The sequence below is a fragment of the Paraburkholderia tropica genome (assembly GCF_900109265.1).
GTDB classification, from domain to species: domain Bacteria; phylum Pseudomonadota; class Gammaproteobacteria; order Burkholderiales; family Burkholderiaceae; genus Paraburkholderia; species Paraburkholderia tropica.
Map to the genome: position 1 here is coordinate 230,687 of NZ_FNZM01000008.1, position 112,009 is coordinate 342,695.

Below are 112,009 nucleotides of genomic sequence, written 5' to 3' on the forward strand. Positions count from 1 at the left end.
ATCTTCACGGCGACGCACTGGTTGCCCAGGTCGCTGTGGATCGAATACGCGAAGTCGAGCGCCGTGGCGCCGCGCGGCAGCGCCATGATCTTCGACTTCGGCGTGAAGACGTAGACGGCGTCCGGGAACAGGTCGATCTTGACGTGCTCGAGGAACTCGCTCGAATCGCCCGCCTCGCTCTGGATGTCGAGCAGCGACTTGAGCCACTGATGCGCGCGCTTTTGCACGTCGTTCAAGTCGGCGCCGCCGTTCTTGTAGAGCCAGTGCGCGGCCACGCCTGCTTCGGCGATCTCGTGCATCTTGCGCGTGCGCACCTGGAACTCGATGGGCGCGCCGAACGGGCCCACGAGCGTCGTGTGCAGGGACTGATAGCCGTTCACCTTCGGAATGGCGATGTAGTCCTTGAACTTGCCCGGCACCGGCTTGTAGAGCGCATGCAGCGCGCCGATGCAGGTATAGCATTCGAGCGCCGACTCCACGACCACGCGGAAGCCGTACACGTCGAGCACCTGCGAGAACGACAACTGCTTGTCGCGCATCTTCTTGTAGATGCTGAAGATGGTCTTCTCGCGGCCGGTGACTTCGGCGTCGAGCTTCGCGTCGCCGAGCGCGCGCTGCACCGCTTCCAGAATCTTGCTCACCACTTCGCGCCGGTTGCCGCGCGCGGCCTTGACGGCTTTCTCGAGCGTGGCGTAGCGATTCGGGTTGAAGTTCTGGAAGCTCAGATCCTGCAACTCGCGATACGTGTTGTTCAGGCCGAGCCGGTGCGCGATGGGCGCGTAGATGTCGATGGTCTCGCGCGCCACGCGGCGGCGCTTTTCGGGCGGCACCGCGCCCAGCGTGCGCATGTTGTGCAGCCGGTCGGCGAGCTTAACGAGAATCACGCGCACGTCGCGCGCCATCGCGAGCAGCATCTTGCGGAAGTTTTCCGCCTGCGCTTCCTCGCGATTACGAAACTCCATCTTGTCGAGTTTCGAGAGGCCGTCGACCAGTTCCGCGACCTTGGCGCCGAAGCGCTCGGCGATCTCCGCCTTGGTCACGCCCTGGTCTTCGATCACGTCGTGAAGCAGCGCCGCCTGGATGGCCTGGGCGTCGAGCTTCCAGCCGGCGCAGATTTCAGCGACGGCGACGGGATGCGTGATGTAGGGTTCGCCACTCTGACGATATTGCCCGAGGTGGGCTTCGTCGCTGAAGTGAAACGCCGCTTTGACTTCCTTGATTTCCTCAGGGGTGAGGTAACCGGAAAGCGCCGCGGTCAGATTGGCGATGGAGACGACCCCGTGTTTGCGGGGTTGTTCCGGTGTAGCGGTCGGTCCGAACAGATGACGAAACGACTGTTCGAGAACCGCGTCGATGTAATTGCGCGCGGGGTTCGCGGTTTCCGCTTCCTGGTCCACGTCGGTGGCCGGCGAGGGCGTAGTGCTCATGTTCCCCTCCGTTTCAGGTCAGGCGTTAGCGGTTGCGCGAGATGCAATGCCCGGCAAACGCCGCCCGGCACGAATTACACGACTATGGGTACGGCAGATACGACAAATACGGCAGGTACAACGGATACAGCAAGGCGCCGTTAAACGGGCACCTTTTTCAGCATTTCCAGACCCACCTGGCCTGCCGCGATCTCGCGCAGCGCGACGACGGTCGGCTTGTCGCGGCTTTCGATCTTCGGCGTGTGGCCTTGGGCGAGCTGACGTGCGCGATACGTTGCGGCAAGCGCCAGTTCGAAACGGTTCGGAATCTGTTTCAGACAATCTTCGACGGTGATGCGGGCCATGTCGGGTTCCTTCTCATTCTCACAGGTTCTTATTCTACCTTATGTGCCCGATGCGCCGGGCTGCGGCTGATGGATACCCAGCTCGACGAAGAGCTCGGTGTGCCGCGCGTATTGCGACGTGAAGCGCAGACGCGTCGCGCTCACGATGTTACGCAGCTCCTGCAGCGCGCGATCGAAGTTTTCGTTGATGACGACATACTCCGCTTCGCTCGCGTGCGCCATCTCGCTGCCGGCCGCCAGCAGGCGTCGCGTGATGACGTTGGGCTCGTCCTCGCCGCGCTTGCGCAGACGGTCCGCGAGCGCATCGAGCGACGGCGGCAGGATGAAGATTTCCACGGCGTTGCGGAATTGCTTCTTCACCTGCTGCGCGCCTTGCCAGTCGATTTCGAGCAGCACGTCATGGCCGATCTTCATCTGGTCTTCGATCCACACGCGCGACGTCGCGTAGTAGTTGCCATGCACTTCCGCGCTCTCGAGAAACTCGCCTTGCGCGTGACGCGACAGGAAATCGTCGACGGTCGTGAAGTGATAGTGCTCGCCGTCGCGCTCCTTCGAACGCGGCGCGCGCGTCGTGTACGAAATCGACAGACAGATCGCGCTGTCTTCGGCGAGCAGCGCGTTCACGAGCGTGGATTTGCCCGCGCCCGACGGCGCGACCACCATGAAGAGATTGCCCGGATAAACGCCCGCGTACGGATTGCGCGGCTTCGTTTCGGACTTGTGCGCACCGGCGCCGCTGGTCTGGTCGGTCATGTTCGTTGCTTCCTGTTTTACCGCTGTGTTTCTGCGTATTTCCGCGTGTTGCTACGTGTGCTTGCGCGCGTTGCCGCGCGCGCTTATTCGAGGTTCTGCACCTGCTCGCGCATCTGCTCGATGAGCAGCTTGAGCGTCATCGAGGCGTCGGCGAGTTCCTTGGCCGCGGCCTTCGAACCGAGCGTGTTCGCTTCGCGGTTCAGCTCCTGCATCATGAAGTCGAGACGCTTGCCGACGCGGCCGCCCTTCTCGATCACGTGACGCGTTTCGGACAGATGCGCGGACAGGCGCGAGAGTTCTTCGGTGATGTCGATGCGGATGCCGTACATCGTCACTTCCTGACGGATGCGTTCGGCGACTTCCTCGCGCGACACGCTGCCGATATTGCCGTTGCCGTTCGTGTCCGGCGCGGCGATGCCGAGCGCTTCCTGCAGACGTTCGACGATCTTCTGCTGATGCTTGACGATCAGTTCCGGCACGAGCGGCGTGATCTTCGCGACGATCGTTTCCATCTCGGCGACGTTGGCAAGCAGCATGTTCGCGAGTTGCGCGCCTTCGCGGCCGCGCACGTCGATCAGGTCGGCGATGGCCTGCTTGCCGCAGCCGAGCACCGCGTCGCGCAGCACTTCGGGCGCAACGCCGCTTTCCGCGAGCACGCCGGGCCAGCGCAGGATCTCGCCGGTACGCAGACGGCCCGAGTCGGGAAACGCGTCGAGCACCGCGCGTTCGAGCGAGGCGAGCTGTTCGAGCGCGTCGCGGTTGAGCGCGCCGGCGTTGGCGCCCTGCTCGCTGCGCTGGATGTTGATGCGGATATCGACCTTGCCGCGCGAGAGCTTCTGCATCAGCATTTCGCGCAGCGTCGGCTCGACGACGCGCACGTCTTCCGGCATGCGGAAATTCAGGTCGAGGAAGCGCGAATTCACAGTGCGCAGTTCGACGGACACGCTGGCGCCGCCAGTGCCCGATGCCGCCACCAGTTCGCGCGTGGCGCTGGCATAGCCGGTCATGCTGTAGATCATGGTTCGTCTCGCGTAAAAGCCATGCGGCGCGCCGGTTGCGGGCGCGGCTCACGGCGAGGAAAAATCGAGGCGCCCGGCGTGGACTCGTGCAATCGATGACGCGGGGCGGGGATTCGCCATTATCCCATTTTTGGCGGCTCGCCCGCCCGTTCGGCAAGCCCCGCCGGGCGGCGCGCCGGCCGGCCCCGGCGGCGCGCGGCGCGCAAGCCCCCGCGCCGGGCCGCAACCCACGCGCCGCGCCCACCGTGCGAAGGCGCTAAAATTGCGGTTTCCCCCTCCTTTGCCGTGCCCCCGCACGCCCGACGATGACCCAATCCATCCAGCGCCCCTCCGGCCGCGCCGCCGACCAGCTTCGCGACGTCCGCATCACCCGCCATTTCACGAAGTACGCCGAAGGGTCGGTGCTCGTTGAATTCGGCGACACCAAGGTGCTGTGCACCGCGAGCGTCTCGGAGAGCGTGCCGCCGTTCCTGCGCGACAAGGGCCAGGGCTGGCTCACCGCCGAATACGGCATGCTGCCGCGCGCCACGCACACGCGCAGCGACCGCGAAGCCGCGCGCGGCAAGCAGACGGGCCGCACCCAGGAAATCCAGCGCCTGATCGGCCGCGCGATGCGCGCGGTGTTCGATCTCGAAGCGCTCGGCGCACGCACCATCAACCTCGATTGCGACGTGCTGCAAGCCGACGGCGGCACCCGCACGGCCGCCATCACGGGCGCGTTCGTCGCGGCGCACGACGCCGTCTCGAAACTGCTCGCGACCGGCCGCATCGAGCGCTCGCCGATCACCGACTACGTGGCGGCGATCTCGGTGGGCGTCTACGAAGGCGTGCCCGTGCTCGACCTCGACTACGCCGAAGACTCGCAATGCGACACCGACATGAACGTCGTCATGACGGGCTCGGGCGGCATGGTCGAAGTGCAGGGCACGGCCGAAGGCGCGCCGTTCTCGCGCGACGAACTCAACGCGCTGCTCGACCTCGCGCAAGGCGGCATCCGCACGCTGATCGAGAAGCAAAAGGCCGCGCTGGAGATCGCGCATGGCTGACACGGCTAACACCGCGCCCAACGCCGCCCAGAGCGCCTTGTCGGGCCGCGTCGTGCTGGCCTCGAACAACGCCGGCAAGCTGCGCGAATTCGCGGCGCTGCTCGGCGCGGCGGGCATCGAACTCGTGACGCAAGGCGAGCTCGGCGTGCCCGAGGCCGAAGAGCCGCACGTCACCTTCGTCGAAAACGCGCTCGCCAAGGCGCGTCACGCCGCGAAGCTCACCGGCCTGCCCGCGATCGCCGACGATTCCGGCCTCTGCGTGCGCGCCCTCGGCGGCGCGCCGGGCGTGTATTCGGCGCGCTACGCACAGCGCGCGGGCGGCGAGAAAAGCGACACCGCGAACAACGCCCTGCTCGTCGCGAATCTGCAGCAACACGCCGACCGCCGCGCGTATTACTACTGCGTGCTCGCCCTCGTGCGCCACGCCGACGACCCCGAACCGCTGATCGCCGAAGGCCGCTGGCACGGCGAAGTCATCGACACGCCGCGCGGCGACAACGGCTTCGGCTACGACCCGCACTTCTACATCGCGGGCCTCGAAGCCACCGCCGCCGAACTCGATCCTGCGCTCAAGAACGCGTCGAGCCATCGCGCGATCGCCTTGCGCGCCCTGCTCGCGCGCCTCGAGGAGCTAGCGTGAGCCAGCAGCACCGCATCGGCATCGAAGTCGTGAAGTCGTTCACGATGCCGGGCAGCATCCGCCTCACGTCGCTGCCGCCGCTTTCGCTTTACGTGCATTTCCCGTGGTGCGTGCGCAAGTGTCCGTACTGCGATTTCAACTCGCACGAATGGAAAGGCGATCGCTTTCCCGAGGACGATTACCTCGACGCGCTGCGCACCGATCTCGAACAGGCGCTGCCGCTCGTCTGGGGCCGCCAGGTGCACACGATCTTCATCGGCGGCGGCACGCCGAGCCTGCTCTCGGCGAAAGGGCTCGACCGCCTGCTCTCCGACGTGCGCGCGCTGCTGCCGCTCGACGCCGACGCCGAAATCACGCTCGAAGCGAATCCGGGCACGTTCGAGGCCGACAAGTTCGCGCAGTTCCGCGCGAGCGGCGTGAACCGGCTGTCGGTCGGCATCCAGAGCTTCAACGAAGCGCATCTGAAGGCGCTCGGGCGCATTCACGACGCGGCGCAGGCGCGTCACGCGGTGGAAGTCGCGGCGAAGACCTTCGACAACTTCAATCTCGACCTGATGTTCGCGCTGCCGCAGCAGACGCTCGCCGAATGTCAGACCGATATCGAAACGGCGCTCGCGTTCAAGCCGCCGCATCTGTCGCTCTATCACCTCACGCTCGAACCGAACACGCTGTTCGCGAAGTTTCCGCCCACCCTGCCCGACGACGACCAGTCGGCGGACATGCAGGAATGGATTCACGCGCGCACGGCCGAGGCGGGTTTTGGGCGCTATGAAGTGTCGGCGTACGCACAGCCCGGACATCAGAGCCGCCACAACCTGAACTACTGGCGTTTCGGCGATTACCTCGGCATCGGCGCGGGCGCGCATACGAAGCTGTCGTTTCCGAACCGCATCGTGCGGCAGGTGCGTTACAAGCATCCGTCGACCTTCATCGAGCAGGCGCGCGCGGGCTCGCCGGTGCAGGAAGAGCACGAGGTCAGCGCGCGCGATCTGCCGTTCGAGTTCATGCTCAACGCGCTGCGGCTCGTGGAAGGCTTTCCGGTGCATCGCTTCATCGAACGCACGGGTTTGCCGATCACGACGATCGAGCCGCAATTGCAGGAAGCGGAAAAACGCGGCCTGATCACGCGCGATTACGAGAAGATCGTGCCGACCGAGCTGGGTCAGCGCTTTCTCAACGATCTGCAGGAGCTGTTTCTCAAGGACCCGTCCTGACGTTTCGAGGCGCATTTCGATGCGCGCCGCCGGCGAGGCTGCCGACGCGCGCGCATTCCAGGTTACAATGCGCGCCTCCGGAGGTGTGGCAGAGTGGTTGAATGCACCGGTCTTGAAAACCGGCGAAGGGGTAACCCTTCCGTGAGTTCGAATCTCACCGCCTCCGCCAGGACAGCGTTTTTAAACGTCCCACAAAATCCCGCAAAGCCAAGCCAGACAAGACTCCCAGCCATCAGCAAGGTTTCAGGAAGTCCCGTAAAATCCCAAAAAATACCCGTTTTTGGCGGGTACTTTTCCGGGTACTTTTCAGGGGTTTCTAACGATGGCCGAAAGCCTGTTGCGTGACCTTCAATGCCGCAACGCCAAGCCTCGCGACAAGGCCTATCGCCTTTGCGACGGTGGCGGCCTCTTCCTCAACATCAAACCGAACGGGCTGCGCTACTGGCAATTCCGGTACACAAAACCGGACGGACGCGAAGGCCTCACACAGATCGGACCATATCCACGCGTCACGCTCGACGCGGCGCGACAAGCACGGCACGAGCTGAGAGCCGCGGTATCGCGCGGCGATGATCCCGCAACACTTCGAAAGCAGGACAAGGCGCGTCGCAAGATCGAGGCGGCCCGCTCACTGACGTTCCAACAATGCGCAACGGAGTTCATCAAGGCGCGCAGCGTCGAATGGGCCAATCCGAAGCACACCCAGCAATGGACGAACACGCTCAAGACCTACGCGTATCCTTTCATTGGCTCGCTGCGCCCTCAGGACATCGACACCGACCTGGTGTTACGCGTGCTTCAGCCCATCTGGACGAAGAAAAACGAAACCGCCTCGCGCCTGCGCGGCCGGATTGAAAACGTGATGGACTGGGCTAAAGTGCGCGGGCTGCGCGACGGCGAAAACCCGGCTCGCTGGAGCGGCCACCTCGACCAGTTGCTGGCTGCGCCGTCGAAAGTGCAGAAAGGCGGCCATCACGCGGCACTGCCTTACGCGGATATCGGACCGTTCATGATCGAGCTGCACGCGGCGAATGGCACTGCCGCGCGCCTGCTCGAATTCACAATTCTCACTGCGGTACGCACCGGCGAATCGCTCTACGCTGACTGGGCCGAGTTCGACCTCGACGCCATGCTGTGGACTGTTCCAGCCGAACGCATGAAAGCCAAACGCGAACATCGCGTACCACTCCCGCCGGCCGCAGTCGCCCTGCTGAAGAAACTCCCAACCTTCGGCGGCGCAGGCCTGGTATTCGAGGGCGTAAAGGAAGGCCGGGCGCTATCGAACATGGCAATGCTTGCGGTCCTGAAACGCATGAAGCGCGACGAGCTCACCACACACGGCTTTCGCTCGACGTTCCGCGACTGGGCTGCCGAGTGCACGGCATTCCCGAACGAGGTTGCCGAGATGGCACTCGCGCACGCGATCCGCGACAAGACGGAAAGTGCCTACCGCCGCGGCGACCTGTTCGACAAGCGGCGCGCACTAATGCACGCGTGGGCGGAATACATCGACCAGCAAACCGGTGCGAACGTGATCCCACTGGACGAGTGCCGCGACGGCTCGACCGGCTAGCGTCAGGCACATTTCCAACGCGGCGGCATCGTATTTTCCTGGCCCGCCTGAATTCGCGCGCGGCGGGGCCGTTTTCCGCGCCGCTGCCGGCCTCGCGATTACCGGCTAAAGCCTCGCCTTCAGACGTGGCTCACCAGCCGCACCAGCAGGCCGCCACTCCAACCCTCCCCCCCTTTCAAAAACCGCCCAAGAAAAAATGCGGCTGGGCGTTCGGTCCCGAAGGGCGAATGCCCGGAAAAAACGAGCCCCCCCTACCTTATCGCTTGCCGCAAGAATAAAGCGAGAGTGATCTTCAACTACACCCCGTCAAAACCACTGTGTTTTCTTACAGCCAATAGCCCCAATCCCTCGCCATCATTGGCTCCCATGCAATCAACAATGCGATCCCTTGCTTTCCTCCCTGTCATATTTTTATGGGAACAACGGGAATACACCTTTCAATCAGCCTGTATCCCAATACAGTAAAGGCTTTCAGCGTTCCCGCGAGATGTGGGAACAAGCAAATGGGATTTTGGGAACAGCTCCGACGAAACCCTTGATGCATATGTGTTACAGGCAGTTCCCATAGCTGAGTGCGGACTTTGGGAACATCGGGGCGGATTGTTGCGAGGTTTGAGATAGATCGACCCAGAGATCGGGCCTGCTGACGCCACGCTGGCGCGTTGTGATGCAGGGTCACGGCGCGCCACTGAGGGCCAAAGCCGCGCAAAGAGATCGCCCGTGCCGCCACCGCAGCACGGGGAAGCACAAACTTTCAGTCGATATCGAGCGAAAAGATTGACGACTGGATGCGGTACGCCCGCATCTGGCCAAGCGAGCCGATGCGCACCTTGCAATCGAAACGGCCGCTGCCTTCGGACCGCAGCGCACCCACATCGGCCAGCAGCCGCGCAACGGCCCGATGGTCGAAGCCACCGCACACCTCTTTACGAAACGGCTCAGTCAGGATCAGGTATTCCGTATCGCTGCGTTCGGCATCTGCATTGGCCATTTTCTGCCCGTACTCGGCCACATATTCACGATCCGAATTCACTGGCCGATCGTCCGATATGGACCGTTTGAATCCGGCGCGATGCATCGTCCTTCCTGCGTGATCGTCATCGACACGCTGCACCCAGGTAAAGCGCGCATCACCGTGCGCCTCCAGAAAGCCACGCACCTGCCGCAGCATTGCCGTTGCCTCGGCATTGCCCACGCCGCCACGCTCATGAACCCATGCGCGGAAACACGCGTGTGCGGCCTCTATCGCGTATCCCTCGCCCCATCCGGTACAGCCCGCCGCGCTCGCAATCTCTCCAGCAGCGCCCACGAGCGCGAACCGCTGAGCAACACGCGAAACCTGCCCGTCCGCGCCGTCCGGCACCCATGCGGTCACGAGCGGCGCAATCATGCCGCTCACCAACTCGTGCATCTCGTCGGCATGGTCGGACACATGGCGGATGAACTCCAGCGCTGCCACGCCGTGATACAGGCCCGCAGCACGCGTTACGCGGTCTGCCAGTTCCTTCGATGATGCGCTGCCGTGCAGTTCCTCGAAAAGCCCGTAGCCGCGCCCTGCGTCGGCTGGAACGGTCGCCAGGCGTACGTCCTGCCCTGCCTTCGCCATCTTGTTCGCCTCGCCCATAATGGCCGATAGCGTCTTTTCTCCGCTCGACAGGAACAGCAGCCGCCACGTCAGCACTGGCTTTGCCGTCGCGTTGCGCGTAGCGCGCCCCTTGCCCTGCTCATTGCCGATCATGTAGACGATATCGCCCACTTCCTTCGGTTCAACCTGCCCGATCTCATCGAGAATCAGCAGGCCATCGCTATGCTGTGCTGCCGTCGACTCCATCGCGTTCGACGTAGCTCGCCAGCTGCGCATGTAATCTCGCCCACCGAACACCGAGGCGGCGGCGCGCAACGCGGTTGTCTTGCCGACCGTGCTGTTGCCCATCAGGTGAAAGCCGCCCGAGCCTTGCCCGGAGAAGCGCAGCAACGCACCAGCAAAGGCGGCCGACACGCAAAACATGAGCCGGCTGTTTCCAACGCACAGCGCCGCCAACTCACGCTGCCAGTCATCCAGCGTGCCGCGCTGTTTGAAGTGGCTTTCGATACTGCCGTCCGTCTGGAATATCGTGAGATCGCCGCCGGCGCCGATGGTCTGGTCAGGCAAAACAAACGCGTCACCATGCCAGCCGATGCGACCAGTGCAGCGCGCCCGATCCTCGCTGCGTGCCGTCTGGATATAGCTCGCGAGCCGTTGCTTTGCTGACGACGACGGGTCGATATTCAGGCCCATATCCATCAGTATCGCGCGATATTCCGCACCGTCACCGGCCAGCATCCGGCGCGGCATCGCCCAGCGCTTCGGATTGCCGTCACGGTCCGAAAACTCCAGCAGCACACCCCATTCTGTATTGGCATCGTTGCGCGTTTCCGCCACGATCTCCAGCGGATCGCAGATCCACTGCGCCGGCAGTTTGTTGCCCTCGCGGTCGAATCCTTCGAACCATACGCCGCGCCCATCGACGCGGAAACGCGATCGGCCATCGCCCGCCTGCGTGGTTTTCGGGCGTTTGGTGGCCTTGGCATTCGTTGCTGGCTGCGTGGTAGTGTCCGCAGCGGACTGCAAAGCACCGACAGGTGCGGCCGCGTGCACACACGCACTAATCGCCGCGAACGCCTCCACGCCGAAATGCGCTGCCATGTCGTTAAAGTCCGTCGCGCCTACTGGCCGATCGTCGCCAAAGTCCGGCACGGCGACAAAACCGCCCACCGCTTTCGCCGCTGCCCGCGCCTTCGCTACGCCCGGATTACCCTTGGTGCGGTAGTCGTCATCGGCACAAATGACAATGCGCGCATTCGGATACTGCTCGCGCATGGCCGTGGCCACGGCCAGCAGGTTGCCCGCATCGAATGCACATGCAGCCGGCGCACGCATCACCGTGGAAAGCGTCGCGCAGGTGGCGTAACCCTCGCCAATCAGCACGGTATCCGTTACCTCGCCACCACCACGGGCAAAGCTGCCTGACTTGCGACCATTGGGCAGATAACGTTTCTGGCCATCCTCAAGGATGAATTCCAGTGTCCACAGCTTGCCCGCCGCATCGCGAGCAGGAATGATCAGCGCCCCATCGCATGAAGCCGTACCGATACGTAGATCGCCACGATAGATGCGCAGCTTGCCGGGCCCGATGCCTTTCCGGACCAGATAGGGATGATCGGCGGACGCTGGGACGGCCGCTTCCCAGATGCGCGCTGCCTCTTCGGCCGCAGCCGCATGACGTTGCGCCTCGAGCTCACGCTCGCGCGCCTCGCGCGCCGCGCGATCGGTATCCCGCTGTTTTCGCTCTGCCGGATCAATTGGCTTTGCCTTGTGCGAACGCGGGTCAAAGCCTCCGGCCTTCGCAAGGTGAAACAGCGTATTGATCGTGATTCGGCCGCCCTTGAAAGACTTCCAGGCGTCGCGCGCATCGCGTGCGTTGTAACTGTTCGCCTGTTGGCTCCACTCGCTCCAGAGGGCGAATCCCTCGTCGCCGAATTCAGCCTTGAGCGCCATTCCCGCCTTACGCCATGTTTCGCGGTCGTCGGGCTGGATATAGCCGAGCGCCGCCCGTGTGCGCTCAAATTCGGACATTGGTATGTCTGCCATAAATCCCTGCAAACTTGATGGTGTGCCGCAACCCTTCTGCGATTAGGACTGCAAATCAGAGAGGCAGCATTGCGACACCTTGATTCTGTGGATAACTCAGACAGGACGGCGCGGCGGTTCGCTCAGCTTGTGGGCGTACTCGTACAAACCAAGAGCATCAGACAACAGCGTATCTATTGCCTCCATCGCCGCCCGCAACGTCGATGCAACGCCATCGTCATCAAGTGAGACGGTCGACAACGCGGCCGACAACGCGCGCGCCTGTGTGGCGCGCAATGTCGCCTCGCTATGAACAGCGTCAACGTCGTCCGAAGTTATCCACAGGACATTTCCGCCGTAGCACCCAACCAGCGGAACCGCATTGCCCATGCTCACATCCTCACGCGGCTGGAACGGCGCGGCGTGGAGTTTCATCCTTTCCATATCCGCCCCCATCAGTGAGTTACGTGCGCATCGCGCGTGACCATACCGAGCGCTGCCAGCAAATGCTGTTGCACGCGGCCCATGAGTCCCGCGGCAAACGCCTGCCGACTTACGGCCAGCCGGTCCGGGTCGAAATCCCCCGCCTCGCGCATAGCCGCCGCCAGGCCACGCGAGAACGCATCGGCCTGATACGCGGCGTAATCGTGTAAACGGACGGAACCCCTAAGCTCCAGCCAGGCATCGGCACTGACCGCGCCAAGGCTCACGGCAAATTGCAGATCGATCGGAGCCCCGGTATCGAGCGGCGGCGCGTTTTCAAAGCCTTCGATAATGGCGGTGCGATTAACCATGACGTTCCACCTCCGCGCCGTAGTCAGCGGCGATATCCTCAAACTCGCCACCACGGTCGCTGGCAATCCGCAAGCCAACAGCTGCCAAGCCGCGCACGGCCTCGGGATCATCCGAAAGCGACTGGATGGAGCGAAAGAGCGTCGCCAATTCTGCAAACGCCTCGTCGGCATATACGAAAAAACGCGAAGCGTCGCCAATCAACGCCAGCACTTCCGAGCTATCCAGATCGAGCGACGCCGGCCTCTTTATCGGGGAGACATTGAAGCGGTTAACCATGACGCACCTCCGCACGTGCAAGGGCTGCAATGGCGACGAGCGCCGCGCCCGTAGCATCGAGCGCGGATTGATAGGTATCGGCGGTAGCAGCGACACGCAAGGCGTCGCGGACGATGGACTGAATGAGGGACGGGGCTTGCCCGGAATTGGCGTGCGTAAGCTGGCGCATGGTGCGGCCTCCTTTGCTGGGTTCGAAACCCGGCCCCAACGCCAATTGGGGTGGCCGGGCACATGGCAGGGTTGGCGTACCGGCGCAAAGGAAACCGGTGTGCCCGAAGGCACCCCCGCCAAGGCCCGACCATTGAAGGCGCGCGAAGGCGTGCGGACGTAAAAAAACCGCTCTGGGGCGGTTGTCCGCCTTTGCATATCCCGGACGCCAATCCGGTGCGCTGTTGTCTCAGCGACGACCGCAGGATACTGCGTGTCGCCGTTTCGCGCAACCGGCCGCGCGGGAGCGCTCCAGAGAAAGGGCTGGCAGCGCGCATCACGGCTGCCCCTGCTCGCTCTCGATCATGAGCGCGTGAAGTCCGTTGAGCTGCGTTTCGACGGCCGCAAGAAAACCGCCTTGATAGGCCTTCTCGACCATATCGAACGCCAGCCGCTCGCGATCCGATACGGCGGGCGAAGCGGTCAGCAGCGTGCGAACGTACCGCTCAGATTCGCGCCGTACCGCGACGTGAAGCGGAGCACGGTATTGCGTCGCGAGCCAAGCCGCGCCGCCCGCTTCGCCATTGCTAACATGCGGCCTGAGCCATTCGGCAAACCAGATTTCGATTTCCGGGCGCTGGGCGATTTCGCTAACAGAATCAGCCAAATGATCGAACGCACGCTTGATATCGGCCGCTTGCCGCTTGGTGAGCGCGCCGGTCATTTACGCACTCCCATCGCCGCGGCGCGCGACTGCTGCGCCAGCGCACGAATCCATTCGTCTATTTCGGCTTCGTACCATGCCACGGCCCGCAGGCCAAGGCGGACGCTAGCGGGGAACGTGCCGGCGGCGATACGGCGATAGATCTCGCTTTTCGACAAGCATGTGCGAGATGCTACCTCGCGAAATCGAATCAGCCTTCCATGCAGGCGGGGCAATGCATCGTTGGCCGCCTGCGTCTTGTCATTGGGCATATGAACTCCAGTTAGAGACCCCGCGGGAACGCGTGGGACAACCGGAGTATTAAGGGGGAAAGGGAAGCGTCCTACGATGGTTCCGCTTCGTCGGAAAATTCCTGAGCACGAATATCCCGGATATATCGCGATGTGCAGCCGAATCGGCCGGCGAGATCGCTGGCCACATCGCGCCCCCAGATATCCCCGCCCGCATCCTGTATGGCGTGGAGGGCCTTGAGGATCCTTGGTCGATCAGCCTCGGCCTGGCGCTGCGCATTTGCTTTTTGCAACGCGGTACGATTGTTCTTTCGGTGCGAATCGACCCGCGCCAGCTGGCGACGCAGACTTTCATTCTCGCGACCAAGCGTAATTCGCTCTGCAAGTACCTCGAAGCGACTCGACTGCAATTTAGCCTGAGCCTCTTCGATTGCTTGCTGCGCTCCGCTCGCCTCAATCTTCACGAACCTCCGTAGCACGTCGGGCGCGAAGTACGGATCAGCCAAGACTCGCGTAACGGCCGCGTCATCATGCGCGGCAAGCGTGCGCTTGAGCTCCAGCGCAAGCCACTGGGCGACACGGGCACGCGCGGCACGTTGTGCGTGCTCCATAGCACCAGGCGAATGACGGGGCAACGCCCGGCCAAACTCAACCCGTTTCGCGTAGGACACACGCAACCCGTTAAGCCTGTCTAGCAGAGGCTTGGGGACGAGCGACGCATAACCAAGGGCCGCCCGATCGACGGCCACCAAATCAAAATCACGAATTCCCACTCGCACCCCTCGATGCGCCCTCATGGATGGACGCCAAGCCAGCCTGTGAGGGATACAGGTTTTCGGGTGGCCGCCCTAGGCTTGACAACATCAATTCTCGCATGGGGCCGCTTATAATTGCAGCGCCCTTCGAGCAAGGCTATTTAAGTCCGCGGACAAAAAACAATGAGCCCTATACGACTGGATAACCTTAGCTTCGATAATAGGATTCTAAAAACCGAAATTGCGAATTTATCTGTATGCCCATCACCCTCTATCGGATTCAAAGTTTTGAGCGAGCTGTTCAGATTTTTGAACAGAAGGCACTTTATCTCGCACATCCGTCCTCATGGGATGACCCTTATGAGACTCGCCTGCGACACGAAGCCAGCGGACTATTATTCGCCCAGTGCTGGTGCAGAAGCGGTGTCTCCGATGCAATGTGGCGGATCTACTCTCCGGATCGGCTCGGAGTTCGCATTCGTACTACAGACGTAAAATTGCGCGCAGCAATTAATCAGAGCATTAGAGAGGATGGAGTGAAGATCCGATTAAAGGCTGTGGAATACCTAAAGGAGATCGACATCAACAATAAACTCGAAGATCTTGCCGATGATTTGCAGGCGGAATTTAGTCTCGCCAGAGCTGCAGACGCACTCCTATGGAAAAGGCGTGCATTCGAGCATGAAAACGAGACACGACTTATAGCCTTTCACCAAAACCTTACGACCAACCCTAAAGATGGGATAAGGATCAGAATCAATCCTCACGATCTGATCGAAGATATCCTTATCGACCCGCGCGCTCCAGAGCCGTACGTTAAGGCCTATCAACTCTACTTCGAGCACGTGCTGAAATTCGACGGACGCGTATCCAAATCTCGCCTATATCAACAAAAGCCACCGATCGAGATTGCTGCCTGACTGCTTCCAGGAATCTTCGAAAAAAGTCGCTCGGTGCGCATCGGCAACTTCGCGCACCGTACTCACATATCAGCATGCCGTCACTCATCGACTTCGCTTGATCTCTCTGACTTTCGCGCCCAACTCGCAACTTGCTCTGCATAATTCAGATGACCCGCAACCTTAGCAAGCTGGTCTGCCGCGACCCTCCCGTGCTCCATCAAATGTCGCAAAGCTCGAATACGGCGACGGTAACCTTTGGTCAATCGAGGGCTTATGCCCTCTACCAGTAGGCCATGCACCTTCAATCTGTATGGCCTCCGCTGCGTTTTCTCTTTTTCAGGTGCGATTTGCCATCCACCAGACTCTATTGTCCGTTTCGCAAGCTCGGGCAGTGAGGCAGGAATTTCCCCGCGGCCAGAAAAAACAATGTCATCTGCGTAACGCGTATAAGTCAGCCCATGCTCTGCCGCATACTGCTCAAACTGAATATCGTAGTTTAGAAAAACCAGATTAGACAAAGCAGGGCTACTCGGCGCTCCTTGAGCCAAATATCCGCCTACGCAACACAGTGAACTGACAAGGTGCGAAGCGTGTTCGCTATAACCAAGCTCCATAAGCGCGCGCCGCACAGCCTCTTCGCTTGTACTCTGAAAAAAATCTTTGATGTCAATGGAATATGACCATTCAGCCCCGCAATGCTGCCCAGCGGCATCAATGTGCGAGCGACCGGGGACAAATCCGAAGGTACTACTTCTGTACGGAATTGCGACCGCAAGGTGACCACCGATCCACTGTTGAATCACCTTCAAAGCAACGCGCGGCGCCTGAATCTTGCGAATCTTCGTCCCAGACCGGATTTCGAATACTCGATAGTAACGCCCAGGTCGCCGGACCATCGCTCCAACGAATGATGGGCTAAAACCGAAAAGCGTCGCGACTATTCGAATCGACACCGCCGGCGGCAATCGTCGCTCAATCAAGCCACGGAACTCTTCGCCGTAAGCCTGTCGCGTACGTTCTGAGAGGGCGTTAGACGCCGTATCAAGGGAGGGGAAACAAACAAGAAGGGGCGGTGTGTTCACGGGAAGAGCAAAGCTGTGATGGCTTTCGTTGTGACGCCTGCCGAACGGCGGACGATTCGAAGGATCGGCCGTCGTTCGGCAGGCTCCCTTCTGTCCTCGGCCTTCGCATTCGAGCGCGATACGCACTCACGCGGAACACACCGCCGGACGCAGTATATCATCGCCATCTCCGCTTAATGAGTGCAAGCGCTCGCACCACGTCAGTGCCATTGCGCCCTCGGCCGGCAGGCACTGCGGCTAGTCCCTCCTCCGTCAGATGGAACGCACCCGAATGGTCGCGAATTACTAGACCGCGCTTTCTTGCCAAGTCAAGCTTCGCGGCCAACCAATGTTCTGATGGCAGACGATAGTCGGTTACTAGCACCTTGGCGAGTTGCTCGATGGGCACCGGCGCCAGTATCTTTGTTGCCCGTAATATGGCGAGCAAAGTCGGCTCTTCGACAACAGGAGCCTGAATGTGCAAGCTACTCTTCGGGAGATCGAAGAGCCGCAGCGCGTCCCTAGTGGCCACACCAATCTGATCGACAACTTGCAAGTCGTTGACATCCTCGGCATCAATCCAAACAGACGCCGTCTCCGCATCCAATAACGCGACCGTTACACCGCTCACGGAGTCACCAAAACGCACGCGTAAAACACTCTCCAGCGCCGTCTGAATCCTTTGACTAGCGGCATCGGATGCAATGGACACTTGCACATCCAACTGAAACTTCTCGTGCAACGCCCGAGATAGCGCCGCAAGCTGTCTCCGAGAAGTCACGTGCTTGTCATGCGCACTTGTAGCGACGCGCTCAGCATCCACAACCAGAAAAATGGTTTGTTCAATTACGCGAACGCTTTGCACGTAGCCGTCAGCGGATTGCAATTGGAGGAAAACGTAGACTTCCTCGTCAGTGGGTAATGCCAAGTTGCCTCCAAACGCGTTTAACTTGCCCGATAGCGCGCTCCGCTCTTCGCCCCCACTGTCGAGCTGCGTCTGTCGTCTTGTCCTGCAAAAGCACGTGTCCGTTTTGTACGATCGCTTTCGCACTCGGGTCGTAATCCGCCACCACTCGAATCCTGTAGCCTTCCCTCAAAATTTCTGCGAGCTCACGCAAGGCTGTGGTAGCACTGTCGATTAACTGGGCCGCGTGGCCCTCATCCAAAAGTTTGCGCTTAATTTGTTGCCGCGACGCTTCCATAATGCGATTCCGAACTTTCCCTGTTAGCTCGTCAGGCAGATCCTTGTGCTGAAATCGCTGGATTTCCGGGTGACCTACTTGGAGCATCGCCCGCACCGCCAGATATACACCGTAGTAGTAGCGATTAAATGCGCTGCGCCCAAACAGATTCGCGCCATCCGCATCTAGTGATGCGATCGCCTGTCGCGCTAGCGAATCAGCAACTTGTTCCATCGAAGGGGGCAAGGGTAGGTTGGTCAGGAAAATTATACGAGAAAGGGTACGAAATCGATCCCTTTCGGACGTAGCGCTCTAGGGGTGTACGAAAGTAAGCCTATACACATTTCGGACGTGCCGTATAATACGGACATCCTTTTCGTACACCCGGAACGTGTCATGTCCCGCACCTTTGCTTACGCCCGAGTCAGCACCGCCGACCAAACCCCAACGAACCAGATTATGGAAATCGAACAAGCCGGGTTTGCCGTCGACGACCGCCGCGTTGTGACCGAGAGCATTTCAGGCAGCGTTGCGGCAGATCAACGCCCAGGTTTTTCTAAGCTCCTTGATCGCATGGAGGATGGCGACGTGCTGATCGTGACGAAGCTCGATCGACTCGGCCGCAATGCGATGGATGTGCGCGCTACCGTAGAAGCACTGGCGGCGCGTGGCATTCGCGTACACTGCCTCGCTCTGGGCGGAGCGGACCTGACTAGTGCCGCGGGCCGAATGACGATGACTGTCCTGAATGCGGTCGCTGAATTTGAACGCGACCTATTGATCGAGCGCACGAACGCCGGCATCGCGCGCGCGAAGTCTGAAGGAAAAGCGATGGGCCGGCCCCCCGCCCTTTCTGCCCTGCAGCGCATAGAGGTTCAAAAGCGATTGGCCGATGGAGCAAGTGTCGCTTCACTTGCGAAGACATACGGCACAAGCCGCCAAACGATCATGCGAATTCGCGCGATCGGCGAATAGACCTCACGCGGCGGGGGGAGCGGCGGCGCGGGAATATTTTCGCGCGCAGCGTTCCAGATGGCGGTCTCTTGGCGGAAATGACTCGAACCGAGCTAACGGTTATCGCCGAAGCGCGGACCTAGTTCCCAAGTTGTTCCCATATCTATGTGTGTTTTGGGAACAACTTGGGAACAGAAAAATCCTTGCAATTCAACCTCCTACCTAGCCTGTTCCCATTGTTCCCGCTGTTCCCAAGGCTTTGTTCCGCGCCGCCGACGATTCGCAACACGCATCACGACAAAGCACTGTGGGTCAACACCTCGCATTTCCGGGTACTTAGTCGGGTACTTTTCACATCGGAATTCGCCAAAGCCTTTACTAGCAAGGCATCCATGCGGACACCGCCTCCGCCAATACTCGCCACCCGCGAGGGTTCGCGGGCAGCCGTCAAAAACTCCCCTGATTTCACTCGCATTTCACGGTGTGTCGTTGCCCGCCGTGCAATTGGCGGGATTTCCTGATTGGGTCTGATTCGTCCTGATGACTCCCGGTGCTCCCGGCCATAAACGGTCGCTGACGTGCACGCGCACGCGAGCATCCGAAATCGGACAAAAGATCCCCAGCGAGCCACGCTTCAGTTCGACAAACAGTCCGCTGCCGGCCGTCCACATGGCGAACGCCGCCCGCCCTCACCCCGTCACAATCCGCCTGTCGCCCAAGCGCTGACGTTTCGTCGCGCGGTAGCTTTTCATTTGGGAATCCGCCAAACCTATAAAATGCGGGTTGGCCACGATTCCAGTGGCAACTGCACCCTGGCACCCCATGTTACGTTTATCCGAAATAAAACTCCCCCTCGATCATGCCGAACGCGAGCTTGACGCCGCCGTTCGCGCGCGCCTCGCCGATCTCGGCGTCGCGGCAGACGAGCTTGTCCGCTTCACCGTATTCCGCCGCGCGCATGACGCACGCAAGCGCTCGGATATCAAGCTGACCTATATCGTCGACATCGAAGTCAAGGACGAAGCGGCGGTGCGCAAGCAGATCGTCGGGCAGCCGCATTGCGGGGTGACGCCCGACATGACGTACCGGTTCGTCGCGAAGGCGCCCGAGCACTCTACGCGTCCGCGTCCGGTGGTGATCGGCATGGGGCCGTGCGGTTTGTTCGCCGGACTCATCCTCGCGCAGATGGGTTTCCGCCCCATTATTCTCGAACGCGGCAAGGCCGTGCGCGAACGCACCAAGGACACCTTCGGTCTGTGGCGCAAGTCGGTGCTCAATCCGGAATCCAACGTGCAGTTCGGCGAAGGCGGGGCCGGGACGTTTTCCGACGGCAAGCTGTACAGCCAGATCAAGGACCCGAACCACTATGGCCGCAAGGTGCTCGAGGAGTTCGTCAAGGCAGGCGCGCCGGAAGATATCCTGTATTTGAGCCGTCCGCACATCGGCACGTTCCGTCTCGTCAGCATGGTGGAAAAGATGCGCGCGACGATCCACGAACTGGGTGGTGAAGTGCGTTTCGAAACCCGCGTCGACGACATCGAAATCGATCAGGGCAAGGTGCGCTCGCTCAAGCTCTCGAACGGTGAAACGCTGCGCTGCGACCACGTCGTGCTGGCCGTGGGACACAGCGCCCGCGACACGTTCCAGATGCTGCACGATCGCGGTGTGTATATCGAAGCCAAGCCATTTTCACTGGGCTTTCGCATCGAACATCCGCAGGGGCTCATCGATCGCAGCCGCTTCGGCAAATTCGCGGGCCACAAGCAACTTGGCGCCGCCGACTACAAGGTGGTCCATCACGCCAACAACGGGCGCGCGGTGTACAGCTTTTGCATGTGCCCGGGCGGCACGGTGGTCGCGGCGACTTCCGAACCGGGCCGCGTCGTCACCAACGGCATGAGCCAGTATTCCCGGGCCGAGCGCAACGCGAATGCGGGCATCGTCGTCGGCATCACGCCGGAGGACTACCCGGGCGGCCCGCTGGCGGGCATCGCGTTCCAGCGCAAATGGGAAGAGCGGGCGTTCGAGCTCGGCGGCGGCAACTACCAGGCGCCCGGGCAACTGGTCGGCGACTTTATCGCGGGCCGGCCGTCCACGTCGCTTGGCTCGGTCGTGCCGTCGTACAAGCCGGGCGTGCATCCGACCGATCTCAGCACGGCGCTGCCCGACTACGTGATCGAAGCAATCCGTGAAGCCCTCCCCCAGATCGACAGGAAGATCGCCGGTTTCGCGATGCACGACGCCGTGCTGACCGGCGTCGAGACACGCACGTCGTCGCCGATCCGGATTCGCCGCAAAGACGATTTTCAGAGCATGAACGTCGAAGGTTTGTATCCGGCAGGAGAAGGCGCCGGTTACGCGGGCGGCATCTATTCGGCGGCCATCGACGGCATCGAAGTCGCACAGGCAGTGGCGCTCGATCTGGCATCGACGCAAGCGTCCTGACTGGCGGCAAGGAGGCGGCTGGAAGGATGCGTCCGCGCATCCTTCCAGCCGCCCGAAGCGGCCTTCGACCTCCTGCCAGCCTCCACGGCCGCAACGGGTCGAATCGCCGAGCTTCGCCTTCAGATCCGCGTCCTGCGGCTGAATCTTTCCCCACACACCAACGCCTGAATCCCCGATCGAGCGACGCTCGGCGAAGGCCCGTGTTCGTCTTTCCAATTTTAGGGTCGCGTGTTTAATTCGCCCTTTTCAGATACCCTGCCAGAACCCGGGTATAACCCTAGGTGAAAACCCTAGTATTGCGGTAAACTATCGCCTGTTCAGGGGATTACTCACCATGCCGCATCGTTACCAGGTCTTCGAAAAGCTGGCCTTTTCACTCGTCGTTCTGTCTGCCGTGATGTGCTCGGGCTACATCGCTTGGGAAAGCTCGCCCGATCTGCGCGCGAACGTGCAAGTCGGCAAGGAGCTGTTCCTCAAGAGCGGCGAATACTCATACGCCTGCGCGACCGTGACCGCGGATCCCTGCGCGCAATTCCCCGTCGAATAAGCGCATCGGCGCCTCGCACATCAACGAACGGATAAGCGCCCAGGCGCACACAACTCGCCAGTACCGCGCGCTCGCGCGGGCGAGTTCGGATTGCATCCCGCACCGTTTCGACTAAGCTCGAATCTGGTTTCGCACTCGAGCCTGGACAACATGCTCATCCGCGTCCGTACGCGCAGCGGTCACGACACCGCGAGCGCTCTCCGCCCGAACATCGCTCACACCGCGCATGCAGCGCCGCTGCGGCGTCTCGGTGCGATCCTGCTGCTCGCCCTTACAAGCGCCTGCACGATCACGCCGCCGCCGCGTCCGCTGCTCGTGATTCCGCCCGAAGCCATCAACAGCACGACGCTCGATCAATATCGCGCCGCCGTGGCGAAGCGCATCATCGAGCGTAATCCGACCTCGGTGCTGCACGGTTCGCCCCAGGCGATGCTGCGCTCGCTCGTGGTCGTTTCGTTCACGATCAATCGCGAAGGCCAGGTGGTCAAGTCGTCGGTGTATCGCACCAATGGCGACGACGACGCCGAATCCACCGCGCTCGCCACGCTGCGTCACGCCGCGCCGTTGCCGCCGCCGCCCGCGCGTCTGCTCAACTCGGTCGGACAGATCGAGCTGTTCGAGGACTGGCTCTTCAACGACAACGGCAAGTTCCAGTTGCGCACGCTCGCGTCGCCGCAAGCGCAGAACTACAACTGATCCGCCACGCGCCTTTCGATGCGCCCGCGCGAGGCTTGCTTACGCCTTGCTGCGCGGCGCGCCCGCTCGTTATAATTTTTCGCTATCCCTAGCCGGCATCCGCCCGGCCACGCCGTCGACCGTCGCCACCCGCGCCGCGCCGATGCGCGCTTCGACCGTATCTGCATCGTGCCCGCGCCTATCCGCGCGCGCCGGACGGTCCACGCCTTCGCGCGCACAGCCCACGCTGCGCGATGCATACTGACGACTCGTTGCCGGCTCATGGATGTTGCAGCGGGATGCCATGGCGGCATCCGCGCCCGCGCGCCGGACTTCGAAACCTGCACAAAGACGCACGCGCCGCGCCTTGCGCCCCAGCCGCCCTCGGCCCGGCGGGCAAAGCGCGTCAGCGCGCATCACAATGACTGGAGACCCCGATGTCCACCTCCCCGCTTTCGTCGGCGAGCGCCGACCAACCCGATGCCGCGCGCCAGCAAAGCACGGCGCGCGTGATCTTCGCGAGCTTCATCGGCACCGCGATCGAGTTCTACGACTTCTATGTGTACGCAACGGCCGCCGCGCTCGTGATCGGCCCGGTGTTCTTCCCGCACGGCTCGGCGACGGCGCAGGCGCTGTCGGCGTTCGTGACCTTCGGCATTGCGTTCGTCGCGCGCCCGATCGGCTCGTTCCTGTTCGGCCATTTCGGCGACCGTATCGGCCGTAAATCGACGCTGGTGGCCTCGCTGCTCGTCATGGGTGTCTCGACCACGCTGATCGGCTTCGTGCCCGGCTACGACTCGATCGGCAGCCTCGCGCCGATTCTGCTGTGCGTGCTGCGCTTCGGCCAGGGCATCGGCCTCGGCGGCGAATGGGGCGGCGCGGCGCTGCTCGCGACCGAATACGCGCCGCAAGGCAAGCGCGGCTGGTTCGGCATGTTCCCGCAGCTCGGACCGTCGGTCGGCTTTCTCGCGTCGAACGGCCTGTTCTTCGGCCTCGCCTCCACGCTGACCGACCAGCAGTTCCGCGACTGGGGCTGGCGCGTGCCGTTCATCGTCTCGGCGGTGCTCGTCGCGCTCGGCCTCTATGTACGCCTGAAGATCGCCGAAACGCCCGCGTTCAAGGCCGCCGTCGAGCGCGACGAACGCGTCAAGGTGCCGGTCGCGACGCTGCTCTCGAACTACTGGTGGCCGACGCTGCTCGGCGCGCTGGCCATGGTGGTCTGCTACACGCTGTTCTACAACGCGACGGTGTTCTCGCTCTCGCACGGCGTGACGGCGCTGCATATTCCGCGTCCGACCTTCCTCGGCATGCTGTGTATCGCGGTCGTGTTCATGGGCATCGCCACCCCGATTTCGGCGGCGCTCTCCGACCGCTTCGGCCGCAAGCCGGTGCTGATCGTCGGCTGCATTCTGGCGATCCTCTCGGGCTTCACGATGCAGCCGCTGCTCGGCAGCGGCTCGCTGCCGCTGGTGCTGCTGTTCCTCGTGATCGAGCTGTTCCTGATGGGCGCCACCTTCGCGCCGATGGGCGCCCTGCTGCCCGAGCTGTTCCCGACCAGCGTGCGCTACACCGGCGCGGGCGTGGCCTACAACCTCGGCGGCATTCTGGGCGCGTCGGTCGCGCCGTATATCGCGCAGGTGCTGGCCGCGCGCGGCGGTCTGTCGTGGGTCGGCGCCTACGTGTCGATCGCGGCCTGCGTGAGCCTCTTCGGCGTGCTGTGCATGCGCGAAACGCGTCATACGTCGCTGACGTGATGCACGACACCGAAGCAGTGCGCTGATGCACTGCTTCGAGCAGACCGAAACGAAAAAAGCGGAATCCGGGTCATTGGATTCCGCTTTTTTTTCGTCCGTTTTTTGTCCACTTGTGCGCACGCGGCGCGTGCCTATACTCGATAACGAGGCATCAACACGGTCCGCGCATTCGCGCCAGGGAGGCCAACGATGAACCTGCATCTGAGCAATGCCGATCTCGTCCTGATGATCGCGCTCGCACTGGGCATCTCACTGGTTCTGGCCTTTCGTTTGAGTACGCGAACGTGGCGCGCGGTGGTTCTCGAAGCCATCGTCGCCAACGTCGCGGCCATCGCGGCGGTCATCGCCGTCGAGATGCTGCTGGCCTGAGCGGGCCGCTCGCGTCGGCATCATGCTCAACGATCGTAGTAGCCGTGATGGTAGCCGCCGCCGTAGTATCCGCCGCCCGGCGGCACCACGATGCATCCGCTCAGCGACGCCGCGAAAAGCGCACCTGCGATCAGGGTAAGCGTCAATCGTTTCACTTCGTTCTCCCTTCGAGTCAATGTCTTGCGTCCGGCGCGTTCCGCAGGGGAATCGCGTGCAGTGGACGGTTTGCATTGAACACGACGGCGCGCATCGCAGGCGTTGCAATTTGTAAGCAGCGGTGTGACCCGTGTTACAGCCCGCATGCGTTCTTACGCCGACAGGCGCGCACGCCGCGCTGCATGCAACACAGGCACGACACTTTTAACAACCTCGTAATAAGCGATGCGCGGGGGAAATGTGCGGATGAATGCGCCGCAAACGCGCCGGGAACGAACTGTTCGCACGCACAAAAGCAACGGGCGCGCGATGAACGCGCGCCGCGAAATACCTCATCGAACCGTTGAATTCAGCCGCTGAAAATCACACGCTCGACACGAGCGGCGCTTTCGGCGTGCCGTCCGCATCGCGCGCGGGATACACGCGATCGACGGCATCGATTGCCACCGAAACCGGCGGCACGTGATGACCGTCGCCGATCGAAATCGAGCGATTGGGCGCACGCACGCCGAGGTGCTCGGCATTGGTCGCCACGAAGATCATGATGGTCGGCTTGAGCAGCGCGTGCGCGAGGTGCACGAAGCCCGTATCGGTGCCGACGACGAGCGCCGAATCCTCGATACGCTGCGCGACCTGCGTGACCGTGAGGCGCGGCAGGATCGTCGCGCCAGGCACGAGCGCCGCGATCTCGCGCGCGGTGGCGTGCTCGGCGTCGGAGCCCCAGGGCAGCTCGATGCGCAGACCGCGCGCGATCAATGCGCGGCACAGCTCGCCCCAATGCTCGACCGGCCACTTCTTCTCTTCCTTCGAGGTCGCGTGGAAGATCAGCGCGGTGGGCGCGTCGGGCGCGGGCAGCGCGTTGCCGTCGCGCGGAATGCGCATCTGGAAATCGGGCGGCGTGTCGATCGTGTAGCCGAGCGCTTCGCCCGTGCTGATGCGCATGCCGAGCCACGCATCGCACTTCGGACGCGGACCGAAACGGCCGTTGTACGCGAACGCCGCGCCGCGCTCGCCGAGATCCTGGGCGAGATAACCGAAACGGCGGCGGCCACGCGCGAGAAACGCGATGATCGCGCTTTTGTATACGCCGTGAATATCGATGACCGCGTCGTAGCGATGCGCGCGCAGCTCGGAGATCGACTGCCAGATCGATTTGAAATCGCTCCAGCGGCGCGCTTTCTTGAAGCGGCGCAGCGGCGCGCACAGCACGCGATCGACGCCCGCGTTCCATGCCACGATTTCCGCGAAGGCGTCGTCGACGGCCCAGTCGACGATCACGCCAGGGTACGCGCGCTGGACATCGGCCACCACGGGAAGGGCTTCGACGACGTCGCCGAGCGAAGTCACCTTGACAATCAAGACTCGTTTCATTGTGCTGCGGACCGGCGAAGGCCCAATTCAGTGATTTGCCTGCATTTTTCCGTGATTTTAACGGACGAAGCCAGGCGCGAGTGACGGAATCCGCGTGGGAATACGCAGGTTTTCCCTGCCCTGATTGCCAGCTTGGCCGATTCGGGCGGATGGCAGTCTCGCCGGGACGCGCGCGGCCGCTATGCGCCCTCTTTTTTGTCCGCGCAAAAGAAGGAGCCCGGCGCGCGGCAACGGGCGAAAAATTCGCACTGTTGCCGCGCGCCGGGCTCCCGCCGGGCTGCTTGCGCCGCGGACCGCGCCCGAACGTCAGTCGATCACGACGAGCGCGGGCCTCCCCTGCAGCGTTGCGCTCAAGCGGACGAATGGTCGACGCGCGAGCTCACACGAAGCGCGCGAGCCTCAAGCGGCCCAGTGGCCTTCGACCCAGTGCCAGTTCGGACCATGCGCGATCCAGTGGCCCGGCACCCAGTGATAGCCCACGCGTTCGGCTTGCCAGTGGCCGCCGATCCAGACGTAGCGGCCGTGATCCCAGCGCCAGTGGCCCTTGTCCCAGACGTAGCCGGCGCGCGGCGCGGGCACGACTTCGATGCGCTCGACGGGCGGCGCGCTCGGCGCAACGACGATGACTTCGGCGAACGCAGGCGCAGCGACAGCGCACGCACCGGCGACGACGATCGCGGTTTTGGCAACGAGCAGGCGGATGGAATTGTTCATGTTGATCACCCTTGAGTAAGACGCCATGAGTGGCGTTACCGGATCAATGCGCGAGCACGACGCCGCGCTGACAGCGGCCGTGTAACCACGCAGGGTGAAGTGAAACCGAATATTTCGGTCAGGCAAGGAATGCGCGAAGGCGGTGAAAACGACGCGGCGAACAGACGCTGCAAACAGCGGCGCGAGACGTCGTGAAGTCAGCCGCCGTCCGCCAAATTGAGATGCGCGCGGCGCAAACCGGCCGCGCGCAATGCCTTCATCAGGCCTGCGGAATCTCGATCTTGACCTCGAGCACTTCGAGGTCGTCCTGGCGTTCGAGGCTCACGCGGATATCGTCGTCGGAGATCTTCACGTACTTCGAGATCACCGCGACCAGTTCACGTTGGAGGGCCGGCAGATAATCGGCGGGCGGATGGCCGCCTGCGCGCTCGTGAGCGATGATGAGCTGCAGGCGTTCCTTCGCTACCGAGGCGGACTTCTTCTTCTCGCCGAGAAAAAACGAAAGAAACGACATGGCGTGCGCCTCCCTTACTTGCTACCGAACAGGCGCTGCAGGAGCCCCGGCTTCTGGTAATCGGTGAAACGAAGCGACTTCTCCTCGCCGAGAAAACGCGACACGACATCCTTGTACGCTTCCGCGACGTCGGTGCCGTCGAGATGGACAGCCGGCAAGCCCTGGTTCGACGCGTGCAGCACGGCTTCCGATTCCGGAATCACACCGATCAGATCGATACGCAGGATTTCCGAAATGTCCGACAGCGACAGCATCTCGCCTTCGTTGACGCGCTTCGGGCTGTAACGCGTGATCAGCAGATGTTCCTTGATCGGATCCTTGCCTTCGATCGCGCGCTTCGTCTTCGACGACAGCATGCCGAGAATGCGGTCCGAGTCGCGCACCGACGACACTTCCGGATTCGTCACGATGAGCGCTTCGTCGGCGAAATGCATCGCCAGCATCGCGCCCGACTCGATACCCGCGGGCGAATCGCACACGATGTATTCGAAGTCCATCTTGCGCAGATCCTCGATCACCTTTTCCACGCCTTCCTTCGTGAGCGCGTCTTTATCGCGCGTCTGCGAGGCGGGCAGGATGAAGAGGTTTTCGCACTTCTTGTCCTTGATGAGCGCCTGATTGAGGTTCGCTTCACCCTGGATCACGTTGATCAGGTCGTACACGACGCGGCGCTCGCAACCCATGATGAGGTCGAGATTGCGCAGACCCACGTCGAAGTCGATGACCGCGGTCTTGTGGCCGCGCAACGCGAGGCCCGATGCGAAACTCGCGCTCGTGGTCGTTTTGCCGACGCCACCTTTGCCCGAAGTCACCACAATGATTTTTGCCATTCCCTTACCTTGCGTTCGTCAGTTTCTCAGTTTGGTCTCATCGCGTGCCGCATGCGAGCGCCCCGCACATCACGCGCGGGCGCACGAGCGGCGACTCAGGTGAGCCTCAACGGTTCGATCAACAGCTTTTCTTCGTCGAGCCGGATTTGCGCCGGCTTGCCCCGCACGTCGTCGGCGAGTGGAACTTCAGTGGTACGGTAGATGCCCGCGATCGAAATGAGTTCCGCCTCGAGGCTCGTGCAAAAAATGCGCGCGTCGTGATTGCCATGCACGCCCGCGAGTGCGCGGCCGCGCAACGGCGCGTAAATATGGATGTTGCCCTCGGCGATCACCTCGGCGCCGTTCGACACCATGCCGAGCACCACGAGGTCGCCCTTCGCGTAGACGCGCTGGCCCGAACGCAGCGGACGGTCGACCACCAGCGTGGGTTCCTTGGGCGCGTTGCGCGACGGGGTTTCCGCCAGCGTTTCCGTGACCGGCTCTTCTGCGGCCGTCGTGGCGGGAAAGAGTTCCGGCTGCGCGGCGCCTTTGTCGGCTGAAGCCGGCGCATTGGCGGCTTCGGCCTGCGGCGCGGCGCTGTGTTCCACGCCGGTGTCGGCGTCGGCGCCGCCCTTCGCGTGGGCGCCGCGCTTGTCGCGCGCTTCGAGGAACGGCAGTCCGGCTTCGGCGGCCCAACCGTGCTGGGCGGCCTGCGCGACCACGCCGACGGGGCGCATGCGCACGCTTTCGAGCAGGCGCGCGATGTCGCCGAGCGCGACCTGCTCGCCATCGGCGAGACGCCGGATGTCGATGGCCACGGTATCGTTGGCGAAGAATTCCGGGGTCGCCTCGAAGCGCCGCGTGAGTTCGGCGCGCATCGCATCGAGTTCAGTCGTTTTGACCACGAACAGAAGCGTATCGACTGAACCGCTCTTCAGTTCAAAATATGGCGATTTCCTGGGCGACATGGCGATCGGCGAAAAATTTTGCGTATTTTACAGGCGTCGACGCACACAGCCATCATTTTTAATGGCCTGGCATGCTGCGGCAAGGGGTCGAGGCGAGAACGACGCCGCGAACGACGTCATGGCGGACGCCGTGCCGACGCCACGACGCGCAGGCGCAGTGGCATCCGGCGCGTCACGACGGCATCGACGACAGAATCAGGGAACGAAAAGACAGCAGGGACACGGCTAAAAAAACCGCAAAAAACCGGCAAAAAAATCGCAGCCGGCGCGCGGCCTCATTGCGCCGGGGCTGGCTGGGCGAGGTCGCACACGTCGCGCACGAGCAGCGTTTCCCATTGCTCCGGCGAGTGCTGGCTACGCGCGTGATCGCCCGTGGGGCCGAAGCCGAGACGCTCGTAGAAGCGCATGGCGGTGGTGTTCGAATCGGTGACCCAGGCGTAGACCTGCGTCGCGCCTTCGCTCACGAGCCATTCGAGCGCCGCGTTCAACAGCAACTCCCCGCCACGCAGATGACGCACGGCAGGCGCCACCCAGAGCGCCAACACGAACGCGCGCCGCGCGGGCGCACTCTCGAAATTCGCGCCGATCAGCCCCGCCGGATGCCCCTCGGTATAGAGGATGAACGAGGTGGCCGCATGCGAGTCGGCATGGCGCGCGGCCGCCGCGTCGTAGACGGCTGCGTCGGCGGACAGCGCATCTTCGAGCGAGTCGCCGAACGCATAAGGTGCGTCGCGCAGCGAAGCGGTACGAAGCTCGCGGAGCACGGCACCCTGATCGGCAACGATACGGCGAACGGTCAGTGACGGACTCATGCAGTCGTAAACCCCAATAAAGCACTAACGCGTAGCTTTAACCGAACTGGCCAGAGAGTCAAATCCTTATTTGACGAAAACGTTCCCCGAGCGCCATCCGCGCGGAACTTCAGCGCGCACTTGACAGAGCGGCCGAGCGGCCGCACACCCGCCATCACGGCGCTTCGTAGCTGCCCGTGCCGTCCGGCCAGGGCGTCAGCAGCTCGTAGCCGTCGTCGGTGACGGCGACCATGTGTTCCCACTGGGCGGAGAGCGAGCGGTCCTTGGTGACCACGGTCCAGCCGTCGCGCTGCACCGTCGTGCCGGCGCGGCCCGCGTTCACCATCGGCTCGATCGTGAAGACCATGCCCGGCTTCAGGCGCAGGCCCTGCCCCGGCTGGCCGTAGTGCAGCACCTGCGGCTCCTCGTGATAGACCTTGCCGATGCCGTGGCCGCAATACTCGCGCACGATCGAGAAGCCGTCGGCCTGCGCGCGCTTCTGGATCGCGTGGCCGACGTCGCCGAGCGTCGCGCCCGGCTTCACCTGGCGAATGCCCGCGAGCATCGCCTCGTAGGTGGTGTCGATCAGCTGGCGACCAACCGGGCTCGGGGTGCCGACCGTGTACATGCGGCTCGTGTCCCCGAAATAGCCGTCCTTGATCACGGCCACGTCGATGTTGATGATGTCGCCGTCCTTGAGGACTTCGCCGCGGCTCGGAATGCCGTGGCAGACGACCGAGTTGACCGACGCGCAGATCGTCTTCGGAAAGCCGAGGTAGCCGACGTTGGCCGGCACGGCCTTGAGCGTGTTGACGATGAAATCGTTGCAGATCGCGTCGAGGTCGTCGGTGGAGACGCCGGGCTTGACGTGTTCGCCGATCATGGCGAGCACGTCGGCGGCGAGGCGGCCCGAGATGCGCAGACGCGCGATGTCGTCCGCGGATTTGTAGGTGATAGCCATCTGAGACTCAGGTGAGCGCGGCGCCGCCTGAGCGATCCGCCACGCATACAAAGGAGCAAACGTGCATTGTACCGGGGCGTTGCCGCGCTCCGGCCGGCCGACATTCGGAACTGTCCGATTGTCCGCGCGCAAGCCGCCATCAAGAATGGGAATTATCTTACAACGACATGAGCGGAACGCCAGGTCATGGATTCATCCACCACTTCCCGCACGGCGGCACCGGCCACGCCCCTGAACGTGCTGATCGCCCTGCCCACCTACGACAACTCGGTGCACTTCGACTTCGCGATGGCGCTCGCGCGCCTGATGGAGACGTTCAAGGCCACCGACGTGAACTTCCAGTACATCCACACGGCCTCGTCGCACATCATTCGGGCGCGCAACTTCTTCGCCAGCTATTTCCTGAGCCACCCGGAGTTCACGCACATCCTGTTTCTCGACACCGACATGGCCTTCTCGCCCGAAGCCATTCCGCGCCTGCTGGCCGGCGACAAACCGGTCGCCGGGATCGCCTGCCCGTATCGCCACTTCGAGCGCAACACGACCATCACGGCGGCGGACGTGGGCCTGACGCTGGCCGAGTGGCAGGAAAAGACCGTGGACTACAACACCGCGATGCTCGCCGACGCGCACGGTAACGTTTCGGTCGACAATGGCTGGACCGAGGTGAACCACATCGGCACGGGTATTTTCCTCGTGCGCCGCGACGCGATCGAAGCCGTCGCGCCGGTCACGCAGCTTTATCGGCCGCCCGCGCAATACGCGCCCTATCTGCCCGACGGCCGCTTTCACGCCTTCTTCGATACGGTCGGCGAGCAAGGCGTGTATCTGTCGGAGGATCTGTCGTTCTGTCGGCGCGTGCGGCAGGTGGGACTTTCGGTGTGGGCGCTCGTCGATGAAAAGATCGTGCATCACGGCACGTCGGCCATCTCGGGCACGTATCTGCGCGCGCTGGAGCGGCGTGGGCGTGATTGATTGAACCTGTTAGCGCCGAAAGCGGCGCTACAAAGCAAAAACCCCCGCAGCGGTTAAGCATGCAGGGGTTTTCAGAATTTGGCGGAGAGGGTGGGATTCGAACCCACGGTACGGGGAAACCGTACGCCTGATTTCGAGTCAGGTACATTCGACCACTCTGCCACCTCTCCGGGGTACTGCTTTTTTACTGCGTTTTTTACTGCTTCTCAGGTCTTGGTCGGCGACCAGAGAAGCGAAGATTATAGAACATAATTTGAATCCTGCAAGCCCTTTTACGAAAAAAATTTCGGGGCGATGCAGGATTCATGTGCCGATCAAACGTCCAGCGACAGACGCGAGACACCGCCCATGTAAGGACGCAGCGCTTCCGGCACGGTGACCGAGCCATCGGCTTCCTGATAGTTCTCCAGCACCGCGACCAGCGTGCGGCCCACCGCGAGGCCCGAACCATTGAGCGTGTGCACGAGTTCCGGCTTGCCCTGCGCGTTGCGATAGCGCGCCTGCATGCGGCGCGCCTGGAACGCTTCCGTGTTCGAGCAGCTCGAAATTTCGCGATACGTGTTCTGCGCCGGCAGCCAGACTTCGAGGTCGTACGTCTTGGTCGCCGAGAAACCCATGTCGCCCGTGCACAGCGTGATCACGCGATACGGCAGGCCAAGCTTCTGCAGGATGGTTTCCGCGTGCACGACCATCTGCTCCAGCGCGTCATACGACGTTTCCGGCGCGACGATCTGGACCATTTCGACCTTGTCGAACTGATGCTGACGGATCATGCCGCGCGTGTCGCGGCCATACGAGCCGGCTTCCGAGCGGAAGCACGGCGAATGCGCGGTCAGCTTGATCGGCAGCGCGCTGCCTTCGACGATGCTCTCGCGCACCGTATTCGTGAGCGAAATCTCCGACGTGGAGATCAGATACTGCGTGACGGTGTTTTCCGCGCCGCCCTTTTCCACACGGAACATGTCGTCCGCGAACTTCGGAAGCTGACCCGTGCCGTACAGGATTTCCGGATTGACGATGTAGGGCGTGTACGTTTCCGTGTAGCCGTGCTGCGTCGTGTGCGTGTCGATCATGAACTGCGCAAGCGCGCGGTGCAGACGCGCGATCTGGCCGCGCAGCATCGTGAAGCGCGCGCCCGAGAGCTTCGCGCCCGTTTCGAAGTCGAGACCGAGCGGCGTGCCGACGTCGACGTGATCCTTCACCTCGAAGTCGAACGCGCGCGGCGCGCCCCAGCGGCGCACTTCCACGTTGCCGCTTTCGTCGCGGCCCACGGGCACGCTCTCGTGCGGCAGGTTCGGCACGCCGAGCAGCAGATCCGAGAGCTTCGACTGGATCTCGTCGAGCTTGACCTGCGACGCCTTCATCTCGTCGCCGATGCCGCCCACTTCGGCCATCACGGCCGAGGTGTCCTCGCCGCGGCCCTTCATCGCGCCGATCTGCTTCGACAGGCTGTTGCGGCGCGCCTGCATTTCTTCGGTGCGGGTCTGAATGGCACGGCGTTCCGCTTCGAGCGCGGAAAAGGCCGCGACGTCGAGGGTGTAGCCGCGGTCGGCGAGGCGCTTCGCGACGCCGTCGAGGTCTTTGCGCAGCAGCTGGATGTCGAGCATGGGATTGTGAGACGCAGTTTCGTTGTGTGAAGTGTCGATTTTAGCGCACCGGCGGCGGCAATCCGCGCGGCGCGGTGCGCGGGGCTTGCGCCGGTCTGCCGGCCCGGGCCTCAGCCCTTGCGTTTGCGCTCGCGGATTTCGTCGCGATGCGCCTCGCGCCATTGCGCGTCGAGGTCGGCGAGGCGCGCGAGCTTTTCGCCGATCTTGCCTTCGAGCCCGCGCGGCGTCGGCTGATACCAGCGCGGTTCGCGCATGCCGTCGGGCAGATAGGTCTCGCCGGCAGCGTACGCGTCGGGCTCGTCGTGCGCGTAGCGGTATTCGTGGCCGTAGCCGAGTTCCTTCATCAGCTTGGTCGGCGCGTTGCGCAGATGCACGGGCACCGCGCGCGACTGATCCTTGCCGACGAAGCGCCGCGCCTCGTTGTAGGCGTTGTAGCCCGCATTCGACTTGGGCGCGACCGCCAGATAGATGACGGCCTGCGCGAGCGCGAGTTCGCCCTCGGGCGAGCCGAGGCGCTCGTAGGTTTCGGCGGCGTCGAGCGTCATGCGCGCGGCGCGCGGATCGGCGAGACCGATGTCCTCCCACGCCATGCGCACGATGCGGCGCGCCAGATAGCGCGGATCGGCGCCGCCGTCGAGCATGCGGCAGAACCAGTAGAGCGCGCCGTCCGGATTGCTGCCGCGCACCGACTTGTGCAGCGCGCTGATCTGGTCGTAGAACGCGTCGCCGCCCTTGTCGAAGCGGCGCAGATTCTCGGCGAGCGCGCTGCCGAGCAGTTCGCCGTCGATTTCGCCCTTCTTCTGCTGGGCCGCCGCGCGCGCGACGATTTCCAGATTGTTGAGCAGCTTGCGGCCGTCGCCGTCGGCGGAACCGATCAGCGCGGCCTTCGCTTCGTCCGTGAACGTAAGCCCGCCCAGCTCGGTGGCGGCGCGCGCGAGCAGCTCGCCCTGCTCTTCCTCGTCGAGGCTCTTGAGCACGTAGACAGCCGCGCGCGAGAGCAACGCGCTGTTCACCTCGAACGACGGATTCTCCGTGGTCGCGCCGACGAACACGAACAGGCCCGACTCCACATGCGGCAGGAAAGCGTCCTGCTGGCTCTTGTTGAAGCGATGGACCTCGTCGACGAACACCAGCGTCTGATGGCCGTGCGCGCGATGCAGTTGCGCCTGCTCGACGGCCTCGCGGATGTCCTTCACGCCCGAGAGCACGGCCGAGAGCGCGATGAATTCGGCGTGGAACGCGTCGGCCATGAGGCGCGCGAGCGTGGTCTTGCCGACGCCCGGCGGCCCCCAGAGGATCATCGAGTGCGCTTCGCCCGACTCGAACGCCACGCGCAGCGGCTTGTTCGGTCCGAGCAGATGCTTCTGGCCGATGACCTCGTCGATGGTGCGCGGACGCAGTCGTTCGGCGAGGGGGACGTTGGCACGGGTTTCTTCAAACATGACGTTTTCGCGATAATGTCGGCTAAGTGACGCTGCGGCGAGTTTGCAACTGATTGCAATGCGTGCTGCACGGCCTGCGCGCTGTTCGCGCCCTCAAACCGCGCCGCCGCGCCAGCCCTGCATTATGACAGCCGGCGCCGCCGCGCGAGGCACGGCCGGGCCAGTGGCGCGCGGCAAAGGTCGCCGTGAAACCGGGCCGGACAAAGCGCCAGAAGAGACACACGCGAGACACAGGCGAGACACACCACGCGCACGACGCGTCAGCCAGACAGCCGCGCCGCGCGTTGAAAAGCCAGCGCGCGCCGCCTGCCGGCCAGCACGACACCAGACATACGACACAGAGGACACGCTTTCCCATGACTCAAGACCCGCAAGCCGGCGCCGACGCCGGCTCGACCTACGCGCCCAACGTGCCCGTGCCCGACGCGCGCCGCCAGTTCCGCACCGGCGACGCCTTCGCGCTGTGGTTCTCGCTCGGCATCGGCCTGCTGGTCGCGCAGGCGGGCGCCCTGCTCGTGCCCGGCCTCTCGCTGCCGCACGCGCTGCTCGCCATCGGCATCGGCAGCGTGATCGGCGTGGTGCTGCTCGCGCTCGCGGGCGTGATCGGCACCGACACCGGCCTCGCGGCCATGTCCTCGCTGCGCCCGACGCTCGGCATTCGCGGCGCGTCGATTCCGGCCGTCATCAACATGGTGCAGCTCGTGGGCTGGGGCTCGTTCGAGATCATCGTGATGCGCGATTCCGCCGACGCGCTCGCCAAACAGGCCTTCGGCCTCTCGATGCCGCTCGTCTGGACCGTGATCTTCGGTCTGCTGGCGACGCTGCTCGCAATCAGCGGTCCGCTCTCGTTCGTGCGCCGCTTCCTGCGCACGTGGGGCATCTGGCTGCTGCTCGCGGGCGCGGCGTGGCTCACGTGGAGCCTGCTCGCCCAGCACGACATCCACGCGCTGATGCAGCGTCCCGGCACGGGCGAGATGCCGTTCGGCAGCGCGATCGACCTCGTGGTGGCGATGCCGCTTTCGTGGCTGCCGCTGATCGCCGACTACACGCGTTTCGGCCGCAAGGCGGGTGAAACCTTCCGTGGCACGCTGTTCGGCTATGGCATCGCGAACCTGTGGTTCTACGCGCTCGGCGCGATCTACGGCCTCGCGGCGGGCGGCGGCGACGCGCTGCTGACCACGGCGCTCGCGCAGGCGGGCGGCGGTCTCGCGCTGCTGCTGGTGCTGATCGACGAAATCGACAACGCCTTCGCCGACATCCACTCGGCGGCCGTCTCGACCGGCACGTTCTGGACGCGCGGCAGCGTGCCCTGGCTGTCGGCGGCATTCGGCGCGATCTGCACGCTGATCGGCCTCGTGGTGCCGATGGCGAAGTACGAGAACTTCCTGCTGTTCATCGGCTCGGTGTTCGCGCCGCTGTTCGGCGTGGTGCTCGCCGATCACTTCATCGTGCGCCGCCGCCGCATCGACGCCAATGCGCTCGCCGATCTGAGCGGCACGTACGGCTATTCGGGAGGCTGGCACGTGAGCGCGTTCATTGCGTGGGCGCTCGGCATCGGCGCGTATCACGCGCTCAATCAATGGCTGCCGAACCTGGGCGCGACGCTGCCCGCGCTCGTCGTGGGCGCGCTGTGCTATCTCGTGCTCGCGGGACGCCGACGCGCGGCTTACGCATAACGCCCGGCCCAACGCCCGCGCCATAAAAAAACGCCACGCTTCGCAGCGTGGCGTTTTTGTTTTCAGCCCGTAAAAAGCGGCTTATTCGCAGTGGCCGCAGCCGCCGTGCGAGTGATCATGACCATGCGCGTGACCATGTGCGTGACCATGATCGTCGGTCGGCAGATGTTGCGCGGCCTGCGCCGTGATGCCCAGACGCGACAGCAGCTTGCGGTCGGCTTCCGCCTGCGGGTTGCTCGTCGTCAGCAGTTGATCGCCGTAGAAAATCGAGTTCGCGCCCGCCATGAAGCACAGCGCCTGAAGCGCGTCGTCCATCTGCTCGCGGCCCGCCGAGAGACGCACCATCGCCGTCGGCATGGTGATGCGCGCGATTGCGATCGTGCGCACGAATTCGAACGGATCGATCGGCTCGGTGCCTTCGAGCGGCGTGCCCGTCACCTGCACCAGATTGTTGATGGGCACCGACTCCGGATACGGTTCCATGTTCGCGAGCTGCGCGATCAGACCCGCGCGTTCGCGGCGCGATTCGCCCATGCCGACGATGCCGCCGCAACACACGTTGATGCCCGCGTCGCGCACGCGTTCGAGCGTCTCCAGACGGTCCTCGTAGGTGCGCGTCGAGATGATCTTGCCGTAGTACTCCGGCGAGGTGTCGAGGTTGTGGTTGTAGTAGTCGAGGCCCGCGTCGGCGAGCGCCTTCGCCTGGTGATCTTCGAGCATGCCGAGCGTCACGCAGGTTTCGAGGCCCATCGCCTTCACGCCGCGAATCATGTCCTTGATCGGCTCGAGATGGCGGTCCTTCGGATTGCGCCACGCCGCGCCCATGCAGAAGCGCGTCGCGCCGTTCGACTTGGCCACGCGTGCAGCGTCGAGCACGGCGTCGACGGCCATCAGCTTGCCGGCTTCGAGTTCGGTTTCGTAATGCGACGACTGCGGGCAGTACGCGCAATCTTCCTCGCAGCCGCCGGTCTTGATCGACAGCAGCGTGGAAAGCTGCACGGCGTTCGCGTCGAAATGCTCGCGGTGCACTTGCTGCGCGCGGAACATCAGGTCGTTGAAGGGCAGCTCGTAGAGCGCGGCGACGTCGGCGACCTTCCAGCGCGCGGCGGCTTCGGCGGCGGCGTGGGCGCTCGGCGCGGTGGCCTTGAGCGAAGTGATGTCGATGTGGGTTTGCGTCATGATGTCGGCGTCCTTGGTGACGTTTTGACTGTTGTAGCGGGACACGCGCTTATTGCGCGCTCATTGCCGCAGGTTGCGGCGCCAGCGCGGCGAGCTGTGCGAGCAGCGTGTCGATGTTCAGGTGTTCGGCGGCATCGTCGGCGCTCGCGCCGCGCATGTGCGGCACGACGCCCAGCAGCGGCGCGCCGAACTGGGCGGCGAGTCGCGTGCGCAATGCGTCGATGTTTTCTTCGGGGAACGTCATGTTCGGATCGATGCGGTTGGCGACCCAGCCCGCGAGCTTGAGCCCGCGCGCGGCCACGGCTTCGGCGGTCAGCAGCGCGTGGCTGATGCAGCCGAGCCGCATGCCGACCACGAGCACGACCGGCAGATCCAGCGCGACCGCGAGATCGGCGGTGTCCTGCTCGTCGGTGAGCGGCACGCAAAAGCCGCCCACGCCTTCGACCACGACGGCGTCGGCGCGCGTGCACGCCTCGCGATGGCTGTCGACGATGCGCGCCATGTCGAGCGTCACGCCTTCGAGCGCGGCGGCGATGTGCGGCGCGGCCGGTTCCTTGAGCAGGAACGGCGTGCGGATCTCCGGCGGCAGCAGCACGCTCGCGGCGGCGTCGAGCTGATCGGCGTCTTCGTTGTGCCAGACGCCGTCGCGCTCATACGCGCCCGCGGCGATCGGCTTGAGCGCCGTGGCGCGCAGGCCCGCGTGCGTGAGACCGCGCAGGATCGCGGCGCTCACGAAGGTCTTGCCGATTTCCGTGTCGGTGCCGGTGACGAAAAGCGAAACGGTCGAGGCGTTCATGCGTGGTGCTCCAGGGCCGCGCGGCTCGCTTGCTCCAGCGCGGTGTTCAGACGATCGAGGTCGGCGTCCGAATGCGCGGCCGACAACGAAATACGCAGACGCGACGTGCCCTCGGGCACGGTCGGCGGACGGATCGCGGGCACCCAGAGGCCGTCGCGTTCGAGTTCCGCCTGCAGCGCGAGCGTGGCGTCGTTCGCGCCGATCACGAGCGGCTGCACGGCCGTCATCGAATCGACGGGCAGCCAGCAGGTCTGCTTGAGCATCGCGCGCGTGCGCCCGATCAGATGATTCAGATGCGCGCGGCGCGCATCGCCCTCTTCCCCGCCGATGATGCGCAGGCTCGCGGACACCGCATGCGCCACCGACGGCGACGACGCCGTCGTGAAGATATACGGACGCGCGCGCTGCACGAGCCATTCGATCACGGTGGCGTGCGCGCAGACGAACGCGCCCGACACGCCCGCGGCCTTGCCGAGCGTGCCGACCATCACGAGCTGCGGCGAGCGCAGCGCGGCTTCGGCGATCGCGCCGCGGCCTTGCGGACCGAGCACGCCGAAACCATGCGCGTCGTCGACCACGAGCCAGGCGTCGTGCCGTTCCGCGAGTTCGACCAGACGCGCGAGCGGCGCGACGTCGCCGTCCATGCTGAACACGGTGTCGCTCACGATCAGCTTCACGTTCGCGTCGGAGGCGTCGAGCATCGCGCCCAGCGCGTCGGTGTCGTTGTGCGGATAGATCTGGATCTCGGCGCGCGACAGGCGTGCGCCGTCGATCAGCGAGGCGTGGTTGAGCGCGTCGGAAAAGATCGTCGTGCCGCGGCCCGCGAGCGCGGTCAGCACGCCGAGATTCGCCATATAGCCGGTGCTGAAGTACAGCGCGCGCGGCGCGTCGACGAAACCGCCCACGAACGCGGCGAGATCGTCTTCGAGCTGCGCGTGCGCGCGCGAGTGGCCGCCGAGCAGATGCGAGCCGCCGCTGCCCGCGCCGTAGCGCTGCGCGCCTTCGGCCAGCGCGGCGACGAGTTGCGGATGCGCGGCGAGGCCCAGATAGTCGTTGCTCGCGAAGCCGATGGTCTCGCGGCCGTCGACCGTCATGTGCGCGTCGCACGGCGTGTCGATGGTGCGGCGGCGGCGGCGCAGGCCGCGCGCGTCGAGTTCGTGCAGGCCCTGTTCGAGCGTGTCGAGAAGCGGCATTACAGATCCTCCGCGACGGTCGCGTCGAACGTTTCGCGCGTGCGTTCGGCGAGATGCGCCTGCGTCTGCGCGTCGAGAATGTACGGCGGCATCACGTAGACCGTGGTGCCGATCGGACGCAGCAGCAGTTCGCGCTGCAACGCGTGCTCGAAGAAGCGGCGCGAGAAGGTGCGCGCGCGCGCGGGATCGTCGAGCTTCACGTCGAACGCGAGAATCGTGCCGCACTGACGCATATCGCGCACGAGCGGATGCGCTTCGAGCGGCGCGAACGCGTCGCGCAGTTGCTGCGATTTCTGCGCGTTCGTGGCGAGCACGTTGTCGCGCTCGAGCAGATCGAGCGTCGCGAGCGCGGCGCGGCACGCGAGCGGATTGCCCGTGTACGAATGCGAATGCAGGAAGCCGCGCGTGGTGTCGTCGTCGTAGAAAGCGCCGTAGATCTCGTCGCGCGACAGCACGATCGAAAGCGGCAGATAACCGCCGCTGATGCCCTTCGAGAGCGTCAGCAGATCGGGCCAGATGCCCGCCTGTTCGCATGCGAAGAACGTGCCGGTGCGCCCGCACCCGACGGCGATTTCATCGGCGATCAGATGCACGTCGAAGCGGTCGCAGAGCGCGCGCAGGCCTTGCAGATAGAGCGGATCGTGCATCGCCATGCCGGCGGCGCACTGCACGAGCGGCTCGACGATCAGCGCGGCGATGCGGCCTTCGCGCTCGGCGAACAGGCGCTCGACGTCGGCGAGCGCGCGGCGCGCGACATCGGCGGCGCTCTCGCCTTCGCGGGCCGTGCGCGCGTCCGGCGACGCCACCACGTGCGCGTGTGTCAGCAGCGGATCGTAAGCATCCCTGAAGAGTTTCACATCGGTCACGCCGAGCGCGCCGATCGTCTCGCCGTGATAGCTGTTGGCGAGGCAGACGAATTCGCGCTTGTCGATCGCGCCCCGATTGCGCCACGCGTGGAAGCTCATCTTCAGCGCGATCTCGACCGCCGACGCGCCATCCGAGGCGAAGAACGCATGGCCGAGCGCGCCGCCCGTGAGCGCGCTCAGGCGCTCGGCGAGTTCGACCGCCGGTTCGTGCGTGCAGCCCGCGAGCATCACGTGCTCAAGCGTATCCAGCTGCGCTTTGAGCGCGGCGTTGATGTCCGGATTGGCGTGGCCGAACAGGTTGACCCACCACGAACTGATGGCGTCGAGGTAGCGGCGGCCTTCGTGGTCGTAGAGCCACGGGCCTTCGCCACGCGAGACGGCGACGAGCGGCAGGCGCTCGTGGTGCTTCATCTGGGTGCACGGATGCCAGACGGCGCGCAGACTGCGCGCGATCCACGCATCGTTGGCAGTGCCTTGATGGAATGGGGTTGCGGAATTCAAGTACGGCTCCAGGGTACGACAGCGGGACCGAGATTAGCGCGTTCGCCCGCGCAATGCACTACCCCTCAAAACCCCGCCAGGCAAGGCTTCTAGCGGGGTTCGACGCGGTTCGCGACATCTGCTGCGGGATCGTTTTAAAAGCCCGTAAATGACCGTAGATGACGACGGCAAAGTCATGCGCGCTTATGCAAAAAAATCCGGGCGCGCGCGAGCGCAGTCGCGCGCTCCAACCAGGCGAAAGCGGAATTTTTTAGGGCGACATCGAAAGAGGCGACGTTGAGGTCCGCCGGCGCCGGAAAAAAAACGGGCGGCCTCGCGGGCCGCCCGATCCGGAACACACTGCAAACTGGGGAATGGCCCGCGCGCGCTGTCTGAGCGTTACGTGCAGGACTCAGCGGCTCGCGAGCGAATGCGACGGCTCGGCGGCGTTGTCCGTGGCGTTGGCGGCGACGGCATGCGCGTCGCCGCTGTCGTTCTGCGCCGTGGCGGCGGTGTCGTTCGCCCACACCACGTTGCCGTTGACCGCGTAGAGGCGGCACGGATCGCTGCTGTGCTGCTGGCAGTTCGCGACGGCGACGGCCATCGGGTTGTCGCCGCCTTCGGCCCACGACCACGCACCCGAGTCGGACACCGCGAACGCGCGGCTCGGATACTGCTTGAGGAAGTTGCGATAGCCGTCGCGGCCGGCCTGATCGAGGAACGGCACCGCGCCCACCGCGTCGATCGACGCATAGCCGCTCGCCTGCGGCGCGGCGGCCGTCGCCACGCGATACTGCACGGACGTGGGCATGCCCTGCTCGGCGAGGAAGGATTCGACCTTCGGCCACCAGACCTGCACGCCGTCGCGGTCGCCCACGAGACGGTGCGCGTCGTTCTTGTACGCGCCGAAATCGATCAGCTTCGCGCTCGCCACGCTGCCGTTCTCGCTCGCCTGCGCCGTGCGGAAGGCCGCGAACATCTTCGTGACGAGGTCGGGCGACCACACGGAGTCGTTGTCGCCGTAGAGCCAGAGCGAGGCCACGCGGGCCTTGCCGCCGTAGTCGCCGAACGCCTGGGTCAGGTTGCCCTGCCAGCCGGTGCACGCGTCCTGGCGCAGACCGCCCGAGAAGTTGATGAGCGCGCGCACGCCTTTCGCGGCTTCGGTGCCGTAAGCCATGGTGGCGAGGCCGCCGTGCGAGGTGCCCGCGACCACGATATGGTTCGCGTCGACGAAAGGCTGCTTCGACATGTAATCGACCGCCGTGGCGACGTCCGACGCCTGGCCCATGCCGTTGCTCGCGACGTCGCAGCCGTCCTGTTCGTAGGTGCCGCCCGAACCGGCGAAGCCGCGGCGGTTCGGCGCGACGACCACGTAGCCGCGACGCACGAATTCGCGCGCGAACGACATCGGATCGCTGCGCGCCTGCAGACGCGGATCGCCTTGAATCTTGCCGTGATTGAACACCACCATCGGGAACGGGCCGGGACCTTCCGGGCGATACACGGTGGTTTCGAGCGTCACGCCGGGCTCGTCGACGACGGGGATCTGGATGATCTGCGCGTTCATGTCGGCGTGGACGACGGGGAGATACGCGTCGTCGAGCGCGAGGCGCGCCACTTTGGCGTTGCCGAGCGGGCCGCCCGTATTGGCGTGCTGAGCGGTCGTGGACGAGGGCGAAGGCGTGGCGGAGAGCGCCGATGTCGCATCGGCCAGCGAGGCGGCGTGAGCGTTCGACAGCGCGACCGACAGCACGCACGCCGTGCCGGTCACTGCCCATCCGGTAAGAAGCTTCCTGAACGCCATCTGCTGCACCTGCCCGCGAAAATTCCCGCCGTCAATCTGACTACCCGAGCGACTCACCCGCGACCTGCCCGCTTGCGCGGGACACAACAGGACACCGCTGCGCGTGGCCGGAGCCTTAAGCGCGTTCGTGACCCGTCGCGGGGAAGAAAACCGATCGGAAAACCTGTGCGGCACCGTTCTGTTGTCGACCAGACCCGCCGCCAGCGTTCGCCCGGGATGCCACGGCGAAGCGTCGAAAAAGTGCTTTTTCAACATTCGCTTACGTGGCGGACGAACACCGTGATTGCATCCTCGCACGACAAATAATTGTTGTGCAATTCAGTAGTAACCCGGCATAAGGCATGCCAGCGGCGCGCAAGCCTTGCTGCGCGGCGGCTGCGGGAATTTCGGCCGGTTTGCGGCGCGATGGAATAAAAAAATTTCGGGAAATTTCGCGTCGCGCGGCGCCAACAATCGCGTCGTTTTTACGTAAGTGCCTGTTTGCAAACGCGATATTTCAGGCGCTATGGCGCCGTCCTTGCCTGTCGGCGGATGCGCGGGCTGTCAGCGCCGGTCAGCGGAATTCATGCATCGGAGACGTCGCCGTCGACGTAGCGCCAACGGCCGTCCTCGCCGCGCGTGAAACGGCTCAGTTCATGCAGACGATGGCCGCGTCCGCCGCTCTTGTAGCGCGCGACGAATTCGACGCGCGCGTGCGTCTCGTCGACAGGCTCGTGACGTTTGATCGCCAGGCCAAGCCAGCGCGGCGCGTCGGGCGCCTCGGCGTTGGCGTCGAGATCGGCGGGACAGGTCGCCGGGTCCCAGCTCGCGCGCAGCCAGGCGGTATCGCCGAGCACGTAGGCCGTGTAGCGCGAGCGCATCAGTTCGAGCGCCGTGGCGGGCAACTCGCCGCCGTCGATGAAGCGGCCGCAGCAGGCCGCGTAGCGCGGCGGCTTCGCGCCTGCCTTGAGGTTCGGCGCGGCACCGCCGCAAGGACAGTCGAGCGGACGCGCGGCGCGCGGGGAATCAGCGGTCATCGGGAAACATCCGTGAACGAAAACGAAAACAAAAACGCACCAAAGCAAAAGGCCGCTTCGCGCGGGCAAAGCGGCCTTTCGCATTTTTACCTGAACGGCGCGCCGCTCACCAGCATTCGCTGGCACGCACCGGTACTCGCCCGCACTTACCAGTCGAGCTCGGTGCCGTCGTACTGGAAGAAGCGTCCGTTGAAGACATCGCGCGCGGCGGCCGCTTCGGCCACCACTTCGCGCATGCCGGCCACGCTCGCGGCGGCGTCGATGGCTGCCTGCGCGCCGCCCATGTCCGTGCGCACCCAGCCCGGATGCAGTGCGACGCAGGTGGCGCGGCGCGTCTGCAGCGAGGTGATCTTCAGGACGTCGTTGAGCGCCGCTTTGCTCGCGCGATAGAGCCAGCCGGTCGTGCCGGTCGTCTGCGCGATGCTGCCCATGCGGCTCGACAGCACGCCGAGCACGCCATGCGCCGCATCGACGAGCGGCAGCAGGATCGGGATCAGTTGCATCGGCCCACGCACGTTGGTGTTCATCACGTATTCGAAATCTTCGGCGGTGATCGCTTCCACGCCTTCGGTGCGCGGACCGTAGACGCCCGAGACGATCAGCGCCACATCGATCCGTTCGCCATCGAGCTTCCAGCCGAGCGCGGCGATGTCCTCGGGCTTCGCGATATCGACCGGATACGTCTGCGCACCGAGCGCGCGCAGGTCCGCGAGCGCGGTTTCGGAACGCGCCGTGGCCAGCACGCGCCAGCCGGCCCTGGCATATTGACGCGCGAATTCGAGACCCAGACCTCGCGACGCACCCACGATCAACGCTGTTTTCATCTCGTCACCTTCTCTCGTGTGCCGCGGCCTTTGCTGAAGCGCCGCGTGCGGGTGATGCCGCGCGCCGCCTCCCTGCGGCGCGCGTTCTGGCGTCAGCCTACAGGAGTTCGACGCCCATTGCCGTGGCTTCGCCCCCGCCGATGCACAGGCTCGCGACGCCGCGCGTCTTGCCGCGCGCGCGCAACGCACCGATCAGCGTCACGAGAATGCGCGCGCCCGACGCGCCGATCGGGTGGCCCAGCGCGCACGCACCGCCGTTCACGTTGACCTTCTCGTGCGGCAGATCGTGCGCCTTCATCGCGGCCATCGTGACCACGGCGAAGGCTTCGTTGATCTCGTAAAGATCGACGTCGGCGGCCTTCCAGCCGGTCTTTTCGAAGAGCTTCGCGATTGCGCCGACGGGCGCCGTGGTGAACTTCGACGGTTCCTGCGCGAAGGTCGTATGGCCGGTGACGCGCGCGAGCGGCGTGACGCCGAGGCGCTTCGCCGTCGACGCGCGCATCATCACGAGCGCGGCCGCGCCATCCGAAATCGACGACGAATTCGCCGCCGTCACGGTACCGGTCTTGCTGAACGCGGGCTTGAGCGTGGGGATCTTGTCGGGATTGGCCTTGAACGGCTGCTCGTCGCGCTTGACGAGCGTCTCGCCCGCGCGCGTGGCCACCTTCACCGGCGCGATTTCCCACGCGAACGCGCCGTCCTCGTTGGCGCGTTTCGCGCGCCTGAGCGACTCGATCGCGAACGCGTCCTGGCTCTCGCGCGAAAAGCCGTGCTCGCCCGCGCATTCCTCGGCGAAGGTGCCCATCAGGCGGCCTTTGTCGTAGGCGTCTTCGAGACCGTCGAGGAACATATGATCGAGCACCTGACCGTGGCCCATGCGCATGCCCGCGCGCGCCTTCGGCAGCAGATACGGCGCGTTGCTCATGCTCTCCATGCCGCCCGCGACGATCACGTCGGCGGAACCCGCCAGCAGCATGTCGTGGGCGAACATCGCCGCGCGCATGCCCGAGCCGCACATCTTGTTGACGGTGGTCGCGCCCGCCGCGAGTGGCAACCCGGCACCGAGCGACGCCTGGCGCGCCGGCGCCTGGCCCTGCCCCGCGGGCAGCACGCAGCCCATCACCACTTCGTCGATCTGCTCGGGCTTGAGGCCCGCGCGTTCGAGCGCGCCCGCTATCGCCGCCGCGCCCAGTTGCGGCGCCGTGAGCGAGGCGAAATCGCCCTGAAATCCGGCCATCGGCGTGCGCGCGGCCGCCACGATCACGACGGGGTCCTGTTGCGTCTCACTCATGTCTGTCTCCTGGGTTGAATGTCTCGATACGCTGATCAAGCGCGATCAGGCCGCGCACGCGGCGGCGTCGCTGCTGCCGGATGCGCATTCGAACAGTTGCGGATAGCGCGCGCGAAACCGAGCGCTCGCTTCGTACGGCAGGCAATCGGGCACCTCGCCCGCGAGCAGGCGCGACTTGCTGTCCTGCCACAGCGCCGGCTCGAAAAAATCGGCGTGATGCTCGAGGAAATAGCGCCGCACGCGCGGGTCGCCGAGCAGGAACGTGCGATACGTCTCCGGAAAAATATCGCGCGGACCGACCGGATACCACGGCTCGTCCGATAGTTCGTCTTCCTCATGACGCGGCGGCGGTACTGCGCGCACGTTGCAGTCGGTCAGATACTCGATCTCGTCGTAGTCGTAGAACACCACGCGACCGTGACGCGTCACGCCGAAATTCTTGTAGAGCATGTCGCCCGGAAAGATATTCGCGCGGATCAGATCCTTCACCGCGTTGCCGTATTCGCGGATGCCGTGCTCCACGTCCTCATCGCTGCCGTTCTGCAGCCAGAGATTCAGCGGCACCATGCGCCGCTCGATATACAGATGGCGAATGACGAGCTGGTCGCCCTCGTACTCGATCATCGACGGCGCGAGCGTTTCGAGTTCGCGCAGCAGCGCGTCGTCCAGCCGCGCGAGCGGCAGCGCGACGCTCGAATATTCGAGCGTATCGGCGAGCCGCCCGAGCCGGTCGTGACGCTTCACGAGCTGGTACTTCGCCTCGACCTGCTCGCGCGTGGTTTCCTTCGGCGCGGGAAAGCTGTCCTTGATGACCTTGAACACATACGGATACGAAGGCAGCGTGAACACGATCATCACCATGCCGCGTATGCCGGGCGCGGCGATGAAACGGTCGCTCGAATGCCGCAGGTGTTGCAGCAGATCGCGATAGAACAGGTTTTTGCCCTGCTTTTGCAGGCCCAGCGACGTGTAGATCTCGCCCTTGGCCTTGCGCGGCATGATGCTGCGCAGAAACTCCACATAGGCCGACGGCACTTCCATGTCGACGAGAAAATACGAGTGCGCAAAGCTCATCATGATGAGCACGTCGTCGGAGCGCAGGAGCGCGGTGTCGAGCGCGAGCCGCCCGTCGTCGACATGACGGATCGGCACGACGAACGGCACGAGCGCGTCGCCGTTGATGATGCGCCCGACGATATACGCGGCCTGATTGCGGAAAAACAGCGAGGCCAGCACGTGAATCTGGAAGTTCGCTTTCGGCTCGACGTCGCCGAAGGTTTCGCGCATCGCGCGCATCGTGCATTCGACGTCGCGGCGCAGATCCTCGAACGGCGTGTCGAGCTGAAAATTCGTGACGATGCGTTCGAGCGTGCCGGCGAGGCCGTCTTTCAGCGGGTAATACGCGCGATACGTGGGCTTGGCGGCGGGTTCGTCGTTCTCGATGTACTCGGTCGAGATCGCGGGGCGCACGAAGATGAACGCGTTGTTGAAGTACGAACGATGCAGGATCTTGCAGCACACCGAGTTGAAGAACGTCTCGGCGCATTCGGGTTGCCGGTGCGTGGTGAGCAGGCCGATGTAGTGCAGCTTGATCTGCTCCCAGACATCGTCGTCGATATGTTCGGCGTCGTATTCGTCTTCGATCGTCACCACGCATTCGCGCACGCGCTCGTCGTAGGACGCGATGCGTTCGCGCGCGAGCTGCTGCAAACCCTGCCAGTCGCGCGCCTCGAAACACGCGCGCGCCCGCGCCGCCGCCGCACAGAAGCTGCGGTAGTGCCGATCGAAACCGTCGAGCAGGGTCTGCGCGACGTCGTAACCGATCTGCGACGAGAGCAGCTTGGGAAAATGTCTCATGGCGCGCTCGGTTCGGGGCGGACGATGCGGTCGACGCTCGGGCCGGCGCGGCTTACCGGTTCGCCGCCGCGGCGTTCTTTTCGAGCAGCACGCGCGCCTGCGCCTCGTACTGGGCGAGATCTTCGAGCGTGGCGTCGAGGTCGGCGCGCTGGCGTTCGAGGATCTCGCGATGGCGCACCACCGTGTCGAGAAAAGCCTGAAGCTGCGGGAGCGTGTCGGTCGGCGACTCGTAGAGATCGAGCAGCGCGCGGATTTCGTTGAGCGTGAAGCCGAGGCGCTTGCCGCGCAAGGTCAGCTTCAGGCGCGTGCGGTCGCGTCCGGAAAACACACGCTTGAGCCCGCTCGCGCCTTCGCGGCTGGGCGCCAGCAGGCCCTGGTCCTCGTAGAAACGGATCGCGCGCGGCGTCACGTCGAATTCGCGGGCGAGTTCGGTAATCGTGTAATGGGTCATGACTGGTGGGCGCCTCTGGCCGCCGGCCGGGTGCGTCGGCAAGGCGGCGTGTTCGTCGTTAGAATCGACGTTTACGTTATCGTCAACCTTCAGGTTTCGCAACCTTGCCGCGACGGCCGGAATCGCTCGCGAGCTGCCCGTGACAGACTCGCGCCGGGTCGGAGCGTCGACATTGTTCCGCGTACCGGAACACTCTCCCGGATTCTCTGCACAAATACCGCAATGCGGCGACAATGTGGAACGGACGGCGCTCGCCCGACGCCGCACCGCGCCGACTCGCACACATAAAAGACAGGAGTTGAGACCCCCATGAATGCGCTCGAACACCAGCTCGATTACCCCTTCAAGGACACGCTGCCCGAACCGGGCCACGCCTTCGAGGTCGCGCCCGGCGTGAAGTGGCTGCGCATGCCGCTGCCGTTCGCGCTCGATCACATCAATCTCTGGCTGCTGCGCGACGAGATCGACGGCCAGCAAGGCTGGACCGTGGTCGATTGCGGCATCACCAACGACACCATCAAGGCGCACTGGGAGCAGGTGTTCGAAAGTCAGCTCGACGGCCTGCCGGTGCTGCGCGTGATCGTCACGCACTGCCATCCGGACCATATCGGCCTCGCGCACTGGATCTGCGCGGGCGGCGACAAGGCGCGCTGGGACGTGCGCCTGTGGACCACGCTCGGCGAATACATGAGCGCGTGCGTGCTGGCCTCGGGCAACGGCTCGAACGCGGGCGGCGAAGGCGCGGCGCGCCATTTCGCGCGTCACGGCGTGAAGGACGAAGCGGCGCTCGACCAGTTGCGCAACCGCCGCAGCTATTACGCGAACCTCGTGCCGGCGCTGCCGGCGCAATACCGCCGTCTGCGCGAAGCCGACACCGTGTCGATCGGCGGGCGCGACTGGCGCGTCGTGACGGGCTTTGGCCATTCGCCCGAGCATTGCGCGCTGCTGTGCGAAGAGATCGGCGTGCTGATTTCCGGCGACATGGTGCTGCCGCGCATTTCCACGAATGTGTCCGTGTTCGATATGGAGCCGGAAGGCAATCCGCTCGGTCTCTACCTCGAATCGCTGGGCCGTTACGAGACGATGGCCGAAGACACGCTCGTGCTGCCCTCGCACGGCAAGCCGTTTCGCGGCGTGCGCACGCGCATCGGGCAACTGCGCGAGCATCACGACGCGCGTCTGGCCGAAGTGATGGAAGCCTGCGCGAGCGCGCCGCAAAGCGCGGCCGACATCGTCCCGCTGATGTTCAAGCGCGCACTCGACATCCACCAGATGACGTTCGCGATGGGCGAGGCGCTCGCGCATCTGCATCTGCTGTGGCTCGCGGGCAAGCTCACGCGCAGGACGGGCGAGGACGGCGTGATCCGCTTTTCGGCTTGATCGCGATGTGATCCTCTGCGAACGCGAATAAAAAAGGGCGGCTCATGCGAGCCGCCCTTTTTCGTTGCCATGCGCCTGGTGGCGCGGCAAAACTCAGTTGCCGCCGCCCGTGATCAGGTCGGCGCCCTTCGGACGCACGAACTTGAACGTCGACGCCGGCAGCGACGGGTTCTTCTCGATGTTGGAGAACGTGAGCAGCGTCACGTTGCCGAACACGTCGTGCAGTTCCATCGCTTCGAGATTGCCGTCGCGAAAGCCAATGCCCACGCTCTTGAACTGCGTGTCCTTCGACTTCGGAATCAGCTCCAGCCAGTCGATGCCGTTCTTCACGCCCGCGTCGGAAAGCGTGAAGTTCTTGTCGAGGTCGTTGCTGCCGAACAGGATGGCCGCCGGGCTCGCGCCGAGCGCGCCGCCGAGCTTGCGCTCGGTGACCTGGTTCAGGTCCTTGTCGTAGACGTAGAGGTTGTCGCCGTCCGATTGGAGTTGCTGCTGATACGGCTTTTCGTAATTCCAGATGAACTTGCCGGGACGCGAGAACACGAACGTGCCACTCGACGTCTTGGCGTTGAGCGTGGCCGTGGCGACGGCGTCGCTCGTGCTCTTCGCGTTCGACGGCGCCTTGAGTTCGCGCTGCACGAAGCTGCCGCGCGCGGCGTGAACCTGCGAAACGAATTGCTTGAGCTGGTCGGTGCCGCCCGCGTAGGCGTGCGAGGCCATCGCGAGCGATGCGCCCAGCGCGACGGCGAGCGCGCGACCGGCGCGCGCGAATGTCAAACGAGTCGGTTGTCCTGCGAAAAACTGCATCTATCGTTCTCCAGTAGCGAAATGGATAGCGTGAAGGGCCGGTCGGCCTTTAGTCGGCGTCGCGCGTGGGCGCGAGAATCTCGCGATTGCCGCTCGACGACATCGACGAAACGAGTCCCGACTGCTCCATCTGTTCGAGCAGCCGCGCTGCCCGGTTATAGCCGATGCGCAGATGACGCTGCACGAGCGAGATCGACGCACGCTTGTTCTTGATGACCACCTCGACGGCCTGATCGTAGAGCGGATCGGACTCGTCGCCGGTGCCCGAAGCGGACGCCGAACCTTCGTCGCCCTCGCCCGCCACGCCGCCTTCGAGAATGCCCTCGATATAGTTCGGCTCGCCCTGCTCCTTGAGCTTGTCGACGACGCGATGCACCTCGTCGTCGGCGACGAATGCGCCGTGCACGCGCACCGGCAGGCCCGAGCCCGGCGGCAGATAGAGCATATCGCCCATGCCGAGCAGCGACTCCGCGCCCATCTGGTCGAGAATCGTGCGCGAGTCGATCTTCGACGACACCTGGAAGGCCATCCGCGTGGGCACGTTCGCCTTGATCAGCCCGGTGATGACGTCCACCGAAGGACGCTGCGTGGCGAGAATCAGGTGGATGCCGGCCGCGCGCGCCTTCTGCGCGATCCGCGCGATCAGTTCCTCGACCTTCTTGCCGACCACCATCATCAGGTCCGCGAGTTCGTCGATCACCACGACGATGTGCGGCAGCTTCTGGCACGGTTCCGGGTCGTCCGGCGTGAGGCTGAACGGGTTCGGAATCTTTTCCTCGCGCTTGTTCGCCTCTTCGATCTTGTTGTTGTAGCCCGCGAGATTGCGCACGCCCAGCTTGCTCATGAGCTTGTAGCGGCGCTCCATCTCGGCGACGGTCCAGTTCAGCGCGTTGCCGGCCTGGCGCATGTCGGTCACGACCGGACAGAGCAGATGCGGAATGCCTTCGTAGACGCTCATTTCGAGCATCTTCGGATCGATCAGGATCATGCGCACCTGTTCCGCGCTCGCCTTGTAGAGCAGCGAGAGGATCATCGCGTTGATGCCGACCGACTTGCCCGAGCCGGTCGTGCCGGCCACCAGCAAGTGCGGCATCTTGCCGAGATCGGCGCACACCGGCTTGCCGCCGATGTCCTTGCCGAGGCCCATGGTGAGCGCAGAAGGCGCGTCCGCGTAGACCGCCGAGCCGAGAATTTCCGACAGGCGCACGGTCTGGCGGCGCGAGTTCGGCAGTTCGAGCGCCATGCAGTTCTTGCCCGGAATCGTTTCGACCACGCGGATCGACACGAGCGAGAGCGAACGCGCGAGATCCTTGGCCAGATTGACGATCTGGCTGCCCTTCACGCCCGTGGCGGGCTCGATCTCGTAACGCGTGACGACGGGGCCCGGATAGGCGGCCACCACGGCCACGTCCACGCCGAAGTCCTTGAGCTTCTTCTCGATCAGGCGCGAGGTGAATTCGAGCGTGTCGTCGGAGATGGTTTCCTGGGTGGCGGGCGCGGCGTCGAGCAGCGAGATCGGCGGCAGCGTGGAGTCGCCCGGCAGATCGGTGAAGAGCGGCACCTGGCGCTCCTTCTCCACGCGCTCCGAGCGCTGCGGCGTGACCACGGGCGGCACGATCGTGACCGGCTCGTGCTCCTCGATCTTGACGCGGCCGCGCTCGACCTTGCCTTCGCGCTTGACGGCGGCAGCCTCGCCGAGCTTGCGGTCGCTGCGTTCCTCGCGGCGCAGCTTGGCGAGCGTGACGGCATTGATCAGCGCCTCGCCGACTTTCTCGGCCACCGAGAGCCACGAGAAACGGAAATACAGTGACAGACCGATGGCCAGCGCGATCAGCATCGCGAGCGTGCCGCCGGTGAAGCCGAGCGCGTTCGAGACCGCGCGGGCGACCGCGCCGCCCACAACGCCGCCGGGCGTCTGCGGCAATTGGACCTTGAGCGACCACATGCGCAGCGCCTCGATGCCGCAGCTCGACAGCATGACGAGCACGAACGCGAAGCCTTCGGCGACCCAGCTGATGTCGCGCGGTTTCTCGTCGTCATCGTCGCGCAGGGTTTCGTGGCGCGTGATGCGGCGGTAGTTCGCCGAAATCAGCCGCCCGAGCAGCACCAGCCACCAGTAGGCGGACAGGCCGAACAGCAGCAGCAGGATGTCCGAGGTGCGCGCGCCGACGCGCCCCGCCCAGTTCGAGATGTGGTCGACCTGGGCGGCGTGGGTCCAGCTCGGATCGTGGCGGCTGTAGCTGATGAGCGCCATCAGCAGGAACACGCCGAGCGCGACCTGCAGGATCCAGCGGATTTCGGTGAAAAGGCGCGACATGCGATGCGGCAATGCCTGCGCCTGCGCGGTAAAAGGTGCTTTGGCCATTGAATCCTGGTGATTCTCGATGCTTTGGCGTACCGGGCGCGCCGACAGGGGCGGCGGCGCGGACGCCGTCGTCCGATCCGGCCTATTGTAAACGCGATGTTTGAGCCCCGGCGGCGCGACGCTGTAAATGAGGGTAACTGACAACGCCGACCCGACGGCCGGCCGCCTCGCCTGACCCCAAGGCTATCGCGCCGATCAGAAAGCTTCATGAAGCGGCGAACCGCCCCGACCTTTATAATTGCGGGCTGATGCCCAACTTACCTGCGTAAGCCCCGACGCAACACCGGCGGCCGACCGCAAATCCGGCAGCAGCGCGGCGCCCCGCAACACGCGCCACGCAGCGCCCTCAACGGAATTCGATCATGTCCGCAACCAAACACGCCAAAGTCCTGATTCTCGGTTCCGGCCCCGCCGGCTACACGGCAGCCGTCTACGCCGCGCGCGCGAACCTCTCGCCGCTGCTCGTCACCGGCCTCGCCCAGGGCGGCCAGCTCATGACCACGACCGATGTGGAAAACTGGCCCGCGGACCCGAACGGCGTGCAAGGCCCCGAGCTGATGCAGCGCTTCCTGGAGCACGCGGAGCGCTTCAACACGGAAATCGTGTTCGATCACATCCACACGGCCAAGCTCGACGAAAAGCCCATCCGTCTGATCGGCGACTCGGGCGAGTACACCTGCGACTCGCTGATCATCGCGACCGGCGCGTCGGCGCAATACCTCGGCCTGCCGAGCGAAGAACTGTTCATGGGCCGCGGCGTCTCCGCCTGCGCAACCTGCGACGGCTTCTTCTACCGTAACCAGCACGTCGCCGTGATCGGCGGCGGCAACACGGCCGTCGAAGAAGCGCTGTACCTCTCGGGCATCGCGAAGAAGGTCACCGTGATCCACCGCCGCGACAAGTTCCGCGCCGAGCCGATCCTGATCGACCGTCTGCTGGAGAAGGAAAAGGAAGGCGTCGTCGACATCAAGTGGGACACCGTGCTCGACGAAGTGAAGGGCAACGAAGGCGGCGTGAACGGTCTGCGCATCAAGAACGTGAAGACCGGCGAAACCACCGACCTCGACCTGCAAGGCGTGTTCGTGGCGATCGGCCACAAGCCGAACACCGACATCTTCGAAGGCCAGCTCGAGATGAAGAACGGCTACATCATCACGAACGGCGGCCTGAACGGCAACGCCACCGGCACGAGCGTGGCCGGCGTGTTCGCGGCCGGCGACGTGCAGGATCACGTCTACCGCCAGGCCATCACCAGCGCGGGCACGGGCTGCATGGCCGCGCTCGACGCGCAGCGCTATCTCGAGACCATCAACGAGATCGCCCAGCCGCACGTGATGAGCGCCGAAGCCGACCGCTAAGTTGTCACCAAGGTTGTCCAGCGGCGTCATGTCGCTAAAATAGTGCCCGTCAGCCCGACGGCGCACCCAACGGGGGCCGCGGCCAGTCAGCCGGCGGCCCTTGTTTTTTGTCCCGTTTTTCTGGCGCTCCGCGTGAGCGCCCCGGCGTGCGCCGCTTCGGCCGTGCGTCCGTCGCTTTATCGTTGCCATCGAGCGCCTTTCGCCATGCCCAAGAACGTGCCCCATCCGGGCGAGCCCAAGCGCCCCGCCACGCCCCGTCCCGCCGCCGCGCCCGCGCCGGTGGCGAGCGATGCCTCACCCGACGCCTCCAAGGCGCAGACCGGCTTCGCCGGCCTCGGCAGCCTGCGCGATGCGCTCAAGGTGCAGACGCGCCAGCGCGAGCAGCAACGCGTCGCCGTTCAGGCCGCGCGTGTAGAAGCCGCCGCGGACAGCGATCTCTTCCGCCGCGAGATCGGCCAGATCGCGCCGCTCAAGCAGCCGCCGCGCGCGCAGCCGCGCCGCAGCTCGCCCGTGCCGCTGCCGCTGCAAACCCAGCGCGACGAACAGGCCGTGCTGCACGAAGCCATCTCCGACGAGTTCGACCCCGAAGCCTTTCTCGACACCGACGACACGCTCTACTACCACCGCCCCGGCATCAGCGAGGAAGTGGTGAAGAAGCTGCGCCGCGGCACGTGGATCGTCCAGGCGCAGCTCGACCTGCACGGCATGCGCCGCGAGGAAGCGCGCGAGGCGCTGCAGGCGTTCATCCGCGAAGCCGGCAAGCGCGGGCTGCGCTGCGTGCGCGTGATTCATGGCAAGGGGCTGGGCTCGGCCGGCAAGGAGCCGGTGCTCAAGGGCAAGGTGCGCGCGTGGCTGGTACAGAAGGAAGAAGTGATTGCGTTCTGTCAGGCACGGCCGCACGACGGCGGCGCGGGCGCGGTGCTCGTGCTTTTGCAGCCGCATGGCGCCGGGCACGCGCATCATCATCCGCATGCCGGGTAGGCTGATCGATAGGCGCATGGCGGCGATGCCGCGCCCTACGCCATCCGGCTAGCTGTTGCGCGCGAGCGCGTTTCGTTATGGTCTTCGGTGTGTCCGACCGATCCGCAACGTAACACCACGCCACGCTGCAATGACCGCCAACGGCCTTCACGCCACCTCACGTCAACTCGTCTACGCGCTGCCCATTCTGATGGGCGGCGTGGAATACCTGTTGCGCGTCGCGCTCGGCCAGAGCGACAGCGACGCCTTCTTTCCCAGCTCGCTCGCGGCGGGCGGCATCGCCTTGTTCATCGCGTTGACGGATCTGACGTCGCTATCGGCATCCGAAACCGGCGCGGTGTCCGGCCGCCGCGGCTGGCTCGATCAACGGCTGGCTCAGGCGGGCGTCTGGGCCGCTGTCATCGGCACGGCCGGATGGCTTTATCTTGTTTTAGCTTCGTTGAGCGAATCGGTAAAAGCCGTCATTCCCTATCATCCATTCTGGTGGGCGATCGCCTACTATGGCGCAGGCGTAGTGCTGAACGAATGGAAAGCGAGAGCCACATGACCGATATTTTCCTGGGATACCTGAGAGAGTTTGGCGCCTTCGACACGTTGATGGCCGCCATCTGGGTCTTCGCGCGCGTCATGGGGCGCATCGCCGACTTCGACAAGGCCATCCGGCTGCGCGCGCGGCTGCAGCGCACGCTCGCGAGCGCCGACTCGCCCGCGAACGCCGAACTCGTCACGCTGCTCGCGCAACTCGCCGAACTCGAAGGCGCCTACACGCTTTCCAAAGCCACTGGCCGCAAGCTTCGGCAAATCGCGCAAAGCCATCGCGCTTACACCGCGCGACTCAGCGAAGCACTGCCCAGCACGTTTCATGAAATCGTCGAACGGCCGTTTATCGTGACCAGCTAGCCATCCAAAGAAAAAAGCCTCACGCGCATGCCACGCGTGAGGCTTTGTATCGGCGCTGCGGTAATGCTGTAGTCGCAGCGCCCCCGGCCAGCCTTATCGCTTAAGCGATACGCTCTTCCGTCTTCGGGTCGAACAGCACCGCCTTCGAAACGTCGAACAGCAGGTCCATGTTATTGAGCGGCTGCGGATTCGCACCCGGGTGCACGCGGCTCACCACGCGCTTGCCGTTCACCTGCGCGAACACCAGCGTGTCCGGGCCGGTCGGCTCGATCACGTCCACCTTCACGGTGTGGCGTTGCAGTTCGTGACCGTGGCCGTCGTGCGAGCTGCGCGCGTCGGTAATACGCTCCGGGCGCAGGCCCAGCACCACTTCCTGGCCAATGTAGCTGCGCAGCTTGTTCGCTTCGAACGGCAGGTTCAGCACGTTGCGCGCCACGCCCGTGTCGAGTTCGAGGCCCACGCCCGAGCCCTGCTCCACCAGCTTGCCGTTGATGAAGTTCATCGGCGGCGCGCCGATGAAGCCGGCCACGAACAGGTTCGAAGGCGAATCGTAGATGTCCTGCGGCGCGCCGAACTGCTGAACGATGCCGTCCTTCATCACCGCAATGCGGTCGCCGAGCGTCATGGCTTCGATCTGATCGTGCGTCACGTAGACGATCGTCTTGCCCACGCGCTGGTGCAGCAGCTTGATTTCCGAACGCATCTCGATACGCAGCTTGGCGTCGAGGTTCGACAGCGGCTCGTCGAACAGGAACATGATCGGGTCGCGCGCCAGTGCACGGCCCATCGCCACGCGCTGACGCTGGCCGCCCGAGAGCTGGCCCGGTTTGCGGTCGAGCAGATGCTGGATCTGCAGCATGTTCGACACGCGGTCGACGATCTGTGTCTGCTCGGCCTTCGGCACCTTGCGGATGTTCAGGCCGAACGAGATGTTCTCGCGCACCGTCATCGACGGATAGAGCGCGTACGACTGGAACACCATCGCAATGTCGCGATCCTTCGGCGAGAGGTTGTTCACCACCTTGCCGTCCATGCAGATCTCGCCCTTGGTCACGGTTTCGAGACCCGCGATCATGTTGAGCAGCGTCGATTTCCCGCAGCCCGAGCCGCCGACCAGAATCAGGAACTGGCCGTCTTCGATATCGATATTCACGCCCTTGAGGACGGGCACCCCGTTCGGGTAGGTCTTGTAGACGTCGCGAATGGAAAGGCTTGCCATGCTATGAATCCTTTTGATCACTGCGCGCTATCGCGCATGAGACCAGGGCCGGCGCCATCGCGCCCGCCCTGACCGACAGGTTTAACCCTTCACCGCGCCCGCCGTGAGACCGCGCACGAAGTAGCGGCCGGCGATCACGTAGACGAGCAGCGTGGGCAGCGCGGCGATGATCGCACCGGCCATGTCGACGTTGTATTCCTTCACGCCCGTGGAGGTGTTCACGAGATTGTTCAGCGCCACCGTGATCGGCATCGAATCGACGCCCGAGAACACGATACCGAACAGGAAGTCGTTCCAGATCTGCGTGAATTGCCAGATCAGGCACACCATGAAGATCGGCAGCGACAGCGGCATCATGATGCGCGTGAAGATCATGAAGAAACCGGCGCCGTCGATGCGCGCGGCCTTCACGAGTTCGGCCGGCACGCTCACGTAGAAGTTGCGGAAGAACATCGTGGTGAACGCGATGCCGTACACGACGTGCACCAGCACCAGCCCGCCGATCGTGTTCGACAGGCCGAAGAAGCCTTCGAGACGCGCCATCGGCAGCAGGATCGCCTGGAACGGAATGAAGCAGCCGACCAGCAGCATGGTGAACAGCGCGTCGGCGCCGCGAAAGCGCCAGTGCGTGAGCACGTAGCCATTGAACGCCCCGATGATCGACGAGATCAGCACGGCCGGAATCACCATCTTCACGGAGTTCATGAAGAACGGCTGCATGCCGTCGCAACGCACGCCCGTGCAGGCCTCGCTCCACGCCTTGACCCACGGCGCGAAGGTCGGGCTGGTCGGCAGCGTCAGCATGTTGCCCGTGTGGATCTGGTCGAGCGACTTGAACGACGTCGACAGCATCACGTACAGCGGGAACAGGAAGTACAACGCGAACAGGATCAGCGCCGCGTACACGAACACGCGGCTCAGCTTCATCTTAGGCTGCATTGCGCGTGCTCCTCGATTCCAGATACATCAGCGGCACGAGCACGGCCACGACGGTGGCGAGCATCATCATCGACGAGGCTGCGCCTACGCCGAGTTGCCCGCGGTTGAACGAAAACGTGTACATGAAGATGGCCGGCAGCGACGACGACGTGCCCGGACCGCCCGCGGTCAGCGCGACGACGAGGTCGAACGTCTTGATCGTGATGTGACACAGGATCAGCAGCACCGAGAAGAACACCGGACGCATGCTCGGAATCACGATCCTGCGATAGATCGTGGGCAGCGTCGCGCCATCCACCTGGGCGGCCTTGAAGATTTCGCTGTCGACGCCGCGCAGGCCCGCGAGGAACAGCGCCATGCAAAAGCCCGTCGATTGCCAGACCGCGGCCACGACGATACAGAAGATGGCCTTGTCCGGGTCGTTGAGCCAGTCGAGCTGAAAGCTCGTCCAGCCCCACTGGTGCAGCACCTGCTGCAGACCCATGTCGGGATTGAAGATCCACTGCCATGCCGTGCCCGTCACGATGTACGAGAGCGCCATCGGATAGAGGAACACCGCGCGCAGCGCGCCTTCCTGGCGGATCTGCTGATCGAGCAGGATGGCGAGGAACAGGCCGAGCGCGACGCAGATGGCGATGAACGGAATGCCGAACCACGCGAGGTTCTGCGCCGATGTCCACCAGACGTCGTTGGCGAACAGTTCGCGGTAGCGTTCGAGGCCCGCGAAGTCGTAGCGCGGCATCAGTCGCGAATTCGACAGCGACAGATAGCCGGTGATCAGAATGAAGCCGTAGACGAAAACGATGCTGATCAGAATGCTGGGCGAAAGCACCAGCTTCGGGATCCAGCGGTCTGCGAGCGCCGCCATCGGCGACGCGCGGCGGGTAGCAGGCGTGGCCGCCTTGCCGTTGCCGCTAAGAGAAGCAGTCACTGCGCAACTCCTGTTACGGTGCGAAAGCGCGCGGGCTTTCACACGATGATGGGGTTCGGGCTGAACCGTCATGTCCAGGGTGTGCCACGCGGGCACACCCTGCTTGCTTCAGGACAGCCAGATGCGGCTGTCGTGCGCCTTTACTTCGTCTTCGCAGCCTTCGCGAGCGCTTCCACCGCGCTCTTCGAATCCTGGTTCGAGTTCATGAACTTCGTGACGACGTCGGTGATCGCGCCGGCCGTTGCGTCGGCTTGCGCCATGCCGTGTGCGAGCGACGGCACGTAGCCGCCGGCCTTGATGGCCGTCTGCTCATCCGCGTACGACTGCTTGCCGCAATCGTCGAACTTGCTCATATCCACGCCCAGACGGACCGGAATCGAACCCTTGTACAGGCTGAACTGCTCCTGGAACGCCGGGCTCATGATGGTCTTCGCGAGCGCGAGCTGGCCCGGCGTCGCCGCCTTCTGGCCCTTCTGCTGGAAGAACACGAACGAGTCGACGTTGAAGGTGTAGGCCTTCGAGGTGCCCGGCACCGGTGCGCAGATGTAGTCCGCGCCCGGCTTCTTGTTCGCGTTCGCGAACTCGCCCTTGGCCCAGTCGCCCATGAACTGCATGCCGGCCTTGCCGTTGATGACCATCGCCGTGGCGAGGTTCCAGTCGCGGCCCGTGCGGCCGTTATCCATGTACGACTCGATCTTGCGGACCGTGTCGAACACGCCGACCATCTGCGCCGACGTCAGCGTCTTCTGGTCCAGATCGACGATGGCCTTCTTGTAGAAGTCCGCGCCTTGCGAGAGAACCACGTCTTCCCACAGCGTCAGGTCTTGCCACGGCTGGCCGCCGGCTGCGACCGGCTGGATACCCGCGGCCTTCAGCTTGTCGGCGACGGCGAAGAATTCCGGCCAGGTCGTCGGAGCCTTGGCGCCGACCTTGTCGAGCGCGGCCTTGTTGATCCACACCCAGTTCACGCGGTGCACCGAGAACGGTGCGGCGACGTAGTGGCCGTCCGCGTGCATGATCTTGTCGATCTGCGGCGGCAGGTTGGCCTTCCAGTCACCCGCGACCGAGTCGATCGGGGCGAGCACGCCCTGTTCCGCCCATTCCTGGATCAACGGGCCCTTGATCTGGGCCGCGCTCGGCGCGTTGCCCGAAATCACCTGGGTCTTCAGCGCGGTCATCGCAGCTGCGCCCGCGCCGCCGGCCACCGCGAAGTCCTTCCACGTGTAGCCCTGCTTCTGCATGTCGTCCTTGAGCACGCCGACGGCCTTCGACTCGCCGCCCGACGTCCACCAGTGCAGCACTTCGATCGACTCGGCCGCCTGTGCCGTAGCCACGCCGCCCATCAGACCTGCGGCGCACAGGGCGCCCATGATCGCTCGGAATTTCATTGCTTATCTCCTCCAGACACCTGAACAAAAAACGGTTGGCCCCTGATGTCGCCAGGGTGCGTGTGGTTCAAACAGGCTTAAAACAGGCAAAACACGGGACGGACGGGCGCCGGAGTACCGCGCGCGCGTATTGTCTTTAGATGCGCGCGGGCCGCGGGCCGGTGTCCGGCCGCTGGACGCTCAAGAGATGAGTGGTTCGGATTGCAAAGACTGTCTCCTCTTTTGATTTTCACCGGCCGCGTCGCAGGGTTGGCGTGCGCGGCCAGTCGAGGCGCCGCACGCGTCACGCGGCCGAACATCCCACGGCCAGGCGTCTGTTGCCGCGCCCGGCTCGTACATGGACGAATCCATTGTCCGTTAACATGAGGGACGTTCCGTCCGCCCGCGAAAAACTGCTGTGCAAAACCACCGCAAACGCGCCGCAAACCCACATCGCGCCGCGCTTCCCAGCACTTTTTTCATCGAATGAACGTTACCTCTTGATTTGGATTGTAGTTAAACTACAATTCAGTGTCAAAAAAAATTTTATCGGACTACGGCCGCTCGACGGAGCCCGCCCGGCATGCCGCCGGCGCCCGCTTCACCCTTGTTCCGCGGCCCCCTCTGGACTGTGACGGAGACTATGCAATTCCCTACCGATTCGGGTTTCACGTTCGTGCTCTTCGGCGCCACCGGCGACCTGGCGATGCGCAAGATCCTGCCGGCGCTGTTCGAGGCGCACCGCTCGGGCATGCTCGGCGAGTCGGGCAAGATCGTGGGCGTCGCGCGCCATGAGGACGACCGCGCCCACTACCTTCAGTGGGTCGAGGAACACGTCAAGCCGCACGTCTCGAAGAACGGTCTGGACGAAGCCGCGTGGGCGAGCTTCCTCGAACGCATCGCCTACGTAAAGCTCGACCTCTCGCGCGCCGAAGACTTCACGCATCTGCGCGACGGCATCGCCGCGCTGCCCGGCATCCGCGTGTTCTATCTGGCCACGGGCCCGTCGCTGTTCGTGCCGATCTGCCGCGCGCTCGCCGCCGTGGGCCTGAACGAAAACGCGCGCATCGTGCTGGAAAAGCCGCTCGGTTACGACCTGAAGTCGTCGAATGCGATTAACGACGCGGTCGGCGAAATCTTCGCGGAAGAACAGATCTATCGCATCGACCACTATCTCGGCAAGGAGCCGGTGCAGAACCTGCTCGCGCTGCGTTTCGGCAATGCGCTGTTCGAACCGCTGTGGCGCCGCGAATGGGTCGAGAGCATCCAGATCACGATCGCCGAGGAACTGGGCGTGGAAGCGCGCGGCGACTTCTACGACAACACCGGCGCGCTGCGCGACATGGTGCAGAACCACTTGTTGCAGCTGCTTTCGATCGTTGCGATGGAGCCGCCGCATTCGATGGATTCCGACTCGGTGCGCGACGAAAAGCTGCGCGTGTTGCGCGCGCTCAAGCCCATCGATCCGAACGAGATCCAGAAGATGGCCGTGCGCGGCCAATATCACGCGGGGGTCATCCGCGGCACGCCGGTGCCGGCCTACGCGACCGAGAAAGGCGTGAAGCCCGACAGCCACACGGAAACCTTCGTGGCGCTCAAGGTCGAGATCGAAAACTGGCGCTGGGCGGGCGTGCCCTTCTTCCTGCGCACCGGCAAGCGTCTGGCCGACCGCGTCGCGGAGATCGTCGTGAACTTCCGCCCCGTGCCGCATTCGGCGCTCGGCCCCACGGCACTGCGCGCCGGTTCGAACCGCCTCGTGATCCGCCTGCAGCCGAACGAAACGATCCGTCTGTACTGCCTCGCCAAGCAGCCCGGCGAAGGCATGAATCTCGCGAGCGTGCATCTGGATCTCGCGTTCGACCAGTTCTTCCGCGAAGGTCAGATGGAGGCGTATCAGCGTTTGCTGCTCGACGTGATCAACGGGCGCCTCGCGCTGTTCGTGCGCCGCGACGAGCAGGAAGCCGCATGGAAATGGGTCGAGCCGATCCTCAACGAGTGGACCGCGTCCACGCGCGCGCCAAAGCCGTACGCGGCGGGCACGTGGGGACCGGCGGCCGCGAGCGCGATGCTGGCGCAGCACGGCACCTGCTGGCTCGAGGAAGAGAATTGAGGCGAGTGAATTGAGGCAAGAGAATCGACGCGCGCGGCGCGGCCTTGCCGGGCCACGCGCAGGCAGGAACGCACAGATGAATGACCCCGCAGACCTACAAAAAAGCAGCCTGGAGGAGAAGTGATCGAGCTTCACGTATTCGACGACCCGCGCGTCCAATCCGACGCGCTGGCGCGAGCCGTGGGCGACGCGCTACATGCGTCGCTCAGCGCTCTGCAAGCGGCGCCCGGCACCGGTGCGCGCCGGGCGACGCTCGCTGTCTCGGGCGGCACGAGTCCGCGTCCGTTTCTCGAGACCCTGTCGACGCATCGCTTCGACTGGTCGCACATCGACGTCACGCTCGTGGACGACCGCTGGGTGCCGGAAACCGATTCGGCCAGTAACGCGCGCCTCGCGCACGAAACCCTGCTGAAGAACGAAGCCGCCAGCGCGCGCTTCCTGCCGCTCGTCGACGTGTCGCAGGATCTCGACGCGCACGTGGCCGCGCTCAACGCCGATCCGCAACGTCTGCTGCCCAACGTCGCCGTGCTCGGCATGGGCGAGGACGGCCACACGGCCTCGATCTTCGCCGACGCGCCCGAGTGGCACCAAGCCATCACCACGGCGCGCCCGTTCGTGGCCGTGCATCCGCAGGCCGCACCGCACGCGCGCATCTCCTGGTCGATGCAGGCGCTGCGCCAGGTGGACCGCCTGTTCCTGCTGATCGCGGGACAGCGCAAACTCGACGTGCTGCAGCAAGCAGCCGCGACAGAACAGAAAAACGCCATTTCGAAACTGGCGAACGACAAGGGAGTGAGACTCGATGTCTACTGGTGCGCCTAACAAATCCGCCCCTGGCGCGGGCCAGCACGCCGACGGAGCGCGGCTGCTCGCCGATATCGGCGGAACCAACGCGCGCTTCGCGCTGGAAACGGCTCCGGGCGAGATCGGCCAGGTGCGCGTCTATCCGTGCGCGCAGTATCCGGGCGTCGCCGAGGTCATCCAGCAATACCTGAAGGACACGAAGATCGGCCGCGTGAATCACGCGGCCATCGCCATCGCGAATCCGGTCGACGGCGACCAGGTGCGCATGACCAATCACGACTGGACCTTCTCGATCGAAGCCACCCGCCGTGCGCTCGGCTTCGACACGCTGCTGGTCGTGAACGACTTCACCGCGCTCGCGATGGCGCTGCCGGGTCTGACCGACGCGCAGCGCGTGCAGGTCGGCGGCGGCCAGCGTCGTCAGAACAGCGTGATTGGCCTGCTCGGTCCGGGCACGGGCCTTGGCGTCTCGGGCCTGATTCCCGCCGACGACCGCTGGATCGCGCTCGGCAGCGAAGGCGGTCACGCGAGCTTTTCGCCGCAGGACGAGCGCGAGGATGTCGTGCTGCAGTTCGCGCGCAAGAAGTGGCCGCACGTGTCGTTCGAACGCGTGTGCGCGGGTCCCGGCATCGAGCTGATCTATCGTGCGCTCGCTGCGCGCGACAAGAAGAAAGTCGCCGCCGAACTCAACACGGCGGACGTCGTCACGCGCGCGCTCGAAGGCGACGAACTCGCGCTCGAAACGGTCGAGTGCTTCTGCGGCATTCTCGGCAGCTTCGCGGGCAACATCGCGATGACGCTGGGCTCGCTAGGCGGCATCTATATCGGCGGCGGCGTGGTGCCGCGTCTGGGCGAGCTGTTCATGCGCTCGTCGTTCCGCCAGCGCTTCGAGGCGAAGGGCCGCTTCGACACCTATCTCGCGAACGTGCCCACTTACGTGATCACGGCGGAATACCCGGCGTTTCTGGGCGTTTCCGCGATTCTCGCCGAGCAGTTGTCGAATCGCGCGGGCGGCGGCTCGTCGGCCGTGTTCGAGCGCATCCGCCAGATGCGCGACGCGCTCACGCCGGCCGAGCGCCGCGTGGCCGATCTCGCGCTGAATCATCCGCGCTCGATCATCAACGATCCGATCGTCGATATCGCGCGCAAGGCCGACGTGAGCCAGCCGACCGTGATCCGCTTCTGCCGCTCGCTGGGCTGCCAGGGTCTGTCCGATTTCAAGCTCAAGCTCGCGACCGGTCTGACCGGCACGATTCCGGTGAGCCACAGCCAGGTGCATCTGGGCGATACGGCGACGGACTTCGGCGCGAAGGTGCTCGACAACACCGTCTCGGCGATCCTGCAACTGCGCGAGCATCTGAATTTCGAGCACGTCGAACAGGCCATTTCACTGCTCAACGGCGCGCGCCGCATCGAGTTCTACGGGCTCGGCAACTCGCACATCGTCGCGCAGGACGCGCACTACAAGTTCTTCCGCTTCGGCATCCCGACCATTGCGTACGGCGATCTGTACATGCAGGCGGCGTCGGCGGCGCTGCTCGGCAAGGGTGACGTGATCGTGGCCGTGTCGAAGTCGGGGCGCGCACCCGAACTGCTGCGCGTACTCGACGTGGCGATGCAGGCCGGCGCGAAGGTGATCGCGATCACGTCGAGCAACACGCCGCTCGCCAAGCGCGCGACCGTGGCGCTCGAAACCGATCACATCGAGATGCGCGAGTCGCAGCTTTCGATGATCTCGCGCATCCTGCATCTGCTGATGATCGACATTCTCGCGGTGGGCGTGGCGATTCGCCGTGCCTCGCCCGATAACGAGGTCAGCAGCACGGTGGCGCAGGCGCGCGAACACGCGGACGACGATGCGTCGGCGGTGCTCGACTGGCTCAGTCACGGGGCCTCGTCGTCGCCGCGCGAGTAATCGGCGCGGCCGGCGTGAATCGCGCACGCGCGCAGTGACGCGTAACAGTGACGTGCCACAGTGACGGGTAGCGAGCGCGATCGAAACAAAACGGGACGTCCATGGACGTCCCGTTTTGTTTTGCGGCTGTCTTACTTTCGAGCTTTTCGCAGCTTTCCGGCTTTCCACCTCTCCGGCACGCTCACACGCACCCGGTCCGCAGACGCAGGGGCTGTTAGTTGCGATTGTCCAACCTGATCGGCAACACGATCACCCCGCCGCCACACCCGGCGCAGGATGCGCGTGCCACTTCACGACGAGGCGGCGTCCGACCCACGTCAGCGCGCCGCACACGCCGATCGTGCAACCCATGCCGAACGGCGACACGCCCGGAAACCAGCCGACCACCGCGCTCGCCAGCGCGCCGAGCCCGAGCTGCGCCGCGCCGAACACGGCAGCCGCCGCGCCCGCGTTCTGCGGATAGCGGTACATCAGATCGGTCGCGCAGTTCGCGCCGAGCAAACCCACCACGCTGACCACGAAGAACAGGCCGGTCACGATCGACCACAGCCCGCCCCACCCCGTCACGCACATCAGCGTGACGAAGAACGACGCGACGACGCTCACCATCGACGCGATCGACACCATGCGCAGCGTGCCCATGCGACCGATGAACCGCGTGTTGAGGAAGTTGCCGAGCATGATGCCGAACACGTTCACGCCGAAGAACAGGCCGTAGTGCTGCGGCGAAACGTGGAAGTACTCGATATAGACGAAGGGCGTCGCCGAGATATAGGTGAACATCGACGCGAACGCCATGCCACCGCACAGCATGTGCCCCCAGACGAGCGGATCGCGCAGCAGACGTCCGTATGCCGCGAACGAGCGCAGCACGGCGGCGCTTTCGCGCTTCTCGGGCGGCCAGGTTTCGGGCACGCGCAGCCACGCGGCCACCGCGCAGACCACGCCGAACAGCGTCAGCGCGACGAACACCACGCGCCAGCCGCCGATCAGCAGCAACTGTCCGCCGATCAGCGGCGCGAGCAGCGGCCCGACCGACGTGACGATGGCGACCATCGAAAGCACCTTGGCGGCGTCCGACGGCGCGTGGGCGTCGCGGGCGATCGCGCGCGCCAGCACCGAGGCCGCGCCCGCGCCGAGCGCCTGCAGGAAGCGCACGATGGTCAGCGAGCCGATCGAGAACGAGAGCCAGCACGCGACGCTCGCGAGCGTGAAGAGCGCGATGCCGCCGAGTAGCACGGGGCGGCGGCCGTAGGCGTCGGAGACCGGGCCGTACAGCAGCATGCCGATCGAGAAACCGGCCATGAAACTCGTGAGCGTGGCCGCCGCGGCGGAGGCCGTCACGCCGAACGACTGCGCGATGGCGGGCAGGCTCGGCAGGTACATGTCGGTGGCGAGCGGGCCGCAGGCGGCGAGCGCGCCGAGCAACAGGATCAACCGGCCATCGGGCCGGCTTCGCGTGGAATGGGACATGGGATCTGGCTGAAGCGGACCGCGCGCGTGGGCGCGGTTTCGGTGTCATGGGCCGCGAGGTCCGACGTCGGCGCCGCGGCGGAGCACGCACGGGGCATGCGCTGAACGACGCGAAATCGACGTAAAAAACGGACGAATCAAACAGCGACGGAGCCGAAGCATTGTAACCGAGCCGCCATTCGCGGCCCTTTCCGTGACTTTCGCGCGCCTTTCGTTCGCTTGCCTCGCGCCCGCTTGCTCGCGCTTTTCCGCCGATTGCCGTGCGCGATATCGCGGCCACGCCGCGCGAGCTTGCGCTAAGCTGCGCGCTTTGCGGGCGGCGCGGCGCCTGTCGTTGCCATGACATCGACGCTCGCCACGCCGTCCGCGTCCGCATGCTGTCTTTCTCTCGTCGCCGTCTATGACTGCCTTTCTGCTGATCTGGAGCCCCAAAAAGTGGCCCTGGCCCGAACTGCCCGACTTCGCGAGCCGCGTGCAGGCGGGCGAAGCCGTCGCCGATACCTGGGGCTGCGGCTTCGCGCGCGGCATCCGGCCCGGCGACCGCGTGTTCCTGCACCGCGTCGCGAGCGAGCCGCGCGGACTGTTCGGTTCGGGCTACGTGACGCGCGCGCCCTACGAGGTGCCCGATCCGGCGTACAAGCGCGGTTACCGGCTGTGCATCGACTTCGTCTATGACTGGCTCGTCGATGCCCACGAGCAGGTGGCGATCGGGCGCGACGCGCTGCGCGTGCATCCGTTTTCCGTGCAGACGTGGGATGCGCAAAGTTCGGGCACGGTCATCAAGCCGGTCGCCGAGGGACCGCTCGAAAAGCGCTGGGCCGAGCTGACCGGCAAACGGCCGATGCCCCCGACGGCCATCGCGGCGATGCACACGTATGAGGCCGCACAAGCAGCGATGCAATCAGCGACGCAAAAACCGGCGCGCCTGACGGCGGCGAACGAGCGCCGCGCCGAATTGACGCAATCCGCCGCGCCACGCACCCGCTCACGCCAACCCCGCGCGCCCCGCACCACGCCGCGCCGCACGCCTTCGCGCTAGCGTTCCGCCGCGCGCCAGGCGCTGCCGCGCAGTGCCGCCGAGCCCCGCGCAGTCGCGCCCGCGCCACCCCGGCCGCGGTTCCGGCCCCCGGCCCGTTCGGCGCGACTCCGGTACAATTTCGGGAGAACCGCCCCCTCGCCCGCGCCGCGCGTGACGCATGCCACGCCCGCGACGCCGCCGGGGTCCGTCGACGACGCGCGAGACCACCCGGCCGCGCGATCCGCGCTCTACCACTCTCGCAGGTCCAGCACCCATGTCCAACACCACGAACCAGGCTCTCTTCGAACGCGCCCAGCGCACCATTCCGGGCGGCGTGAACTCGCCCGTGCGCGCATTCCGCTCGGTCGGCGGCACGCCGCGCTTCGTCGAGCGCGCACAAGGCGCGTATTTCTGGGATGCCGAAGGCAAGCGCTACATCGACTACATCGGTTCGTGGGGTCCGATGATCGTCGGCCACGTCCATCCTGAAGTGCTCGAAGCCGTGCAGCGCGTGCTCGCCAAGGGCTTCTCGTTCGGCGCGCCGACTGAAGCCGAGATCGAGATCGCCGAGGAAATCTGCAAGATCGTGCCGTCGATGGAACAGGTGCGCATGGTGTCGAGCGGCACGGAAGCGACCATGAGCGCGCTGCGTCTCGCACGCGGCTTCACGAAGCGCGACCGCATCGTCAAGTTCGAAGGCTGCTACCACGGCCACGCCGACAGCCTGCTCGTGAAAGCCGGCTCGGGCCTGCTGACGTTCGGCAACCCGACGTCGGCGGGCGTGCCGGTCGATACCGCGAAGCACACCACCGTGCTCGAATACAACAACGTCGCCGCGCTCGAAGAAGCGTTCAAGGCGTTCGGCGACGAGATCGCCGCCGTGATCATCGAGCCGGTCGCGGGCAACATGAACCTCGTGAAGGCCACGCCGGAATTCATCCACACGCTGCGCGCCCTGACGGCGAAGCACGGCAGCGTGCTGATTTTCGACGAAGTGATGTGCGGTTTCCGCGTCGGTCTGCGCGGCGCGCAGGCACTCTACGGCGTGGAAGCCGACCTCGTCTGTCTGGGCAAGGTCATCGGCGGCGGCATGCCGGCGGCGGCGTTCGGCGGTCGTCGCGAAATCATGGATCACCTCGCGCCCAACGGCACCGTCTACCAGGCGGGCACGCTCTCGGGCAACCCGATCGCCGTCGCGGCGGGCCTGAAGACGCTGCAACTGATCCAGGCGCCCGGCTTCTACGAAGACCTGAGCGCGAAGACCGCGCGTCTCGCGCAAGGTCTCACGCAGGCCGCACGCGAAGCGAACGTGCCGTTTGTCGCCGATTCCGTGGGCGCCATGTTCGGCCTCTATTTCGCCGAGAAGGTGCCCGGCAGCTTCGCCGAAGTCACGAAGAGCGACGTCGCGCGCTTCAACCGCTTCTTCCATCAGATGCTGGACGCGGGCGTGTACTTCGCGCCGTCGGCGTACGAAGCGGGCTTCGTGTCGAGTGTGCACGACGACGCGATCCTCGACGAAACGATTGCCGCCGCGCGCCGCGCCTTCGCCGCCGAAGCCGCGGCGAAGTAAGCGCCGCGCACGCGCCGACGCATAGGCCGACGCATAGGCCGACACACTAGCCGACGCACAAGCGACCACCCAGCCGAAGGCGGGGCGCACGCCCCGCCCGTCCAACCGACCGCCGCCGCGGAGAAAGCACGACGATGTTCTCGCAAGCCGATTTCGTCCACATGGAACGCGCGCTCGCCCTCGCGACGCGCGGCCTTTACACCACCGATCCGAACCCGCGCGTCGGCTGCGTGCTGGTCAAGGACGGCGCGGTGATCGGCGAAGGATTCACGCAGCCCGCCGGTTTCGATCACGCCGAAATCCAGGCGATGAAGGACGCCCGCACGCGCGGCCACGATCTGCGCGGCGCGACCGCCTATGTGACGCTCGAACCGTGCAGTCATTTCGGCCGCACGCCGCCGTGCGCGAACGCGCTGATCGAAGCGAAAGTCGCGCGCGTGATCGCGGCGATGGAAGATCCGAATCCGCTCGTGTCCGGGCGCGGCCTCTCGATCCTGCGCGACGCGGGCATCGACGTGCGCTGCGGCCTGCTCGCGAAGGAAGCGCGCGAGCTGAACATCGGCTTCGTCTCGCGCATGACGCGCAAGCGTCCGTGGGTGCGCATGAAAGTGGCCGCAACGCTCGACGGCCGCACCGGTCTGCCCTCGGGCGAAAGCCAGTGGATCACGGGCGAAGCCGCGCGCGCCGACGGTCACGCCTGGCGCGCGCGCGCCTCGGCCATTCTCACGGGCATCGGCACCGTGAAGGAAGACGATCCGCGCATGACCGTGCGCGCGATCGACACGCCGCGCCAGCCCAAACGCGTGCTGATCGACAGCCGCCTCGACGCCTCGCCGCTCTCGCAGATCTTCGTGGGCGCGCCCACGCTCGTGTTCTGCTCGAAGCTCGACGCCGCCACCGAGGAACGCGCCGACGCGTTGCGCGCGCGCGGCGCGGAAATCGTCGCGCTCGGCAACGAGCACGGCAAGGTCGATCTGCCCGCGATGCTCACGGAACTCGCAGCGCGCGGCGTCAACGAGCTGCACGTGGAAGCGGGCTACAAGCTCAACGGATCGCTGCTGCGCGAAGGTTGCGTCGACGAACTGCTCGTCTATCTCGCGCCCTCGCTGCTCGGCACGCAGTCGCTCGGCATGGCCGATCTGGCCGCGCCCGCCTCGCTCGATGCGCGCACGCGTCTCGCGTTCCATAGCGTCGAGCGCGTCGGCGACGACCTGCGCGTGCTCGCGCGCGTCGTGCAACCCGAAGCCCACGACGAGCACGGCGAACCGGACACGCAGGACGCACAAGAAGGCGACGCATCATGATTCTCCCGAACACCCTGAACGAACAGCTAGAGGACAGCCAGATGTTTACCGGAATCGTCGCGGCCGTGGGCCGTATCGAATCGATCAAGCCGCTCGGCGGCGAAGCCGACGCGGGCGTGCGCCTGCGCGTCGACGCAGGCAGCCTCGGCCTCGACGACGTGCAGCTCGGCGACAGCATCGCCATCCAGGGCGCCTGCATGACCGTCATCGACAAATCGGCGACCACGTTCGACGTCGACGTGTCGCGCGAAAGCCTGAACCGCACCGTCGGTCTCGCCGACACGGGCGAAGTGAATCTGGAAAAGGCGCTGCGCGCACACGACCGGCTCGGCGGCCACATCGTCTCGGGCCACGTGGACGGCCTCGGCACGGTCACGCGCTTCGCGCCCGTGGGCGAGTCGCACGAGCTGCGCATTCTCGCGCCCGTCGAGATCGGCCGCTACCTCGCCTACAAGGGCTCGGTTACCGTGAACGGCGTGAGCCTGACCGTGAATTCGGTCGACGATCGCGCGGACGGCTGCGAGTTCTCGATCAACCTGATCCCGCACACGGTGGAAGTCACCACGCTCAAGCATCTCGCGGCAGGCACGAAAGTAAATCTGGAGATCGATCTGATCGCGCGCTATGTGGAGCGCATGCTCTCGGCGGGCGTGTCGGCCAAGCCTTCAGCCTGAGGTCGATCGGCTCGCTTCCGGCACATTCGCGCACCACGACGGCGCGCGAATGTGTCGTGAATGCCACGACGAAAGCGCCCGCGCAAATGGGCCAGCAGAAATTCAGTAGCGCTGATAAACTTCATACCTTACTCGCGCGTGCCGTCCGGCGCGTTGCGGTTTTCTCACCCGACTTCGAACAAGGAGGCAAAGATGGCAACGATTGAGTCCACTGCCGTGATGCTGCGAGTTCGGGTGATGTCGTCTCGCGCGACCCTCCTGCTTCCCGCACTGCCGTAGTCCGGCGCAATTCGCGCGGCCCGATTCCGCCGCGCCGTTTTTTCCGCGATTCAGCCTGTTTGCGTCCGGCTTTCAAGCCGGCGCGCGAGACGTTTTTCTCCGCGTCATCCGCTGCTCTTCGCGCTGGCTGCTTTGCGCCGCCCTTTTTCGCATTCTCGATGAAGTCTTCGCGCCACCCGGCACGAAGCGCCATCCCATGGCTGACCAAGACAATCAAAAAGTGACCGGCGGACAGACGTTCCGCCACGTGCTCGGCTTCACGTTCCGGCACTGGATGCTCCAGCCGCTGCGCGTGAGCGCCGTCGCGCTGACCGCGCTGCTCGGCGCACTCGCCGACGTGTTCACGCCGCATTACGCGGGCCAGCTCGTCGACGCCCTCGCGCACGACGCCGCGGGCAGCAACGCCGCCGCGTGGCACGGGGCCGTCTTCGCGTTCTGGGCGCTCACCGCACTCGGGCTCGGCGGCACGCTGATGCGCCAGGCCGCGTTCCAGAACATCATCGTGCTCACGCTGAAGATGATGAGCGGCGTCGCCACGCACGCCTTCCATCGCGTGCAGCGCTTCTCGACCGACTGGCACGCGAACAGCTTCGCGGGCTCGACCGTGCGCAAGATCACGCGCGGCATGTGGGCGCTCGACCTGCTCAACGACACGCTGCTCGTTGCGCTGTTTCCGTCGCTCGTGATGCTGGTCGGCTCGACCGCCCTGCTCGCGCTCCAGTGGCACGTGATGGGCCTCGTGGTCGGCCTCGGCTCGGCGATCTATCTGGCGATCACCGTGTCGCTCTCGCTGTTCTACGTCGCGCCGTCCGCGCGGCTCGCGAACCAGTGGGACACGAAGATGGGCGGCGCGCTCGCGGATGCGATCTCCTGCAACGCCGTCGTGAAGGCCTTCGGTGCGGAGACGCGCGAAGAGTCGCGGCTCGCGCGCGTGATCGCCAAGTGGGACAGCCGCACGCGCCGCACGTGGCGACGCGGCACTTTCAACGGCGGCGTGCAGGGCGCGCTGCTGGTGGCGATGCAGGCCGCCATTCTCGGCGCGGCGCTGCTGCTGTGGGCGCGCGGCCTCGCGAGCGTCGGCGACATCACGTTCGCGCTCACGCTGTTCTTCCTGCTGAAAGGCTATCTGCGCGACGTCGGCATGCACGTGCGCAATCTGCAACGTTCGGTCAACGACATGGAAGAACTCGTGATGCTCGATACGGAGCCGCTCGGCATCGAGGACGCACCCGGCGCACCGCCGATCGTGATCGACCGCGGCGACATCCGCTTCGAGAACATGACGTTCCGCTACGGCGCGCAGAACGCCGCGCTCTATTCGAACCTGACGCTGCGCATCGCGCCGGGCGAGCGTGTGGGCCTCGTCGGCCACTCGGGCTCCGGTAAAACGACGCTGATCAAGCTGATCCAGCGGCTCTACGACGTCTCGGAAGGCCGCATCACGATCGACGATCAGGACATCGCGCGCGTGCAGCAGGCCTCGCTGCGCTCGCAGATCGCCATCGTGCAGCAGGAGCCGGTGCTGTTCCACCGCTCGCTCGCGGAGAACATCGCTTACGCGCGGCCGGGCGCGACGCACGCCGAGATCGTCCACGCCGCGCAGCAGGCGAGCGCGCACGATTTCATCATGGCGCTGCCGAACGGCTATGACACGCTGGTCGGCGAACGCGGCGTGAAGCTGTCGGGCGGCGAGCGTCAGCGCGTGGCGATCGCGCGCGCGTTCCTCGCGAATGCGCCGATCCTGATCTTCGACGAAGCCACGTCGAGCCTCGACAGCGAAAGCGAGCTGCTGATCCAGCAGGCCATGGAGCGGCTGATGGTCGGCCGCACGACCGTGGTGGTGGCGCACCGCCTTTCGACCGTGCGTGCGCTCGACCGGCTGCTGGTGCTGGAGCGCGGCCGCATTGTGGAGGAAGGCACGCACGATGCGCTCGTGCGGCGCGAAAACGGCCTGTATCGCCGGCTGTTCGAGCGCCAGGCGCTCGAACTCACGAAGGGTCTCGCCGACGACGTGTTGCTGCGTTAAGCGTTTGCTCAACGGAGCGCGCCGTGTGTGTCACGGGGTCGCGGAGTCACGGCGCGGCGGCGGCGCGCGCGTGCGGCTGGATGTTCGCGAGAATGTCGGCGAGCGCCTCGCGCGCGCACTCGGTGTCGTAGTGCGCCTGCAGCTCCATCCAGCTGCGCGCGTCGGTGCCGAAATAGACCGCGAGCCGCACGGCCGTGTCGGCCGTGATGGCGCGCTTGCCGAGCACGATCTCGTTGATGCGCCGCGGCGGCACGCCGATAGCCTTGGCCAGCGCATACTGGCTCACGCCGAGCGGCTTGAGCCAGTCCTCGTTGAGAATTTCGCCAGGCGTAGCGAGCGGGACGTCACGCGTCATGTTGATGTTCCTCAGTGATAGTCGACGATGCGGACCTGCGCCGCTTCGCCCTGCGCGAAATCGAAACCGATGCGCCACTGCGCGTTGACGCGAATGCTGTACGACCCCGCCAGGTTGCCGTTGAACGGCTCCAGCCGGTGGCCGGGCGATGCGCGCAAAAACGACAGCGTGGCGGCGGCGTGGACTTGCTGGAGCTTGCGCACGGCCACCGTTTCGATGGCGGCGAAGCGCGGAATCCGGCGCCCGGCGAAAAGCGCTGCGGTGTCCCGACAGGCAAACGATGTAATGGCCATGATAGTAACGCCTCGCGTTAATAACGTCAAACGTTACCATTGTCGCGACGGCGCCACGCTGCGACCAGCTAGCCGTTCGGCCAATGCCTGCGCGAGCCTGATCCAGACGGGGCCGGGCGCCGGCAGCGCCAGCGCAGGCCCGCCCGCACCGCCCGGCGCCCCAAAACCCGTCGCGTCGTCCCCGTTCAGGGCGACGCGCCCGCCCGCGTGGCGTAAAATGTGCGCTTTCCAGCCAGATTCCCAACATGACGCTCTCCTCCACCCTTGAAATCATTGCCGAGCTCAAAGCCGGCAAGATGGTGATCCTCGTCGACGAAGAAGACCGGGAGAACGAGGGCGACCTCGTCATCGCAGCGGAATTCGTCACGCCGGAAGCCATCAACTTCATGGCGAAGTACGGCCGTGGGCTGATTTGTCTTACGCTCACGCAGGAACGCTGCAAGCTGCTCAACCTGCCGCTGATGACCCAACGCAACGGCACGCAATACGGCACGGCGTTCACGGTGAGCATCGAGGCGGCGGAAGGCGTCACCACGGGCATTTCGGCGGCCGACCGCGCGCGCACGATCCGCGCGGCCGTCGCGCACGACGCGAAGGCCGAGCACATCGTGCAGCCGGGCCATGTGTTCCCGATCATGGCCCAGCCGGGCGGCGTGCTCGTGCGCGCCGGCCACACGGAAGCGGGCTGCGACTTTACGGCGCTCGCGGGCCTCACGCCCGCCTCGGTCATCTGCGAAGTGATCAACGACGACGGCACGATGGCGCGCCTGCCCGACCTCATGGAGTTCGCGCAGGAGCACGGCATCAAGATCGGCACCATCGCCGACCTGATCCACTATCGCAGCCGCACGGAATCGATCGTCGAGCGCGTGGCCGAGCGCACCATGCAGACGGCACACGGCGCGTTCCGCGCGATCATGTACGTCGACCAGCCCACGGGCACGCCGCACATCGCGCTGGTGCGCGGCACGCCGAAGCCGGACATTGACACGCCGGTGCGCGTGCACGAGCCGCTGTCGATGCTCGATCTGCTGGAAACGGGCTCGTCCACGCATTCGTGGACGCTCGACGCCGCCATGCGCGAGATCGCCGAGCGCGATCTCGGCGTGATCGTCATGCTCAACTGCGGCGAGAGCAAGGAACATCTGGTCGACGTCTTCAAGGCGTTCGACCAGAAAGAGCGCGCGGAGGCGCTCGCACGCCGGCCGGTGGACTTCAAGACCTACGGCATCGGCGCGCAGATCCTGCGCGAACTCGGCGTGGGACGCATGCAGGTGCTTTCGAAGCCGCGCCGCCTCGGCAGCATGTCGGGCTACGGTCTCGAAGTCACCGGCTTCGTGCCCATGCCGGGCAGCAGCACGGAAGCGCCCTGCCCGCCGGAAACGGCCGACCGCGCCGCGCCATAAGCGCGGCTCGCATCCCTTCACGCGTCACCACGCTCAATCGAACCTACGGATACCACATGGAAATCGGACAATACCAACCGAACCTGGACGGCGACGGACTGCGCATCGGCATCGTCCAGTCGCGCTTCAATGAACCCGTCTGCAACGGCCTCGCCGACGCCTGCATCGAAGAACTCGAACGCCTCGGCGTCACGGGCGAAGACGTGCTGCTCGTCACCGTGCCAGGCGCACTGGAAATCCCGCTCGCGCTGCAAAAGCTCGCGGAAAGCGGCCAGTTCGACGCCCTGATCGCGCTCGGCGCGGTCGTGCGCGGCGAAACCTACCACTTCGAACTCGTTTCGAACGAAAGCGGCTCGGGCATCTCGCGCATCGCGCTGGACTTCGGCGTGCCGGTCGCGAACGCCGTCCTCACGACGGAAAACGACGAGCAGGCAGTCGCGCGCATGACCGAAAAGGGTCGTGACGCCGCGCGCGTCGCAGTGGAAATGGCGAACCTGACGGTGGCGCTGGAACAACTCGACGGCGGCGACGACGACGAGGACGAGGAAGACGAAGAGGAACAGCAATGAAGAGCGCGCGCCGCCGCTCCCGCGAACTGGCCACGCAGGGGTTGTATCAGTGGCTGCTGTCGGGGGTGCCCTCCGGCGAGATCGACGCGCAATTGCGCGGTTCGCAAGGCTACGACAAGGCCGACCACGAACATCTGGACGCCATCCTGCACGGCGTGATCCGCGAGTCGGAGGAACTCTCCGCTTTCGTCGCGCCGTGTCTGGACCGTCCGATCGAGCAGCTTTCGCCGGTCGAACGCGCGGTGCTGCTCGTGGCGACCTACGAGTTCAAGCATCACGTCGACATCCCCTATCGCGTCGTCATCAACGAAGCGGTCGAGCTCACCAAGACGTTTGGCGGCTCGGACGGCTACAAGTACGTGAACGGCGTGCTGGACAAGGTGGCGGCGCAACTGCGCGCCACCGAAATCCAGTCGGCCCGCAAGTCGTAAAAGTCGTCTCGCGGCGAGGCGTGGCGCGCGCCGCCGGAGTTTCCGGCAGCGCCGCCCGCCACACGCCGCGCTGTCTGCAAGTACTGGAATCACCCGCATGAACACCGTTGCCGAACCGCTGCTGCGGCTTGCCGCGCGCGTCGACGAGATCCAGCCGTTCTACGTCATGGAACTGGCGAAGGAAGCTGCGCAGCTCGAACGCGCCGGACGCGACATCATCCACATGGGTATCGGCGAGCCGGATTTCACGGCGCCCGAGCCTGTCGTCGAAGCGGCCGCGGCCGCGCTGCGCCGCGGCGTCACGCAATACACCAGCGCGCTCGGTCTGCACGCGCTGCGCGAGTCGATCGCCGCGCATTATCAGCACGCGTATGGTCTGAGCGTCGATCCGGCACGGATCGTCGTGACGGCGGGCGCGTCGGCGGCGTTGCTGCTCGCCTGCACGGCGCTCGTCGACCGCGACGACGAAGTGCTGATGCCCGACCCGAGCTATCCGTGCAACCGCCATTTCGTGGCGGCCGCGGAAGGCAAGCCCGTGCTCGTGCCGAGCGGCCCCGACGCGCGCTTCCAGCTGACGGCCGCCGACGTCGAGCGTCTGTGGACCTCGCGCACGCGCGGCGTGCTGCTCGCTTCGCCGTCGAATCCCACCGGCACCTCGATCGAACCCGCCGAACTCGAACGCATCGTGAAAACGGTGCGCGCACGCGGCGGCTTCACGATCGTCGACGAGATCTATCAGGGCCTGAGCTATGACGCGCCGCCCGTCTCCGCCCTCTCTTTCGGCGACGACGTGGTCACGGTCAACAGCTTTTCGAAGTACTTCAACATGACCGGCTGGCGTCTGGGCTGGCTCGTCGTGCCGCCCACGCTGGTCGGCGCGTTCGAGAAACTTGCGCAGAACCTGTTCATCTGCGCCTCGACGCTCGCCCAGCACGCGGCGCTCGCCTGCTTCGAGCCCGACACGCTATCCATCTACGAAGCGCGCCGGCTGGAGTTCAAGCGCCGCCGCGACTTCATCGCGCCTGCGCTGGAATCGCTCGGTTTCACGGTGCCCGTGATGCCGGACGGCGCGTTCTACGTCTATGCCGACTGCACGAACGTCAATCATGCGGCCGCCGGCGACAGCGACGCGCTCACGCGCGCGATGCTGCACGACGCGGGAACGGTGATGGTGCCGGGCATGGACTTCGGCGTGGCCGCACCGCGTCAATATGTGCGTCTGTCTTATGCCACCGCGTACGAGCGGCTCGAGGAAGCGGTCGAGCGCCTGCACACGTTCTTCGGGCGCTGATCCGCGAAATCCGTAGACAGAAGATCTGAGCAAAATGTGAGCAGCAATGGAAAAAGGCACCCGAGGGTGCCTTTTTCGTTTTGTCCGGTCTTTCTCTTGCTGGCTGGAGCTTGGTGAAGCCGCCTGGAGACTCGGCCTAAGCGCCGAGTTCAGGCTGAGCGTGCTTCTGGGCCGCCGTGGCGCTGGCGTCGTCCTGTTCGGACGAGCCCTTCACCGAGGTCTTTTCGACCATGGCGTGCTCGCCGTCGAGCGTCACGTGCAGACGCTTGTCGCCGTTGATGCTCGCCACCTTTTGCGGCGCAGGCGAGCTGGCCGTGGTGGTGACGGGCGCCTGCGGCGCGTTGATCGGCACGTTGCGGCCACGGGCCACGTCGCGCAGACGCACCCGCTCGGCCATGACCTTGGCGCCATAGCCGCCGTCGTCCTGCGAGGTCGAACCGACGTACAGACGCAGACCACCTGGCAGCGAACCGCCGCGCGCGATGCAGTCCTTCAACACCAGCGCGCCGACCTTGATGTTCGCGAGCGGATCGAGCGCCGCGCTCTGGCCGCCGAAGTACTGGAACTTGTCCGAGTGCACTTTCGACATGACCTGCATCAGGCCCTGCGCGCCCACGCCACTTTCGGCGTAAGGATTGAAGCCCGACTCGATGGCCATGACCGCGAGCAGCAGCAGCGGATCGAGACCCACTTCGTGCCCCGTGTCGAATGCCGCCTTGACGAGTTCGCCGACCGGCTCCTGCGCCACGCGATAGCGGCGCGAGATATAGGTCGCGACGAGCGCCTGTTCGCGCGCCGACACCAGCACGCGGTCGTCGCGTGCGTCGGGCGTGATGCGCTGCGACGGAATCATGCGCGCCAGCGAGCCCACGCTCGGCAGCGAACGCGGATCGAGGCCGTTGAGCGTGACCGCGTCGAGCGTGGCCATGCCGCCGCTCGAGACGCTATTGGTCACGTGCGCGACCGCGCCGTTCGAACCGGCAGGCGAGACGCTCGCGAGCGCCGCGCTGTTTGCGCCGTTATCGGGCACGAGTGCGGTCGGCAGGTTCGCGCCGTCGGCGGACTCGCCTTCTTCATTGGCGGGAGCGCCGGAAGGCGTGAACGACGGCAGCGGATTGCCCTGCAGCAGGCGTGCGGGACCGGCCTGCACGGCAGCGGTGACGAAGGGCATCATGCGCGCGGCCAGCGTACCGCGCCACGTGGGCAGCAGCCAGATGGCGAGCGCGAGCAGGACGGCGCAACCGCCCACAATGCTAAACAGGTGATGGCTAAGACGCGTGCCACGCCGCAGCAGCGCACGCAGGCCAAGAGCGAGACGCTCGTCGGCGCGCCACCACGATAACCAGGTATTCATCTACAGATCTCCCCATGTTGCATGATCCGGCGACCGAAGTCGGCGCGAGGCCGATGGCCAATCGCAGGATCAAGACGGCGCGCGCCCTGGCTGGTGCGGCAGCGACGTCGGGAAAAACGGCAACAAAGTACGCCGTTGGTGGAGCTCCTCCGGTACAGCGGGCACGCCTTGGGCGCGCATGGGAGCTCTCACGCGAACAGCCGGCGCGAAGGCGCGCCAGCGAGGACAACCAATCTAGACCGTGGGAAGCCGTGCAGGGAGTCGGCTAAACGGCGACGCGTTGCGTCTGAAGGACCGGGACGGTGGTTAAAAATTGCAAGCCCTGCAACCAGTGTGGACGGATTCTAGCAGGGATTTATAGACCGTCAACACTATAGAATGTCAAAGTTATAACTAATTGTAATAATGAACACCGTTCAATTCGTCAAGAACCGCGCGCCACGCGCTTCTCCAGCCAGTTGGCCGATCGGCTGACAGCGTGCGTCAGCTAACACAGGTAAAATCGACAATCGTTTTGCCCCTGCACTCGCCGCGCGCTGCGGCTCCGACCCTATCCTGATGAAATACAAAGACTTGCGCGACTTCGTCGGTCGCCTGGAGACGCTCGGCGAACTGCGCCGCGTACCGCAGGCCGTCTCTCCGGTACTGGAAATGACCGAGCTGTGCGACCGCGTACTGCGCGCCGGCGGCCCCGCCCTGTTATTCGAGAGCCGCGCAACCCATGCGTTCCCCGTTCTGGGCAATCTTTTCGGCACGCCGCGCCGCGTCGCGCTCGGCATGGGCATCGACGCGCCCGAGAGCGCCGGTGACGGCGCCGCGCTGGAGTCGCTGCGCGACGTGGGCCGCCTGCTCTCCGCGCTCAAGGAACCCGAGCCGCCGCGCGGACTGAAAGACGCGGGCAAACTGCTCACGCTCGCCAAGGCCGTCTGGGACATGGCGCCGAAAACCGTGAGCGCGCCGCCCTGCCAGGAAATCGTCTGGGAAGGCAACGACGTCGATCTCGCGAAGCTGCCGATCCAGACCTGCTGGCCCGGCGACGCCGGTCCGCTCATCACGTGGGGCCTGACGGTCACGCGCGGCCCGAACAAGACGCGCCAGAACCTGGGCATCTACCGCCAGCAGCTCATCGGCCGCAACAAGCTGATCATGCGCTGGCTCGCGCATCGCGGCGGCGCGCTCGACTTCCGCGAATTCGCGTTACGCAATCCTGGCAAACCGTATCCCGTGGCCGTCGTGCTCGGCGCCGATCCGGCGACGATCCTCGGCGCGGTCACGCCGGTGCCCGACACGCTCTCCGAATACCAGTTCGCCGGACTGCTGCGCGGCGGCCGCACCGAACTCGCGAAGTGCCTGACGCCTGGCGTCGAGTCGCTGCAGGTGCCCGCGCGCGCGGAAATCGTGCTCGAAGGTTTCATCTATCCGCAAGAGGGCGCTCCGGCGCCCGCAGGCGCGCCGCCGCGTCCCTCGAAGAGTGCGAGCGCCGCTTACGAGCACGCGCTCGAAGGGCCCTACGGCGATCACACGGGTTACTACAACGAGCAGGAATGGTTTCCCGTTTTCACGGTCGAGCGCATCACCATGCGCCGCGACGCGATCTATCACTCTACGTATACAGGCAAGCCGCCCGACGAACCCGCCGTGCTCGGCGTCGCGCTCAATGAAGTGTTCGTGCCGCTGCTGCAAAAGCAGTTTCCCGAGATCACCGACTTCTATCTGCCGCCCGAGGGCTGCAGCTATCGCATGGCGATCGTGCAGATGAAGAAGAGCTATCCGGGGCACGCGAAGCGAGTGATGTTCGGCGTGTGGAGCTTCCTGCGGCAGTTCATGTATACGAAGTTCATCGTGGTCGTCGACGATGACGTGGATATTCGCGACTGGAAGGAAGTGATCTGGGCGATCACCACGCGCATCGATCCGGCGCGCGATACGGTGCTTGTCGAAAACACGCCGATCGACTATCTCGATTTCGCGTCGCCGATCGCGGGGCTCGGCTCGAAAATGGGCCTCGACGCCACCAATAAATGGCCCGGCGAAACGAACCGCGAGTGGGGCCGCGCAATCGAAATGACGCAGGACGTGAAGACGCGCGTCGATCGTCTTTACGAAGAGCTGGGGCTCGGCGGCGCGTGAAAAACCGCCGGCGATTCACGCGCGACAACGTGTGAATCGCTGCATGATCCGCGCTCGAGCCGCGCTTGCATCATCCGCGAGCCGCACCGCGACTTGCGTGACGTATGCCGCGCACGCGGCATGCATCTATATATAGAGTGCGCGCGCAACGCAGCGCCCGCGCGCCGACCTTGAAACGCGACGCCGACCGACGCCGCGCCTGACGCGCCGCCGCCCCACCCGGCCGCGGCGACTTCAACCCGAGGAGACACGAAGATGAGCCAGTCCGCATCCGAACGCCTGACCCAGCTGAAGGATCCCGCACTCTTCAAGACGCGCGCCTGGATCGACGGCGAATGGAGCGGCGGCGGCGCGACGTTCGCCGTGCTCGATCCCGCCGACAACGGCGAAATCGCGCGCGTGCCCGACTTCGGCGCCGACGAAGCGCGCCGCGCGGTCAACGCCGCGAACGCCGCGCTGCCCGCGTGGCGCGCGAAGACCGGCAAGGAGCGCGCGGCCGTGCTGCGCCGCTGGTTCGACCTCGTCATCGAACACGCCGACGACCTCGCCGCCATCATGACCGCCGAGCAAGGCAAGCCGCTCGCCGAAGCGCGCGGCGAAGTACTGTACGGCGCCTCGTTTCTCGAATGGTTCGCCGAAGAAGCGAAGCGCGTGAACGGCGACGTGCTCGCGAGTCCCGCGAGCGACCGCAAGCTCGTCGTGCTCAAGCAGCCGATCGGCGTATGCGCCTCGATCACGCCCTGGAATTTCCCGATCGCGATGATCACGCGCAAGGTCGCGCCCGCGATCGCGGCGGGCTGCACGATCGTCGTGAAACCGGCCGAGCAGACGCCGCTGTGCGCGCTCGCGCTCGCCGAACTCGCGCAGCGCGCGGGCGTGCCGAAGGGCGTCTTCAATGTGATCACGGCCGACTCGGCGAACTCGATCGAAGTCGGCAAGGCGCTCTGCGAAAGCGATATCGTGCGTCATCTCTCGTTCACGGGATCGACGCCGGTCGGCCGCATTCTCATGCAGCAATGCGCGCCCACGGTGAAGAAAGTCGCGCTCGAACTCGGGGGCCACGCGCCCTTCATCGTGTTCGACGACGCCGATCTGGACGCCGCCGTTCAGGGCGCCGTGATCTCGAAATATCGCAACGCGGGCCAGACCTGCGTCTGCACCAACCGCTTCTACGTGCACGACAAGGTCTACGACGCGTTCGTCGACAAGCTCGCGGACGCTTCGCGCAAGATCAAGGTGGGCAACGGTTTCGAGGCGGGCGTGAGCCAGGGCCCGTTGATCGACGACGACGCCGTGGCCAAGGTCGCGCAGCATATCGACGACGCCACCTCGAAAGGCGCGAAACTCGTCGCCGGCGGCAAGGTCACGGAGGGCCGCTACGTCGAGCCGACCGTGCTCGCCGACGTCACGCGCGACATGCTGATCGCGCGCGAGGAAACCTTCGGCCCGGTCGCCGCCGTGTTCCGCTTCAGCGAGGAAGCCGAGGTCATCGCGCTCGCCAACGACACCGAATTCGGCCTCGCCTCGTACTTCTACAGCCGCGATCTCGGCCGCGTGTGGCGCGTGGCCGAAGCGCTCGAGTACGGCATGGTCGGCATCAACACGGGGCTGATCTCGAACGAAGTCGCGCCGTTCGGCGGCGTGAAGCAATCGGGACTCGGGCGCGAAGGCTCGAAGTACGGCATCGACGAATACGTCGAGCTGAAGTATCTGTGCATGGGCGTTTGAGCACGCGCTTCAAGCACAGGATGAGCACGTAATCACGCTACGATCCGCCCGGCGTCCACGATGCGCCGGGCGCGCAGTACACCGCGCATCACGTGCGGTCGAACGACAACAACAACGGTTTTATGCCTCACTTTTCCCTGCTTTCCGACGGCTTTTTCCTTTCGCTGTCGCTCTGTCTCGACATCGGTCTCGTCAACGTCGCGATCATCTCGCTTACGCTTTCGCACGGCTTCCGGCCGGGCTTCTGGCTCGGGCTCGGCTCGTGTTTCGGCGATCTGATCTACGCCGCGCTCGCGCTCGCGGGCATGGCGGCGCTGCTGCAATTCGAATCGGTGCGCTGGGTCGTCTGGATCGGCGGCGCGGCCATCTTGCTGATGCTCACGTGGAAGATGGCGCGCGAGGCGCTCAACCCGGCTGCCGCGCCGCCCGTCGAGGGCGAAGCCGATAGCACCGCGCCGCGGCCCGATCCGTGGCGCAGCTTCGCGCGCGGCGTGCTGCTCGCCGTGTCGTCGCCGAGCGCGATTCTGTGGTTCGCGGCCGTGGGCGGCGCGCTGATCGCCAAGTCGGGCGCAACGAGCGGCGCCTCGGCGGCCGTGTTTCTGTCGGGCTTCTTTCTCGGCGGCCTCGGCTGGACGCTGTTTCTCTGCGGCCTCGCGAGCCACGGGCGCAAGCGCGCCGGCACGGGCTTGCTGCGCGCGTGTCACGTACTGTCGGCGCTGCTGTTCGCGTACTTCTCCTACAGCGTGATCGTGCACGGCTATCGCGACCTGATCGTGCCGCACGCGTCGTAGAACCGCAGACGCGACGCGCGGACGCAATCGGGCCTCACCAATGCAAACGGCGCAACGCGGCGTGAGCCGGCGTTGCGCCGTTGTGTGGTCAGTAACGACCTGAAAGCGTGCTGGATGGGCGCTTCAGTTGGCCATTTTAGTGTCGATACCAACCGCCGTGGTAGCCACGATAGCCGCGGTAGTATCCGCCGCCGTGATGCCAGTACGGACGGCCATAGTAGCCATATCCAGGATAGCCGCCGACCACCACGGCGGGCGGCGGTGCGTAGACCACCGGCGGCGGTGCGTAGACGACAGGCGGGGGCGGCGGAGCGTACACCGGGGCGGCGTACACCGGATACGCCGGCGCAACAGGAATCCCGATCCCGATGCCCACCGAAACGTGCGCCTGGGCAGCACTGACGAACCCCACACCCAGCGCAGCGGCAACGATAAACGATACGGTCTTTTTCACTTCTCTTCTCCTGGCGGGCGACGAGATCGTCGCTCCACATGACGGGCACTGCCCACAGAAGAACTGTATCGAAAACGTATTGCGTCAAAGGTAGCCATTTGTTGCAAATTGCAATTGCGGATAAGGAGGTCCTGGTGCGCGATCAAGGTATGAACGCGTATTTCGTCCTAAGAAAGCGCCTTGGCGCGCGGCATTGGGGCTTGCACGCCTTCGGGCGCCGTCGTCCGGTCAGACTTACCTGAATCGACGATCGTGCGCTGCGCCCCCCGGTAATGTTTGATTACAAATTGGCTGGCGACGCTAACGGCTCTCCAACCGCCGATGACTGCCCAAAACGACGATGCCCGGTCCGAAGACCGGGCATCGTCATGCATCGAAAACAGGACGCAACTGGGCGCATGGCGCCGCAGCCGCTCTATCCGACTTTCACGTAGGTGAATTCGCGTGAGACATTCGGCGGAACGTACGCGCCGCTGATCTGCACGCGTGGCGTGAGACGCTTCTTCTGATCCCACCAGCGACGACGCTGATAAGGCGTGAGAAATCGCAGATGCTTTCTGTAAGAGAAGATGCTCATTGTGAACTCCCGAATCGGACAACTGCCAGAACACAGCCAAATTGCGCGACAGCTACAGCTAAACCGGAGTCATTGAAGACAGTGTGCACAGGTTTGCGAACCGTGACCGCAGTGTTGCGAGATAGCCGCAGTCGTTGCACATATCGCCGGGGATCTGTTCGTCGCGTTCACCCCGTGCTGCATCGCGCCGTGCACGCCTGTCCTGACAGCAGGTTGCGTGCCACGTTCGAGTCCAATTCGAGCCTTTCTCATACGGTGCCGTCGCGCCTTGCCGCTTTGCGGCCTGTCACGCCAATCAGGCTGCGTCGATGCGCCAGTTTTAACCGCCCTTGGCGGATTGTTTCGTACGAAAGCGAACATTGCGTGGCGCGTTACCGTCAGCCCACTGTAGCCGTTTACGCCGAACGTCGTCGGTATCGTGCTCGTAGAACGTAGGAAGCCGGTGCGCGCGGCCTCCGCGCCCGCATACTGACAAACCGTCAGCCGTGGTAATGTGGCAACGGCGCGCAGGTGCCATCCGCCAGGCGCGCGTTTCGGGATTCATCGACGAGAACGCACAATGATCAAAGTCAGCATCCTCTACCCGTTCCGCGAGGGCGGGCGCTTCGACAGCGAGTACTACGCCACGCATCACATGCCGCTCGCGGCACGCCTCTTCGGGGACGCGTGCAAGGGCTGGTCGATCGATATCGGCATCAACGCGGGGCCGCCGGGCACGCCGCCGCCGTATGTCGCGATCGGCCACTTCCTGTTCGAAACGCTGGACGCTTTTTACGAGGTGTTCAAGCAGCACAACAAGACGCTCGTCGACGATATTCCCAACTACTTCGACGGCGGTAATGGCACGATTCTGATCAGCGAAATCAAGGTTTCGGTCTGATCCGCGCGGCGGCCACACGCTCAGCGACCACCCGCTTGCGCCGCCCTTCGTTAATCCTCAAAAGAAGGAAACACCTCCGATGTTCGGCGATATCGCCCGCTTTCTGCTCAATACGATCTTTACGTTGTTCGGCGCCGCGCTGCTGATGCGCGCGTGGCTGCAATTTGTCCGTGTGCCGCCCTACAACCCGGTGACGCACGCGATCCAGCAAGCGACCAACTGGCTCGTCATGCCGCTGCGCCGCGTGATTCCGGGGGTGCGCGGCATCGACTGGGCCAGCATTGTCGCGGCGCTGATCGCCGCTGTCGTCTTCGTGCTGCTGATGGTCTGGCTCGCGGGCATCGATCCGCTCGGCCTGCTGCCCACGCTGCTGATCGTCGCGGTGCTCACGCTCGTCAAATGGGCGCTCAACCTGGTGATCTGGGTGACGATCCTGATGGCGCTGCTGTCGTGGCTCAATCCGCGCTCGCCGGCCATGCCCGTGCTGCTGCAGGTCACGGCGCCGTTCCTGAATCCGCTGCGCCGCATCCTGCCGAACTTCGGCGGACTCGACCTTTCGCCGATCCTGCTGTTCGTGATCGTGCAGGTGCTGCTGATGGTGGTCACGCGCGCGGCCGTCTCGCTCACGATGTTCGGGATTTGATCCACGCCGTTCCCGCGGCATCCGCCAGCGGGGCGCAATTGCGCTCCGGGGCGGATTCCGCGTAAAATGGCGCGCTCTGCGGGTGTCGTATAATGGTTATTACCCCAGCTTCCCAAGCTGGAGACGTGGGTTCGATTCCCATCGCCCGCTCCACGTTTTCCGAAGTTTTCTGTTGTTTTCGCATGTTCTCGCGCTTCTACTGAATGCGCGACTGAAAGCACAACGCACAGTCCACGGGCAAACCGCCCGGTCAGCCTGACCATCTCCCAAAGACTTCCCGGCGCTAACATGCGCGGCGCATATCGCGCTCGACGCATGCGGATTCCGCTTCGTTTTTATCCGCGCAAACGGTTGCGCAGTCTCGATTTCGGGCTTTCCGAACCGATCAAGCCGCAGACCTGACTTGCGGACTTAACTGCGGCCTCGCCGCGCGATGCGCTAGCATCACGCCTTGTCCACCCTGCGATGGATCCGCGATTTACCCTGCGCGACGCGCGCGGGCCAGCAACGATGCAACGATTTTTCATGTCCCGCCGCAGCGCCATTGCGCTGATCGTCCAGGCGCGCACCGCCGCGCTGGCTCACCACGAAGACCGCCTGCCGGCCGAAGTCGAGCGGCAGCAGGCGCTGGCCGGCGACCTCACGCGTCTGCTATTCGACGTGCGCGCCGGCCGCGTCAGCGAATTCGAACTCAAGGCGTCGTCGATGCACGTCACCGTGGCCTCGGACTGAGCACGCGCAGCCGCCGTTCCGGGCGGCGGAAGGCCGAAGCCGCGCTGCTATAATGCGCGGCGGCTTCGCACCGGGCGCCGCAAGACGCCCCGCCGCCCGACGTCCGGTCCAGCGAGCGCACGCGCGCCGCGCGTCCGGCGCAGAATGAGCGAACCGCGTGAACGACGTGCGCGAACGAAGCGCGCCGCCCGAACATCGACGCTCGAACATCGCCTGTTACCCGCCGCCACGGTTGACCTGCGCGCCGCGACATTCGCCGCGCGAGGCGACCGATCGCGGCATCGAGCGCCGCGACACCCGCTGCCCTCACCTGCCCGTCCTCGAAGATGAACCACGAATCCAACGACGCAGCCCGCCCCGGCTGCACGCCGCCCGCCGAAGCGGACGAATCCGCCACGAAGCTGCCGCAGCACACGCCGACGCCCGACGGCGCCCATGACGACGCGCCCGCCATCGCAGCCGATGAAGACGGCGACGAAGGTGCCGACGAAAGCGGCGAAGAAAGCGGCGAAGGCCTGCACCGCCGCCGCATCCGCAGCTTTGTCACGCGCGCCGGCCGCGTCTCGACGGGCCAGCGCCGCGCGCTCGACGAACTCGGTCCGCGCTACGTCGTGCCGTACACGCCCGCCCCCGCCGACTGGGACGCCACCTTCGGCCGCCACGCGCCGCGCGTGCTGGAAATCGGCTTCGGCATGGGCGCGAGCACGGCGGAAATTGCCGCGCTGCGTTCCGGCGATGACTTCCTCGGCGTCGAAGTCCACGAACCGGGCGTGGGCGCGCTGCTCAAGCTGATCGGCGAGCAGGAACTGACGAACATCCGCATCATCCAGCATGACGCCGTCGAGGTGCTCGAGCAGATGATCGCGCCCGACAGCCTCGACGGCGTGCACATCTTCTTCCCCGATCCGTGGCACAAGGCGCGCCATCACAAGCGCCGCCTGATTCAGCCGAAGTTCGTGCAGTTGCTCATCTCGCGCATGAAGCCCGGCGCGTATCTGCATTGCGCGACCGATTGGCAGAACTACGCCGAACAGATGCTCGAAGTGCTCGGCGCCGAGCCCGCACTCGAAAACACGGCCGCCGATTACGCGCCGCGCCCCGACTATCGTCCGGTGACGAAGTTCGAGCGACGCGGGCTGCGTCTCGGCCACGGCGTGTGGGATCTGGTGTTCAAGCGCCGCGCGGTCTGATCCGCCGGACACGCGCGATTTTTCTCGCGCAAATGAAAAACGGGCACCGGTGCCCGTTTTTTTATGGCGAATACGCCGCGCTCAATTCCAGTCGAGGCCGCCGCCATAGCCGATCAGCAGAATCACGAGACCGAACGCAATGCGATACCACGCGAAGGCCGTGAAATCGTGCGAGGCGACATAGCGCAGCAGCCAGCGCACGCAGGCGAACGCGCTCACGAACGCGGCCAGAAAACCGACGCCGAAGAGGCCGAGCCAGTCGACCGACAAGGTCTGCCACGTCTTGTGCAGTTCGTAGAGCGTCGCGCCGAAAATCACCGGAATCGCGAGAAAGAACGAGAACTCGGTGGCGACGCGCCGTTCGAGACCGAACAGCATCGCGCCGATGATGGTCGAGCCCGAGCGCGACATCCCGGGAATCAGCGCGAAGCATTGCGCACAGCCGACCTTGAACGCGTCGAGCACGGTGATTTCGTCGAGGGAGTTCACGCGCGCGGGCGTCGCGGTGCTTGCCGTGGTCGCCCCGCTCGCGCCGTCCGCTGCGGCGACGCTCAAGCGCCCACCCGAAGCCGCCGCCGCGCGCCGCCGCCCTTCCACCCACAGAATGATCACGCCGCCCGCGACGAGCGCGAACGCCACCGGCACGGGCGAGAACAGCATCGACTTGATCGCCTTCTCGAACATCAGGCCGAGCACGACGGCCGGAATGGTCGCCACGATCACGTTGAGCGCGAAGCGGCGCGCGTCCGGCCGCGAAGGCAGACCGACGACGACGCTGCCGATCTTGCGGCGGAACTCCCAGCACACGGCGAGGATGGCGCCGAACTGGATCACCACGTCGAAGGTCTTTTCGAACTCGCCGTCGAAGCCGAGCACGCTGCCCACCACGATCAGGTGGCCGGTGCTCGACACCGGCAGAAACTCCGTGAGTCCCTCGACGATGCCCAGAATCAGGGCCTTGCAGGTTATCAGCCAGTCCATCCGTTCTCCTCGCCATTGAGTGCGCCGGACGAGCCGCCAGTCGAATTGTCGAAGCGCGCCCGCCGACGGCTGTGCGGCGGGCGTTTCGTCGCTTATTTCTCGACGATCTGCACGCGTATGCCGTTTGTAAGGATGGTGATTGTACCGGGTTCGTAGTTCACCCCGGCAAACTGGAGTTGATCCGGCTTGAAGGTGTAGACCGGATAGTTGGTCAGCAACTGCGTCGCCGCCAGCGCGGCCACCGCATTGACCTGCTGCGCGTAGCCGGCGGCGTTGCCCTGCATGTCGACGCTGTCGACCGACGGCGCGCGCAGCAGCACCGAGCGGCTCGCCGCGTCATAGACCATTTCGCTCGACAGCGTGAACGCGCCGTCGACCGGCTGCTGCATCAGCGGGCTGGCCAGATGCGCGTCGACACGAATGGCGACGCGGTTGCGGTCCGGCAGCAAGGTCACGACCGGATTCGTCAGCGCAACCTCGAAAAGCTGCTGCACCGAACGGTGATACGGGAACTTGCGCTGCACCGCTTCCTGCACCTGCTCGCGCGAAAACGTGTAGTGATCGGGGATGAACGGAAAGGTGCCGGTCGCGCAGGCGCCGAGCGACATGGCCGCGCCGGCAGCGGCGCAGGCCACAAGCAGAAAGGCTCGCCGCGTGGCGCGCGCGGCGCCGGGCGTGGAGGACGGGGCGCGCGGCGCGCGTCGGATCATGCGAAATCTCCTTGAGAGACGACTGGGTAACGGCTGGGTAACGGCGGGGTTACGACTGATACATCGCGCAGTCGTGACGGCATTCAGTGCGCGCCGGGCTGCGTGGCCGCTTCGAGCTGCGCGATCCAGACCAGCGCCTGTTCGCGCGTGTCGCCGCACATGTCCGCCTGCGGTTGCAGCCCGGAGCAGCAGGCGGGGCGCAGCGGCGAACCGAAGATCCGGCACTGCAGATCGTCGTCGAGCTGGATACAGGGCACGCCCGCCGGCTTGCCTTGGGGCATCCCCGGAATCGGGCTCGAAATGGACGGCGCGATACAGCATGCGCCACAACCGGGGCGGCACGCATGTTCGGACGGGGTGACGACAAGACCTGCGCTCAACTCGAATTCCTGAATTTCATAACTGTACGGGGCCAAAGCAAGGAAAACCGGCCGGAAAATCGTGTTCGCATTGTGCCATCGCAAGCTGCGACCTTTTTACACAAACGTCGGCGACGGCGCCCTCTTACACTGGATTCATCCGGCGCTGTAAGACGCCCCTCCGGGGACGCCATCCGGCGCGTCATACCCACGAGAATCTCGCATGAGCGACGCCGACCTGCTCTTCCGCCCCGACCTGCTCGCCAAATACGGCGCAAACGGCCCTCGGTATACGTCCTATCCGACCGCACTTCAGTTCCGCGACGATTTCAATCTCGACGATTACCGCCACGCCGCCGAAGATCCCGGCGCGACCGACACCGACCTCTCGCTCTACTTCCACATCCCCTTCTGCGACACCGTCTGCTTCTATTGCGGCTGCAACAAGGTTGCGACGAAAAACCGCGCCCGCGCGAAACCGTACCTGAAGCAACTGGTGCGCGAGATCGAAATGCAGGCCGCGCTGTTCGACACCAAACGCCCGGTCTCGCAGTTGCATTGGGGCGGCGGCACGCCCACTTTCCTCTCGCTCGACGAAATGAGCGCGTTGATGGCCGCCACGCGCGAGCACTTCGCGCTGCGTCTGGACAGCGAAGGCGAATATTCGATCGAAATCGATCCGCGCGAAGCCTCGGCGCGGACCGTCGCGCACCTGCGCCAGCTCGGCTTCAATCGCCTGAGCCTCGGCGTGCAGGATTTCGATCCGATCGTGCAGGAAGCGGTCAATCGCGTGCAGCCGCTCGACATGACCGTCAACGTGATGAACGCCGCGCGCGAGCACGGTTTCGAGTCGATCAGCGTCGACCTGATCTACGGTCTGCCGCACCAGACCGTGCAAAGCTTCCGGCGCACGCTCGACACCATTCTGATGCTCGCGCCCGACCGCCTGTCGGTGTTCGGTTATGCGCACATGCCGCAGCTCTTCAAGATGCAGCGGCAGATCGACGCCGCCGCGCTGCCCACGCCCGCCACGCGGCTCGCGCTGCTGCAACTCGTGGTCGAGCAGCTCACCGACGCGGGCTATGTCTACATCGGCATGGATCACTTCGCGCTGCCCACCGACGAACTCGCCCGCGCCCAGGCAACGCGCACGCTGCATCGTAATTTCCAGGGCTACAGCACGCGTGCGGACTGCGATCTGATCGGTTTCGGCGCTTCCTCGATCGGCAAGGTCGGCGACGTCTACGCGCAGAACGCCAAAGAGCTGCCGGCTTACGGCGCGGCCATCGACGCCGGCCGGCTGGCGATCTCGCGCGGCATCCGCCTCAGCGCCGACGACCGCCTGCGCCGCGACATCATCACCGAGCTGATGTGCAATCTGGAACTGCGTTTCGACGAATTCGAGGCCGCTTACGGCGTGCGCTTCCTGAGTGCCTTCGCGCCCGAACTGGAGCGCCTGCGCGGCTTCGAGGCCGACGGTCTGGTGGCGCGCAGCTCGAACCGGCTCGACGTGCTGCCCGCCGGGCGCATGTTCGTGCGCAACATCGCGATGGTGTTCGACCACTATCTGGGCACGCAGCCGATGGAGCGGTTTTCGCGCACGGTTTGAGGGCGATCTTGCCGCGCCTGACTACGCCTCACGTCAGCAAGTTGCCTGCGGCGCCGATTTGCGTCATAATTTACGGCTACTTCGCGTGTCTGTCCTGCAGACCCCCGAAAACTGCCTCGGTGGTGAAATTGGTAGACGCGCCGGACTCAAAATCCGGTTCCGAAAGGAGTGCCGGTTCGATTCCGGCCCGAGGCACCAGAATCCACGCACAAAGCCCCGCTCTCGCGGGGCTTTGTCGTTTCTGCGGCGGCGCGTTCAGCGCAGATTCGTCTGCGCCAGTTCCACGACCTCGTCGCCACGGCCGCTCAGCACCGCGCGCAGCATGTACAGACTGAAGCCCTTCGCCTGCGCCCATTGCAGCTTGGGCGGCATCGCGAGCTCGTGCTTCGTCGTCACCACGTCGACGAGCGCCGGGCCGTCGTGCGAGAACGCCGCGCGCAGCGCGTCGTCGAGCGCTTCCGAGGTTTCCACGCGCACGCTGAAAATCCCCGCGCCCCTGGCGATATCGGCGAAATTGGTCGCGATGAGATCCGTGCCCGTCTCCAGATAGCCGCCCGCCTTCATCTCCATTGCCACGAACCCGAGCGAGCTGTTGTTCAGGACAACGATCTTGATCGGCAAATCGAGCTGGCGCGCGGAAAGAATATCGCCCATCAGCATCGAGAGGCCGCCGTCGCCGGACAGCGAAATCACCTGGCGTCCGGCGTGCGCGGCCTGCGCGCCGAGCGCCTGCGGCATCGCGTTCGCCATCGAGCCGTGATTGAACGAGCCGTGCAGACGGCGGCGTCCGTTCATCGTCAGATAGCGCGCGGCCCAGAGCGTGGGCGTGCCGACATCGACGGCGAAGATCGCATCGGGCTCGGCGAGCGCATCGACGCGCGCGGCCACGTATTGCGGATGCAGCGGCTTGCCCGCGGGCGCCGGACGCGCGAGGTCGTCGAGACTCTTGCGCGCGTCGGCGTAATGCGCACGCGCACGCTCGAGAAAGCGGCGATCGGTCTTGCGCGTGAGCTTCGGCGCGAGCGCCCGCAAGGTCTCGCGCACATCGCCGACGAGGCCGAGCGTGAGCGGCGCGCGCTTGCCGAGCGCCGCGGCGTCGCGATCGATCTGCACGATGTTCGCGTCGGCGGGATAGAAGTTGCGGTACGGAAAGTCGGTGCCCAGCATCACCAGCGTGTCGCACGACATCATCGCGTGATAGCCCGAGCTGAAGCCGATCAGCCCGGTCATGCCCACGTCGAACGGGTTATCCCATTCGACGTATTGCTTGCCGCGCAGCGCATGCACGGTCGGTGCGCCGAGCGCATCGGCGAACGCCACCACTTCGTCGTGCGCGCCCTTGCAGCCGCTGCCGCACAACAGCGTGACGGCGTCCGAGCGATTGAGCAGATCGGCGAGCCGGTCGATGTCCGCCGACGAGGGCAGCGTCGCGGGCCGCGACGTCTGCGCCCAGGTCGGATCCTCCTCGGGCGCGTCGAGCAGCGCCACGTCGCCCGGCAGCACGATCACCGCGACGCCCTTCTGGTCGATCGCCGTGCGCAGCGCCGTGTCGAGCACGCGGGGAAACTGCGAGGCGTTCGTCACGAGTTCGACGTAGTGCGCGCATTCGCGGAACAGTTCGGTCGGATGCGTTTCCTGAAAGTAGCCGAGGCCGATTTCCGTCGACGGAATGTGCGCGGCGATCGCGAGCACGGGCGCGCGGTTGCGGTGCGCGTCGTAGAGTCCGTTGATCAGATGCAGGTTGCCGGGACCGCAACTGCCCGCGCAGACCGCGAGCCGGCCGGTCGCGGCGGCTTCGGCGCCGGCCGCGAAGGCGGCCACTTCCTCGTGACGCGTGTGCATCCAGCGGATCGTGCCGAGTTTGCGCAAGCTGGCCGACAGCCCGTTCAGGCTGTCGCCGGTGACGCCCCAGATGCGTTCCACGCCGACTGCTTCGAGTGTCTTCGCCAGATGATCCGCGATCGTCTTCGCCATACTGTCCTCCGTATCGGTTGCCGCGCGCAGCGGCCAGCGCGCGGTGCCGGGCGCGCTACGCTCGAGAAAAGGGGGAATGTGAACGGGCTACGGAGGCCGCCGCGCGGGGCGCGGCGCGTACCGGTTCATCGCGGTACGTTACGCCATCCGCGCAAAACACGTCGTTAAGCGAACAGCATCGCAAGCGAATTCGACAGTGGCTGCAAGGCGGTCGTCATCTTCGGGAGCGCGTAAGAAAACGGCGCAGCGGCGCGCAGTCGCTAAAATGCTGCGGTTTGCAGCAGCCCTCAGCCGTTTTCCGCCGCCAGCGTCACGTCATGAATCTCGAAAGCATTCTCTTCACCCAGGGCTTCGGCTCGCGCCGCCAGTGCCGCTCGCTCGTCGCGGAAGGACGCGTCGCCGTCGCGGGCGCGCCGTGCGACGACCCGGGCGCCGACTTCGACACCGAAGGGCTCGTGTTCAGCGTCGACGGCGCCGAATGGCCGTTCCACGCGCAGGCGTATGTCGTGCTGAACAAGCCCGCGGGCTACGAATGCTCGCGCGATCCGCAGCATCATCTGAGCGTGTTTCACCTGCTGCCGCCGCCATTCGCCGCGCGCAACGTGCAGTGCGTGGGCCGGCTCGATCAGGACACGACCGGCCTCCTGCTGCTCTCCGACGACGGCCAGTTCGTGCACGCCTTCACGTCGCCGAAGCGCAAGGTGCCGAAGCTCTACATCGCGACCACGAAGCACCCGATCGACGACACGCAGTTGAACGCGCTGCGCGAAGGCGTGCTGCTGCACGGCGAGCGCGAGCCCAGCGCGGCGGTCTCGGCGCAGGCGCGCGGCGAGCACACGCTCGAACTGAGCGTGCTCGAAGGCAAATATCACCAGGTCAAGCGCATGGTGGCGGCGGCCGGCAACCGCGTGGAGGCGCTGCATCGCGAGCGGATCGGCGGCTACGCGCTGCCCGACGATCTCGCGCCGGGCACCTGGCGCTGGCTCGATGCCGCCGCGCTCGACGCACTGCGCAACAAGGGGTAAACCACAGGCGCGCCCGCGCCGCCCCGCCGCTCGGAGCGTTGCCCCGCATGGGCGCGCGAAACGGCCCCTTTTTTGCCGCGCCGCAGCATGCTGTTGCTGACAAAGCGCCCTATACTCGTTTAAACAACGATTACAAGTTGCAAGGAGGGGGCATCATGATCATCAACGGCACATACGACATTCCAATCGTGTTGATGCTTTTCGTGGGACTGGGGGCGATCCTGATCGGTGGCCTGCTGGCGTGGATGCATTTGCGGCATCGCTATCATCCGAACCTGATCGGCGCGCTGATCGGCGCCCTGTTCTGCTTCCTCCTGCTCGAGGCGCTGCCGGCCATCACGTGAACGGCACGCTTGCGCCATGCCGCCCGCCCGCTCACGGGCGCGGCGGTAGCGTGCGCAGGAACGCATCCACGTCGGGGTAACGCAGGCGCACGCGCAATTCGCGCTTCAGGCGCGCATTGTCGAGCCGCCGCGACTCCCGCATGAACGAGAGCAGGACCGGATCGAGCTCGCGCTCCGCCTGCGCGCGGCTGACGCGCGGCGCTCGCGCGAGGCCGAACGCATCGGCGACCCGGTCGAAATACGTCCCCATTTTCATTTCGCTATCGTCCGACGCGTGGATCACACGCGCCGAGCGTCCGTGCGTGGCGAGCCGCAGCATGATGGCCGCCAGATCGTCGGCGTGGATGTGGCTCGTGTAGACGTCGTCGGCGTCGAGCAGCGCCGGCGTGCGTTTCTCCAGCCGGGCGAGCGGCAGGCGCGTCGCCGCGTAAATGCCCGGAATGCGCGCGATGGTGGCGCTCATCGCGCCGCGCGCCGTCGCCCGCCGCAGCAGCCGCTCGGCGGCCACGCGTCGCTTGGCGCGGGCGTTCGCGGGCCGCGGAGCGCGGGTTTCGTCGATGCGCGCGCCGCCGCAATCGCCGTAAACACCGGTCGTGCTCGCGTACACCAGCCGGGGCCGCGCAGGGGTCGCGCGAGAGGCTCGCCCGGTACGCTCGGGTACAATGGAGGTCGCTTGTCCGGCCGTTGCGGGCCGCGCCGCGGAACGTCGCCGCGCCTTGAGCGCCGCGACCAGGCGCCGCGTGCGCAGGTCGCCATCGCCGTCTTTCGGAGGCGGCGCGAGGTGCAGCACGACGTCCGCCAGCCCGGCAAGGCGCGCAAGACTCGCGCGTGCGTCCAGGTCGCCCGCCACGGGTGTGGCACCCGCGGCACGCAGGATGTCGGCGCGCTCGGCGCGACGCGCGAGCGCAAACACACGCGGGCGTGCGGGCCGCGCACGCAACTGGTCGACACAGCGCAGACCGACGTCGCCGCTGCCGACGATGAGAATGCGCGCACGGCGCAGATTTCGTGTGGCAATCATGGTGGAACCATTTTAGCCGCCGAGGCACGGATGCGAGGGCACCGCTCCACCCCACGCTCCGGATTACCGATCACAGACTGGCTTTCTCGAACATGGCATTCAACGTAACGCTCAAGCAAAGCGGCCGGACCTTCCAGGTCGAACCCGACGAACCCATCCTCAACGCGGCGCTGCGTCAAGGCGTCGGCTTGCCCTACGGCTGCAAGAACGGCGCCTGCGGCTCGTGCAAGGGCACGGTCTGCAGCGGCGAAGTCGAGCAGCGCGCGCACGCGGCGTCGGCACTGTCGAACGACGAGCGCACGCGCGGCATGGCGCTGTTCTGCTGCGCGACGGCGCAGACCGACCTCGAAATCGACATCCGCGAAGTGGCGGGCGTCGGCGACATGCAGGTGCGCAAGCTGCCCACCCGCATCGCCGCGATCGAGCGCAAGGCCGACGACGTCATCGTGCTCAGGCTGCAACTGCCCGCCAACGAGCGCCTCCAGTATCTGGCCGGCCAGTACCTCGAATTCATCCTCAAGGACGGCACGCGCCGCTGCTACTCGATGGCGAGCGCCCCGCACGAGGAAGGTCCGCTGGAACTGCACATCCGCCACATGCCCGGCGGCAAGTTCACCGACCACGTCTTCACGCAGATGAAAGAGCGCGACATCCTGCGCTTCGAAGCGCCGCTCGGCACCTTCTTCCTGCGCGAGGATTCGGACAAGCCCATCGTGCTGCTCGCGTCGGGCACCGGCTTCGCGCCGCTCAAGGCGATCGTCGAGCACGCGGTTCACAAGAACCTGAACCGCCCGATGACGCTCTACTGGGGCGCGCGCCAGAAGAAGGACCTGTATCTGCTGGAACTCGCCGAGCAGTGGGCGAAGGACATCCCGAACTTCCGCTTCGTGCCGGTGCTCTCCGAGCCCGCCGCGGAGGACGCCTGGACCGGCCGCACGGGCTTCGTGCACCGCGCCGTGATCGAGGATCTGGCCGATCTGTCCGGCCATCAGGTCTACGCGTGCGGCGCGCCGGTGATGGTCGAGTCGGCGCAGCGCGATTTCACGCAGCATCACGGCCTGCCCGAAGACGAGTTCTACGCGGACTCGTTCACGAGCGCCGCCGACCTCGCGAATCCGGTCTAAACGCCTGCCGATGCGCGCGTAACGGCTCGTTGCGCGCGCAATTCCGCGCAATCCGGCCCAATCCCGCGGGTCCGGCGGCCCGCCGCCGCGGCCGCCATCACGAAAAATTCTTCGGCCGATCGGCGAGATTCGGCACATTGATGGTTTACATCGCCGTTCGGCTTGTCGTATTCTTGCGCCCATGAACCGCCTCCTGTCCGCTCTCCGACGTCGCCGCTCGCCCCACCTTTAGGGCCTGGCTTAGTTACGGACGCGCGTTGCATCGTTCAACGCACAGGAAAGTTCGAATCACGAAAGCCACGGCCAGTCCGTGGCTTTTTGTTTTTCTGCCGTTCCATTCACCTGTTCTCAACCCTTTTTGCAGCCCCAGCGCGGAGCCCGTTGCCATGAATTTTTCCGAGTACCCGATCGAGTCGCTGATGTACATCACCAACCGGCCCGAAATCGTTTTCACGCATGGCAAGGGGTCGTGGCTCTACGACAACGAAGGCAAGCGCTATCTCGACTTCATTCAGGGCTGGGCGGTCAACAGCCTCGGCCACTGCAACGACGGCATGATCGAAGCGATGGACAAGCAGGCGCGCCTGCTCATCAATCCGTCGCCGGCCTTCTACAACGAGCCGATGGCGCGTCTCGCGGGCCTGCTCACCGAGCATAGCTGCTTCGACAAGGTGTTCTTCGCCAACAGCGGCGCCGAAGCCAACGAAGGCGCGATCAAGCTCGCGCGCAAGTGGGGCAAAAAGCATCGCGACGGCGCGTTCGAGATCATCACGTTCGACCACAGCTTCCACGGCCGCACGATCGCGACGATGTCGGCGAGCGGCAAGCCGGGCTGGGACACGATCTACGCACCGCAGGTGCCGGGTTTCCCGAAGGCCGATCTGAACGACATCGCGTCGGTCGAGAAGCTCATCAACGCGAAGACGGTCGCCGTGATGCTCGAGCCGATCCAGGGCGAAGGCGGCGTGATCCCCGCTACGCGCGAATTCATGCAGCAGTTGCGCGCGCTCACGCAAAAGCACGGCATCCTGCTGATCGTCGATGAAGTGCAGACCGGCTGCGGCCGCGCGGGCACGCTGTTCGCCTACGAACTGTCGAACATCGAGCCGGACATCATGACGCTCGGCAAGGGCATCGGCGGCGGCGTGCCGCTCGCGGCGCTGCTCGCGAAAAAGGACGTCTGCGTGTTCGAAGCCGGCGATCAGGGCGGCACCTACAACGGCAATCCGGTGATGACGGCCGCCGGCTACTCGGTGATCTCGCAACTGGTCGCGCCGGGCTTCCTCGAAGGCGTGCGCGCGCGCGGCGAATATCTGCGCGAAAAGCTGCTCGAACTGTCGGCGGAACGCGGCTTCGAGGGCGAGCGCGGCGAAGGTCTGCTACGCGCGCTGATGCTCGGCAAGGACATCGGCCCGGCGATCGTCGACAAGGCGCGCGACATGCAGCCCGACGGCCTGCTGCTGAACGCGGCGCGCCCGAACCTGCTGCGCTTCATGCCGGCGCTGAACGTGACGACCGAGGAAATCGACCAGATGATGGCGATGCTGCGCACCATCCTCGACTCGCTGTAAGCACACGCAGCCCAGCACGGAGCCCATGCGATGACCGTCACGATCCGCGCCTTCGCCGAAGCCGACACCGAAGCGGTGCTCGCGCTCTGGCGCGAGGCGTTTCCCGAGTACAACGACGCGAGCCGTCCGCATCGCGATCCGCGCCGCTCGATCGCGAACAAGCTCGGCACGCAGCCGGAGCTGTTCTTCGTGGCCATCCGGCGCGACGGCGAGGCAGACGGCGCGCTCGTCGGCTCGGCGATGGCGGGTTACGACGGACATCGCGGCTGGCTGTATTCGGTCGCGGTCGCGCCCGAGGCGCGTCGTCTCGGCCTCGGCACGCGGCTCGTGCGGCACGCCGAAAGCGCGCTGGCCGCGATGGGCTGCCTGAAGCTCAACCTTCAGGTGCTCACCGACAAGCCCGAGGTGCTCGCGTTCTACGACCGCCTCGGCTATCGCGCCGACGCCGTAATCAGTCTCGGCAAGCGTCTTGCCGTGCAGGAGTCCGAAGCGCTCGCCTGAGCGCGGCCGGCCTCGCCGTCAGGACTGCCTTCGGCACAAAGAAAAAGCCGCATGGGTTTCGCAACCCATGCGGCTTTTGTCTTATCGGCGCCCGCGAGGAGCGCGTTCGTTCACTCGCCCACTTACTCGCCGAGATACGCCGCGCGCACCTTCGGATCGTCGAGCATCTGCTTGGCCTCGCCTTCCATCGTCACGAGACCGGAGTCCATCACGTAGCCGCGATTCGCCGCCTGCAGCGCAAGACGCGCGTTCTGCTCGACCAGCAGCACCGTGATGCCTTCCGACGAGATCGTGCGCACCACTTCGAAGATCTTCTCGACCATGATCGGCGAGAGACCCATCGACGGCTCGTCGAGCAACAGCAGCTTCGGACGGCTGATGATCGCGCGCGCCATCGCCAGCATCTGCTGCTCGCCGCCCGAGAGCGTGCCCGCGAGCTGCGTGGCGCGTTCCTTCAGGCGCGGAAAGAAGCCGAACATGCGCTCGACGTCCTTCTGGATGCCGTCCTTGTCGTTGCGCAGATACGCGCCCATCTGCATGTTTTCGAGGATCGACATGCGCGCGAAGATGCCGCGGCCTTCCGGCACCATCGCGAGGCCGCGCTTGAGCAGTTCATACGCGGGCACGCCCTTGATCGACTGGCCCATGTACTCGATGTCGCCCGACGCGTACGGCTTCAGGCCCGTGATGGCCTTCATCGTCGTGGTCTTGCCCGCGCCGTTCGCGCCGATCAGCGTGACCAGCTCGCCCGCGCGGACTTCCATGTCCACGCCCTTGACCGCCTGAATGCCGCCGTAGTTGACCTGCAGGCCCTTGATTTTCAGAACCGGTGTAGACATCAGTGAACCCCCGCACCCAGATACGCCTCGATCACCTTCGGGTCCTTCTGCACGTCTTGCGGCAGACCCTCGGCGATCACCTTGCCATAGTCGAGCACTGTCATCCGGTTGCACAGGCCCATCACCAGTTTCACGTCGTGCTCGATCAGCAGGATGGTCTTGCCATCGGCGCGGATCTTGTCGAGCAGGCGCGTGAGTTCGACCTTCTCGGTCGCGTTCATGCCGGCCGCCGGCTCGTCGAGCGCGAGCAGCTTCGGATCGGTTGCGAGCGCGCGCGCGATTTCCAGACGGCGCTGGTGGCCGTACGAGAGATTGCGCGACGTGTAGTCCGCGTATTGCGCGATGCCCACGTATTCGAGCAGTTCGAGCGCGCGTTCCTTGATCTCGCGTTCCTCCTTGCGCTCCGAAGGCGTCTGGAACACCGCGCCCAGCAGGCCGTGCTTCGTGCGCACGTGACGGCCGACCATCACGTTTTCGAGCGCTGTCATGCCGCCGAACAGACGGATGTTCTGGAAGGTACGCGCGATGCCCGCCTTCGCCACCTGATAGACGGCGGTCGGCGTATAGGCTTCGCCGTCGAGCTTGAACTCGCCCGAATCGGGCGTGTAGAGACCGGTGATCACGTTGAAGAACGTGGTCTTGCCCGCGCCGTTCGGGCCGATCAGACCGTAGATCGTGCCTTCCTCGATCTGCAGGCCCACGTCGGAGAGCGCCTGCAGGCCGCCGAAGCGCTTGTTCACGCCCTTCACGGACAGGCGGATGGATTTATTGCTCATGTTCTGTTCCTCTCCTGTTCGCAATCAGGCGCGCACCGGCTTCTTGCTGCCGCGCTTGGCGATCTTCGCGATCTTGTCTTCGTGCTTCGGCGACGGCCACAGGCCTTCCGAGCGATACAGCATGATCACGACCATGGCGAGACCGTAAAGCAGCTGGCGAATCACTTCCGTATCGACGATTTCATGGCCGAACAGCATGTGCTGGAGCGGGCCCATCGTCGAGCGCAGGAACTCGGGGAAAATCGCGAGCAGCACGGCGCCGAGAATCACGCCGGGGATGTGGCCCATGCCGCCGAGCACCACGCAGGCGAGCACCACGACCGATTCCCAGAACGTGAACGATTCCGGCGACACGAAGCCCTGGAACGCACCGAACATCGCGCCCGACAGGCCGCCGAACGACGCGCCCATCGCGAACGCCAGCAGCTTCACGTTACGCGTGTTGATGCCCATCGCCTTGGCGGCGATTTCGTCTTCGCGGATCGCGGCCCATGCGCGGCCGATACGCGAGTGCTGCAGACGCGTACACACCCAGATCACGAGCAGCGCGCAGATCACGAAGGCGTAGTAATACATATAGACCGACGTGAACGTGAAGCCGAGGAACTCGTGCGGCTGCGCGAGATTGAAGCCGAACACGTGCAGCGGCGCGACGCCGGTAATGCCCTGCGGGCCGTTGGTGATGTTCACCGGACGGTCGAGGTTGTTCATGAAGATACGAACGATTTCCCCGAAGCCCAGCGTCACGATCGCGAGGTAGTCGCCGCGCAGACGCAGCGTCGGCGCGCCGAGCAGAATGCCCGCGATCGCTGCGAACGCCATCGCGCACGGAATCACGATCCAGTACGGCGTATGCAGGCCGCCCGGGAACATGCTGGCGATCCACGCGAACTGCGAGGTCAGGTGCGGCGACGTCAGCAGCGCGGCCGTGTAGGCGCCCACCGCGTAGAACGCGATATAGCCGAGATCCAGCAGGCCGGCGAAGCCCACCACCACGTTCAGGCCCAGCGCGAGCATCACGTAGAGCATCGCGAAGTCGAGCACGCGCACCCAGTAGTTGCCGCCCGTTGCGCCCACCACGAACGGCAGCGCGGCCACGACGATCGCGGTCACGATGCCGATCGCGTACGTGCGCGTCGTGTTCTTCTCGGGGATGAGCGTCGTCGACGGCTCGATCGGTTGAATTGAAGTCATGTTGATCTACTCCCTCTTATGCGCGATCCGCGACACGTTCGCCCAGCAGCCCCGACGGACGGAACACGAGCACCACGATCAGCACGACGAATGCGAACACGTCCTGATAGTTACTGCCGAACACCCCGCCGGTCAGATTGCCGATGTAACCCGCGCCGAGCTGCTCGATCAGACCGAGCACCACGCCGCCGACCATCGCGCCGCCGAGATTGCCGATACCGCCCAGCACCGCGGCCGTGAAGGCCTTCATGCCGGGGATGAAGCCCATGTAGAAGTGCGCGTTGCCGTACTCCGACGCGATCATCACGCCCGCCAGCGCCGCGAGCGCCGAGCCGATCATGAAGGTCGCCGAAATCACGAAGTTCGGGTTCACGCCCATCAGGCTCGCGTTAGCCGGGTTTTCGGCGATCGCACGCATCGCGCGGCCGAGCTTGGTCCGGTGCACGAGGATCAGCAGGCCCGCCATCACGAGGAACGCGACCACGATGATCACGATTTCGGTCGGCGAGATCACGGCGCCCACGCCGGTCTCGGACGGCTTGATGACGTTGATCGGATCGGTCGAGATGAGCTGCGGGAAGGCCAGCGGATTGCGGCCCCAGATGATCATCGCGAGCGTCTGCAGCAGGATCGACACGCCGATCGCGGTGATCAGCGGCGCGAGACGCGGCGCGCGGCGCAACGGCCGGTAGGCGACCCGTTCGATGGTGTACCCGACGAACGCGCAGACCACGGCGGCGATCACGAGCGCGATGCACAGCGTGGGGATGTTCCCGAGGCCGGGGAAGTGATTCTGCAGCACCGTAATCGCGGAGAGCGCCACCATCGCGCCGACCATGAGCACGTCGCCGTGCGCGAAATTGATGATGCCCAAAATCCCGTACACCATCGTGTAGCCCAGTGCAATGATGGCGTAGATGCTGCCAAGCACCAGCCCATTCAGGATCTGCTGGACGAAAATATCCATTTAATGCTCCTTAGCCCGTGCGACCGGATTCGCGCTGTCATCGGCCGGTGGGCGATGTTTTACGGAACCGCAACGACACTTTCGGGTACTGAAGTAAAAGACCGGTAACGGTTGGCCGCACCCGGTTCGCGTTGTCGCTGTGTTGCAGCGGCAGGCTCGCCGGAAGCGGATGCAAAAACGGCACCGTCGGATGGTTCGGTGCCGTCGGGTTCAACTACCTGTCACATTCGCTGCGACGCGTGCGCGGCCCGCCTTGAGGCCGGCTGCGCAAACGTCATACGTCATGACTCCCTGGATCGGGCCGAGAATCTCTGCCTCGCCACCGTTTACGGCAGCATCGGCCAGGACCTTTCGGACCGCGACAAAAACCGCTCTCGCGCCGCGGCTATCACATGCAACATGTGTGCCAGCCGCGAGTGCAACGAGCGCGTCTGCCGACCCTGACGACGTCGCGACGCGTGCTTCATTGCGTGCTGCGCCGTTCTGATCGTCGTGTCCCAACTGCGGACAAGCTTCCTCCGGGAGTGCAACGGTCATCGATGTCGCGCCCCTGCCCCGTCGTGCACCGCGGATGTGCCACGCCTTGCGCGGCGCAACCGCAGCCGCGACAGTTGCGGCAACAGCAAACTCGATTTGCATTAAACAGGTCTCCTGCGCCTTCCGAAATGCTTGCCTGATGGGCCTCGCGCTGACGTCCGGCCCTCAGAACGCGCGCATTGTAACTCCAATTATGCAGGCGGCAATATTGTTGAATCGGCAGGGTTTTCCTGCATTGCAACCATTTTCGAGAAGACACTCCAGAGACGGTTGCACCATGGGTTGCGCCGTATTTTCGTGCATCAGTTGCACCAAAAATCGGCAACACTCACATCAAGTGTTGCGACGGCCAGGCGCGGGGCCTTATCGGGCGGGCATCGGCTGCACCACGATGAACAATTAAATGGCGATTGAGTTCGCGCACGCATTTGGTGCGGATGCTGAAAAATCGTTATTGAGACATCGATTTATCGGGGTCAGATATCCGGCGACGACCCCGCCCCATAGCGAAAACACCTAGTCCAACCGGCCGTGGCGACGTGGTTCACCGCACACTTTTAATTATCGAACCCCATTTATTTACGGGGCGGATTGCGGCGGCGGGACATAAAAAAAGCGCGCCCAAGGGCGCGCTTCTTCATGCAGAGGCTGACTGAATAGTCAGACGCTCGCGGCGATCAGGCCACTTGCCCGAGCCCGCGCGGCAGCGGAAACGCGATGTTTTCCTCGATGCCTTCGAGCGCGCGCACGTTGCGCACGCCCAGTTCGTTCAAACGCTGGATGATCTTCTGCGCGAGCGCTTCGGGCGCCGACGCACCCGCCGTCAGGCCGATACGGCGCTTGCCTTCGAGCCAGGCCGGATCGATCTGGTCGGGCGCATCCACCATATAGGCGGGGATGCCGCGCTTTTCGGCCACTTCGCGCAGGCGATTCGAATTCGAGCTGTTCGGGCTGCCGACCACGATCACGACGTCGCACTGCGGCGCCATGAACTTCACCGCGTCCTGACGGTTTTGCGTGGCGTAGCAGATGTCCTGCTTCTTCGGCTCGCGAATGCCCGGGAAGCGCGCCTTGAGCGCCTCGATGATCTCGGCGGCGTCGTCGACCGACAGCGTGGTCTGCGTGACGAACGCGACGCGCGCCGGATCGCGCAGCGACAGCGCCTCGACGTCGGCGATGTCCTCGACGAGATACATGCCTTCGTGCGCCTGCCCCATGGTGCCTTCGACTTCCGGGTGGCCCTTGTGGCCGATCATCACGATGTCGAGGCCTTCGTCGCGCATCTTCGCGACTTCGACGTGCACCTTGGTCACGAGCGGACAGGTGGCGTCGTAGACGCGCAGCCCGCGCGCCTCGGCGTCGGTGCGCACGGCCTTCGACACGCCATGCGCGCTGAAGATGACGGTATTGCCGGACGGCACTTCATCGAGCTGTTCGATGAAGATCGCGCCTTTCTTGCGCAGGTCCTCGACCACGTACGCGTTGTGGACGATCTCATGGCGCACATAGATGGGCGCACCGTGGATCTGGATGGCGCGCTCGACGATCTCGATAGCGCGATCGACGCCGGCGCAAAAGCCGCGCGGCTGCGCGAGCAGGATTTCGGCTTCGGCGACTTCAGCGCGGTCGACGACAGTAGACGTGTCCGTGGAGGTCATGGGCTTTACAGGATTCCGATGATTTGCACTTCGAACGCAACCGCCTGGCCAGCGAGCGGATGGTTGAAATCGAACAGCGCGGAGGTCTCGTTCACTTCCTTGAGCACACCCGCGTAGCGGTTGCCGTCCGGTGCGTTGAATTCGATGAGATCGCCCGGATTGAACGACTCGCCAATCATGGCGTTGTCGCGCAGCGTCTTGAGCGAGATGCGCTGGATCAAGTCGGGGTTGCGCTGACCGAAGGCGATGCCGGGTTCTAGCTGAAAGGTGGAGTGGTGACCGACCTTCAAACCTTGCAGAATGTTTTCCAGCGGCGGCGCAAGCTGCCCGGCGCCCAGCAGCAGCGTGGCGGGCCGGTCGGCAAACGTGTTGACGATTTCGGTGCCGTCGGCGAGGGAAAGCCGGTAATTCAGCGTGACGTGGGAACCCGGTTTCACCTCGGAAATATCGATGATGCTCATGCGGTACTCGTTTCGTCTGGTCGCGCCCTCGGGCGCCGGTCGGTCGCGCGCAAGCGCGAGCGGAAAAGCCCCATTGTAAGCCACATAGTTCCTGGACGGACGCCACATGCGAGCGGCATCCACGTCCGCAACGAGGAGATTCAATTGGTGAAAATTGCCTGCGATACGCCCCTCTGGAACGACGGGCCCAAGCCGAGGCGCCGCGCCATGCCGCGCGAGCGGCTGCGCGAAGCCGGTCCGGCGGCGCTCTCCGATCTGGAACTGGTTGCGCTGCTGCTCGGCTCTGGCCTGCCGGGCCATAACGTCTTCGACGTGGCGCGCGCCCTGCTCGATCACTTCAAATCCTTACGCGCGATGCTCGACGCGCCGCCCGAGGAGTTCGAAAGCGTGCGCGGGATCGGCCCGGCGAAGGCGGCCATCCTCATGGCCGTGGTCGAGCTGGCGCGGCGCGCGCTCGCCGAGCAGCTGGAAGAAAAGCCGCTCGTCGACTCGCCCGGCGCCGTCGAAGACTACCTGCGACTGATGATCGGCAGCCGCTCGCAGGAGGTGTTCGTCTGCCTCTTTCTCGACGTGCGCCATCGCCTGATCCGTTACGAGGAAATCGCGCGCGGATCGCTCACGCACATGGCGGTGTATCCACGTGAAATCGTACGGCGCGCGCTGATGCTCAATGCCGCGAGCCTGATCGTCGCGCACAACCACCCTTCCGGCGCGGTCCAGCCGAGCGCGAGCGACCGCCGCCTCACGCGGGTGCTGCGCGACACGCTGGCGCTCGTGGAGGTGCGCCTCGTCGATCACATGATCATCGGCGCGCGGGAGACGTTTTCTTTTGCTCGCCACGGACTAGACTGAAAGCCGGGCCGCCGAACGCCGCGACGCGCGACCAACCCGCACCCTAGCCGCACCCACCCCGCGCGCGTTCCGGCACGCTTTTATGCGTGTTTGCGGAAGGTGTCGGCGCCGCGACCGTCGTGCATCCGCACGACATGATCTGCAAATCGTGTTTGATTTTCCTGGGCTTTTTCTGCTAAACTCTCGGTTTGCCTATTTCCAACCCTGTTCCGAAGGCCCGTCAAGGCGTTCCGGGGGAAATATGGCCTGGGTTCGAGGTTGTCTCTCATCCATACGTGAGCGCGCTCTTATTCCGGCCATTTCTCGCCTGGGAAACTTAAGCGGCTCTCGAACTCAGAATTTCCGTAGGAGTGTACTCATGGCACGTGTCTGCCAAGTCACTGGGAAAGCGCCGATGAGCGGCAACAACGTTTCCCACGCTAACAACAAAACCAAGCGCCGTTTCCTCCCGAATCTGCAAAATCGCCGTTTCTGGGTTGAAAGCGAAAACCGTTGGGTGCGTCTGCGCATCTCGAACGCAGGCCTGCGCCTGATCGACAAGAACGGCATCGACTCCGTGCTCGCAGACCTGCGCGCACGCGGCGAACTGTAAGGAGTAAGTCATGGCCAAGGGTATCCGCGACAAGATCAAGCTCGAGTCGACCGCAGGCACGGGTCACTTCTACACGACCACGAAGAACAAGCGCAACATGCCGGAAAAAATGTCGATCAAGAAGTTCGACCCGGTTGTTCGCAAGCACGTCGAGTACAAGGAAACGAAGATCAAGTAAATCTTGATCCGAGCCTGACGAAGACATTCAAAGCCCCGCTCTCGAGCGGGGCTTTGTTATTTCTGCCCCGCTTTCGCAGCGGGTTTTTTTGTTTTCCCGGCGCGTCCGTTCACCATCGCGTAACGATCTTTTGATCTCTACCTACACGGTGTAGCTTTTCGTCGGCTCCCCTATCGGAGTATGCTTCCCGCTTCACTCGCCGCCGGCGGCGGCAGAAAGCGCAGAACAAGAGAGACGGAGAGGCAGCACCATGAATTTCGATGTAGCGATCGTCGGCAGCGGGCTGGCGGGATTGAGCGTGGCCCTGAATCTGGCCGAAACGCGCCGCGTGGTGATCATCGCCAAGCGCGCGATGACCGAAGGCGCGAGCGACCGCGCGCAAGGCGGCATCGCCGCGGTGCTCGATTCGGCGGACAGCGTCGAAAACCACGTCGACGACACGCTGGTCGCAGGCGGCGGCCTGTGCGACGAGGCGGCCACGCGCTATATCGTCGAGCATGGCCGCGAAGCGATCGAATGGCTGATCGGCCAGGACGTGCCGTTCACGAAGGACGCCGCCGCCGAACTCGGTTTCCACCTCACCCGCGAAGGCGGCCACAGCCATCGCCGCATCATTCACGCCGCCGACGCCACCGGCCACGCCGTGGTGCAAACGCTGCTCGAACGCGCGCGCCAGCATCCGAACATCACGATCCTCGAAGATCATCAGGCGATCGACGTGATCACCTCGGATCGTCTCGGCCTGCCGGGCCGCCGCTGCCACGGTCTCTACGCGCTCGACCTCAAGAACGACCGCACGGTCACAATCCAGGCGCCGCACACGGTGCTGGCGACGGGCGGCGCGGGCAAGGTCTATCTCTACACGACGAACCCAGACACCGCGACCGGCGACGGCATCGCGATGGCCTGGCGCGCCGGTTGCCGCGTGGCGAACATGGAGTTCATCCAGTTCCACCCGACCTGCCTGTTCCACCCGCACGCGAAGTCGTTCCTGATTTCCGAAGCCGTGCGCGGCGAAGGCGGCGTGCTGCGCCTGCCCGACGGCACACGTTTCATGCCCGAACACGACGCGCGCGCCGAACTCGCACCGCGCGACATCGTGGCCCGCGCGATCGACTTCGAGATCAAGAAGCACGGCATCGACTGCGTGCATCTGGACATCAGCCATCAGCCGCCCGCGTTCCTCGAAGAGCACTTCCCGACCATCCTCGCGCGCTGCCGCGAGTTCGGCATCGACATCACGAAAGAGCCGATTCCGGTCGTGCCCGCCGCGCATTACACCTGCGGCGGCGTGGTCACCGACCTCGCGGGCCGCACCGATCTCGCGGGCCTCTACGCGGTCGGCGAAACCTCGTATACGGGGCTGCACGGCGCGAACCGCCTCGCGTCCAACTCGCTGCTCGAATGTCTCGTGATCGGTCGCTCGGCGGCGGAAGCGATCGAAGCCGAAGGCTTCGAAGCGGCCGCGCACGCCCCGCTGCCCGACTGGGACGAAAGCCGCGTATCCGATTCCGACGAGGAAGTCGTGGTCGCGCACAACTGGGACGAGCTGCGCCGCCTGATGTGGAATTACGTCGGCATCGTGCGCACCGACAAGCGTCTGGAGCGCGCACAACACCGCATTTCCCTGCTGCGCGACGAAATCCAGGAGTACTACGCGAATTTCCGCGTGACGCGCGATCTGCTGGAACTGCGCAACCTCGTCGAAGTGGCCTCGCTGATCGTCGAGAGCGCGCGCTCTCGGCGTGAAAGCCGCGGTCTGCATTACAGCCGCGACTGGCCGAATTCGCTGCCGAAAGCGCTGCCGACCGTGCTCGCGCCCGAGCGCGTGCGCAACCGCAACGTCGCGTAAGTCGTCGCGCGAATAAAAAAGGCCGCCTCTCGCGAGGCGGCCTTTTTGCATCAGGAAGCGCGTGATCTATTGCGCTCAGACGATCCGCATCGAGTAGTCGGTCGCGCGCACGTCCTTCGTGAGCGCGCCGATCGACACGCGATCGACGCCGGTTTCGGCAATCGTGCGCACCGAATCGAAGTTCACACCGCCCGAGACTTCGAGCAGCGCGCGCCCCGCCGTGCGCTTGACCGCCTCGCGCATCATTTCGAACGAGAAGTTGTCGAGCAGCACCGAGGTCGCGCCGTGCACGAGCGCCGTGTCGAGCTGGTCGAGCGTTTCGACTTCGATCTGGATGGGCACGCCCGCGTTCAGGGCGAGCGCCGCGTCCATCGCCGCGCCCACGCCGCCCGCCGCCGCGATGTGGTTTTCCTTGATCAGAATGCCGTCGTACAGCGCGAGGCGCTGATTCGCGCCGCCGCCCACGCGCACCGCGTACTTCTGCGCGAGCCGCAGACCCGGCAGCGTCTTGCGCGTGTCGAGAATGCGCGTTTGCGTGTGCGCGATGGCGTCCACGTAACGGCGCGTCGCGCTCGCCACGCCCGACAGCAGCTGCAGAAAGTTCATCGCATTGCGCTCGGCCGTGAGCAGCGCGCGCGCCGGTCCGCGCAACGAGCACACCACCGAGTTGGCCGCCATGCGCTCGCCTTCGCGATAGTGCCAGCGCACGTCGATGCGCGCATCGACCTGCTTCACCACGGCGTCGAACCACAGCACGCCGCACAGCACCGCCTCTTCGCGCACGATGATGCGCGCGTCGCGCATCTCGTCGGCGGGCACGAGGCGACCGGTCTGGTCGCCGGTGCCGACGTCTTCGTTCAGCGCATCCGCAACGTTGCGCGCGATCGCCGCGTCGAACGCCGCGCCGTACTGCGCGCGCACCCCGGGCAGCACGGACGACACCGCGTCCACGGCCAGCAATTCCAGTGCACCCATCACGCCGCTCCCACGTTCGAGAACAGCGCGCCGTCGCGCGCGAGATCGCCGCTCGCCTGCACGCGACGCTTGTGTTCCGCCGCGAACGCCAGCATGCGGTCGATCGGCAGACGCGCGCGCTCGCCGATGGCGGCGTCGACGAAAATTTCGTTATGGCCGCGTTCGAGCACGTCCGCGAGATTCGCGAGGCCGTTCATCGCCATCCACGGGCAATGCGCGCAGCTCTTGCAGGTCGCGCTGTTGCCGGCCGTAGGCGCTTCGATGAAAGTCTTGCCCGGCGCCGCGAGGCGCATTTTGTGCAGAATGCCCAGATCGGTCGCGACGATGAAACGCTGCGCGTCGAGCTTCACGGCGGCGTCGATCAGTTGCGTGGTCGAGCCGACCACGTCCGCGAGCGCGACCACGGCTTCGGGCGATTCCGGGTGAACGAGAATCTTCGCGTCGGGATATTCGGCGCGCAGCAGATCGAGTTCGATGCCCTTGAACTCGTCGTGCACGAGGCACGAGCCCTGCCACAGCAGCATGTCGGCGCCGGTTTTCTTCTGGATGTAGCTGCCCAGATGGCGGTCCGGCGCCCAGAGGATCTTTTCGCCCTTCGCGTGCAGATCGGCGACGATTTCGAGGCCGATCGACGAGGTGACCATCCAGTCCGCGCGCGCCTTCACGGCCGCGCTGGTGTTCGCGTACACGACCACGGTGCGGTCGGGATGCTGGTCGCAGAACGCCGAAAATTCGTCGACGGGACAGCCGAGGTCGAGCGAGCAGGTCGCGTCGAGGTCCGGCATGAGAATGCGCTTGTTCGGGCTCAGGATCTTCGCGGTCTCGCCCATGAAGCGCACGCCCGCGACGACCAGCGTCTGTGCGTCATGATCGCGACCGAAACGCGCCATTTCGAGCGAATCGGCCACGCAGCCGCCGGTTTCGTCCGCCAGCTCCTGCAATTCGGGATCGACGTAATAGTGCGCGACGAGCACCGCCTTCTCGCGCTTGAGCAACGCGCGAATGCGCTCCTTCAATGCAACGCGCTCCGCCGCCGACGGCGCGTCGGGCACCGTCGCCCACGCCTGCCCGACGCTGCACACCGCGCCTTGCGGCCGGTCGTACTCGACCGCTCTGATTGCCTGACTCATGATCTCCTCTACCGGCCGGAACGCGCGCTTTCGCTCTCGTTCCGACCCCATGCCAGTTGCAGCCCTGCCGATCGCCACGGTACGCAACCCGCGCCAAGCACCGGTTTTTCCGCGGCCCAAAAAGAAAAACCCCGCCAGCGCGGGGTTTTGTGACGTACCTGAATTCTAATGGATTTTTCCGCCGCTCACGCAGGCCGCATGGGCCGGGAGCGCGTATCCATCCACGAAATCAGGCGTAGCGGCGCAGGCGCGTCGCGAATTCCTGGAGTGCCTTGATGCCGCTTTGTTCGGCGCGATGGCACCAATCCTGGAGCTGCGTGAGCAGTTGTTCGCGCGAGGCGCTCGAACGTTCCCAG

The 112,009-nt window shown here is 64.9% G+C and carries 107 protein-coding genes and 4 tRNA genes (2 of these 111 cut by a window edge); 50 read left to right on the forward strand and 61 right to left on the reverse strand.

Translation table 11 applies throughout. The features are described 5' to 3' along the window. The 4 genes from BMY06_RS15170 to BMY06_RS15185 form a co-directional block, all read right to left on the reverse strand. A protein-coding gene (locus tag BMY06_RS15170) for a RelA/SpoT family protein (protein WP_065058192.1) crosses the window boundary here: on the reverse strand, nt 1-1,427 show its 5' portion. 940 nt of this gene lie to the left of the window's left edge; the window shows 1,427 of its 2,367 coding nt (coding positions 1-1,427); the start codon lies at nt 1,425-1,427; the stop codon falls past the left edge of the window. A 140-nt stretch (nt 1,428-1,567) separates the two neighbouring features. Then, nucleotides 1,568-1,771 carry a DNA-directed RNA polymerase subunit omega gene (gene rpoZ / locus BMY06_RS15175; RefSeq protein ID WP_006400783.1) on the reverse strand — a complete coding sequence of 68 codons (204 nt, stop codon included), beginning with the start codon at nt 1,769-1,771 and terminating at the stop codon, nt 1,568-1,570. A 39-nt stretch (nt 1,772-1,810) separates the two neighbouring features. Continuing rightward, nucleotides 1,811-2,524 (reverse strand): guanylate kinase, encoded by a 714-nt coding sequence (gmk, locus tag BMY06_RS15180; protein WP_065058191.1) that lies wholly within the window; start codon nt 2,522-2,524, stop codon nt 1,811-1,813. Nucleotides 2,525-2,607: 83 nt separating this feature from the next. Next, nucleotides 2,608-3,543, reverse strand: a complete 936-nt coding sequence (locus tag BMY06_RS15185; RefSeq protein ID WP_065058190.1) for a YicC/YloC family endoribonuclease — start codon at nt 3,541-3,543, stop codon at nt 2,608-2,610. A 305-nt stretch (nt 3,544-3,848) separates the two neighbouring features. On the opposite strand from BMY06_RS15185, the gene rph reads away from it, so the two are divergent. From rph to BMY06_RS15210, 5 genes are all read left to right on the forward strand, one after another. Continuing rightward, nucleotides 3,849-4,589: a ribonuclease PH gene (gene rph / locus BMY06_RS15190; RefSeq protein ID WP_065058189.1), complete on the forward strand. Its 741-nt coding sequence runs from the start codon at nt 3,849-3,851 to the stop codon at nt 4,587-4,589. Then, the gene (gene rdgB / locus BMY06_RS15195) at nt 4,582-5,229 is read left to right on the forward strand and encodes an RdgB/HAM1 family non-canonical purine NTP pyrophosphatase (RefSeq protein ID WP_074983942.1); all 648 of its coding nucleotides are present in this window, start codon (nt 4,582-4,584) and stop codon (nt 5,227-5,229) included. The genes rph and rdgB overlap by 8 nt, the downstream gene beginning before the upstream one ends. Nucleotides 5,230-5,273: 44 nt before the next feature. After that, on the forward strand, nt 5,274-6,443 hold the full coding sequence (hemW, locus tag BMY06_RS15200) for a radical SAM family heme chaperone HemW (protein ID WP_124260805.1): 1,170 nt from the start codon (nt 5,274-5,276) through the stop codon (nt 6,441-6,443). Nucleotides 6,444-6,522: 79 nt separating this feature from the next. Next, nucleotides 6,523-6,612, forward strand: a tRNA-Ser gene (locus tag BMY06_RS15205). Between the two features lie 153 nt (nt 6,613-6,765). After that, nucleotides 6,766-8,016 (forward strand): tyrosine-type recombinase/integrase, encoded by a 1,251-nt coding sequence (locus BMY06_RS15210; RefSeq protein ID WP_074984072.1) that lies wholly within the window; start codon nt 6,766-6,768, stop codon nt 8,014-8,016. 754 nt (nt 8,017-8,770) lie between these two features. On the opposite strand, the gene BMY06_RS15215 is transcribed toward BMY06_RS15210, so the two are convergent. The 8 genes from BMY06_RS15215 to BMY06_RS15245 form a co-directional block, all read right to left on the reverse strand. Next, nucleotides 8,771-11,632, reverse strand: a complete 2,862-nt coding sequence (locus BMY06_RS15215; protein ID WP_074983943.1) for a DUF927 domain-containing protein — start codon at nt 11,630-11,632, stop codon at nt 8,771-8,773. A gap of 111 nt (nt 11,633-11,743) precedes the next feature. Next, nucleotides 11,744-12,061, reverse strand: coding sequence for a hypothetical protein (locus BMY06_RS15220; RefSeq protein WP_124263066.1), 318 nt, complete (start codon nt 12,059-12,061; stop codon nt 11,744-11,746). Nucleotides 12,062-12,081: 20 nt separating this feature from the next. After that, nucleotides 12,082-12,420 (reverse strand): hypothetical protein, encoded by a 339-nt coding sequence (locus tag BMY06_RS15225; RefSeq protein ID WP_074983947.1) that lies wholly within the window; start codon nt 12,418-12,420, stop codon nt 12,082-12,084. Continuing rightward, nucleotides 12,413-12,697, reverse strand: coding sequence for a hypothetical protein (locus BMY06_RS15230; RefSeq protein WP_074983949.1), 285 nt, complete (start codon nt 12,695-12,697; stop codon nt 12,413-12,415). Before BMY06_RS15230 ends, BMY06_RS15225 begins: the two co-directional genes overlap by 8 nt. Continuing rightward, the gene (locus tag BMY06_RS38715; RefSeq protein WP_124263067.1) at nt 12,690-12,866 is read right to left on the reverse strand and encodes a hypothetical protein; all 177 of its coding nucleotides are present in this window, start codon (nt 12,864-12,866) and stop codon (nt 12,690-12,692) included. The genes BMY06_RS15230 and BMY06_RS38715 overlap by 8 nt, the downstream gene beginning before the upstream one ends. Before the next feature lie 315 nt (nt 12,867-13,181). Then, nucleotides 13,182-13,568, reverse strand: coding sequence for a hypothetical protein (locus BMY06_RS15235; RefSeq protein ID WP_074983950.1), 387 nt, complete (start codon nt 13,566-13,568; stop codon nt 13,182-13,184). Further along, nucleotides 13,565-13,819, reverse strand: a complete 255-nt coding sequence (locus BMY06_RS15240) for a helix-turn-helix transcriptional regulator (protein WP_074983952.1) — start codon at nt 13,817-13,819, stop codon at nt 13,565-13,567. The genes BMY06_RS15235 and BMY06_RS15240 overlap by 4 nt, the downstream gene beginning before the upstream one ends. 71 nt (nt 13,820-13,890) lie before the next feature. Next, nucleotides 13,891-14,571, reverse strand: a complete 681-nt coding sequence (locus BMY06_RS15245; RefSeq protein WP_074983954.1) for a hypothetical protein — start codon at nt 14,569-14,571, stop codon at nt 13,891-13,893. 239 nt (nt 14,572-14,810) lie between these two features. On the opposite strand from BMY06_RS15245, the gene BMY06_RS15250 reads away from it, so the two are divergent. Then, nucleotides 14,811-15,473, forward strand: a complete 663-nt coding sequence (locus tag BMY06_RS15250; protein ID WP_074983956.1) for a DUF2971 domain-containing protein — start codon at nt 14,811-14,813, stop codon at nt 15,471-15,473. 80 nt (nt 15,474-15,553) lie between these two features. Here the strand turns inward: BMY06_RS15250 and BMY06_RS15255 are convergent, their stop codons facing one another. The 3 genes from BMY06_RS15255 to BMY06_RS15265 form a co-directional block, all read right to left on the reverse strand. Next, nucleotides 15,554-16,537 carry a reverse transcriptase family protein gene (locus BMY06_RS15255; RefSeq protein ID WP_143064421.1) on the reverse strand — a complete coding sequence of 328 codons (984 nt, stop codon included), beginning with the start codon at nt 16,535-16,537 and terminating at the stop codon, nt 15,554-15,556. A 157-nt stretch (nt 16,538-16,694) separates the two neighbouring features. After that, a complete protein-coding gene (locus BMY06_RS15260; RefSeq protein WP_074983959.1) occupies nt 16,695-17,444 on the reverse strand; it encodes a hypothetical protein in 750 nt (249 codons plus the stop codon). Further along, nucleotides 17,428-17,931 (reverse strand): SPFH domain-containing protein, encoded by a 504-nt coding sequence (locus BMY06_RS15265; protein WP_124263069.1) that lies wholly within the window; start codon nt 17,929-17,931, stop codon nt 17,428-17,430. The genes BMY06_RS15260 and BMY06_RS15265 overlap by 17 nt, the downstream gene beginning before the upstream one ends. Nucleotides 17,932-18,093: 162 nt before the next feature. Here BMY06_RS15265 and BMY06_RS15270 point away from each other — a divergent pair, with 162 nt between their 5' ends. The 6 genes from BMY06_RS15270 to BMY06_RS15295 all read left to right on the forward strand — a co-directional run bounded on the left by BMY06_RS15270 (nt 18,094) and on the right by BMY06_RS15295 (nt 24,441). Further along, nucleotides 18,094-18,672, forward strand: coding sequence for a recombinase family protein (locus BMY06_RS15270; RefSeq protein WP_074983962.1), 579 nt, complete (start codon nt 18,094-18,096; stop codon nt 18,670-18,672). A gap of 801 nt (nt 18,673-19,473) precedes the next feature. Beyond that, complete coding sequence (locus BMY06_RS15275; RefSeq protein WP_074983963.1) at nt 19,474-21,096, forward strand: NAD(P)/FAD-dependent oxidoreductase; 1,623 nt, start codon at nt 19,474-19,476, stop codon at nt 21,094-21,096. Nucleotides 21,097-21,430: 334 nt separating this feature from the next. After that, a complete protein-coding gene (locus tag BMY06_RS15280) occupies nt 21,431-21,643 on the forward strand; it encodes a hypothetical protein (protein WP_065058183.1) in 213 nt (70 codons plus the stop codon). Nucleotides 21,644-21,793: 150 nt separating this feature from the next. Further along, the gene (locus BMY06_RS15285) at nt 21,794-22,339 is read left to right on the forward strand and encodes a TonB family protein (protein ID WP_080180359.1); all 546 of its coding nucleotides are present in this window, start codon (nt 21,794-21,796) and stop codon (nt 22,337-22,339) included. A gap of 416 nt (nt 22,340-22,755) precedes the next feature. Next, nucleotides 22,756-24,072, forward strand: a complete 1,317-nt coding sequence (locus BMY06_RS15290) for an MFS transporter (RefSeq protein WP_065058182.1) — start codon at nt 22,756-22,758, stop codon at nt 24,070-24,072. 189 nt (nt 24,073-24,261) lie between these two features. Next, complete coding sequence (locus BMY06_RS15295; RefSeq protein WP_074983965.1) at nt 24,262-24,441, forward strand: hypothetical protein; 180 nt, start codon at nt 24,262-24,264, stop codon at nt 24,439-24,441. A 26-nt stretch (nt 24,442-24,467) separates the two neighbouring features. On the opposite strand, the gene BMY06_RS40470 is transcribed toward BMY06_RS15295, so the two are convergent. The 8 genes from BMY06_RS40470 to map form a co-directional block, all read right to left on the reverse strand. Beyond that, nucleotides 24,468-24,596, reverse strand: a complete 129-nt coding sequence (locus tag BMY06_RS40470; protein WP_258365495.1) for a hypothetical protein — start codon at nt 24,594-24,596, stop codon at nt 24,468-24,470. 364 nt (nt 24,597-24,960) lie between these two features. Further along, nucleotides 24,961-25,968 carry a lipopolysaccharide heptosyltransferase I gene (waaC, locus tag BMY06_RS15300; RefSeq protein ID WP_065058180.1) on the reverse strand — a complete coding sequence of 336 codons (1,008 nt, stop codon included), beginning with the start codon at nt 25,966-25,968 and terminating at the stop codon, nt 24,961-24,963. 399 nt (nt 25,969-26,367) lie between these two features. Beyond that, nucleotides 26,368-26,682 carry a YXWGXW repeat-containing protein gene (locus BMY06_RS15305; RefSeq protein WP_074984074.1) on the reverse strand — a complete coding sequence of 105 codons (315 nt, stop codon included), beginning with the start codon at nt 26,680-26,682 and terminating at the stop codon, nt 26,368-26,370. 259 nt (nt 26,683-26,941) lie between these two features. After that, nucleotides 26,942-27,196: a cell division topological specificity factor MinE gene (gene minE / locus BMY06_RS15310; RefSeq protein WP_028215841.1), complete on the reverse strand. Its 255-nt coding sequence runs from the start codon at nt 27,194-27,196 to the stop codon at nt 26,942-26,944. A gap of 14 nt (nt 27,197-27,210) precedes the next feature. After that, complete coding sequence (gene minD / locus BMY06_RS15315) at nt 27,211-28,026, reverse strand: septum site-determining protein MinD (RefSeq protein ID WP_065058179.1); 816 nt, start codon at nt 28,024-28,026, stop codon at nt 27,211-27,213. Between the two features lie 95 nt (nt 28,027-28,121). Beyond that, nucleotides 28,122-28,973 (reverse strand): septum site-determining protein MinC, encoded by an 852-nt coding sequence (gene minC / locus BMY06_RS15320; protein ID WP_065058178.1) that lies wholly within the window; start codon nt 28,971-28,973, stop codon nt 28,122-28,124. A gap of 275 nt (nt 28,974-29,248) precedes the next feature. Then, complete coding sequence (locus tag BMY06_RS15325) at nt 29,249-29,785, reverse strand: GNAT family N-acetyltransferase (RefSeq protein ID WP_074983967.1); 537 nt, start codon at nt 29,783-29,785, stop codon at nt 29,249-29,251. Nucleotides 29,786-29,939: 154 nt separating this feature from the next. After that, nucleotides 29,940-30,725 carry a type I methionyl aminopeptidase gene (gene map, locus BMY06_RS15330; protein ID WP_065058176.1) on the reverse strand — a complete coding sequence of 262 codons (786 nt, stop codon included), beginning with the start codon at nt 30,723-30,725 and terminating at the stop codon, nt 29,940-29,942. 186 nt (nt 30,726-30,911) lie between these two features. Here map and BMY06_RS15335 point away from each other — a divergent pair, with 186 nt between their 5' ends. After that, complete coding sequence (locus BMY06_RS15335; protein WP_074983968.1) at nt 30,912-31,700, forward strand: glycosyltransferase family 2 protein; 789 nt, start codon at nt 30,912-30,914, stop codon at nt 31,698-31,700. 79 nt (nt 31,701-31,779) lie between these two features. Here the strand turns inward: BMY06_RS15335 and BMY06_RS15340 are convergent. The 3 genes from BMY06_RS15340 to BMY06_RS15350 form a co-directional block, all read right to left on the reverse strand. Continuing rightward, nucleotides 31,780-31,870, reverse strand: a tRNA-Ser gene (locus tag BMY06_RS15340). 144 nt (nt 31,871-32,014) lie between these two features. Beyond that, nucleotides 32,015-33,307, reverse strand: a complete 1,293-nt coding sequence (gene serS / locus BMY06_RS15345) for a serine--tRNA ligase (protein ID WP_065058174.1) — start codon at nt 33,305-33,307, stop codon at nt 32,015-32,017. 110 nt (nt 33,308-33,417) lie between these two features. Continuing rightward, nucleotides 33,418-34,749, reverse strand: coding sequence for a replication-associated recombination protein A (locus tag BMY06_RS15350; RefSeq protein ID WP_065058173.1), 1,332 nt, complete (start codon nt 34,747-34,749; stop codon nt 33,418-33,420). A 356-nt stretch (nt 34,750-35,105) separates the two neighbouring features. On the opposite strand from BMY06_RS15350, the gene cytX reads away from it, so the two are divergent. Then, complete coding sequence (gene cytX, locus BMY06_RS15355) at nt 35,106-36,425, forward strand: putative hydroxymethylpyrimidine transporter CytX (RefSeq protein ID WP_065058172.1); 1,320 nt, start codon at nt 35,106-35,108, stop codon at nt 36,423-36,425. 81 nt (nt 36,426-36,506) lie between these two features. Here the strand turns inward: cytX and bioB are convergent, their stop codons facing one another. The 10 genes from bioB to BMY06_RS15405 all read right to left on the reverse strand — a co-directional run bounded on the left by bioB (nt 36,507) and on the right by BMY06_RS15405 (nt 48,182). After that, complete coding sequence (gene bioB / locus BMY06_RS15360; RefSeq protein ID WP_074984075.1) at nt 36,507-37,604, reverse strand: biotin synthase BioB; 1,098 nt, start codon at nt 37,602-37,604, stop codon at nt 36,507-36,509. Between the two features lie 49 nt (nt 37,605-37,653). Then, nucleotides 37,654-38,400 carry a dethiobiotin synthase gene (bioD, locus tag BMY06_RS15365; protein WP_065058171.1) on the reverse strand — a complete coding sequence of 249 codons (747 nt, stop codon included), beginning with the start codon at nt 38,398-38,400 and terminating at the stop codon, nt 37,654-37,656. Then, nucleotides 38,397-39,593 (reverse strand): 8-amino-7-oxononanoate synthase, encoded by a 1,197-nt coding sequence (gene bioF, locus BMY06_RS15370; RefSeq protein WP_074983970.1) that lies wholly within the window; start codon nt 39,591-39,593, stop codon nt 38,397-38,399. The genes bioD and bioF overlap by 4 nt, the downstream gene beginning before the upstream one ends. Beyond that, nucleotides 39,593-40,960 (reverse strand): adenosylmethionine--8-amino-7-oxononanoate transaminase, encoded by a 1,368-nt coding sequence (gene bioA / locus BMY06_RS15375; RefSeq protein ID WP_074983972.1) that lies wholly within the window; start codon nt 40,958-40,960, stop codon nt 39,593-39,595. Before bioA ends, bioF begins: the two co-directional genes overlap by 1 nt. Before the next feature lie 391 nt (nt 40,961-41,351). Beyond that, nucleotides 41,352-42,743 carry a dienelactone hydrolase family protein gene (locus BMY06_RS15380; protein ID WP_074983973.1) on the reverse strand — a complete coding sequence of 464 codons (1,392 nt, stop codon included), beginning with the start codon at nt 42,741-42,743 and terminating at the stop codon, nt 41,352-41,354. 563 nt (nt 42,744-43,306) lie between these two features. Then, nucleotides 43,307-43,759, reverse strand: coding sequence for a YchJ family protein (locus BMY06_RS15385; protein ID WP_074983975.1), 453 nt, complete (start codon nt 43,757-43,759; stop codon nt 43,307-43,309). Nucleotides 43,760-43,905: 146 nt separating this feature from the next. Then, nucleotides 43,906-44,583 carry an SDR family oxidoreductase gene (locus BMY06_RS15390; RefSeq protein ID WP_065058166.1) on the reverse strand — a complete coding sequence of 226 codons (678 nt, stop codon included), beginning with the start codon at nt 44,581-44,583 and terminating at the stop codon, nt 43,906-43,908. A gap of 97 nt (nt 44,584-44,680) precedes the next feature. Continuing rightward, nucleotides 44,681-45,874 carry an acetyl-CoA C-acetyltransferase gene (locus BMY06_RS15395; RefSeq protein ID WP_074983976.1) on the reverse strand — a complete coding sequence of 398 codons (1,194 nt, stop codon included), beginning with the start codon at nt 45,872-45,874 and terminating at the stop codon, nt 44,681-44,683. Nucleotides 45,875-45,919: 45 nt separating this feature from the next. Further along, a complete protein-coding gene (aceK, locus tag BMY06_RS15400) occupies nt 45,920-47,731 on the reverse strand; it encodes a bifunctional isocitrate dehydrogenase kinase/phosphatase (RefSeq protein WP_074983978.1) in 1,812 nt (603 codons plus the stop codon). A 52-nt stretch (nt 47,732-47,783) separates the two neighbouring features. Further along, the gene (locus BMY06_RS15405; RefSeq protein ID WP_065058163.1) at nt 47,784-48,182 is read right to left on the reverse strand and encodes a MerR family transcriptional regulator; all 399 of its coding nucleotides are present in this window, start codon (nt 48,180-48,182) and stop codon (nt 47,784-47,786) included. A 309-nt stretch (nt 48,183-48,491) separates the two neighbouring features. Between BMY06_RS15405 and BMY06_RS15410 the strand changes: the two genes are divergently transcribed. Continuing rightward, the gene (locus BMY06_RS15410; protein WP_065058162.1) at nt 48,492-49,562 is read left to right on the forward strand and encodes an MBL fold metallo-hydrolase; all 1,071 of its coding nucleotides are present in this window, start codon (nt 48,492-48,494) and stop codon (nt 49,560-49,562) included. A 93-nt stretch (nt 49,563-49,655) separates the two neighbouring features. Here BMY06_RS15410 and lolA read toward each other — a convergent pair whose 3' ends face one another. Continuing rightward, the gene (gene lolA, locus BMY06_RS15415; RefSeq protein WP_080180360.1) at nt 49,656-50,366 is read right to left on the reverse strand and encodes an outer membrane lipoprotein chaperone LolA; all 711 of its coding nucleotides are present in this window, start codon (nt 50,364-50,366) and stop codon (nt 49,656-49,658) included. A 49-nt stretch (nt 50,367-50,415) separates the two neighbouring features. Next, a complete protein-coding gene (locus tag BMY06_RS15420) occupies nt 50,416-52,731 on the reverse strand; it encodes a DNA translocase FtsK (protein ID WP_074983980.1) in 2,316 nt (771 codons plus the stop codon). A gap of 362 nt (nt 52,732-53,093) precedes the next feature. Here BMY06_RS15420 and trxB point away from each other — a divergent pair, with 362 nt between their 5' ends. From trxB to BMY06_RS15440, 4 genes are all read left to right on the forward strand, one after another. Further along, nucleotides 53,094-54,089, forward strand: a complete 996-nt coding sequence (gene trxB / locus BMY06_RS15425; RefSeq protein WP_065058159.1) for a thioredoxin-disulfide reductase — start codon at nt 53,094-53,096, stop codon at nt 54,087-54,089. Nucleotides 54,090-54,293: 204 nt separating this feature from the next. Further along, nucleotides 54,294-55,070 (forward strand): Smr/MutS family protein, encoded by a 777-nt coding sequence (locus BMY06_RS15430; protein ID WP_065058158.1) that lies wholly within the window; start codon nt 54,294-54,296, stop codon nt 55,068-55,070. 130 nt (nt 55,071-55,200) lie between these two features. Then, the gene (locus BMY06_RS15435) at nt 55,201-55,617 is read left to right on the forward strand and encodes a hypothetical protein (protein ID WP_074983982.1); all 417 of its coding nucleotides are present in this window, start codon (nt 55,201-55,203) and stop codon (nt 55,615-55,617) included. Further along, nucleotides 55,614-55,970: a hypothetical protein gene (locus tag BMY06_RS15440; RefSeq protein ID WP_074983984.1), complete on the forward strand. Its 357-nt coding sequence runs from the start codon at nt 55,614-55,616 to the stop codon at nt 55,968-55,970. Before BMY06_RS15435 ends, BMY06_RS15440 begins: the two co-directional genes overlap by 4 nt. Nucleotides 55,971-56,070: 100 nt before the next feature. On the opposite strand, the gene BMY06_RS15445 is transcribed toward BMY06_RS15440, so the two are convergent. The 4 genes from BMY06_RS15445 to BMY06_RS15460 all read right to left on the reverse strand — a co-directional run bounded on the left by BMY06_RS15445 (nt 56,071) and on the right by BMY06_RS15460 (nt 60,447). Then, nucleotides 56,071-57,189 carry an ABC transporter ATP-binding protein gene (locus tag BMY06_RS15445; protein WP_065058155.1) on the reverse strand — a complete coding sequence of 373 codons (1,119 nt, stop codon included), beginning with the start codon at nt 57,187-57,189 and terminating at the stop codon, nt 56,071-56,073. Nucleotides 57,190-57,270: 81 nt separating this feature from the next. Further along, nucleotides 57,271-58,128 carry a carbohydrate ABC transporter permease gene (locus BMY06_RS15450; RefSeq protein WP_173816816.1) on the reverse strand — a complete coding sequence of 286 codons (858 nt, stop codon included), beginning with the start codon at nt 58,126-58,128 and terminating at the stop codon, nt 57,271-57,273. Next, nucleotides 58,118-59,059 carry a carbohydrate ABC transporter permease gene (locus tag BMY06_RS15455; RefSeq protein WP_065058153.1) on the reverse strand — a complete coding sequence of 314 codons (942 nt, stop codon included), beginning with the start codon at nt 59,057-59,059 and terminating at the stop codon, nt 58,118-58,120. The genes BMY06_RS15450 and BMY06_RS15455 overlap by 11 nt, the downstream gene beginning before the upstream one ends. Before the next feature lie 140 nt (nt 59,060-59,199). Further along, entirely contained in the window at nt 59,200-60,447 is a 1,248-nt protein-coding gene (locus BMY06_RS15460; protein ID WP_065058152.1) for an ABC transporter substrate-binding protein, read from the reverse strand. Nucleotides 60,448-61,069: 622 nt separating this feature from the next. Here BMY06_RS15460 and zwf point away from each other — a divergent pair. From zwf to BMY06_RS15475, 3 genes are all read left to right on the forward strand, one after another. Next, on the forward strand, nt 61,070-62,536 hold the full coding sequence (zwf, locus tag BMY06_RS15465; RefSeq protein ID WP_074983986.1) for a glucose-6-phosphate dehydrogenase: 1,467 nt from the start codon (nt 61,070-61,072) through the stop codon (nt 62,534-62,536). Between the two features lie 120 nt (nt 62,537-62,656). Further along, on the forward strand, nt 62,657-63,358 hold the full coding sequence (gene pgl / locus BMY06_RS15470; protein ID WP_074983988.1) for a 6-phosphogluconolactonase: 702 nt from the start codon (nt 62,657-62,659) through the stop codon (nt 63,356-63,358). After that, nucleotides 63,339-65,255: a bifunctional transcriptional regulator/glucokinase gene (locus BMY06_RS15475; protein ID WP_065058149.1), complete on the forward strand. Its 1,917-nt coding sequence runs from the start codon at nt 63,339-63,341 to the stop codon at nt 65,253-65,255. The genes pgl and BMY06_RS15475 overlap by 20 nt, the downstream gene beginning before the upstream one ends. Before the next feature lie 249 nt (nt 65,256-65,504). Here BMY06_RS15475 and BMY06_RS15480 read toward each other — a convergent pair whose 3' ends face one another. Then, a complete protein-coding gene (locus BMY06_RS15480; RefSeq protein ID WP_074983989.1) occupies nt 65,505-66,728 on the reverse strand; it encodes a Bcr/CflA family multidrug efflux MFS transporter in 1,224 nt (407 codons plus the stop codon). A gap of 400 nt (nt 66,729-67,128) precedes the next feature. On the opposite strand from BMY06_RS15480, the gene BMY06_RS15485 reads away from it, so the two are divergent. From BMY06_RS15485 to BMY06_RS15505, 5 genes are all read left to right on the forward strand, one after another. Further along, nucleotides 67,129-67,767: a hypothetical protein gene (locus BMY06_RS15485; RefSeq protein ID WP_074983991.1), complete on the forward strand. Its 639-nt coding sequence runs from the start codon at nt 67,129-67,131 to the stop codon at nt 67,765-67,767. A gap of 253 nt (nt 67,768-68,020) precedes the next feature. After that, entirely contained in the window at nt 68,021-69,316 is a 1,296-nt protein-coding gene (hemL, locus tag BMY06_RS15490; RefSeq protein ID WP_074983993.1) for a glutamate-1-semialdehyde 2,1-aminomutase, read from the forward strand. Between the two features lie 134 nt (nt 69,317-69,450). Next, nucleotides 69,451-70,620 carry a bifunctional diaminohydroxyphosphoribosylaminopyrimidine deaminase/5-amino-6-(5-phosphoribosylamino)uracil reductase RibD gene (gene ribD / locus BMY06_RS15495; RefSeq protein WP_065058146.1) on the forward strand — a complete coding sequence of 390 codons (1,170 nt, stop codon included), beginning with the start codon at nt 69,451-69,453 and terminating at the stop codon, nt 70,618-70,620. Nucleotides 70,621-70,661: 41 nt separating this feature from the next. Beyond that, nucleotides 70,662-71,294 (forward strand): riboflavin synthase, encoded by a 633-nt coding sequence (locus BMY06_RS15500; protein WP_065058145.1) that lies wholly within the window; start codon nt 70,662-70,664, stop codon nt 71,292-71,294. Nucleotides 71,295-71,769: 475 nt separating this feature from the next. Continuing rightward, nucleotides 71,770-73,599: an ABC transporter ATP-binding protein gene (locus BMY06_RS15505; protein ID WP_065058144.1), complete on the forward strand. Its 1,830-nt coding sequence runs from the start codon at nt 71,770-71,772 to the stop codon at nt 73,597-73,599. A gap of 46 nt (nt 73,600-73,645) precedes the next feature. On the opposite strand, the gene BMY06_RS15510 is transcribed toward BMY06_RS15505, so the two are convergent. After that, entirely contained in the window at nt 73,646-73,954 is a 309-nt protein-coding gene (locus BMY06_RS15510) for a HigA family addiction module antitoxin (RefSeq protein WP_065058143.1), read from the reverse strand. An 11-nt stretch (nt 73,955-73,965) separates the two neighbouring features. Beyond that, a complete protein-coding gene (locus BMY06_RS15515) occupies nt 73,966-74,247 on the reverse strand; it encodes a type II toxin-antitoxin system RelE/ParE family toxin (RefSeq protein WP_065058142.1) in 282 nt (93 codons plus the stop codon). 245 nt (nt 74,248-74,492) lie between these two features. Here BMY06_RS15515 and ribBA point away from each other — a divergent pair, with 245 nt between their 5' ends. The 4 genes from ribBA (at nt 74,493) to BMY06_RS15535 (ending at nt 77,944) form a co-directional block, all read left to right on the forward strand. Beyond that, the gene (ribBA, locus tag BMY06_RS15520) at nt 74,493-75,653 is read left to right on the forward strand and encodes a bifunctional 3,4-dihydroxy-2-butanone-4-phosphate synthase/GTP cyclohydrolase II (RefSeq protein ID WP_065058141.1); all 1,161 of its coding nucleotides are present in this window, start codon (nt 74,493-74,495) and stop codon (nt 75,651-75,653) included. Between the two features lie 56 nt (nt 75,654-75,709). Further along, on the forward strand, nt 75,710-76,222 hold the full coding sequence (gene ribH, locus BMY06_RS15525; RefSeq protein ID WP_065058140.1) for a 6,7-dimethyl-8-ribityllumazine synthase: 513 nt from the start codon (nt 75,710-75,712) through the stop codon (nt 76,220-76,222). Continuing rightward, nucleotides 76,219-76,653 carry a transcription antitermination factor NusB gene (nusB, locus tag BMY06_RS15530; protein WP_065058139.1) on the forward strand — a complete coding sequence of 145 codons (435 nt, stop codon included), beginning with the start codon at nt 76,219-76,221 and terminating at the stop codon, nt 76,651-76,653. The genes ribH and nusB overlap by 4 nt, the downstream gene beginning before the upstream one ends. Nucleotides 76,654-76,750: 97 nt before the next feature. Next, nucleotides 76,751-77,944, forward strand: a complete 1,194-nt coding sequence (locus tag BMY06_RS15535; protein WP_065058138.1) for a pyridoxal phosphate-dependent aminotransferase — start codon at nt 76,751-76,753, stop codon at nt 77,942-77,944. A gap of 136 nt (nt 77,945-78,080) precedes the next feature. On the opposite strand, the gene BMY06_RS15540 is transcribed toward BMY06_RS15535, so the two are convergent. After that, nucleotides 78,081-79,298: a transglycosylase SLT domain-containing protein gene (locus BMY06_RS15540; RefSeq protein WP_065058137.1), complete on the reverse strand. Its 1,218-nt coding sequence runs from the start codon at nt 79,296-79,298 to the stop codon at nt 78,081-78,083. Between the two features lie 558 nt (nt 79,299-79,856). Here BMY06_RS15540 and BMY06_RS15545 point away from each other — a divergent pair. The 3 genes from BMY06_RS15545 (at nt 79,857) to BMY06_RS15555 (ending at nt 83,947) form a co-directional block, all read left to right on the forward strand. Further along, nucleotides 79,857-81,428 (forward strand): UbiD family decarboxylase, encoded by a 1,572-nt coding sequence (locus BMY06_RS15545; protein ID WP_074983995.1) that lies wholly within the window; start codon nt 79,857-79,859, stop codon nt 81,426-81,428. Nucleotides 81,429-81,683: 255 nt separating this feature from the next. After that, nucleotides 81,684-83,156: an NAD-dependent succinate-semialdehyde dehydrogenase gene (locus BMY06_RS15550; RefSeq protein WP_074983997.1), complete on the forward strand. Its 1,473-nt coding sequence runs from the start codon at nt 81,684-81,686 to the stop codon at nt 83,154-83,156. A gap of 122 nt (nt 83,157-83,278) precedes the next feature. Further along, the gene (locus BMY06_RS15555) at nt 83,279-83,947 is read left to right on the forward strand and encodes a LysE family translocator (protein WP_065058301.1); all 669 of its coding nucleotides are present in this window, start codon (nt 83,279-83,281) and stop codon (nt 83,945-83,947) included. Between the two features lie 136 nt (nt 83,948-84,083). Here BMY06_RS15555 and BMY06_RS15560 read toward each other — a convergent pair whose 3' ends face one another. Next, nucleotides 84,084-84,401, reverse strand: coding sequence for a hypothetical protein (locus BMY06_RS15560; RefSeq protein WP_074983998.1), 318 nt, complete (start codon nt 84,399-84,401; stop codon nt 84,084-84,086). Nucleotides 84,402-85,537: 1,136 nt separating this feature from the next. Here BMY06_RS15560 and BMY06_RS15565 point away from each other — a divergent pair. From BMY06_RS15565 to trmB, 5 genes are all read left to right on the forward strand, one after another. Next, nucleotides 85,538-85,858, forward strand: a complete 321-nt coding sequence (locus BMY06_RS15565; protein ID WP_065058134.1) for an EthD family reductase — start codon at nt 85,538-85,540, stop codon at nt 85,856-85,858. A 79-nt stretch (nt 85,859-85,937) separates the two neighbouring features. Then, complete coding sequence (locus BMY06_RS15570; protein ID WP_065058133.1) at nt 85,938-86,501, forward strand: YggT family protein; 564 nt, start codon at nt 85,938-85,940, stop codon at nt 86,499-86,501. 78 nt (nt 86,502-86,579) lie between these two features. Continuing rightward, nucleotides 86,580-86,654, forward strand: a tRNA-Gly gene (locus BMY06_RS15575). A 372-nt stretch (nt 86,655-87,026) separates the two neighbouring features. Continuing rightward, nucleotides 87,027-87,233 carry a hypothetical protein gene (locus tag BMY06_RS15580; RefSeq protein WP_074984000.1) on the forward strand — a complete coding sequence of 69 codons (207 nt, stop codon included), beginning with the start codon at nt 87,027-87,029 and terminating at the stop codon, nt 87,231-87,233. Between the two features lie 326 nt (nt 87,234-87,559). Further along, nucleotides 87,560-88,423, forward strand: coding sequence for a tRNA (guanosine(46)-N7)-methyltransferase TrmB (gene trmB, locus BMY06_RS15585; protein WP_080180361.1), 864 nt, complete (start codon nt 87,560-87,562; stop codon nt 88,421-88,423). 81 nt (nt 88,424-88,504) lie between these two features. Here trmB and BMY06_RS15590 read toward each other — a convergent pair whose 3' ends face one another. The 3 genes from BMY06_RS15590 to BMY06_RS15600 all read right to left on the reverse strand — a co-directional run bounded on the left by BMY06_RS15590 (nt 88,505) and on the right by BMY06_RS15600 (nt 90,494). Next, on the reverse strand, nt 88,505-89,404 hold the full coding sequence (locus tag BMY06_RS15590; protein WP_074984001.1) for an undecaprenyl-diphosphate phosphatase: 900 nt from the start codon (nt 89,402-89,404) through the stop codon (nt 88,505-88,507). Nucleotides 89,405-89,496: 92 nt separating this feature from the next. Then, complete coding sequence (locus BMY06_RS15595; protein WP_074984003.1) at nt 89,497-90,114, reverse strand: DUF1439 domain-containing protein; 618 nt, start codon at nt 90,112-90,114, stop codon at nt 89,497-89,499. Between the two features lie 83 nt (nt 90,115-90,197). After that, nucleotides 90,198-90,494 carry a YkgJ family cysteine cluster protein gene (locus BMY06_RS15600; RefSeq protein WP_065058129.1) on the reverse strand — a complete coding sequence of 99 codons (297 nt, stop codon included), beginning with the start codon at nt 90,492-90,494 and terminating at the stop codon, nt 90,198-90,200. A gap of 202 nt (nt 90,495-90,696) precedes the next feature. On the opposite strand from BMY06_RS15600, the gene hemN reads away from it, so the two are divergent. Both hemN and BMY06_RS15610 read left to right on the forward strand, forming a co-directional pair. Further along, nucleotides 90,697-92,082, forward strand: coding sequence for an oxygen-independent coproporphyrinogen III oxidase (gene hemN, locus BMY06_RS15605; RefSeq protein ID WP_074984005.1), 1,386 nt, complete (start codon nt 90,697-90,699; stop codon nt 92,080-92,082). Nucleotides 92,083-92,195: 113 nt separating this feature from the next. Beyond that, nucleotides 92,196-92,280, forward strand: a tRNA-Leu gene (locus BMY06_RS15610). 57 nt (nt 92,281-92,337) lie between these two features. Here BMY06_RS15610 and poxB read toward each other — a convergent pair. Beyond that, nucleotides 92,338-94,056: a ubiquinone-dependent pyruvate dehydrogenase gene (gene poxB, locus BMY06_RS15615; RefSeq protein ID WP_074984007.1), complete on the reverse strand. Its 1,719-nt coding sequence runs from the start codon at nt 94,054-94,056 to the stop codon at nt 92,338-92,340. A 317-nt stretch (nt 94,057-94,373) separates the two neighbouring features. Between poxB and BMY06_RS15620 the strand changes: the two genes are divergently transcribed. Together BMY06_RS15620 and BMY06_RS15625 are read left to right on the forward strand one after the other, a co-directional pair. After that, the gene (locus tag BMY06_RS15620) at nt 94,374-95,081 is read left to right on the forward strand and encodes a pseudouridine synthase (protein ID WP_065058127.1); all 708 of its coding nucleotides are present in this window, start codon (nt 94,374-94,376) and stop codon (nt 95,079-95,081) included. Nucleotides 95,082-95,236: 155 nt separating this feature from the next. Then, nucleotides 95,237-95,425 (forward strand): hypothetical protein, encoded by a 189-nt coding sequence (locus BMY06_RS15625; protein ID WP_065058126.1) that lies wholly within the window; start codon nt 95,237-95,239, stop codon nt 95,423-95,425. 31 nt (nt 95,426-95,456) lie between these two features. Here the strand turns inward: BMY06_RS15625 and BMY06_RS15630 are convergent, their stop codons facing one another. Then, nucleotides 95,457-96,446: an NAD-dependent epimerase/dehydratase family protein gene (locus BMY06_RS15630; RefSeq protein WP_074984008.1), complete on the reverse strand. Its 990-nt coding sequence runs from the start codon at nt 96,444-96,446 to the stop codon at nt 95,457-95,459. A 92-nt stretch (nt 96,447-96,538) separates the two neighbouring features. On the opposite strand from BMY06_RS15630, the gene BMY06_RS15635 reads away from it, so the two are divergent. The 3 genes from BMY06_RS15635 (at nt 96,539) to BMY06_RS15645 (ending at nt 99,642) form a co-directional block, all read left to right on the forward strand. Beyond that, nucleotides 96,539-97,570, forward strand: coding sequence for a CDP-6-deoxy-delta-3,4-glucoseen reductase (locus BMY06_RS15635; RefSeq protein ID WP_074984010.1), 1,032 nt, complete (start codon nt 96,539-96,541; stop codon nt 97,568-97,570). Nucleotides 97,571-97,956: 386 nt separating this feature from the next. Continuing rightward, nucleotides 97,957-99,141 carry an acetylornithine transaminase gene (locus BMY06_RS15640; RefSeq protein ID WP_065058123.1) on the forward strand — a complete coding sequence of 395 codons (1,185 nt, stop codon included), beginning with the start codon at nt 97,957-97,959 and terminating at the stop codon, nt 99,139-99,141. Nucleotides 99,142-99,171: 30 nt separating this feature from the next. Continuing rightward, entirely contained in the window at nt 99,172-99,642 is a 471-nt protein-coding gene (locus BMY06_RS15645) for a GNAT family acetyltransferase (RefSeq protein ID WP_065058122.1), read from the forward strand. 122 nt (nt 99,643-99,764) lie between these two features. On the opposite strand, the gene BMY06_RS15650 is transcribed toward BMY06_RS15645, so the two are convergent. From BMY06_RS15650 to BMY06_RS15675, 6 genes are all read right to left on the reverse strand, one after another. Then, entirely contained in the window at nt 99,765-100,481 is a 717-nt protein-coding gene (locus BMY06_RS15650) for an ABC transporter ATP-binding protein (protein ID WP_065058121.1), read from the reverse strand. Continuing rightward, on the reverse strand, nt 100,481-101,257 hold the full coding sequence (locus BMY06_RS15655) for an ABC transporter ATP-binding protein (RefSeq protein WP_065058120.1): 777 nt from the start codon (nt 101,255-101,257) through the stop codon (nt 100,481-100,483). Before BMY06_RS15655 ends, BMY06_RS15650 begins: the two co-directional genes overlap by 1 nt. A gap of 24 nt (nt 101,258-101,281) precedes the next feature. Next, nucleotides 101,282-102,451 carry an ABC transporter permease subunit gene (locus tag BMY06_RS15660; RefSeq protein ID WP_065058119.1) on the reverse strand — a complete coding sequence of 390 codons (1,170 nt, stop codon included), beginning with the start codon at nt 102,449-102,451 and terminating at the stop codon, nt 101,282-101,284. A 16-nt stretch (nt 102,452-102,467) separates the two neighbouring features. Further along, on the reverse strand, nt 102,468-103,418 hold the full coding sequence (locus BMY06_RS15665) for a branched-chain amino acid ABC transporter permease (protein ID WP_065058118.1): 951 nt from the start codon (nt 103,416-103,418) through the stop codon (nt 102,468-102,470). A 1,214-nt stretch (nt 103,419-104,632) separates the two neighbouring features. Continuing rightward, nucleotides 104,633-105,613 (reverse strand): 4-hydroxy-3-methylbut-2-enyl diphosphate reductase, encoded by a 981-nt coding sequence (ispH, locus tag BMY06_RS15670; protein WP_065058117.1) that lies wholly within the window; start codon nt 105,611-105,613, stop codon nt 104,633-104,635. A 5-nt stretch (nt 105,614-105,618) separates the two neighbouring features. Continuing rightward, entirely contained in the window at nt 105,619-106,074 is a 456-nt protein-coding gene (locus BMY06_RS15675) for an FKBP-type peptidyl-prolyl cis-trans isomerase (RefSeq protein WP_065058298.1), read from the reverse strand. Between the two features lie 144 nt (nt 106,075-106,218). Here BMY06_RS15675 and radC point away from each other — a divergent pair, with 144 nt between their 5' ends. The 4 genes from radC to nadB all read left to right on the forward strand — a co-directional run bounded on the left by radC (nt 106,219) and on the right by nadB (nt 109,548). After that, entirely contained in the window at nt 106,219-106,926 is a 708-nt protein-coding gene (radC, locus tag BMY06_RS15680; protein WP_231957440.1) for a RadC family protein, read from the forward strand. Nucleotides 106,927-107,284: 358 nt separating this feature from the next. Continuing rightward, the gene (gene rpmB, locus BMY06_RS15685; RefSeq protein ID WP_027794135.1) at nt 107,285-107,518 is read left to right on the forward strand and encodes a 50S ribosomal protein L28; all 234 of its coding nucleotides are present in this window, start codon (nt 107,285-107,287) and stop codon (nt 107,516-107,518) included. Between the two features lie 10 nt (nt 107,519-107,528). After that, nucleotides 107,529-107,696 carry a 50S ribosomal protein L33 gene (rpmG, locus tag BMY06_RS15690; RefSeq protein WP_027817504.1) on the forward strand — a complete coding sequence of 56 codons (168 nt, stop codon included), beginning with the start codon at nt 107,529-107,531 and terminating at the stop codon, nt 107,694-107,696. 250 nt (nt 107,697-107,946) lie between these two features. Further along, nucleotides 107,947-109,548, forward strand: a complete 1,602-nt coding sequence (gene nadB, locus BMY06_RS15695) for an L-aspartate oxidase (protein ID WP_065058116.1) — start codon at nt 107,947-107,949, stop codon at nt 109,546-109,548. Between the two features lie 75 nt (nt 109,549-109,623). On the opposite strand, the gene nadC is transcribed toward nadB, so the two are convergent. The 3 genes from nadC to BMY06_RS15710 form a co-directional block, all read right to left on the reverse strand. Continuing rightward, entirely contained in the window at nt 109,624-110,523 is a 900-nt protein-coding gene (gene nadC / locus BMY06_RS15700; RefSeq protein ID WP_074984012.1) for a carboxylating nicotinate-nucleotide diphosphorylase, read from the reverse strand. Then, nucleotides 110,523-111,653, reverse strand: a complete 1,131-nt coding sequence (gene nadA / locus BMY06_RS15705) for a quinolinate synthase NadA (protein WP_074984013.1) — start codon at nt 111,651-111,653, stop codon at nt 110,523-110,525. Before nadA ends, nadC begins: the two co-directional genes overlap by 1 nt. A 229-nt stretch (nt 111,654-111,882) precedes the next feature. After that, a protein-coding gene (locus tag BMY06_RS15710) for a DesA family fatty acid desaturase (RefSeq protein ID WP_065065186.1) crosses the window boundary here: on the reverse strand, nt 111,883-112,009 show its end. The gene runs 1,070 nt beyond the window's last position; only the last 127 of its 1,197 coding nucleotides appear in the window; its start codon lies beyond the right edge, outside the window; it ends in the stop codon at nt 111,883-111,885.

What these genes read in the sequence shown, in the direction of transcription:
- BMY06_RS15440 (WP_074983984.1), top strand. Translation starts at nt 55,614, where the DNA reads ATGACCGATATTTTCCTGGGATACCTGAGAGAGTTTGGCGCCTTCGAC.
- BMY06_RS15325 (WP_074983967.1), bottom strand. Translation starts at nt 29,785, where the DNA reads ATGAGTCCGTCACTGACCGTTCGCCGTATCGTTGCCGATCAGGGTGCC.
- aceK (WP_074983978.1), bottom strand. Translation starts at nt 47,731, where the DNA reads ATGAGACATTTTCCCAAGCTGCTCTCGTCGCAGATCGGTTACGACGTC.
- BMY06_RS15420 (WP_074983980.1), bottom strand. Translation starts at nt 52,731, where the DNA reads ATGGCCAAAGCACCTTTTACCGCGCAGGCGCAGGCATTGCCGCATCGC.
- BMY06_RS15275 (WP_074983963.1), top strand. Translation starts at nt 19,474, where the DNA reads ATGTTACGTTTATCCGAAATAAAACTCCCCCTCGATCATGCCGAACGC.
- nusB (WP_065058139.1), top strand. Translation starts at nt 76,219, where the DNA reads ATGAAGAGCGCGCGCCGCCGCTCCCGCGAACTGGCCACGCAGGGGTTG.
- BMY06_RS15595 (WP_074984003.1), bottom strand. Translation starts at nt 90,114, where the DNA reads ATGATCCGACGCGCGCCGCGCGCCCCGTCCTCCACGCCCGGCGCCGCG.
- BMY06_RS15385 (WP_074983975.1), bottom strand. Translation starts at nt 43,759, where the DNA reads ATGACCGCTGATTCCCCGCGCGCCGCGCGTCCGCTCGACTGTCCTTGC.
- BMY06_RS15505 (WP_065058144.1), top strand. Translation starts at nt 71,770, where the DNA reads ATGGCTGACCAAGACAATCAAAAAGTGACCGGCGGACAGACGTTCCGC.
- BMY06_RS15335 (WP_074983968.1), top strand. Translation starts at nt 30,912, where the DNA reads ATGGATTCATCCACCACTTCCCGCACGGCGGCACCGGCCACGCCCCTG.
- BMY06_RS15510 (WP_065058143.1), bottom strand. Translation starts at nt 73,954, where the DNA reads ATGACGCGTGACGTCCCGCTCGCTACGCCTGGCGAAATTCTCAACGAG.
- rph (WP_065058189.1), top strand. Translation starts at nt 3,849, where the DNA reads ATGACCCAATCCATCCAGCGCCCCTCCGGCCGCGCCGCCGACCAGCTT.
- BMY06_RS15640 (WP_065058123.1), top strand. Translation starts at nt 97,957, where the DNA reads ATGAATTTTTCCGAGTACCCGATCGAGTCGCTGATGTACATCACCAAC.
- serS (WP_065058174.1), bottom strand. Translation starts at nt 33,307, where the DNA reads ATGCTCGACATCCAGCTGCTGCGCAAAGACCTCGACGGCGTCGCGAAG.
- BMY06_RS15290 (WP_065058182.1), top strand. Translation starts at nt 22,756, where the DNA reads ATGTCCACCTCCCCGCTTTCGTCGGCGAGCGCCGACCAACCCGATGCC.
- gmk (WP_065058191.1), bottom strand. Translation starts at nt 2,524, where the DNA reads ATGACCGACCAGACCAGCGGCGCCGGTGCGCACAAGTCCGAAACGAAG.
- BMY06_RS15485 (WP_074983991.1), top strand. Translation starts at nt 67,129, where the DNA reads ATGACTGCCTTTCTGCTGATCTGGAGCCCCAAAAAGTGGCCCTGGCCC.
- BMY06_RS15650 (WP_065058121.1), bottom strand. Translation starts at nt 100,481, where the DNA reads ATGTCTACACCGGTTCTGAAAATCAAGGGCCTGCAGGTCAACTACGGC.
- trxB (WP_065058159.1), top strand. Translation starts at nt 53,094, where the DNA reads ATGTCCGCAACCAAACACGCCAAAGTCCTGATTCTCGGTTCCGGCCCC.
- BMY06_RS15555 (WP_065058301.1), top strand. Translation starts at nt 83,279, where the DNA reads ATGCCTCACTTTTCCCTGCTTTCCGACGGCTTTTTCCTTTCGCTGTCG.
- BMY06_RS15500 (WP_065058145.1), top strand. Translation starts at nt 70,662, where the DNA reads ATGTTTACCGGAATCGTCGCGGCCGTGGGCCGTATCGAATCGATCAAG.
- BMY06_RS15430 (WP_065058158.1), top strand. Translation starts at nt 54,294, where the DNA reads ATGCCCAAGAACGTGCCCCATCCGGGCGAGCCCAAGCGCCCCGCCACG.
- BMY06_RS15445 (WP_065058155.1), bottom strand. Translation starts at nt 57,189, where the DNA reads ATGGCAAGCCTTTCCATTCGCGACGTCTACAAGACCTACCCGAACGGG.
- BMY06_RS15435 (WP_074983982.1), top strand. Translation starts at nt 55,201, where the DNA reads ATGACCGCCAACGGCCTTCACGCCACCTCACGTCAACTCGTCTACGCG.
- bioF (WP_074983970.1), bottom strand. Translation starts at nt 39,593, where the DNA reads ATGCCGCTTCTCGACACGCTCGAACAGGGCCTGCACGAACTCGACGCG.
- nadA (WP_074984013.1), bottom strand. Translation starts at nt 111,653, where the DNA reads ATGAGTCAGGCAATCAGAGCGGTCGAGTACGACCGGCCGCAAGGCGCG.
- BMY06_RS15540 (WP_065058137.1), bottom strand. Translation starts at nt 79,298, where the DNA reads ATGAATACCTGGTTATCGTGGTGGCGCGCCGACGAGCGTCTCGCTCTT.
- rpoZ (WP_006400783.1), bottom strand. Translation starts at nt 1,771, where the DNA reads ATGGCCCGCATCACCGTCGAAGATTGTCTGAAACAGATTCCGAACCGT.
- BMY06_RS15475 (WP_065058149.1), top strand. Translation starts at nt 63,339, where the DNA reads ATGTCTACTGGTGCGCCTAACAAATCCGCCCCTGGCGCGGGCCAGCAC.
- poxB (WP_074984007.1), bottom strand. Translation starts at nt 94,056, where the DNA reads ATGGCGAAGACGATCGCGGATCATCTGGCGAAGACACTCGAAGCAGTC.
- minD (WP_065058179.1), bottom strand. Translation starts at nt 28,026, where the DNA reads ATGGCAAAAATCATTGTGGTGACTTCGGGCAAAGGTGGCGTCGGCAAA.
- hemL (WP_074983993.1), top strand. Translation starts at nt 68,021, where the DNA reads ATGTCCAACACCACGAACCAGGCTCTCTTCGAACGCGCCCAGCGCACC.
- lolA (WP_080180360.1), bottom strand. Translation starts at nt 50,366, where the DNA reads ATGCAGTTTTTCGCAGGACAACCGACTCGTTTGACATTCGCGCGCGCC.
- BMY06_RS15395 (WP_074983976.1), bottom strand. Translation starts at nt 45,874, where the DNA reads ATGAGTGAGACGCAACAGGACCCCGTCGTGATCGTGGCGGCCGCGCGC.
- ispH (WP_065058117.1), bottom strand. Translation starts at nt 105,613, where the DNA reads ATGACCTCCACGGACACGTCTACTGTCGTCGACCGCGCTGAAGTCGCC.
- BMY06_RS15565 (WP_065058134.1), top strand. Translation starts at nt 85,538, where the DNA reads ATGATCAAAGTCAGCATCCTCTACCCGTTCCGCGAGGGCGGGCGCTTC.
- BMY06_RS15655 (WP_065058120.1), bottom strand. Translation starts at nt 101,257, where the DNA reads ATGAGCAATAAATCCATCCGCCTGTCCGTGAAGGGCGTGAACAAGCGC.
- BMY06_RS15450 (WP_173816816.1), bottom strand. Translation starts at nt 58,128, where the DNA reads ATGCAGCCTAAGATGAAGCTGAGCCGCGTGTTCGTGTACGCGGCGCTG.
- BMY06_RS15625 (WP_065058126.1), top strand. Translation starts at nt 95,237, where the DNA reads ATGATCATCAACGGCACATACGACATTCCAATCGTGTTGATGCTTTTC.
- BMY06_RS15635 (WP_074984010.1), top strand. Translation starts at nt 96,539, where the DNA reads ATGGCATTCAACGTAACGCTCAAGCAAAGCGGCCGGACCTTCCAGGTC.
- minE (WP_028215841.1), bottom strand. Translation starts at nt 27,196, where the DNA reads ATGTCGTTTCTTTCGTTTTTTCTCGGCGAGAAGAAGAAGTCCGCCTCG.
- ribD (WP_065058146.1), top strand. Translation starts at nt 69,451, where the DNA reads ATGTTCTCGCAAGCCGATTTCGTCCACATGGAACGCGCGCTCGCCCTC.
- ribBA (WP_065058141.1), top strand. Translation starts at nt 74,493, where the DNA reads ATGACGCTCTCCTCCACCCTTGAAATCATTGCCGAGCTCAAAGCCGGC.
- rpmG (WP_027817504.1), top strand. Translation starts at nt 107,529, where the DNA reads ATGGCCAAGGGTATCCGCGACAAGATCAAGCTCGAGTCGACCGCAGGC.
- BMY06_RS15545 (WP_074983995.1), top strand. Translation starts at nt 79,857, where the DNA reads ATGAAATACAAAGACTTGCGCGACTTCGTCGGTCGCCTGGAGACGCTC.
- BMY06_RS15390 (WP_065058166.1), bottom strand. Translation starts at nt 44,583, where the DNA reads ATGAAAACAGCGTTGATCGTGGGTGCGTCGCGAGGTCTGGGTCTCGAA.
- cytX (WP_065058172.1), top strand. Translation starts at nt 35,106, where the DNA reads ATGACTCAAGACCCGCAAGCCGGCGCCGACGCCGGCTCGACCTACGCG.
- BMY06_RS15460 (WP_065058152.1), bottom strand. Translation starts at nt 60,447, where the DNA reads ATGAAATTCCGAGCGATCATGGGCGCCCTGTGCGCCGCAGGTCTGATG.
- BMY06_RS15280 (WP_065058183.1), top strand. Translation starts at nt 21,431, where the DNA reads ATGCCGCATCGTTACCAGGTCTTCGAAAAGCTGGCCTTTTCACTCGTC.
- minC (WP_065058178.1), bottom strand. Translation starts at nt 28,973, where the DNA reads ATGTCGCCCAGGAAATCGCCATATTTTGAACTGAAGAGCGGTTCAGTC.
- BMY06_RS15675 (WP_065058298.1), bottom strand. Translation starts at nt 106,074, where the DNA reads ATGAGCATCATCGATATTTCCGAGGTGAAACCGGGTTCCCACGTCACG.
- BMY06_RS15660 (WP_065058119.1), bottom strand. Translation starts at nt 102,451, where the DNA reads ATGACTTCAATTCAACCGATCGAGCCGTCGACGACGCTCATCCCCGAG.
- trmB (WP_080180361.1), top strand. Translation starts at nt 87,560, where the DNA reads ATGAACCACGAATCCAACGACGCAGCCCGCCCCGGCTGCACGCCGCCC.
- BMY06_RS15265 (WP_124263069.1), bottom strand. Translation starts at nt 17,931, where the DNA reads ATGGAACAAGTTGCTGATTCGCTAGCGCGACAGGCGATCGCATCACTA.
- hemN (WP_074984005.1), top strand. Translation starts at nt 90,697, where the DNA reads ATGAGCGACGCCGACCTGCTCTTCCGCCCCGACCTGCTCGCCAAATAC.
- bioD (WP_065058171.1), bottom strand. Translation starts at nt 38,400, where the DNA reads ATGAACGCCTCGACCGTTTCGCTTTTCGTCACCGGCACCGACACGGAA.
- BMY06_RS15550 (WP_074983997.1), top strand. Translation starts at nt 81,684, where the DNA reads ATGAGCCAGTCCGCATCCGAACGCCTGACCCAGCTGAAGGATCCCGCA.
- BMY06_RS15215 (WP_074983943.1), bottom strand. Translation starts at nt 11,632, where the DNA reads ATGTCCGAATTTGAGCGCACACGGGCGGCGCTCGGCTATATCCAGCCC.
- BMY06_RS15225 (WP_074983947.1), bottom strand. Translation starts at nt 12,420, where the DNA reads ATGGTTAATCGCACCGCCATTATCGAAGGCTTTGAAAACGCGCCGCCG.
- ribH (WP_065058140.1), top strand. Translation starts at nt 75,710, where the DNA reads ATGGAAATCGGACAATACCAACCGAACCTGGACGGCGACGGACTGCGC.
- BMY06_RS15285 (WP_080180359.1), top strand. Translation starts at nt 21,794, where the DNA reads ATGCTCATCCGCGTCCGTACGCGCAGCGGTCACGACACCGCGAGCGCT.
- rpmB (WP_027794135.1), top strand. Translation starts at nt 107,285, where the DNA reads ATGGCACGTGTCTGCCAAGTCACTGGGAAAGCGCCGATGAGCGGCAAC.
- BMY06_RS15210 (WP_074984072.1), top strand. Translation starts at nt 6,766, where the DNA reads ATGGCCGAAAGCCTGTTGCGTGACCTTCAATGCCGCAACGCCAAGCCT.
- bioB (WP_074984075.1), bottom strand. Translation starts at nt 37,604, where the DNA reads ATGACGCAAACCCACATCGACATCACTTCGCTCAAGGCCACCGCGCCG.
- BMY06_RS15220 (WP_124263066.1), bottom strand. Translation starts at nt 12,061, where the DNA reads ATGAAACTCCACGCCGCGCCGTTCCAGCCGCGTGAGGATGTGAGCATG.
- BMY06_RS15590 (WP_074984001.1), bottom strand. Translation starts at nt 89,404, where the DNA reads ATGGACTGGCTGATAACCTGCAAGGCCCTGATTCTGGGCATCGTCGAG.
- BMY06_RS15295 (WP_074983965.1), top strand. Translation starts at nt 24,262, where the DNA reads ATGAACCTGCATCTGAGCAATGCCGATCTCGTCCTGATGATCGCGCTC.
- nadC (WP_074984012.1), bottom strand. Translation starts at nt 110,523, where the DNA reads ATGGGTGCACTGGAATTGCTGGCCGTGGACGCGGTGTCGTCCGTGCTG.
- BMY06_RS15350 (WP_065058173.1), bottom strand. Translation starts at nt 34,749, where the DNA reads ATGTTTGAAGAAACCCGTGCCAACGTCCCCCTCGCCGAACGACTGCGT.
- BMY06_RS15580 (WP_074984000.1), top strand. Translation starts at nt 87,027, where the DNA reads ATGTCCCGCCGCAGCGCCATTGCGCTGATCGTCCAGGCGCGCACCGCC.
- BMY06_RS15570 (WP_065058133.1), top strand. Translation starts at nt 85,938, where the DNA reads ATGTTCGGCGATATCGCCCGCTTTCTGCTCAATACGATCTTTACGTTG.
- hemW (WP_124260805.1), top strand. Translation starts at nt 5,274, where the DNA reads ATGCCGGGCAGCATCCGCCTCACGTCGCTGCCGCCGCTTTCGCTTTAC.
- BMY06_RS15305 (WP_074984074.1), bottom strand. Translation starts at nt 26,682, where the DNA reads ATGAACAATTCCATCCGCCTGCTCGTTGCCAAAACCGCGATCGTCGTC.
- BMY06_RS15380 (WP_074983973.1), bottom strand. Translation starts at nt 42,743, where the DNA reads ATGGCGTTCAGGAAGCTTCTTACCGGATGGGCAGTGACCGGCACGGCG.
- BMY06_RS15620 (WP_065058127.1), top strand. Translation starts at nt 94,374, where the DNA reads ATGAATCTCGAAAGCATTCTCTTCACCCAGGGCTTCGGCTCGCGCCGC.
- rdgB (WP_074983942.1), top strand. Translation starts at nt 4,582, where the DNA reads ATGGCTGACACGGCTAACACCGCGCCCAACGCCGCCCAGAGCGCCTTG.
- BMY06_RS15645 (WP_065058122.1), top strand. Translation starts at nt 99,172, where the DNA reads ATGACCGTCACGATCCGCGCCTTCGCCGAAGCCGACACCGAAGCGGTG.
- BMY06_RS15665 (WP_065058118.1), bottom strand. Translation starts at nt 103,418, where the DNA reads ATGGATATTTTCGTCCAGCAGATCCTGAATGGGCTGGTGCTTGGCAGC.
- BMY06_RS15630 (WP_074984008.1), bottom strand. Translation starts at nt 96,446, where the DNA reads ATGATTGCCACACGAAATCTGCGCCGTGCGCGCATTCTCATCGTCGGC.
- BMY06_RS15410 (WP_065058162.1), top strand. Translation starts at nt 48,492, where the DNA reads ATGAATGCGCTCGAACACCAGCTCGATTACCCCTTCAAGGACACGCTG.
- BMY06_RS15230 (WP_074983949.1), bottom strand. Translation starts at nt 12,697, where the DNA reads ATGGTTAACCGCTTCAATGTCTCCCCGATAAAGAGGCCGGCGTCGCTC.
- map (WP_065058176.1), bottom strand. Translation starts at nt 30,725, where the DNA reads ATGGCTATCACCTACAAATCCGCGGACGACATCGCGCGTCTGCGCATC.
- BMY06_RS15405 (WP_065058163.1), bottom strand. Translation starts at nt 48,182, where the DNA reads ATGACCCATTACACGATTACCGAACTCGCCCGCGAATTCGACGTGACG.
- BMY06_RS15240 (WP_074983952.1), bottom strand. Translation starts at nt 13,819, where the DNA reads ATGCCCAATGACAAGACGCAGGCGGCCAACGATGCATTGCCCCGCCTG.
- nadB (WP_065058116.1), top strand. Translation starts at nt 107,947, where the DNA reads ATGAATTTCGATGTAGCGATCGTCGGCAGCGGGCTGGCGGGATTGAGC.
- BMY06_RS15235 (WP_074983950.1), bottom strand. Translation starts at nt 13,568, where the DNA reads ATGACCGGCGCGCTCACCAAGCGGCAAGCGGCCGATATCAAGCGTGCG.
- BMY06_RS15185 (WP_065058190.1), bottom strand. Translation starts at nt 3,543, where the DNA reads ATGATCTACAGCATGACCGGCTATGCCAGCGCCACGCGCGAACTGGTG.
- waaC (WP_065058180.1), bottom strand. Translation starts at nt 25,968, where the DNA reads ATGAAACGAGTCTTGATTGTCAAGGTGACTTCGCTCGGCGACGTCGTC.
- BMY06_RS15250 (WP_074983956.1), top strand. Translation starts at nt 14,811, where the DNA reads ATGCCCATCACCCTCTATCGGATTCAAAGTTTTGAGCGAGCTGTTCAG.
- BMY06_RS15270 (WP_074983962.1), top strand. Translation starts at nt 18,094, where the DNA reads ATGTCCCGCACCTTTGCTTACGCCCGAGTCAGCACCGCCGACCAAACC.
- BMY06_RS15535 (WP_065058138.1), top strand. Translation starts at nt 76,751, where the DNA reads ATGAACACCGTTGCCGAACCGCTGCTGCGGCTTGCCGCGCGCGTCGAC.
- BMY06_RS15480 (WP_074983989.1), bottom strand. Translation starts at nt 66,728, where the DNA reads ATGTCCCATTCCACGCGAAGCCGGCCCGATGGCCGGTTGATCCTGTTG.
- BMY06_RS15515 (WP_065058142.1), bottom strand. Translation starts at nt 74,247, where the DNA reads ATGGCCATTACATCGTTTGCCTGTCGGGACACCGCAGCGCTTTTCGCC.
- zwf (WP_074983986.1), top strand. Translation starts at nt 61,070, where the DNA reads ATGCAATTCCCTACCGATTCGGGTTTCACGTTCGTGCTCTTCGGCGCC.
- BMY06_RS38715 (WP_124263067.1), bottom strand. Translation starts at nt 12,866, where the DNA reads ATGCGCCAGCTTACGCACGCCAATTCCGGGCAAGCCCCGTCCCTCATT.